Below are 115,343 nucleotides of genomic sequence, written 5' to 3' on the forward strand. Positions count from 1 at the left end.
AGCATGCTTGCTTTGTGTTGGTTTATATTTCATGATGAGAAGAATGTTGAGTTAGGAGAGAAAAAAATGGCTCAAAACACGCATATAAATGTAACATTTGATTTTAGTAAACGTTTTGAAGAGGGAAAAAGGTATGATCTACGAATTCCTATCCAATTGTCAGTGAAACAATTACTTATCAATGTGATTGCCACATTAGGATTAGCTGACGATGGCGATTCGCGTTTTGCCATTAAAGTCATAACCAAGCATTTATTGATTGCAGATGATGATTATTTAATCGATTATCCAGTGACAGATGGAGATATCTTTGTGGTGTTATAGAAACGATTAATAGTGTTATACGAAGGAGTCAATGGACATGAAGGAAAAAACAATTGAATTTGAAAATGTCTCGCTTCGATTTGTGATTACGAAAAATCAGTGGGAATTAACATTACCAAAATCACAAACAAGTGTAACTAGCAGTAGACAATTGGATTTATTACTAAATCCTTCTGAATTGTTCGCGCCAGTTGAGTTGAGTGAAGAAAAGGATGTATTTCATTTTTCTTATCAACTGGAAGCTCATTGGAAACAATGGGATTTTATTAAGAAGCTGCCGCGAAATGAAAAGTTACGACTGCTTTGTAATATGGGTAAACTAAGAAAGTTTTTATCTTCGAGAATCACATTCTTCCTGCATCCAAATAATTTGGCATTTGATGATAATCTCATGCCAATTGTTATTTATAGAGGGATTCGCAAATTGGTTCCTCCATTTGAAATGGAAGAAGAGGCATTCTTAAAACAGTATAAATGCTTTATTATCGCACTTTTTTCAAAGAAATATAATTATGAGCAGCTCTATAATGGGACATTACAAAATGCCAACGACACGGAATTTGAACGACAAATCAATGAAATGCAGAATCTTGAAGCATTGCAAGCTTTTTTGTACGAAAGTTATAGAGAAGAGCAGAAAAAAACAGACAAATTAATGGAAGTTGTTCCTATCAAGCGATTCCGTTTATTTAAGCAACTGACCATAATATTAAGTGTGATTGTTGTATTATTAGCTGTGCCACTGATCTATTATGGGTTTATAAAAGTGCCTTTCCAACAACATGCACTGGATGCGCATGGTGAATACCTTGCCACAGATTATGGAAATGTGATTGCTACATTAGAAGATGAAGATCCAGAGAAGTTGTCCAATCAGACGAAGTACATATTAGCACATGCATATATAAACGTTGAGAACTTATCGGACACCGAAAAAGAAACAATCATGAAAAATGTTAGTTTAAAAAGTGATGAAAATTATTTGCTTTATTGGATATATAATGGGCGTGGAGAGTTCAGTCATTCACTTGAAAAAGCGAAATACATTGATGATCCACAGCTGATTATGTACGGATTGATTAAACAGATAGAACAGGCTAAGAACAACCCTGACTTAACTGGAACCGAACGTGACGAAAAAGTAAGTAGCCTGCAGGATGAATTAGATAAATACATCGAAGAATATAATTTAGATCCGAATGAAGCAGGACAAATGCAAGAAGATGGAAAACAAGAGGATCGTACAGAAACAAATACAGACACAACGAATTCAACGGATGATGAACCAAATCAAAACAAAAATAACAACTAATTAGATGGTTTAAACTCCTGTTGCAGATCCAGAAAGGGAGAACACAGATGGCTAATAAAATACTGATGGTAACCTGTAATAATCAACTTCATAAATGCCATTTAATTGAAAATACTCCAAAACAAATTACAATTGGCAGTGATATGTCACACAGCATTTCCTTTCCTAATTTAAAACAGACCTTACAAATTGATTGGGATGGAAGGAGTTGCACATTGGATGGTCAACAACTAAACGAAGATATTCAATTAAACCCAGCATTACCTATCGATGTGTATGTAATGGATGAGGGAAGTGAATATCTATTTGATATTGCTGGTAAGGAGTCAATTACATTTGGTCCTAATTACTATGATGATGTAACCATTGATCAAACAGAGGTAGATTTTATCCTTATTCGGCAAGCACCTAACCAGTTATTTACGTTGGAGGGTCAGAAGGGGAATATTTATCATAACTTTCAGCTTATAGAAGATCCTGTTCAAGTAGAACCAGGAGACCAACTGTTCACAGATGGTGTATGTATAGTAGTTGGTGCAAATTATCTACAAATAAACACATCGCATCATGAGTTAGATACAAAATTAGTGAGCTTGGTTGATAAGGAATCTCCTTATCATGGAGAGTATCCTGATTACCATCGTTCTCCTCGAATCATACATCGAGAACCAGAAGAAAAAAGAACCATAGCAAAACCGTCTAATAAACCATCGAAACCGAGTGAACAATTAGCACGAACCATTGTACCACCGCTTGTAATGATTGTAGCTCTCGTATTGATTTCCCTTATACAGCCAAGAGGAATTTATATATTAGTAATGCTAACCGTAACGATGGTAACAGTAGTATTTTCCATTACTTCCTATATTAAAAACGTAAAAAAATATAAAGCAGATATGAAAGAAAGAGAAGAAAGCTATAAAGCCTATTTGCAGCGAAAAACCAAGGAGTTATTTTTGACTAGTGAGGAACAACGTCATGCTTTAAATTATCACTATCCAGATGTTGAGGAAATACGTGATATGGCTGCAACAGTTGAGCCGCGCATATACGAAAAAACCATTTATCAACATGATTTTCTTAACTTTCGTGTTGGTATAGGTACGGTTAAATCAAGCTTTCATATTGAATTTAACGAAGAGGAATTTACACAAGAAAAAGATGAATTAATTGATGAAGCAAGGGAATTATTGAACCAATATAATGAGATTAATCAAGTTCCTGTAGTTACGTCACTTAGGAAAGGACCGGTAGGTTATATTGGTCATCGACCGTTGGTTATTGAACAATTGCAACTGTTAGTTATGCAGCTTTCTTTATTTCATAGTTACGAAGATTTACAATTTATTACGATTTTTCCTGAAGAAGAAAAGCAGGATTGGCATTGGATGCGATGGCTTCCTCATGCAAGTTTAAGAGATGTAAATGTACGAGGCTTTGTTTACCACGAACGTTCTCGAGATCAAGTATTATATTCTCTTTATCAGTTATTAAAAGAACGCAAGCAGGCAGTAGAAGAAAAAAGCAAGCAAAAAGAGAAGATTTATTTCTCCCCCCATTATATTGTCTTGATTACGGATGAAAAAATGATACTCGACCATACGGTCATGGAATTCTTCAATGAAGACCCTAGTGAGCTGGGTGTTTCACTGGTTTTCGTACAGGATGTTCTACATGCACTACCAGAGCATGTCAAGACAGTTATTGATATAAGGGATGCCAAAAATGGTAACATTCTGCTGGAAGAGGGAGAATTAGTTAATAAGAAATTTCGATTAGATCATTTCCCATCTGACTTTAATCAAGAAGAAATTGCTCGCTCACTAGCACCTATTAATCACTTACAGAATTTGAAAAATTCGATACCTGAAAGTGTAACTTTCTTAGAGATGTATGGAGTGGAAAAGGTTAATGAATTATTGATTGCAGATCGCTGGAGGATGAATGAAACGTATAAAAGTCTAGCAGTACCTTTGGGGTTGCGTGGGAAAGAGGATATCGTACAGCTAAATTTACATGAGAAAGCTCACGGCCCTCATGGATTAGTTGCAGGTACCACTGGTTCGGGGAAATCGGAAATAATCCAATCTTATATTTTATCGTTAGCAGTGAATTTCCATCCGCATGAAGTGGCATTTTTATTAATTGATTATAAAGGCGGCGGAATGGCTAATTTATTTCGAAACTTACCGCATTTGTTAGGAACCATTACGAATCTCGATCGTGCGCAATCGATGCGGGCACTGGCTTCGATAAAGGCGGAATTACAAAAAAGGCAGCGACTATTTGGGGAACACAATGTCAATCATATTAATCAATATCAGAAACTATATAAACAAGGTAACGCAAGTGAACCGATGCCACATTTATTTTTAATCTCTGATGAATTTGCTGAATTAAAGTCAGAACAACCTGATTTTATGAAGGAGTTAGTTTCAACTGCAAGAATTGGTCGTTCACTTGGAATTCATTTAATATTAGCCACGCAAAAGCCAAGCGGCGTGGTAGATGATCAAATTTGGTCCAATTCGAAGTTCAAGCTAGCTTTAAAAGTACAGAACACAAGTGATTCCAATGAAATTCTAAAAACGCCGGATGCGGCTGAAATCACATTGCCCGGTCGCGCATATTTACAAGTTGGTAATAATGAAATTTATGAACTATTCCAAAGTGCGTGGAGTGGTGCAGAATATGTGCCAGATAGGGATAATGATGAATTCGTTGATACAACCATTTATGCTATTAATGATTTAGGGCAGTATGACATACTTACGGAAGACCTAAGCGGCTTAGAAAACAAACAGGAAATTGAAAAGAATCCAACCGAATTGGATGCGGTGATCGACTGCATAGCAGCTTATACAGATGAGCATCAAATTGCGCCGCTCGCACGTCCTTGGTTGCCACCACTGCCAGAAAAGATTTTTGTGGAAGATATAAAGGAGATAACTGTTGATGAAGCATGGCAAGAATCTAACAAACGATTAATCGTAACATTAGGGCTTTTAGATCAACCAGAGCTACAATCACAACGCCCGCTAACCTTAGATTTAACCAAACATGGTCATCTTGCTGTATTTTCTAGTCCTGGATATGGAAAATCCACGTTTTTACAAACGCTTGTTATGGATTTAGTTAGACAACATCGTCCAGATCAACTACATGTCTATCTATTAGATTTTGGTACCAATGGATTATTGCCATTAAAAAATATTCCGCATGTCGCAGATACGTTTCTTATTGATGAGGTAGAGAAAGTAGGCAAATTAATTCGTTTAGTGTCTGCCATTTTGAAGGAGCGAAAACAGAAGCTAAGCAGCTATGGTGTAGCTAATATTGAAATGTATGAACAAGCAAGTGGGGAGCATGAACCAAAGCTATTCATCATTATTGATAACTATGATTCAGTTCGCGATTCTGACTTTTCCGATGAATTTGAGAAGTTAATCACGCAAATTGCAAGGGAAGGAGCAAGCGTAGGTGTACATTTAGCCATAAGTGCTGGAAGACAGAGTGCCATGAGAATGCCATTATTATCGAATATCAAAACACAAATAGCGCTCTACTTAATCGAACACACCGAAGCTCGAGCGATTATTGGCAAAACGGATATAGAAATTGAAGAAATCGCGGGTCGTGGTTTAATCAAATTAGAAGAGCCAGCTTTATTTCAAACGATGCTGCCAGCGAAAGGTAAGGAATCACTAGAAATTATTGATTCCATTCAAAACACAGCTAAAACAATGGATGAAAAATGGAATGGGAAGCGGCCGAAAAAAATACCGATGGTTCCAGACAAATTATTGTTCCGTGATTTTGTGAAAGATGAACAGACCAAAGCATTCCTTGAAGAAGGCAGAATTCCATTTGGTGTTGATTTTGAACGCGTGGAGCCTGTCGAAATTAATCTAGCCAAAGATCAAAATACATTGGTAATAGCAGATGTGATGGGGTCTGTTGAAGAAATGTTCTTAACTTTGATAATGAGCATTTCTCGAAACACATATTTTGATGTCGCACTGATAGATAATGCTTCTGTAAGGTTTGGCATGTATAAAGAAAATACTGATATGTATGCGCACGACGCTACTTCTATGGAAGATGTTACGGAACGATTACAAAAACTGTTTGAGGCTAGGGAAGATGCCTTCCGTGAAGTTCAAGATAATCATGAAGGCTATGCAACAGTCAATGATTTCCTTAAAGACGTCCGCCCAATGGTGGTGTTAATCACCGATGTGTCTGTTGTAATAGACTCCTTGTCTATTACAACCCAAACGACCTTTGCCAAACTAATAGAGAATGGTTCGAGGATGGGGATACACTTTATTATTGGTGCTGTACACAGTTCCATTGATCGCTTATATGACGATATTACCCAGATGGTTAAGAAACAAAAGCATGGGGTGTTGATGGCTAGAATCATGGATCAAAACATTTTAGAAGTAGCTAATCGACCTTATCGTGAAAAAGCATTACAGGCATATGAGGCTTATTATATTCAGCAAGGAAAGGCAGAAAAAATCAAAATCGCAGTACCTCATTAAAGGAAGGGAGTGAAAGATGATGTTTGGCTGGTTCAAGTCAGAAACAGAGAAGAAGCGGGATGATTACTATGAGTTATATCAACGACTACAAGATGCAAAGTCGGAACATGACAAATTAGTAAATGAAGCAGAAGCGTCTTATTCAAGTTATATCAGCACTGTTCCTAATCTATCGAACTTTGAGATCCCATCTAACGATTTTGATTGGAAACGAGAAGAATTAAACAGCGAGCTACTTCGCTATTTTGATTACGAAAAGAATAAAAGAAGCGCTATTACCCAAGCAGCATCCAGAGCCTATCAACGATACGAATACTACAAGAATCTTGCTATCAAAGAAGAACAGGAGTAGAAAATAGTTATAATTAGATGGGAGGAATAGTCATGGGCGATGTTCGAGTCGATGGAAATAAGTTAAATGAAGCCAAAACGGCGGCTAAAGCTCTAGAAGATTCAATTAACTCTACCTACGAACAATGTGAAGAGCTATTATCGTTTGCTCAATCGGCGAAGTGGAGTGGGAAATCAAGAGATAGCTTTATAAGCTACCTTGATATTATTCATCAATATCATCATGATTTAAAATCGGCAGTAGCTTTACAAACAAAGGCATTGAATAATTTAGAGGGCTATATGGATGATTTCAATAAAGATAGTTCGGTGAAAGAAGTGAGGCATTTATGAATGATTCATCCACCGATACGTTTCATGTATCTGAACTATTTTTACTAGCTGCTTCCTTTGGAGGTCACGTACTTTTTGGTCTTCCTGAAAAAAAGATTTTCCAGCTAAAAGGAGAAGAAGTATTTGCTGATGCTCAAAAGCGCTTAATAAATAAGGAGATCTTATCTGCAGATGGAAAAGTGACAAATCGAGGGGCAATGATTATCCAAGCATTGGAACATTATTATTTGAGTGAAAAATATGTAAGGATTAATAATCTCATGTTTGCTTTTCATAATGAGTATAAGGATGAATTACTTATTCTTGTAGAAGTAGAAGAAAAAAACTTGTATAAGTTAGTTGTTGCTTCGAAAGCGATTGTCTTAAAGATGTTAACTGAAAAATTCGAGCTACTAACAAGAGAACCAGATGAAACCGAACAAAGCTTTTTAAAGAAAGAATTATCCCATCAGGAAAGAAGAGAAACGGAGGAATTAGAACCAGGGTATGAATTAATAAACATGGAATTCTTCCATTTAGACGAAAGGCGACAAGAAGTAAATAACGCTAAATATTATCAACAATGGTTAATTTTTACTAAGGATGAAAAGCAAAAACTAATTATGGTAGATACCGTTCGTCGAAAATATTATCATGCAAGCCAATATTGGTTTTTAAAATTACTCTTTAATGAAATGGAATTTCCATACAAGGAGGCGAAGTAAATGCTGATTGCAACTTCTGGAAGTGGTGGTGGAGGAGCACAAATCAATGTTCATCCAGATGAAATTACGACGATCTATAATCAGTTACAGGCAATAATAGCAGAATTAGAATCCAGTGTTACCCCTAATATACAGAAATTGGGAGAGATAGATTATTATCAAGCAGGTAAGGCAAAACCAGCAATGGAAGTGTATGCAGAAGCTAATGAAAAATTAATGGATCTCTATGATAATTATGTTCGAGCTTCTACCTTAGTTATTGATGTTCTGAATACCATGATCGAAACAGATCAAGCAATTGCCGAACAGATCATTGCAAAATTGGAGGTCTGATAGATGGATGTGAAATACATCCCTTCAGATTGGGAGAAGATACGAAGTGGTTTAGGCGATCTCGTGGGGTTAGGTCGTTGGGGCAAAGGCATGATTGATGAACTGAAGGATATCACGGAGAACATGGAAGACGCAGCCTCTGATATTGCCGAATATGACAGTGATGGGGTTATCTCTTTTTCGCATATCGACCGCGAATCAACCTATCAAAAGCTCTACGAAGATTTTCAGGTAATGCATGACTTTACCGGCAAGGTTGGCGATATCGTCGATCGCACGATGGATCAACCGTTTTATGAAGATATTGATGCGTTTGTGTCAGCGATGAAGGAAGCAACGATTTCCAACTATACAACAAAGAACCGAATTGGGGCAACGGAAGAACAAATTACCTATCATGGCTATGGAGCGATGCACACGACCCGTGAGGTACCAAAAACAGAGGTAAGTCTTGATGATTTATTCAGTGGAGATACCTTTTATGGGGAACAAATGCAGATCGAATATGAGATGTGGAAGGCAGAGCACCCGGACCAGGATTTCACACAAGAAGAATATCAGATGGCTGCCGTCAACATGAATGCGTTCGAATATGAATCAATAAAAGATCAGCAATTAAATAAGGAATTTTGGGTTAATATAGGAGCTTTGGTGGTAGTTGTAGGCGTGGCAGTTGTATGCCCTCCAGCAGGGTTGGCGTTAGGAGCTGCTTATGGTAGTTTAGAATTAGGATCTGCGATATCAGGAAAAGATTGGTCCTCCGGGAGAGAATTGGATACGGGGGAGCGATGGATGCGAGGTGCATTAGCACCGCTAGACATTATCCCTGGAGTAGCTGGGATCAAGAAATTCAGCAGCGGGGTACGGATTGCCAATCAAGCAGCCGATATAGGCCAATTTGGATTGACGTCTGGCATAAAAAGTAGTATGCAACAGGAGCTAAAGCATGTAGGAGACATGGTAACTACTGCTGGGAAACATTCTGCTAGTAGATTAAAGCATGCTGGAGCAGTTGTGATAGCTAAGGTCGCTAAGGATGCAACGGCTATAGCAAAAGCAGCAGATGCCGGAATCATTTCTGCCAAGAACCTAACTTCTACACGCAAAACGATCGCCCTAGATCAAGTAGGAAAAGTAACGATGCCAGCAGAGAACACCCACCACTTCGCCAAAAAAATGGAAGAACCAGTGAGTAAGACGGACGTGGGTAAAGTTGGAGGAGATACTTTAAATAAAAATGCAATACGTTTTACTAACTTAGATGAAGCTAATGAATGGGGTAATTTGTATTATAATGATTGGATAACTTCTTTGAGTGAAAGCGAAAAGGAAGCAATTAAAAGATATACAGGTAATGACTACAGAAAAATTAATAATTACTTAAGAGGAGTCAGTGATAGTTTAGAAGGTTTAGATATTCAAGTGATTGATAATATAACCAGTGGTTTGGATAAAGCTTATGTACCGCGTAATTTAAAAGTATATCGTGGAACGGATTTAAAGCCATTTATTGATTTATATAAGTTAAATGATGAAGGGGAAGTTATTGTTGATTCTTTGATCGGGAAAACAATAAAAGATGACGGTTTTACTAGTACTGCTATGGTTAGAGAATCATCTTTTGGTCATATGAATGTTTCTTGGGAGATTAATGTGCCAGAAGGCTCTAATGCTGCATATATTGGAGGAATTAGTCATTATCCAAATGAGGCAGAATTATTATTAAATGCCGGACAAGAAATGGTTATAAAGCAAGCTACTGTTAATAGTGATGGAAAGATACATTTAGTTTTAGACTTATTAAAGTAGGTGTATAAAAGTGGATAAAAGAAGAATGATTGATAGATGGGAAGATGATAATAAATCTTTTCTTAAATTAAGTGTTAAGCAAAGAATTATGCCTACAATTTATGGTGGTATAATAGGAGATTTATTAGGCGTACCAGTTGAATTTAGAAAAAGAGATTCATACTGCATAAAGGACGTAACTGGATTTGGAACATACAATCAACCACCTGGAACTTGGTCAGACGACACATCTCTAACAATGTGTTTAATAGAAAACCTAATAGAAGAAGGACCTAAAACGGATTTAATGGATAAGTTTGTTCAATATAAAAGAGATGGGTATTGGACGCCATACGGGAAAATGTTTGATATTGGAAGAACAACAGATGAAGCTATTACTCGTTATGAGCATGGGATGACAGTTGAAGAGTGTGGCGGAAGAGATGAGTATGAAAATGGTAATGGTGCAATCATGAGAATCGCCCCTTTAGTATTTGTTCTTTATAATGAATTTAATTTTATGAAGAAGGTAGAGTTTATAAAAAGTTTTACTAAATTAACTCATGCACATCCTCGTTCAATTGTTGGTTCAATTATCTTTATTGAATTTTTATTTAGACTATACCATAATAATACTCCTCAAGAGGCGTTAAATGTAATCAAGCGCCTATTCGATAAAAATTTTGATGAATCGCATAACTATCAACAAGAACTAAATTGTTATGCAAGGCTGTTCGATAATGAATTCTTTGAATTGGATAAAGTGGAAATTAATTCAGATGGGTATGTGGTACATACTTTAGAAGCTGCAATATGGTGTCTTGGAAATTCAACAAACTTTGTAGAAGCAGTGCTAAAAGCAGTTAATTTAGGTGATGACACGGATACTATTGCTGCAATAACCGGGAATATGGCAGGTATGTATTATAAAATGAAAGAAATCCCAAGCGAATGGCTAGATAAAATAGCTAGAAAAAGAGATATTGATAAATTAGTAAATAATTTTTATCATTACTGTGCTGATAAAGCAGTTTTAGAAGAATACGGCAGTAATTAACATTTGAAGATTTAAAGTAAGGGAGCAATATTGTGCAGAAGGGACTTTTTGCAAAATATAATAATGAAATCTATGAAGTTAGTAGAATTGATGAGGCGAGTATAAGGCTTATAAGCAAAAATAATAGTGATGTAAAAAAATGGTTTTACTGAAAAAAATACCCTAATTATTATAAAAACATCGATTCTCTTCCTAAACTGTATATAAAAGAAGTAAACAAGAAACAAGTTCAAGAGCTTTATGAAATTGATTATAAAGCAAAATATAAGGGATTTGAATACAATCTAAGTTTTAACGATAAAACGAAGGATTTGTTTCTTGGAACTACGAATGCTGAGGTTGCTAAAATTAATAACTTTGAAAGAACGGATAAATACTATTATGAAAAAAAGTCAAGAAATCTGAGATAGAAATCAGAGAAATTCGAAAAGAAATTAGCTTATAAAATACTTTATATATTTAAATCTATAGTAACATAGTGATTTTTAATAGTTAATCTTATTAATTTACTAACAGACATAATTGGATATTTAACTCAAAACAAATAGTTAGAAGAAGTTACATACATGAATGAACGAAAGAGAATAGTTACAGAAATCCTAGAGCATAAATTCTACTGCAAAGAGGGAGGTCTGATAAATGGATGTAAAATACATCCCTTCAGATTGGGAGAAGATGCGAAGTGGTTTAGGCGATCTCGTGGGGTTAGGTCGTTGGGGCAAAGGCATGATTGATGAACTGAAGGATATCACGGAGAACATGGAAGATGCAGCCTCTGATATTGCCGAATATGACAGTGATGGGGTTATCTCTTTTTCGCATATCGACCGCGAATCAACCTATCAAAAGCTCTACGAAGATTTTCAGGTAATGCATGACTTTACCGGCAAGGTTGGCGATATCGTCGATCGCACGATGGATCAACCGTTTTATGAAGATATTGATGCGTTTGTGTCAGCGATGAAGGAAGCAACGATTTCCAACTATACAACAAAGAACCGAATTGGGGCAACGGAAGAACAAATTACCTATCATGGCTATGGAGCGATGCACACGACCCGTGAGGTACCAAAAACAGAGGTAAGTCTTGATGATTTATTCAGTGGAGATACCTTTTATGGGGAACAAATGCAGATCGAATATGAGATGTGGAAGGCAGAGCACCCGGACCAGGATTTCACACAAGAAGAATATCAGATGGCTGCCGTCAACATGAATGCGTTCGAATATGAATCAATAAAAGATCAGCAATTAAATAAGGAATTTTGGGTTAATATAGGAGCTTTGGTGGTAGTTGTAGGCGTGGCAGTTGTATGCCCTCCAGCAGGGTTGGCGTTAGGAGCTGCTTATGGTAGTTTAGAATTAGGATCTGCGATATCAGGAAAAGATTGGTCCTCCGGGAGAGAATTGGATACGGGGGAGCGGTGGATGCGAGGTGCATTAGCACCGCTAGACATTATCCCCGGAGTAGCTAGGGTAAAGAAATTTGCCACAACCACACGAACTGTAGGTAAAGTAGCGGATCTAGGAAGAATAACCAAACAGCCATCTAATGTAAGAAATCTTGTCAGCACAGCAAAAGAAACCGCCACTGCACGTTTAACAAGTGCCAGACAAGTTGTAAATAACAAAATGTCTTTAGTAAAGGAAAACGTCAGTGGAACTGTGGTCAATGCAGCCCAAAAAGCAGATGATGTGGCTACCCATCTACGAGCTGGTATGCAGCCAAATGTTGCCATTGCTGGTGGAGGAAGGCTGGATGATGCAGCTGTAACTTACTTTAGTGCGAAGGCAAAGGATGCAGGGTTTGTAAAGAGCAGTGTAACTGAAAGCAGCAGTGGTGCAGGAAAACATTTGGATGATGGTAAGGATTCAGCTAAGGGTACGATGGGTAATAATAGGCAGATAGACTTTACAAGAGGTTTTGACGTAGACCCTAAATACAGCTCTTATGAACAAAGGGTAAAAACTACCCCTGTTAATAAAGGTGAATGGAGTAACGAACGAGCAGAATCGTTATTTATCTCCGATAAGACCGGTGAAATAAAAAAATATCTTGATGAAGCTGGTGTTGATGGAGTTGAGTATAAAAACGGAATGCCAGACTTTTCTCCATTTTCCAAAGGTGAAATTAAATTAGCAAATATGACTAATGATAGAAAATCAAACTTCTCGACTGCTGATGAAGAATTGGCTAAAAAGTGGAGTACACCAGAACAAAAATGGACAGCAGAAGATATAGCTGATTGGCGAGAAGATAATAAATATACTTGGCATGAACTTAACGACTTGGAAACAATACAATTGGTGCCAAGTAAAATCAATAGTGTTTTTAAACATTTGGGTGGAGTTGGAGAATATAATATAAAAGTTAAGTTAGGAGAGTGATTAGGATGGCCATGATTAATGATGATTTATTTGGAAAGCTTGAATATAAAAACAATTTTTGGAGAGGAGAAACAACTATTAGAATGTTTGATTTGGAAAAAGAAATACTTTTAAGTGTCGATGCACATGAAAATGCTGACTTTTCAAATGTGCAAAGAGAAGCATTTATTAACTTTAATCAAGATATGAAAAACATAATAAATGAGGCTGAAAAGAAAGTTTACGATTACTATATTGAGAACTATGAAGAGTATAGAGAGATGTTAGGTAATGAATCAGAAGCAGATAAATTTGCACCAAAGATTGATTCTATCTCAGATTTAAAGAGAATAGTGAAGCCGGTTGAATTAATCGTAAGAAGAGTAAGAAAGAATGGAAAAAGAAGATTAGGTTTACTTTGCGATGTCTCCTGGGATATTGACAATGGAATGGGAATAAAAATTGAAGATGAAATGGTAGAAGAAGTAGGTTATCAAGATATTGTATTATAACTTTCATAATATTATGGATGATAAAATTAACCTTGAATGGAAGTGAGTTCATTCAAGGTTTTTTCTCATAATTAATAGATGAAAGGTGATAAAAAAAGACTGTATGAAATTTAGTCTCTGGAACATTCCACTTTTTCCGTAGCGCATCCAACTCTTCTTTCCCCAATTCAAACTTAGGTATATTGGGAATTGAATAAGGTAAGTTTTTATTAATAGGTCTTTAGATTATTTTGAATAATTTCCCATTTGATTCGTATTAAACACTAAAGATATTTATTAAAGAAATGTTAGAATGGGAAGAGGAAATGCTATTTTCGATGATGTATTTTATTACTCTTCAGGAGATAAGAAGCTTATTAGTCCAGCAAAAGTAACTAAAGAAATAGAAGATAAAAGGCAATTATTCTATTGTAGTGGTAAAAAATGTAATGCAAAATTAAGTCATAACATAGGAAAAGGCAAAAACCCTAAGTCTTACTTTTTTTAAGAAAATTGCGCGACGAAGAGAACAATACTCATCATAAGGATTGTGATTTTTATTTACTAGATGAATATATCCAAGTCAAAGAATTGAAAAGTATTAGAAAAAATATAGTGGAGTAGAATGGTATGTTCCATTAGAAAATGAAAGTAAACCAAAACAAAATAAGAAAGAGAATAACAGTAAGGTTAAATCAAATTTGGATGAAACGAAATACATAAAGAAATATACCACAAAACAATATAAAACTGCTGCACAAGCAATAATCAAAGGAGGGTATTTTTATTGGAAACTATATTTAGCGATTTTATAAAACATGAAACAGTTGATAAAGATGTTATTATAAAATATATGGATAAACTCCCTGAAGAATTGATAGAAACATGGAAAAAATATGGGTTTGGTACTTTCGTAAATGACTTTTTAAAAGTTATTAATCCAGACGATTATTTATACATTTAGAGAATAGTTATTTAAGATATGAGCATTTAATTCCTATTTTTACAACCGCAATGGGTGATATTATAGTATGGGAAAAAGGTAAGTATGTAAATTTATTAAATTTTAAGAAAGGATATGTTAATGTTGTTTCATCCGGGTTTGAATTCTTTTTTGATGACTTAAAAGATAATAACTTTATGAACGATGAATTAATGTGGCAGCCTTATCCTGAAGCGATTAGTAAATACAGTGCCCCTAACTATGATGAGTGTTTTGGATACACCCCTCTATTAGGGTTAGGTGGAGTAGAAAAAGTAGAGAATCTAAAAAAAGTCAAACTGAAGGAACATATTCTTATAATTACTGAATTTATGGGACCAGTTCAGTAATGTTTAAGACAGAATTAACTATAAGCACTTGATTGCCTTTTTGGTAACAGGTGTTTTTTTGTGAGAAATTTAAAAGAAAACATCAGTGGAACCATAGTAAGTGCAGCCCAAAAAGCAGATGATGTGGCTACCCATCTACGAGCTGGTATGCAGCCAAATGTTGCCATTGCCGGTGGAGGAAGGCTGGATGATGCAGCTGTAACTTACTTTAGTGCCAAGGCAAAGGATGCAGGTTTTGTAAAGAGCAGTGTAACTGAAAGCAGCAGTGGTGCAGGAAAACATTTGGATGATGGTAAAGATTTGGCTAAGGGTATAGATAATGGTACTAGACAGGTATCTGACGATATCATTAAGGATGGTAGTCATTTGGTTAAAGGTGGTAAATTAAAACCAAATGTTAAATATCAAGCAGGTGAATATAATTATCAATATAAGACAGATGGTTTAGGGAGACTTACTGATTTTAATGCGGATGACTTAAAACTAACAAAACGTAATAATAGATGTCTCATAAGTCCAATACACCTGGAAAAGAACCTGGAGACCATGCAGGACACCTAGCGGCTGATAGATTTGGAGGCTCTCCAGATTTGGATTCTTGTATCTCAATCAAGTGGTGTTAACTTGAGTAAATACAAAAAGCTAGAAAACCAATGGGCTAAAGCAATAGAAGAAGGAAAAGACGTTTCAGTTAATGTTAAAGTTAATTACGAAGGAAATAGTTTAAGACCTAGCAGCTTTGATATAGAATATGAAATAGATGGTCGTATGAGGTTCACAAGTTTAGAGAACTAGGGGGGATTATGTGAAGTTATTTGAGGACTATTTTTCAGAATTACAAACAGACTGGTGGCTATTTGTTTAGAGTATGTTGATAATAAAGCTGATGAAATTTTTATTTATTGTTCGTATGAACCAAAAATGTATGTTTTTGATTTTTTCTATAAAATTAATGGAAAAGTTGTTCATAAACATCAACTAAACGAGGCTTCAAAAGAATTGGATAGTCAACAAAATCGGGTTTACGATGTTTCGAGAGAAAGACAGAAGGCTGCACTAAGAATAGGTAATCAAAATTTAAAGCATATTCATAAAAAATGTGAAGAGTTCAATAAAGATATGCCAACAGAAATGAAATTACATTATAATGTAAAGAAAAATAGCTTAAAAGGAAAATATAGATATGATTTAGTTTATTCTATTGATGACGAACTATTACCAGATGATATCTTTGATTTATGGTTCGAAGAAGTGAAAGAAAATAATTTGTAAAACTAGACCTTGATTGGCTAAAGTCCTTTCAGGGTTTCTTTTTTGAGGGGCTACCTAGTGCCGAATGAACCGCTAGTTATTAATAGAAAATAGATACTCTTTGTAAGCCGTATAGGTTGTTTTAACAAATTCTTTAGTACGTACAACACCTTTTAAAAAGGTAACCTATCTAGTGAGTTTCATTAGTTGTGAAATAGTCTAAAATCTTAGATACTACCATTCACGAACTTTATGAGCTTATTGATAATGCGGATTTTACAGGGATTTCAGAATTTTCCGAGGAAGAAGAAAACTTGAGCATTGCTCGAATTTGGTCACTATTAGTTGATGCTGTAGCTTATACCTCATGGGAAGCTTATAAAAATGAAGAAGTGAAATATTTACCTCAGTCATTAGAAAGTATTACTACCGATAGTATTATTACCTTCTTAAATAGTGCAGTGGAAACCAGCTTTGTTAAAGTAGAGGAAATCAAAAGAATGGAAAAAGTTTATAATGATTATAGGAGTACAAATGCTGAAATTCCAAAAAAAAGAGAAATATTTTATGGATATTTTTAAATAAGCAATATACCTTGGAATTTGTCTTGTAATACTTAATGCTCTTGATTTGTTGATAAATTATACTTAGGCTAACCTGCATATTAAACATATGTTGCAAGCTCTTTGTAACAAGCAAAATATATAGAATTTATGCTTAATGTTTGTTGACTGCCCTAAGGTTATAAAAAAAGCACTTGATTGTCAGATAGGCATCAGGTGTTTTTGTTTTTTTAGTTTAGATTTTTAACTTTGATTAACATTGGACAGACTATTGAGATTCATAGCTCAATGAAGGTAGTATCATCAAGGTATTCTGTTTAATACTGTGTATGTGAAAATAATAAGATAGGCGAGATGACATTTTACATGCCAAGAGGACTTAAGTTACTGCCGAACCCACAACCTAACGAGATTGACAAAGCTCGTGGCGATAAACAGTGGGTAACCAAAAAGGTTGTTTAATAGCACAAGAGGAATAAAAATAGGGTTGTAATATTCTTAGGGAGTGCCGTACAATTCTCGATATTCGCTAAAAGCGTTACAAAATTTTAAAATTTACGTTACTTAATACAAGCTAATTATATTAGATATAAATCAAATACACCAGGAAAAGAATCTGGAGACCATGCTGGACATTTAGCTGGTGATAGGATTGGGGGATCTCCGGATGATAAACTTGTTCCTCAATCAAGCAGTGTTGATTTAAGTAAATATAAGAAGTTGGAGAATAAATGATGGACGTATAAGTTTTACAAGTTTAGAAAATTAGAGGTGGTTAAATGAAGGAATTTGAAGATTATTTTTCAGAATTACAAACGGATATGGTTTCAATTTGTTTAGAGTACTTTTTTGAAAGAGCTAATAAAAAAATATATATTGTTCATATGAAGAAGGTCTTGTTTCAAATGACTTCTTTTATAATATTAAGGTGAAAATCTAGAAAAAATCAATTTGAAGGAACATTCTTTTTATTAATAAATTTATGTCACTAGTTCAATAATGTTTAAGTCTTAGCTACAGATTTAAATTTTGTGAGACAGCAAAAGAAACCGCCACTGCACGTTTAACAAGTGCCAGACAAGTTGTAAATAACAAAATGTCTTTAGTAAAGGAAAACGTCAGTGGAACTGTGGTCAATGCAGCCCAAAAAGCAGATGATGTGGCTACCCATCTACGAGCTGGTATGCAGCCAAATGTTGCCATTGCTGGTGGAGGAAGGCTGGATGATGCAGCTGTAACTTACTTTAGTGCGAAGGCAAAGGATGCAGGGTTTGTAAAGAGCAGTGTAACTGAAAGCAGCAGTGGTGCAGGAAAACATTTAGATGATGGTAAGGATTTGGCTAAGGGTACGGGAAAAGGTAGTCATTCAGAGAATGTAACTAGAATAAAAGAAATTGAAGTAACATATAAAAGAAAAGTTAAACATGACTCTGAAGAGTTTGCTAGACAACTTAAAGATCAAGAAAAAGGTATGAATGAGTTAACGGTTGATGAGTATCTGAAAAATAGAGAAAGATATATTGCTGAGGGACGTGCGATAGAAGGTAATGCTGCTCAACAAACAGCTCGAGAAGAAGCATTTTCTGATAAAGTTGCAGAACTTATGACTAACGGAAAATCATTTGATGAAGCAGAAAAAGAAGCTAAAGAATGGCTGAATACCCAAGCAGCACTTCATAATCCAGATCAAATTGCAGGTGGATAACCAGATGAAACTGGTGGAATGGGGCATAAGGGCATTAATTCTTCAATTGGTTCTCAATGGAGATATAGAATTGATGTTGTTGATGAACAAATAAGGGAAATGGCAAAAAATATGAAACCTGAGCAATTAAAAGCACCTATTTGAATGTTAAACTGACACACTAAGGAGATTTATTTATGGAAAAAACATTAAATGATTTTAAGGTAAACAGTAAGGTTCCAAAAGAAATAATAGAGAAATATAAAAATCTTGTTCCAAAAGAAATAATAGACTTGTGGCAGGAATATGGATTTGGAACATTCATGCAAGGATATTTAAAAAGTGTTAACCCAGAAGCGTACATTGATATTTTACAAGAGTGTAGTCAAAGATATACGGATTCTGTAGTGTTATTTGCTACTGGTATGGGAGATTTAGTATTATGGGCTGACGGTTATGTAAGATTGCTTAATTTTAGATACGGAGTACTTAAAACAGTTATGCCAAACTTTTTATTTTTTTTCAAAAGTCTGGATTCAGAAAAGTTTCGGGATGAGTATTTAAAGTGGAAACCATATCCCGAAGCTGTTGAAAATTGGGGAGAATTATCTTATGAAGATTGCTTCGGCTATACACCTCTATTAGGTTTAGGTGGAGCAGAAAAAGTAGAGAATCTAAAAAAAGTCAAACTGAAGGAACATATTCTTATAATTACTGAATTTATGGGACCAGTTCAGTAATATTAGGGAGTATGTTACAGAATTAACAATAAGCACTTGATTGCCTTATTAGGAATCAGGTGTTTTTGTTTTTTAGAAACCTCAAATTTGGACGATATTGGATATTGCTTTACTGAAACTCATAGCTCATGAAGGTAGTATCATCATGGAGTATTGATTTTATATTTGGATTTTGTGAGAAGTACGATAAACAGGCAAGATAACATTTTAAGTGGTAGGAACACTTATGATACTGCAAAACCCACAAACTAAATACAATGACAAAGCTCGTGGCGATAAACAATGGGTAACGTATATTATAGGTGCTGTTTTATTGTATAAGAAAATTAACTTATAGTTGTATTTTTACAAGAGACGGTCGTATAATACTCGCTATTCGTTAAAAAGCGTTACAATAATTAAAATTTATGTAACGGGAGGGTGAAAAGTTGAACGTTGTTGGGCATATACGAGTCTCCACTCAAGGGCAAGCAAGAGATGGATATAGCTTGAAATTTCAAGAAGATGAAATTAAAGCATACTGTGAAGAAGAGGGTTTTAACTTGATTCATATTTTTAGAGATGAAGGAATTAGTGGCGCAAAACTGAATGAAGAAGCATTAGAAATTGATAGGGTGGGCTTACAAGAAATGTTGGCTCACCTTTCGTCTATCCAAATTGATTATGTGGTGGTGCTGAACACAAGTCGCTTATGGCGGTCAGATATTGTAAGGTGTTGATACAACGAGAGCTAAAGAAATATGGCTGTGATATTAAAAGTATTGAACAGCCATTTTATAGTATCCATAAAAAGATCCCAACGCAATGGCTTAATGGAGTTATTGGACCAATACCAACGGCTTGAAATTGCTCTCAAACTAACGAAAGGGAGAAATAAAAAGGCGAAGGAGGGTGGTTATGCAGGAGGAAGGGCAACATTTGGCTATATGAAACAAAAGGGTGAGAAGGAACTAAAGATACATAACAGTCATGCAGAAGTAGTGAAACGATTGTTTGAGCTTAGACAGATACATATGAAATGGTCACTGTCTAGGTTGGCAGAAGCATTAAATGAGGAAGGTTATCAAACAACGCAAGGAAAAGCATTTACGAAAGTACAATTCTCGATATTCGCTAAAAGCGTTACAAAATTTTTAAATTTACGTTACTTAATACAAGCTAATTATATTAGATATAAATCAAATACACCAGGAAAAGAATCTGGAGACCATGCTGGACATTTAGCTGGTGATAGGGTTGGGGGATCTCCGGATGATAAACTTGTTCCTCAATCAAGCAGTGTTGATTTAAGTAAATATAAGAAGTTGGAGAATAAATGGGCTAAAAGCAATTGAAGAAAGAAAGCACGTTTCAGTTAACGTTAAAGTCAATTATGATGGAACTAGATTAAGGCCGACAAGCTTTGAAATAAAATAAATATAATATGGACGGTGTGATTAAGAAAGTAAGATTAAAAAATTAGGGGTGATTGACTTGAGTAAAGTATTTGAAGATTACTTTTCTGAATTACAAGCAGATATGGTAGGTATTTGTTTAGAATACGTTGAAAATGAAGCAGAGGATATTTACATTTACTGTTTCCTATGAGCCAGAAATGTATGTTTTTGACGTATTTTTTTAAAAATAAATAGTCAGTTTGTTTTTAAGCATAACTTAAATGATGCAGTAAATAGCATAAGCACGAGTAAGAAAGAATTGCTTTATGATACCTCTGAAAAAAAGGCAAGAAGCTGTTTTAGATATTGGACTTGAAAACTTAGAAAAAATTCATGAAAAATGTAAAGAATATGGAAGAGAAATGCCTACAGAGATAAAGTTACATTATAATGTGAAGCAGAATAGTTTAATAGCGAACTATAGATATGACTTCATTTATACAAATGATGACGAACTATTACCTGATGATATTTTTAATGTATGGTTTGAAGAAGTAAATAGGGTAATTTCTAACTTTGAAACGCCCTGAATGGCAGATGTAGGTTTAAGGCATTTCGTGCTTACTGATTTTGTCTTTACATCCAACTAAAAAAGTTAAAGTGCTAGTAAGTACGTTGTTCTACGTGCTAGAAGACTGTATTTTTTTATCAATAGCAATGATCTTAAATAATTGTACATAGATCGATGCGCTTATGATGGCACATGACAGTATAAATCCGAACACGATAAGTGGTGAGAAAGAAGTGGAAAGGATGACTGTCAATGGCGCTATAAATCGTCCAATAGAAAACTGTAGGTCAGCGGCTCCCATGTATTGTCCTCTCGCAGTTTTAGGAGCATAATTACTAACAAAATTTTGAACTACTGGTCCATGTATGATTTCTCCTAGTGTAAGGATTACTGTAAAGATAAATAATAACCATACATTAGCTGCTAACCCTACCAAAAACATGCCTATGCCTGATAATATTGCTGATAGAACAAGTGCATTTCGATCGCTCCAATTTTCTAATTGTTTGGTGACGGGTATGATAAATAGTACGAATAACAATCCATTTAAACCGATCATCCATCCGAAAACTTTCTCACTATCAAGGGTCAGCGACCATCCTTTCCAGTGAAACAATGCTTGAGAAGGAACATAATCGTTCACGTATATTGCCAAATATAGATCCAATTGCATAATAGAAATAGTTATAAAAACTCCAGCTAAAATATATAGAAAAAAGGCTTTATCACGGAAGATTAATCGGTAGTTCAAGAATTGTTCCTTTAAAAGTAACCACATATTGTATGTATGTTCATGCTTCCTCTGTGGATCTGGCATGGTTTCACGTATCAAAGAGAGGATGGCGAGAGAATATAAAAGCGTTATTAATGTACAAGACCATAAAAGTTCACTTCGGTAATTAAAAAATAACACTGCACCAATCACTGGCCCAAAAACAGCACCAAGATTATTTGCTGTTGCAAAAGTAGCAAACACCCTGCGACGTTTCGCTTTGGGTACCAGATCAGCTACCATTGCTGCACTAGCAGGTCGATAAAGTGATTTTCCAAAACTTATGGTAATAAATGCAATATAATCAATCCAATGCGAAATAGAGAGTGCAAATAATGCAAACATACCTACCTGTAGAAAGGATCCAATTAGCATTGTAGAGCGTCTGCCAAACTGATCGGCTAAATAACCGCCTAACATGCTGCCGATAATACTAATTATAGAAGGAGCGGTCATCATAATACCTGCAGTCATCTTACCTAGAGCCTCACTAAAATAGATAGTAAGAAAGGGAAAATACATCCAAAACAGCATATTAAACAATGTTTCTCCAATTAATCGGATTTTTAAATTCTGATCCCAAGCTACCCATTGCATGTGAACGCCTCCTATCAAATCGGTGTGAAAAAATAAGTACCCTTACATTAAAACAATTTTCTGAAAAAATATAGACTTATATTTAGCTTTAAGTTATACTAATATTATAGAAGTCAAGCAATGGACGGGTTTATTAAACTGTTCCATAAACAGAACATAAGTTCTCTGAAAGTAATGATCTTTTCTATTCAACCACCGTATGGTTTTAAAACGTATGCGGTGTTTTTCATAAATTCAATTCAATCCCCCAATATCATTCTTCTATTTTCCCCAATTCAGCTATGTCTTCAGTTTTCAAGTGAAATAAATCTTTCGTCAATACCTTATGTTTATTCATATACTTTCTTACAAGGTAATCACCAACACAATACCCAGCCATTTTCGGATAAAAATGAAATCCATATAGTAACTGCTGGTGCTTTCGATCGCTTTTGAGAACGTGGTGATTTGGCATAATAATCTTCTCCCACATTTGCTTTAATTCTTCGTCGTTATAACTTCCGGTGTAAATCGCTGTATGTTCATCCCCTAGTCTTTCACGTACTGCGTTTTCTGCTAGCCCTTCCAATATAATCGTATCCAGTAATGTGTAAGCCTGTTCTTGCTTAGGATAACGATTTAAACGACAGGTATGGTTGTATTCATGGGTAAATAATGCCTTGATTTCGGATTCTGTATTTATTTCAGCTAGAAATAGAAAAATCTTATCCTTGAAAGTCAAACCAGCCTTACTGTTATAATCCTGTTTTAATTTACGGTTAGCTGCGTTTGATGGAAAGATAAAAATATGAATATTGGGACCTTTCCAAATTTCTTTTAAATAATTATAATCTTTTTCAACAATTTTCCAGTGGTTTGTTTCTGTTAATTGCTTGATGTGCTTTGGCTCCAATGATAGGCCAAATTGCGTAAGGTGAGCATAAATGTCTGCTGCATCAACACCAGAAAATGTTTTTTCTAGCTGTTTTATCACTTTCATTGGGTGTTTGTAATTTTTCTCTAACCAGCGATCTGTGCGAATGACACTCATTGAACGATCTCCTTCACTAATAGATACTTGTGATAGCATATGTTTTATAAAGTAGATGTTTCAAAGGTTGAAAGAAAGTGGAGCATGAAAAAAGCCGATTGTTTTTTAAATCAATCGGCTTTTGACACTTGTCATTTTGATTTTTATGAAGCATTTACAGCTTTTCGTTCCTGACTTACATGCAATTTTTTCATCGTAAACCTTGCTATTGGCTGTGCAATTAACGCTTCAACCCAGAATGCAATGAAAAAGTTACGCGGCCAGTCATAAAAGAATGTGCGGATCGGTTCCATACTAATCTCTCTCAAACCAATCCAAGTTCCAATTACTGTTAATAAAATCGAAAGAATCGTTACACTAAATAAGATCGTAAATAAAACTCTCGCATTAAAACCGTCTGCGGGAGCCACAAATTTTTGTACAAGTTGATTAACAATTGGATTTGCAACAAGGGTTACTAATAAAATGACACAAATCCATACAAAAGGAATTACTTGTAAGGTTCTAATATACACATCTTTACTAAATCCAAATTCAAATCCCATAAAAAGAGGGGCAATGATATTTACAGATAGTATCGATATGATAGCTAAGAATAATGCAAATTCCTTTCCGTTTCGTGGTAATCTTGTTTCTTCATGCATATGATCATCTCCATTTTAAAATTTTTCAGATGGCAGATGTATCATAAGACATATATTTTTGGTCAAAGACCAATATCTCTACACACTGATTTGCTTATTATATCATTATTTTCATATGAATTTCCAGAGGGTAACGAACAAATATTCGTATTCAGATTCTGCTATTCATAAGAAAAAACCATGTAAAGAATGAATTTGCCTCTATAGATAAGTGTCTCTACAAGCAGTTTTAACATAAAGTAATGTAGAAGAATGAGAGGAGATGAAGTGGAATGGGATTAGATTATCTTGAAGGTTTAGCTTTGTTAGGTGTCGGTGGTGCTCATCCAGGTGGTTTGTATTTAACAAAAACATTATTAACAAAAGAAAACATGGATGAACAAACTTCTGTATTGGATATCGGTTGTGGGACGGGTCAGACAGCCGCCTATATTGCAGATACCTATCGGTGCCGAGTTACTGCTGTAGATTATAATCCAGTCATGTTGGAAAAAGCAAAGAAACGGTTTTTATCTAGAGATCTACCAATAACGGTTTTAACGGCTGATGTTGAGTGTCTATCTGTAGACAAACAATATGATATGGTCTTATCGGAATCTGTGCTCTCTTTTACTGATCTCAATCAATCGCTTCCTCGTGTTTCCCATGCGGTCAAACAAGGTGGTAAGCTGTTAGCCATTGAAATGGTGGTGGAACAAGAACTAACGAAAGAAGAAGTTGAAATGGTAACTGCATTTTATCGATTTTCTGAGTTAATTTCTGAATCTGAATGGGAAATAAGATTGAAACAAGCTGGGTTTGAAAACATTCATATGCAGCAGCCAATTTTATCTGCGAATGAACTTGATATAGAGGACGCTAATGATTTCGATCTTTCTCAAGAGGTCAATGACGAAACGTTTGATCTATTGGCTTTTCATCAAGAACTAACGGAAACATTAAAAGATAAGTTAGGTTTTCGAGTTTTTACATGTAGCAAATAATTGGTTTTTTTAACCATCCCCTTTAAAATAAATAAGACCATCATTAGGGGGGATAAAATGCCGATTCGAAAAGAAAAAGCTACCGATTACAAACAAACAAAGAATGTAACCAAGCAAGCATTTAAGTACGCCCCGTATAGCAAAAAAAAGAACATCAGCTGGTTCATGATTTACGTAAATCCAATGAATATATTGCTGATTTAGCTATCGTCTATGAGAAAAATAACGAAGATTATCGGACATATATTGTTAACAAAGGTGCAGATACACGATGATAATCATTCATACCAAGGCTTAGCATTAGCCCCAGTATCCGTCTTACCTGCGTATCAAAATCAAGGTGTCGGTAGTGCATTAATAAATAATGCGTTGCAAACGGCGCAGCAGTTAAACCATGCTGTCGTTATTGTCATGGGCCATGCTACGTATTACCCAAGATTTGGCTTCGAACCAGCATCGAAGTACAATATTGCGGCTCCGTATGAATGAAATGTATATGGTTAAAGAACTGAAAAAAGGTGCTTTGGAGGAAATTTAAGGTGTCGTGGAGTACTCACCTGTATTTTTAGCATAATACCAGTGGAGGAAAGCGAGACAAAAGTATTTTAGATAAAGAAGACGAACGATTATCAACATTGTTCGGATGATTTTGTTCAATTTTAAGCTTGTCCGTAACTTCAACAGAGCAACACGATTCGTGATGGTCCAGGGCTTACCTGAAAATAGCTGATGATATGCCCGCAGAAGCATGCCGTAGTTCAGACAATGCATTCATTCACCAATTACGTTATTTTATTTTAAAGGAATTTAGTGATTTAGGTCGAAATGGTAAAGAAGTAGTTTTTGGGGAGGGGTGTTTGTTGAACCGGTTAAATTTAGTCACATTGGGTGTTCAAAATATGAAAGAGTCGTTACAGTTTTATCGTGATGGTTTAGGGTTTGATGTAGTCGTCCATGGCGATGAAGCAAATCCAGAAGTCGTTTTCTTTAATAACGCAGGTACCAAAATATCGTTATTTCAGATTGATCATTTAGTGAATGATATTGATGAAAAAAATCCGCCAGCAGTTGGAAACGGATTTTCGGGGATTACGTTGGCGTATAATGGGAAAACAAAGCAAGAGGTCGATGATGTATTTGCAGTGGCAGAACAGGCTGGCGCTAAGATTATTAAAGCCCCTGAGAAAGTATTTTGGGGAGGGTATAGCGGATATTTTCAAGATCCCAATGGCTTTTATTGGGAAGTTGCTTACGGAGACATGTGGGAATTTGATGAAAACGAAATGTTAATTATAAAAGAGTAAGCGATATATTTAATGCTATGTATGGTTAATAGAAGTCCTATATGAGGGACTTCTATATTTATCAGAAGTGGTTTTTACGTTGAAAGTGGTTATTGAGGAATTCGTATTAGATGGTTTCCTTATTTAGTTTTTTGGCAACTTGTTTTCCATTTATGAATACTTCGAATACCAGTATGACGATATTAATCATTCGCTTCATAATTAACCTCCTCGATATATGATAGTCTAATTATAACTGTATGGAAGTGTATTACCTATCTATGTACATGACATAACCTTACAAAGATGCAAGCCAATATTTTTAAAGTTGTTGTAAACCGATTATATTCTTGCCTGCTTTTGTCATTTTTATTTACATTATGTCTTATTTTATTCGAATGAAATTGACAATTTGTCTAATGCTTCAAGTTTAACGAATAGATATACTATAAATAAATTGAAAATATGAATTTTTATAACGATTAGATAAAAATTTAGGAGGTGGATTGGGGTGAGAAAGAAGAAGTATGTAGAAGACACTCGATATAAAGTAGCTCATAGAGAAGCACTGATTGGATGCGGATTAGCAATTATTAATATTCTATGGTGGTACGGATTCGCATATGGTCTTGGTTCTAAGCCACCTGGAGAGTACACATATATTTTAGGGTTTCCTGCATGGATCTTTTTTAGCTGTATTGTCGGTTTTCTAGTTATGGTGTTACTGGTATTTATCGTTGTGAAATTTGTTTTAGTAGATATGCCGCTGGAAGATACTGAAGAAGAGGAAGAGGTGCACTCTGCATGAATTGGGAAGTAGTTACACCATTACTCGTTTTTCTATTGATTGTATTCTTTGTCGGAATCTGGTCTAATCGAAAAATGGCGAAATCAGATTCTTTCTTAAGTGATTATTTTCTAGGTAGTAGAGAATTTGGAGGGATCGTCTTAGCAATGACGATGGTAGCAACTTATGGCAGCGCTTCCAGTTTTCTTGGTGGACCAGGTGCAGCTTATTCCATAGGGTTTGGTTGGGTGCTTCTAGCCATGACCCAAGTAGCTACAGGTTATTTTGTACTGCTTGTTTTAGGGAAAAAGTTTGCTATTGTGACTCGAAAATTTCAAGCAGTAACATTAATTGATTTTCTCAAAGAACGCTATAAAAGTAAGGCGGTTGTACTATTATCCGCTGGAAGTATTATCGTATTTCTGTTTTCTGCAATGGCAGCTCAATGGGTGGGTGGTGCTTATTTAATTCAATCTCTAACCGGATTATCGTATACCGCTGCCTTATTCATATTTACCTTGTCTGTACTCATATATGTAACTATCGGTGGTTTTCGTGCAGTAGCTATCACCGATACGATTCAAGGCTTTGTAATGGTAGTCGGTACATTTATTTTATTAATTGCTGTCGTTGTTTCAGGAGGGGGTATTTCTGCTTTATTCGCAGATTTAGCAAGCGAGAATCCCAATCTCATTACACCTTATGGCCAGGATGGGCAACTAACAGCGTTATACATATCATCCTACTGGATATTAGTTGGTGTTGGGGTAGTGGCGCTACCACAAGTTGCTGTAAGAGCAATGTCTTATCGTAATGCCAAATCGATGCATCGGGCAATCCTTATAGGAACAGTAGTCGTCGGGGTTATTATGTTAAATATGCATCTTATTGGCGTATTTGCAAGGCCGATCATGCCGGGAATTGAAGTGGCCGATCAGGTTATCCCGATGATAGCGTTAGAAGTATTGCCGCCATGGATTGCGGGGATTGTACTGGCAGCTCCATTGGCTGCTATGATGTCTACCGTTGATTCGCTCCTATTACTTGTTAGCTCCTCCGTGGTGAAGGATGTTTATATGAATTATATCAAGCCTACTGCATCAGATAAACAAATGAAGAATATCAGTATGGGATTTACCGGACTTCTTGGAATAGTAGCCTTCCTATTGGCTATACAACCTCCTGAATTACTTATCTTTCTAAATTTATTTGCATTTGGAGGGTTGGAGGCTGCATTTATTTGGCCATTAGTGATGGGGCTTTATTGGAAATATGCCAATAAACAAGGTGCTATTGCCTCAATGATAGTAGGAATAGGCACATATATTGTTATTCATTTTTATAACCAAGCATACGGCGATTTACTAGGTGTTCATACAGTTACCTTACCTGTAATCCTATCATTTATTGCTTTTATTGTCTTTAGTCTTTTATTTAAAAAAGAAGCGTATGAATTCCCTGCAACTTCATTAAAAAATGCATAAGGAGAGGCTTATAATGAAAATTGTCCAATCAAAACAAGTGAAAAGAGACACAGAACGTGCTATATCATTGACGCAAAAACTTGTGCGTATTCCTAGTGTATATCGACCAGATAAACCAAATGGCAATGAAGAACAAGTTGCTCAGTTTGTAGCTGCCTACTTAAAAGAAATTGGAATCGATGTATATGTGGAGGAAGTTGCACCAGGACGTCCAAATGTAATTGGGATTGTTGATTCTGGTAAACCTGGTAAAACATTGTTGTTTGAAGGGCATACTGACGTAGTAACAGAAGGGGATCCATCGAGTTGGAATTATCCGCCTTTCGGTGCTGAAATTGTGGATGGAAAAATGTATGGAAGGGGAACGAATGATACAAAGGGTAATCTCGCCTGTATGATTACCGCGGTTCAGTCGATAATTGAAGATCAGGAACATTTTAATGGGAAGATCATTCTATGTATTCCTGTTGATGAGGAGAGTTTAATGCTTGGTATTAAACATTTTATTAATCAGGGCTGGGCTGATGATGTCGATGGTGCAATTATTTGTGAACCAGAAGAAAATCAAGTATGTATTGCGCAAAGAGGTGCTTTACGCCTGAAGGTTACGGTTCATGGAAAAATGGCTCATGGTGCCATATCTTGGAGTGGTATTAATCCAAATTGGCGAATGGCAAAACTAATTACAGCGTTAGAACAATTAGAAAAAGAAGAGCAGGACATTCATGGTGAACACCCCTATTTAAGATGGCCAAGTATAACGCCAACAATTCTACAAGCACCGGTTACAGGAGATGCCCAAATTAATGTAATCCCAGAAAGTTGTATGGTTACCTTGGATATTCGAACTGTACCAAATCAAGACCATCAAGAACTACTTCAGAAAATTGACCACATATATGCAAAGTTGAAAACACAGGATACACATTTTTCGGCAGCCTATGAGATTATCGAAGATCGTCCTGCTACAGAGACAGATAAAGGAAATCCCGTAGTTACTGCTGTCTGTCATGCTGTAGAAAAGGTCTTACATAAAAAGCCAACCTTTAATGGTGTTCCTGGAGCGACGGATGGAACATTTTTGCATATACATGGCGTTCCAATTGTAACCATTGGAGCTGGGGATCGAGATATTCCGCATCAAATTAATGAATATGTTGACATCGAAGAATTAGGGGAGACAACGCAGATTTATCGAACGGCTGCTTTACAATTTTTAAGGGAAGAAGGGGATTAAGTGAGTAAAAAAATCGCAGTTATTCCAGGTGACGGTATTGGTATTGAAGTTATGAATGAAGCATTAAAACTCATAGAGGCGATTAATGAACATGATTCATTTCAAATCGAATACGATGTCTTTGATTGGAATTCAGATTACTATTTACAGACAAACCGAATGATGCCGAAGGATGGTTTAGAGCAACTGCAGCATTATGACGCTATTCTTTTTGGTGCGATTGGGGACGAACGAGTTCCGGATGATATTACAATTTGGGAAATGATTATGCCAATCCGTAAATCTTTTCAGCAGTATGTAAACTTCCGACCAATTAAATTATTAGATGGTATAGATAATCCATTACGTCATCATGTGAATAAACCAATTGATTTTGTATTGATAAGGGAAAATGCGGAGGGGGAATATTCCAATGCTGGAGGGAGGATGTTTGAAGGAGAGAATAGGGAGTTGGCAATTCAGAATAGTGTAATGACAAGGCAGGGAGTTACTCAGGTCGCAGAATTTGCTTTTTCCTATGCAAACAAACATGGCCTTAAAAAATTGACGAATGCTACGAAATCAAATGCAATTATCCATTCCATGAAATTCTGGGATCAAACGATTGAAAGCGTAGCTGAAAAATACCCAACTATCAATTATGAGAAATATTATATTGATGCATTAGCTGCTTATTTTGTCCAAAGACCTTATGATTTTAATATTGTTTTAGCTTCTAATCTGTTTGGTGATATTTTATCTGATCTTGGGTCTGCCATTGTAGGTGGATTGGGGATTTCCCCATCAGCAAATATCAATCCTGAAGGAAATTACCCTTCCATGTTTGAACCTGTACATGGTTCAGCTCCTGATATTGCGGGAAAAGGAATTGCTAACCCCATTGCTCAGATTTGGTCATTAGCATTAATGTATGAGCAATTTGATAGGCAAGATATCCATGATAAGATTCTCGCCGGTATTCAAAACGTAGTATCTACCAAGAAGGTCATTACACCAGATATGGGGGGGACAGCAACCACAAATGAAGTAGGAGATGCAATAATTAACAAATTGTATAAAAAGTAGGTGAATCTATGTCATTTCAAGGACGAACGATTATCGTAACTGGAGCAGGAGGGGGAATGGGGCGAGCTTTCGCCGATTTACTATTAAATGAAGATGCCAATGTCGTAGGTTGTGACCTTCATCTAGACAACGATCGCTATCAAGCAATTGGTAATTTTCTAGCTGTGCAAGGAGATCTCTTGCAGGAGGGCATGATAGAAGATGTACTAAAAGAAACTACCGAAGCGTTTGGAGAAATTGACGGATTAGTTAATTTTGCTGGTACTGCACAGGCGGCATCCCCTATCGAAGAAGTATCCTTAGCGGAATGGCATCGAATTATGAATATGAATATGACGATGACATTTTTAACTTGTCAAGCAGCTGCTAGCTATATGAAAAAGAGAAAACGAGGTTCAATTGTGAATATAGGATCAGTATCTACAACTAGACCAAGAACAGGTTTACAAGCCTATATTGCGTCAAAAGGTGCAGTTGAATCATTTACAAAGGCATTAGCACTAGAACTTGCGCCGTACCATGTCAATGTAAATATCGTCCACCCTGGACCATCGGATACAGGAATGCTTGGTAAATTTACCAAGGCGGGTGGAGATGTGGAACAATCGAAAAGGCAAGTATTTGAGCAGAGTGTTCCTTTAGGAAAATTATTACAACCGGTCGATATCGCACATACCGTGAAATTCTTATTATCAGATGAGGCAGCTATGATTACCGGTAGTGTTGTTCATGTTGATGGCGGTAGAAATATATAGCTGATGTGGGGGAATATAGGTGTGAAGAATTTAAAAATGTATATTAATGGAAATTGGCGAGAGAGTATAAGCGAGCAATTGATTGAGGTGAAAAACCCTGCTAATGGAGAAGTAATCGCTACGATTCCACGAGGTCAAAAGGGAGATGTAGATTTAGCAGTACATGCTGCCCAACAGGCATTTGAAAAGGAGGCGTGGTGGAAAGTAAAACCTCATGAACGTGGTGATATTCTTTATCATATTGCAGAAATGATTAAAAAAGACCGAGATGAACTAGCAGCATTGGAAACAATTGATGTTGGTAAACCATTATCACAAGGATATGCTGATATTGATGCAGCAATTCGTTATTTTCAGTTTTATGCTGGTGCAGCCGATAAAGTGATGGGAGATACCATCCCTATTGAGTCAGGAATAATCGATTATGTTGTTCGTGAACCAATTGGAGTAACTGCCCATATTGTACCTTGGAATTATCCCATCCAGATTCTCTCGCGGAGTGTTGCAGCTGCAATTGCGATGGGCAATACAGTCATTGTAAAAAGCGCGGAGGATACACCGATGACTGCTATGAAGATTGCAGAATATTTTCATGACGTCGGTTTACCTGATGGCGTGTTTAATCATATTACGGGATATGGGAATGAAGCCGGTGCAGCATTATCTTCGCACTCATTAATTAACCATTTAACTTTTACTGGATCCGTTGAAACAGGGATTGCAGTAGCAAATGCAGCAAACAAAAATATTGTACCAGTGACACTAGAACTTGGTGGAAAATCACCAAATATTGTATTTTCTGATTGCGATCTAGATAAGGCAGTAGAAGGTGTCACTCGAGCAATCATTCAAAACGCAGGACAAACTTGTTCTGCGGGTTCTAGGTTGCTAATTGAATCCTCATTTAAAAACCAATTTATTGAAAGGTTACTGGAACGTTTTCAAACGTTAACCATTGGCCCAGGAATCAAGGACATGGATATTGGACCGATATTAAATGAAAAGCAGTTTAAGCGTATTCAGTCCTATTTAACGCTGGCAAAATCAGAAGCATCCATTTTAGTAGGTGGAAAACAGGTAACCATTGAAGGAAATGAAGGTGGCTTTTACATGGAGCCAACTATTATTGATCAAGTTCAAGAAAATAGCAAGCTTGCTCAGGAAGAAATATTTGGTCCGGTTATTAGCGTGTTTACATTCAATGATACGGAGGAAGCATTAGCTTTAGCAAATAGTACCGAATACGGACTAGTCACGGGTTTATGGACAAAGGATATCAGTAGGGCTCACTATTTGGCAGATCGTATTCAGTCCGGACAGATTTTTATAAATAATTATGGAGCCGGTGGCGGGATTCAAATGCCATTTGGTGGGTATAAGAAAAGTGGGTTTGGCAGAGAAAAAGGGTGGATTGCTTTATATAATTATACGCAAGTTAAAAATGTCGCTATTAAATATATGTCATAAGGACGGGGAAGAGACCGAAGTGATTTAGGTGAAAAATCCGAACTTTGATCCGAGTATACGCAGTTACAATCGGATCCTGGTTGGGATTTTTATTCGTTTTTTTTTAAAAAGATGAATTACTATTACGGAAAGCAATGAATAAAATGGTTATTAATAGAGAATGAAAGCATGACTCCTGCGGGGACAGTACAAGTAGTAGTGATGCTTCAATCCGGGAGTGATTTTTCTTACTCGGGTTAGCTGAGACCGTTCCCGCGGAAAGCATGCCATCGGTTTAACGAATAAAATGGTTCTGTCGGTTTGGGACACTCAAGTTCCCCTACCCTTATTTGAATTTATCAAATTCGCATGGTTTACCTTTAACCCAGTCTAATTGATGATCTGAAAGATTCATAACAATACTAAAAACCGTTTCCACCTTGTCTGGTTCTGCTTGATTTGGATCATTATGACGACAAATTGAATTAGGATAATTTTGGTGATCAGCTAGCCAATGGAAAAGGGTAGCTTGATTTATTTGTCCGGTTTGATGCGTATCCAGCAGCTTTACAGCAGTATGTAATCGCTGATACGAGTCAGGCTTTGTTATCTCATCCATATCTTGTTTCATTGGTTCCGAACAAATATGGTTCGTGTGTTGAAGCATTCCGAATCTCGGCCGGATCTTGGCTGTGTGAACTGGGGATACTTCCATACTAACCAATTCTTCTGAATTTGATGCGATAAAAAAATGAGCCGCTGAGGCTATTTGATTATCATCGACTTTTGAAATGGCTTCATCAAATGTTCTTGAATCAAGGATAGCTCTTAATCCAAGATGAATTGGTAGTTTTGGTTGCCATTGATTTGTTTTTAATGCATTCAAACAGACACCAATTCCTGCACTATTACATCCTATTTTTCCAATAATTCCTGCTTCTGTAATCATCTCAATGGTTGGGAGAGATGATTGCTGAATTTCGAGGTGAATAATCGAATCAGCTTGTGACTCCTTCCAATCCCAGTTTTGCGCTAACCAAGTCTTTTTTGTTTTTGGCTTTGATAGAGCAAATGAAGTACAGCCATCAGGAGAGGTAAGTAAAGCTATCTCACTGCGGGTATTTAGAGCAAGAATATCTTCAAAAGCTACTCCTGCTCCATTTGCAATCCCAGTCATTTCTTCTAAATAGTGTGGATAATTTTTCTTGATGGCAGGTACATGTAATAACGCCTTTGTACATGCTTCGTCCCAAGTCATTCCTGCATTTTCGCTAAACATTTTTTCATAGGTTTTAAGGCTATTATTGATTGAGTTCGTAGCTGTTTTGCCATGCTGATAACCGATTTCGTAAGAGGTCCCAACTAGTGTACCTTATTCTGTTTATTCATGTACTGCTTCCTTTTGATAGACCAGTTCTCCATCAATCATCGTCCATTCCACTTGTGCGTTTAGTAAATCATCCATCTCGCAATCCAATAGGGAACGATCGAAGAGCACGAGGTCAGCTAATTTTCCAGGTTCAATGCTTCCTTTGATATCTTCTTCAAATGAAGCATATGCTCCATTAATTGTATACATACGGATGGCTTCCAGAAGAGTAATTCGTTGATTTTCTCCAATTACTTGGCCGTTCTGAGATTGCCGGGTCATTGCTGTATGAATGCCTCGCAGAGGATTAAAATCGGTAACAGGACAATCCGAAGCAATTGCTGCAGGAATCCTTGCATCTAGATAATCTCCTAAAGGATACATTTGAGCAGCACGTTCTCCGTAGTTTTTAACGTATCCATCACCATATTCATAATGAAATGCCGGGTTTGGAATGGGAATAACCCCTTGCTCTTTCATTCGCTTAATTAAATCAGGGCTCGCGATGCCAGCATGTTCAATCCGATGGCGAGGATTGCTTCTTGGGTACTGTTCAGATGCCCTTTCAATCGTCGTAAGCAACATATCTATAGCAGCATCTCCTTGAGCGTGTGCAGTAATCTGCCAGCCTTTTTGATGGGCAGGAATGAGTAATTCATCTACTTGTTCTTGTGTGAAATAATAAACTCCGAAGTTACTAGGGTCACTTGTGTAAGGTGACCTTGTCCACACAGTTGGACCGCTACTGCTTCCATCTAAAAATAGCTTAGCAGGACCGATTCGGAATTTATTGTCTCCTAGTCCTGTGAATATACCGGAAGCAACCATATGCTTCACGATGTTCTCGGCACCACTTAGCGCACCTACCATTGCATACACACGTTGTTTGATTACATTTGTTTTTGCATCTTGTTGTAACATACGAAGATTCTCTAACCCATAACCAGTAGCATCATGAATGGAAGTGATCCCTTTGGCAGCAAATTGTTTTGAAGCAACTGCATGTGCTTTGGTCATTTCTTGCTCGGTAAATGAGGCGATAGAAAATAGCTTCATGTGAGCATTTTCAATCATTGTTCCAGTAAGTTCACCAGATTCATTTTTCTCAAATCGCCCCCCAGATGGGTCAGGGGTGCGTTTGTTAATACCAGCTAAGTCTAAAGCATAACTGTTAACAACAGAGATGTGACCACAAGTGCGGGCTATTAAAATAGGATGCTCTGAAGATATCGTATCTAATTCTTCCTTGGTAGGCAGTCGTTGGTCTTCCATTGTTTGCTCATTATATCCCCATGCTCGAATCCACTCTCCTTTAGGAGTTAGTTGTACTTGCTCTTTCAATTTATCCAGTAAATCGGAAATAGATTTTATTTGTTCACTTTTACAGGAAATCGAAAGCTCATTGGTTCCGTACATCGTAATATGAAGATGAGAATCAATAAATCCTGGTATTACGGTTTGACCTTGTAGATCAATGACCGTACTTGTATCATCTTGTAAGCGTAGAATCTGCTCATTCTTTCCTACAGCGATGATCTTATTTCCCTCAATAGCAATCGCTTCTTCAATTTGATTTTGCTCATTTACGGTAAAAATCTCACCGTTTATATAGATTTGCTTGTTCATCACAATTCCTCCTTACCTATGCTGAAGTTTCTGGCATTTTCTTAACATGTTCATCTTCATATAATTCTTCATATCGATCTGGAAAAAAACGTTCAATTGTAGCCTTAGAAGCAGGTTTGGTAACGAGTGAGACTAGTACAAATACAGATGTATTGATTAGCAAACCCCAAATGCCTGCATGAACGCCTAATGGGTGGGTAATAACGAAAGAAAATAGTACAGTAACTACAAAACCTGCAAATAACCCCCAGAATGCACCGTATTTTGTAGCCCTTGGCCAAAAGAACATCCCAATAATTGATGGAAAAGCTTGGCCAATGAATCCATAGCCGATTAATAAAATATATACAAGACTAGCAGGTTCCATTATGGAGATGGGTGCTATAATAAAAGCCATAATGGGGAAAATTAATCGTCTTGTCCATTTTCCAGCAGTAACCTCATCCCATTTAAATAAAGGCTGTAAAACGTCCTTGCTGTAGCTGAGAGCTGTTGCATGTATACAAGGTTCGCTGGACGACATTGCTGCCGCTAAAGTACCTGCACCTAGTAACCCAGCGACAACTACTGGCATATTATCAACAGCCATTTGAATGGCAACCGTATCAGGATTATTCAGGTTAGGGTACATGAAGATACCAATAAATCCAACGGCAATCATAGGTATAAGCACAATATAAAACGTTGGCAACAAAGTAGCTGCACGTTTAATAGATTGTTTAGAAGCGGCTCCCATCCATTGAATCCAATGGGTTTGCCAAATAGAAAAAACCGAGATTAATATAGAAGTAGTCCAAAAAGTAACATTCATGTCTCCTAATCCACCAGGTAACGTTAAAAATTCAGGAATATCAGCTTGAACACGTTCAAATATTGGTCGAAAAGAATACCCTCCGGTGAATTGATTGGTTGCCCATAGGCCAACGAACCAAGAAACGACGAACATAAGCCCACCTTGGAAGGCATTGGTGATACCGATAGCTTTTAGGCCACTTCGATAAAGGTAAATAGATATCACACCTAAAGATAAAAACACTCCTACCCATGTTGGGATCATTCCATAGCTCATCACATTAAGTATATAAGCAGCGCCAGTGGTTTGAAGTACAGCATAAGCTAGCACGCCGATAGAAGTGACGATGGATGCTAAACCTCCTAATGGTTTGCTCTCATAACGATCGGAGATAGCAGCAGATTGGGTAACATATTTGTATTTATTACCTAATTCCCAAACCTTTGGTCCAAAATACCATGCGATAACCCCCATATAGGTTAAATATACGACCACGTATAAAGCGGGAACTCCTTTAGAATATGCCCAGCCGGGTGAACCCATGAAGGTGTAAGCACTAACCCCGCCGGCAGCAATTAACAAATACATGGTTATCGGTCCCATGCTTCTACTTCCGACACCCCAATTTTCTGCATTATTCATATCTTTTCCCTTGCCTGCTGTATATCCAAGTAAAACGGCAATAATCATATATGAAATGGTAATGAGCAGTGGTATATACATGGTCATTATTTAACCCCTCCTATCTTATTAATGAACCATAAGGTAGAAGTAGTGATAACGATAATAACGATAGACCATACCATGAGCATTGGCATCCCGAAGACGATCGTTTCCTTGTTGAAGAAAGGTATTACCGGCCAGCTGCCGAGAACGATTACGAAAACAATCAAGGCTAAACTGATCCACCCTTTTCTCGTTTTCGGTAACATAAAAGTAGATTTCATAAAACAACACTCCTCAATTGAATTGTAATTTATTACCTTTATTTCCTGTAACAAGCCAATCAATCATTGGATAACCGAGGGTTGTATTATAGTTTATAGTAATTAAAGAATAGATTCTTTTATCAGAATGTTAAAAAATTAATTGCTGTATTTTACTTATTGTCCAAATAATGTCGATTCTTTAATATATAATAAGCCTTTATTGCTGTTTCGATGGCAAGGCGTTTAACAGGATCCATAAAGTCCTTTCCTATATATTGCTCAATCTTTCTTAATCGATGGTAGAGTGTTTGTCTTACAATAAATAACTTCTCTGCTGCTTCCTTTTTTGAGCCTCTGCATGCTAAATAAACTTCTAGGGTTTTAAGAAGTTCACTGTCTGAATTTTCATCAAGGAAAATTAATTCACCTATATAGTCATTTATAAAAAGTTGTAATTGTTTGTCTTTTTGTAAAGGTAGTAAAATCTGATAGATACCTATTTCATCATGAAAATAAGTAGTGCTTAGTTGTTGTTTATTTAAATAAATGACATCGTTTGCTTCGGCATACCCCTTAGAAATATGACTTACATTTTGGTGCAGCCCACTTATCCCTATATACGTTATTTTATTATTTAATAATGTTGCGGATAATAGATTCTTGGTTACCTGTAAAAATTGTTTGGTACTTTTATTAACATGTGTCTCCGCTATAAATGAACAAATAATTGCTATTTCATCTTTTCTAACTGAAACGGCAGGAAAATATCCGGCATGTTTAAATAGGGATCGAATCAAAATGGTACGTTGAATTTTAATTTCTTCCCAATTATCTTCACCTATAACAGAATCTGGAGATTCCGTTTTGATGATAAAAACCCGGAAGTATAAATTTGTACTTGCAACGGGGAGGAATGTGTGTAGATCGCTTTGATTATAAGGTTTTCCCTGTAATAATGTCCGTACACATTCGTCTTCTGAATTTAGCTTTCTTTCTTCGATGGTGCGATTTCTTAATAGGATTTGGGCGATCGCTAATGAGGCTCGGTCCAACACAGATAGCAAGAATTCTTCGTTTAGATTCTTGGTTATGTTTAAACATAAGTAACCCCAGATCTGTCCTAATCCAAATACTGGCGCAATGACGAATGTTTCATTATAAATAGAAATAATTCCAGATTGTCGTTTGTTTGTTAATTTCGTAGATATATAGGATAGAATGTTTTCTTGATCTATTTTAGATTCTGGAGGATAATAATACGATTTTGAGTCTTCAAGTAAACAGAGGGAATGTTGGCCAAAATAATGATGTAATGCTTGTAAGATTTTTAATATACCATTTGGCGCTAAAGAAAGTTCATTAAATTTATGGGTTAATGTGCTTAGTTGATTTAACATTTGGTGATGCTGGTTAATTAGCAAGCTGTGCAAATCTTGTGTGATATCGACGAATCGAACGACCTCTTCAAAAATGATGATTGGAAAGGCATGTTTATCTGCAAATCTCTTAATATCCGTAGAAATTGTTTTGAAATAGGGCCCTTTCTCAATACATATTCCTGCTACATCTTTTTGCAATAATCGCTCATAGGTTGTTGTTGCACAATTGTCGAGTTCAAGGTTAATTCCAGTTGTAAGTATTAACTCGGATCCATTAATTAGTGAATCAAATGCTTCTGTCTCTAGGATATGTGTCCACTTTATTTGTCGTTTTAAACCAGTTTCTCCAGCTACAACTTTCGCGTTCTTGAATAGATCCCTTGTCAGGACGTCACCTACCGTTAACTCAAATTCACTTATCAACAGACATTCCTCCATAACGTCAAAGTAAAATGAAAATTATTTAACAGATTGTAAAATGATAATATTAAAAATTATTTGTAAAATACAATTATGTAGCAAAGTCAAGAGGGTGTCAAATCCAATCGTAATTGTCTCTGGCCCAGTTATAACAACGATTTCATTTTTATTTGACACGTACAATTTAAGGTTTGGTAAAGATACACAAATTGTAAATAAGAAGGAGAGATGTGTGAATGAAAGCGGTGAGAAATCAAGGGAAATCTATTTTAGAAAAAGATCAAGAAAACGTATGGCATCATATTTCAAAATACAACGACAAATCACATCCACTTATTGCGAAGGAAGCTAAGGGTTCATGGATTATTGATTATCAAGGGAATAAATATTTGGATGGGATGTCTGGATTATGGTGTGTAAATGTTGGTTATGGAAGAGAAGTCCTTGCCAAGGCAGCTTATGAACAAATGAACCAAATGGCTTATATGTCAATGACTCAAAGCCATATACCTGGAATTGAACTTGCGGATAAGTTAAATGAGTTATTAGATGATGATTATATGTTCTTTTATTCAAATAGTGGTTCAGATGCCAATGAAGTAGCGTTCAAAATAGCTCGGCAATACCATGAACAAAAAGGGGACACATCAAGATATAAAATAATTTCACGGTATCGTGCATATCACGGCAGTTCCATGGGGGCATTATCAGCAACAGGTCAACCATTACGCAAGTATAAATTTGAACCGTTAACTGCAGGATTCTTACATGTGGCCCCACCAGATAATTATCGAAAACCCGACCACTTATCCATTGAAGAATATAATTTACAACAGGCAAAAGCAATTGAAGATACAATAATTTGGGAGCAGGAAGAGACAATTGCAGCTGTCATTATGGAACCAATAATCACAGGAGGAGGCATATTAATCCCGGATCCTGTTTATGTCAAGGCTGTTCAAGATATTTGCAGGCGTCATGGAGTTTTACTAATCATTGATGAAGTAATTTGTGGTTTTGGTAGAACTGGGAGAATGTTTGGGCATATGAATTATGATATTAAGCCAGATATTATTACAATGGCAAAAGGGTTAACAAGTGCTTATCTCCCTTTATCTGTGACTGCCGTTCGCAAAGATATATATGAAGTTTTTACAAATGAATCAGCCGATAATTATTTCCGTCATGTGAATACATTCGGAGGGAATCCTGCAGCATGTGCAGTCGCTTTAAAGAATATTGAAATCATGGAAGAAGAAAATTTAACCAGTCAATCAGCGGTCTTGGGCGAACATTTGAAAAATGAACTACAGGAGCTGAACAATCACTCATATGTAGGAGATATAAGAGGAATCGGGTTATTGCTGGGAATAGAACTGGTGGAAGATAAAACATCGAAACAGCCAGCAAAGCCAGAACGTGTTGCAAAAATTATTAAAGAATGTAAAGATCATGGTTTAATCATTGGTAAGAATGGAGATACCGTAGCAGGTTTTAATAACATTATTACACTCTGTCCTCCCCTTTCAATAACGGATGATGAATTAGAGTTTATGATAGCAATTATCAAACAGGTCTTTGAAGCAAATGAAACAAGTAAACTTTAAAATTCTATAAAAAAACGATAGTATATGTATAATATGAATTTTTTTAATAAGTATGAAATAGGAGGCATTCCATGACGCAAACAACAAGTAAAACGCTAAAAAACTTCGTTGGAGGTATTTGGATCGAGGCATCATCTAATCAAACCGAAAACGTTTTTAATCCAGCGACGGGCACGGTAATTGCCAATGTGCCGATTTCTACTCATGAAGATGTAAATCATGCAGTAGAAGCTGCATCTAACGCTTTTCAAACATGGAAGGAAGTACCTGTACCGAAGCGTGCACGAATATTATTTAAGTATCAGCAGTTACTTGTAGATCACTGGGATGAACTTGCTGAAATTATTACCATTGAGAATGGGAAAAGCTTCAAGGAAGCACAGGGGGAAGTACAACGAGGAATTGAAAATGTTGAGTTTGCAGCTGGTGCACCATCATTAATGATGGGAGAACAATTACCAAGTATTGCCAATGGGCTTGAATCAGGGGTATATCGTTACCCGATCGGAGTTGTAGGTGGAATAACTCCTTTCAACTTTCCTATGATGGTACCATGTTGGATGTTTCCAATGGCTATTGTTACTGGGAACACATTTGTATTGAAGCCATCAGAACGTACTCCTTTATTAGCTAACCGGCTTGCAGAATTAATTGCAGAAGCTGGTTTACCAAATGGAGTGTTAAATATCGTACACGGTGCTCATGATGTGGTAAATGGATTATTAGATCATCATCAAGTTGCTGCTATATCTTTTGTCGGTTCCCAACCAGTTGCTGAGTATGTCTACAAGCGTGGTACCGATAATCTGAAACGTGTGCAAGCATTAGCTGGTGCTAAAAACCATTCGATTGTTTTACAAGATGCGAATTTAGACAATGCTAGTACACAAATTCTTAATGCTGCTTTTGGATCAGCTGGAGAAAGATGTATGGCTGCTTCGGTTGTGGCAATTGAGGATTCAATTGCAGATGCATTTATTGACGAATTAGTCCAAAAAGCGAATGAAATACAAATCGGTAATGGGCTTGATGATGGAGTGTTTTTAGGTCCGGTCATTCGTGAGCAACATAAGGAGCGCACGCTTCAGTATATCCAGTCAGGAGAGGCAGAAGGTGCAAAAATGGTGCGAGATGGTAGAAATGATATTGAAGCACAACGTGAAGGCTACTTTGTAGGTCCTACCATCTTTGATCAGGTTACAACAGAAATGAAAATATGGCAGGATGAAATTTTTGCACCCGTATTATCGATCGTTAGAGTAAAGGATTTAGATGATGCAATTCGTGTTACAAATCAATCTCCATTCGCTAATGGGGCGTGTATTTTTACAGGTGATGGAGGAAGTGTCCGTCAATTCCGTGAAACAATTGATGCTGGTATGCTTGGAGTTAATATTGGTGTGCCTGCACCTATGGCGTTCTTTCCATTCTCTGGATGGAAACAATCCTTCTATGGTGATTTACATGCAAATGGCAAGGATGGATTGCATTTCTATACAAGAAAAAAAGTAATTACTACAAGATGGGTATAATAGAGAAGGTCAAGGCGAAAGGAGCTTAGATCAAGCGTAATCCAAACTATTATCTGCATATACGAAGGTATATTCGGATCGTGGTTTGGATTTTTTTGTTCGTATTATGAAAGGGTGTTTGCATTCGACGGAATGGAAGTGCTAGACTTCGAAGAGCTACTCGGGTAAGTATTTTTTGCTTACCCGATTTAGCTGCACCCGTAGAAAAACAGAGGGGGTTAGATTGCCGTTAAAGAATGAACGGAGGATTCGAATTAGAGCTACTGGTTTTTGTGAGTCTCAATCACTTCTATCTTGGTTGTAAATAGTCCAAGAAAATGTGTTTGAGAATCGTTAATTGTTTATCGGCAGATAGATCACCTTTTAACAAGGGAATACGTTCATATAATAGAAGTTTCCTTGAAAACAAGCCAAAGGTATTGGTTATAGTTGTTAATACATCATGGACTGAAATATCCGTACGGATAGACCCGTCTTGCTTTCCCTCTTCGATAATGGCTGCCAATATGGAAGAAATTTTAGCCTGAGACGTGTTATAGGCTTTGATATCTTCGAGTGGTTCCGATTGTAAGGATGCATAGCTTTTAAAAACTTCCAGCAGTTGAGTGTTTTCCAATTTCTCATATTGAATTTCCGATGTAAAAAAATCGAACATGGCCTCCAATTTTTCTATACAAGTTCCATTCATACTAGCAAATGATTCAAACACTGGAATATACTTCTCTACAACAGTAATTGCTACAGCTACAATTAATTTTTCTTTTTTGGGGAAGTAACGAAACACTGTTGCTATACCAATATTTTCTTCATCAGCAATATCTTGCATGGTCGTGTTTTCAAACCCTTTTGCAGCGAAAACTTTTTCAGCTGCTTGGATAATATTATTTTTTCGTTTAAGCTTACCGTCTAAGCGTTCTTGTTTCCATCTATCTTGAGGATTCATATCCTAATCTCCTTATCCTTAGATGATCTCTTCTATGTATATCATTTTAAAATGTAGCAAACTAAATGCTATTCGTCAATTTGTTGGACTGGTTTGAGCAGTTTAATTGGCACCTTAGGATAATCGTATTACAATATAGTTATCGTGATGATAGTTAATCTATCATTAAATTATTTAAAAAGTGAGGTAAGAAAATGGGACGATTAGATAAAAAAGTCGCGGTCATCACCGGAGCAGGAAGTGGAATGGGGCGTGAAGAAGCACTCTTATTTGCTAAAGAAGGGGCGAAAGTGATTGCTTCTGATATTCAAGAAGATGCGGTAAAAGAAGTGGTAAAAGAGATAAAATCAAATGGCGGGGAAGCCTTGGCTTTAACTCATGATGTAACTTCTGAAAATGATTGGAAACATGTAATAAAGTCCACAATGGATGCTTTTGGGAAATTAGATGTGTTAGTTAATAATGCAGGAATTTCACAACCTGAACCAATGGAAGAATTAACGCTAGAACGTTGGCATCAAATTATAAATATAAATCTTACAAGCACATTCTTAGGAATAAAACTGGCAGTACCACATATGCGTGAAAATAAGGGCGGTTCAATCGTTAATATTTCCTCAATTGCAGGTTTAACTGGTAGTCAAGGAGCGGGCGCTTATACAGCTTCAAAAGGAGGCGTTCGAATGTTAACAAAAGCTGCGGCTGTTGATTATGGGAAGGATAATATTCGTGTGAATTCGGTACATCCAGGTTTTATTAAGACCCCAATGAGTGCAACGTTTTTTGAAAGAGAGGATATGAAACAATGGTTCCTTTCACAAACAGCATTACCACAATTGGGTAGGCCCATTGAAGTTGCCGAAGCAGTATTATTCTTAGCTTCAGATGCAGCATATCATATTACTGGTGTAGAATTACCTGTAGACGGTGGAGTCGTAGCAAAATAACAATACCATATTTGTTAAGGAAGGATTCCCATATGGGCAATCCTTTTTTTATGGGGATGTTGTTCAAAAATTTTCCCTTCCTCACGCCTATATGCATATAGTTTTAGTATAGGATAGTTATATTGGGAAGGGGATGAGTATATGTATTATTATGCACCATATTATATACCAAGCTATGTCTATTATGTACCAACGAGCTGGTTAGTAAGAGAGCTCCCTCCAGTTAATCCAGCGCATTTTTATGAATCGGCAAATGAAAGCTTAAAATTAATGGATGATGTGAAAATGGTTCTTGACAAATTATCTACGTCGAAAGAATTTGATGAGAAAGTAATGAAAGCAGCACAGGAGTCAAATAAAGCAGAAGTAAAACGATTGATTCAAACATTACACCTTACAGCCGATGTTGAAGTGGGATTTACCCCGGATGACTTACAACTGAAATTTAGTAAAAAGGCGCCGTCTACGAATCAAGATTGTTGTAAAATAAACATTTTCTTAAAATGGAGTTGAGGGATAAAAAGAAGCTGAACTGTGGAAATCAGCTTCTTCTTAATTCTATGTGCTTTGCAATAAATCCAGAAGAACAGTTGCAATAATCTTCCCTGCCGATTTAGGTGCTGTTTTACCCGGTAAACCCAACGCATGAAAAGTTGAGATTCCTCGTTTCAATGCAAAATCAAAATCCGTACCACCAGGCTTAGAAGCGAGGTCAATTAGCAGTACTGATGGAGACATAGCAGAAATAATTGACTGATCAACTACTTGAGAAGGAATTGTATTAATACAGATGGTCATTTGACCAATAGCTTTTTCGAGTTGATTCAGTGGAATAGCATGAAAGCCCATTTCTGTAATACGAGCAACTGCAGCTGAACTTCTAGCTGCCACCGAAACATTTGCACCGACAGCAGAAAAAACTCGAGCTACAGTTATTCCGACTCTTCCAAATCCTAATACACAAACATTAGCGCCATGTATCGTTTCATCCGATTGTTCAATGGCAAGTTTTAATGTACCCTCGGCTGTTGGAATTGAATTATAAATAGCTATATCGTCTCTGGCAAAAAGCTTTACTAACTTTCGATCTGTAACATCCGCTATTTGTTGTAAGTATTGGTTTGCCGTACCTGAATAAATAACACATTGTTTAGGTGTGCATGAAACAAGCTGTTCCGTAAGATAAACCTGCTTATCGGAATAGGTTACTTCTATTTTTCCTTTTAGATCCGTACCAGCTACAGGTAGAATAATTGCACGTAAACTAGAAAAATCCGCATTGTCTAAACCAACGTGTTGAATATTGGGTTCATTAAATGACAGTTGCTCATATCCAATTAATGAAATTCGTATCCCTGCTTTGGCTAAGGAATCAATGACATGTAAATACCTTTCATCCCCTCCTAATAACATTACATGCTTATTTGTATTCATAAAAAACACCTCTCTTATAAAATTCTAATTTCAAAATAAGTATCATAAAATAAATAAAAACAGAACGATGATGTAGTTCGTGATGTTTCATAAACTAATAGTCTCACTTTATTAGTTTACCAATGTACGATTGTCCCTTATGACAGTTTCTTTATAGGAGGTTTTATTATCTTAGAGCATACAATAATTTGTAGATGTGAAGAAGTCACATATGGAGAAATTATAACATCCATAGAGAATGGTGCGGGAACAATGAAAGCAGTAAAATTAGCAACACGTGCTGGTATGGGAATTTGTCAGGGAAGAACGTGCCGGCAAATCATTAACGATATCGTACAACAAGATCATGGTGAAGACGGTATTAACGTTATAGAACCATCGTATTCTACGATAATCCGTCCGGTCCGACTAGTTGATTTAGCTCGTCATCAGGAGGATGCTAAATGATGAGAATAGAAAAGCATCCAATATTAAAATCATTAGATCAGCAAGTAATAACGATTATTTATAATGGTGTTAAATATTCGGCATTTGAAAATGAATCGATAGCAGCCGCATTACTTGCAAATCGAATACGTACATTACGATATTCGGAGAAACATGATGAAGCAAGGGGCCTATACTGTGGGGTTGGCCATTGTTATGAATGTCGTGTCACAGTGGATGGTGAGCGAAGCGTACGCGCTTGTATGAAACGTGTGCAAAATAATATGTGTATTGAATCGCAGCGAGGTACAACGCTATGAGCTATGATCTAGTAGTAATTGGGGCTGGACCTGCAGGGATGAGCGCTGCAATAAAAGCAGCTTCGCATGGAGTTAATGTAGCCCTTATTGATGAACAACCTATACCTGGTGGGAAATTAAACGGCCAGTTACATCAAGATGGAAAAGGGGATTGGTGGATTGGTCAAGAGGTTGCTGAAAACTTGGCTAGTACCATTAATAAACTAAGTATCCCTTGTTTTTATGAAAGAGAGGTTTGGGGAATCGATCCAAACTGGAAAGTTATGTTAGATCAAGGTGAATTACTAGAAACGAAGAATATTATTTTAGCTACTGGCGCTGCGGAAAAGTCTGTCCCTGTACCAGGGTGGACAAAACCAGGAGTAATGACAATAGGTGCTGCTCAAGTATTAACTAATTTTCATCGAATTAAGCCTGGTGAAAAAGCAGCTATCATTGGAATAGATGCCTTGTCGTTAACGGTAGCACAGGCAATGAAATTAGGCGGGATAGATGTTGTTGGAATCTTTCTCTTTCCTCCTGAGTCAGGTATTGATTTAAAACCAAAACAAGTAATGAAGGAATTATCGAACCTTTCTCACTTAGCTCCAAATGTTTGGTTGAGAACGATGGGTAAATTGGTTCAAGGTAACAGAATACAGACAATTGCTACTGCATTGTATCCGAAAAGTGGAATGAAGATAGGGGGTGTCCCTATTTATCTAAAAAAAACAATTACGGACATCATAGGGAAAGATAAAGTGGAACAAATAAATATTGGATCCTATGATCATCGTGGTCGGATAAAGCGAAAGTCTCAAATAATAAATGTTGATTGTGTGTGTCTCTCAGGGGGGTTATATCCACTCTTAGATTTGGCGAAAGCTGTAGGATGCGCAACGAGTTATATTCCTTCTTTAGGAGGAGAAATCCCCTTATATAATGGAGAGATGGAAACGAGCCAACCAGGGATTTTTATTGCTGGAAATATTACTGGTATAGAAGGCGCAAAGGTAGCAATGGCACAAGGGGAACTTGCAGGTACTGCAGTCAGTTCAAAACTAGGAAAATTAAAGAGCAGTCGTAATATCCTTCGCAAAGCAAGAAAGCGAGTAGAGAATGAGAGGGACCGAGCTGTTTTCTCATTTCAAGCAAATATCGGGCAAGGCAGGGAAAAGGTGAAGACACTCTGGAAACAATTAGAATAAACGTATGGATGGGGGGATGATCATCATGGAAAGTGCTGATGCTATTGTCATTGGTGGAGGAGTAATTGGTACATCTATTGCGTATCATCTTGCTGCCAATAGGAAGGTGATCCTTCTTGAAAAAGGAGATATAGGAGCTCAGACTTCGGGGGCTTGTGATAAAGCCATTTTCCTTCAATCAAAGAAAGCTGATATTGCAGTGGAATTAGCACGACACAGTAGAAAACGTTTTGCATATCTTGAGCAAGAATTAGATGCACCCATTGATTTCAAACCGAGTGGAGGGATGGTAGTAATTAACAAGGAGTCACACCTCTCTTTTATGAAAAAATATGCGAAAAGTCGAAAGAAAGCAGGTCTTAAAATAGATCTTTTAGATCAACAGGAAACGTTAGAAAGACAACCATGTTTATCACCGAACATTCTTGCATCTACCTATTGTAAAGAGGATGCAGAGGTTAATCCATTGTTATTAACACAAGCGTTCACGAAAGCAGCTAAACGAAGAGGCGCGAAAATCCATACACATACAGAAGTTACTGATATAATTTGTAAAAATGATAGGATAGAAGGAGTGAAGTCTACAAAGGGGAGGTTTGCTACTAAGTTAGTCATAAATGCAGCTGGACCGTACGCTCCTATCATTGCAGGTATGGCAAATGTACATTTACATATGATCCCGAGAAGAGGGGTTATCCTCATCTCTGAAAAGATCAAACCAATCGTGCAAGGGAATGTTTTATGCTCTGACTATTTAGCCGCAAAACACCTCTCCCAGCAAACTAAAACAGAACTCCCTCCATATGGAATTGGACTCTCACTTGGTCAAACAGAAAGTGGTAATCTCCTAATTGGAAGTAGTCGAGAATTCAAAGGCTATGAAAAAAGCATTGATCATAAACTTATTTCTATGATAGCAGCGCATGCTAGCAGGATCGTTCCTACGTTAAATTTTACGCGAATTATCCGTTCAATGGTTGGTTTCCGCCCATTTATTGGGGATGGTCTACCAATTATCGATAAGATTGAAGAGATGGAAGGATTTATTATCGCTACTGGGCATGAAGGAGATGGCATCGCATTGGCTCCAGTAACAGGTGAATTAGTTGAGGGGTTAATTGACCGAGATCCATCTTATCAGCGATGGCTTACATCTCTAAAGCTCTCACGGCTTCAACATACTATTACATAAGAAAGTCCCATACTATTGGGACCTTTTAGTGTTTCGTGTTATCTTCTTCCCATTTTATTAGTTTTGGTTGTTTATCAAGAATCGAATGGTATTGTGCCAACCATCCAAACTCACCTTTAGGGTCAAGCTGTAAATACCGTTTATATTTTATCGCACGTTCTTCTTCATCTGCCCATCCAAAGTGTTTGATTCGTAAAGATGAAGTCGTATTAGGCAAATGAAATATATTGGCTGGGAACCTACCGCAGTGCAAGCGTTTTTTCTGCCATTTGTAGTCAAAATGAGGTTGATAACGGAGGAGAAACGGCCGATAAGATTGATGAGATTTCCAATACTTATCTTCTCTATAGTTTTCTTCATCCCACATATCATAGAGTCGAAAACTATATAAATCCATATCTGATTGATTCATTAGATTGGTTACTTCGGTAGTAAACGCTGCTTCAGGAAGTTCATCTGCGTCTAAATTTAAAATCCAATCTGGGTTGGTTTTAATGGTTTCTTCCCATTGTTGTTTTCGTAATTCAATTTCATTGGAAAATGTTGACTCATGATTTTGCACAAGATGTAATGGGATTCCCTCCAATAGCTTCTGACAAATGGCAATGCTATCATCGTCGCTTCCATCATCAATGATAACTGCTTCATCAATATAATTGCGGTGCATTTTTAAAATACGTTCTAAATAACGTGATGCTTCATTTTTCATGATCATCGAAAGTGTAAGCTTGTTATTTTTAGTTTTGCCTGTTCGGTTAGACAAGATTTCGTTTACTTCAATTGGACTAATACGAACTGTGTTTTCATCCTTATATTCTTGCACTTCATTTAGGTCAGAACTACGATAAATGTGAAATGCTGGATAATGGGTATCTACAAATAATTGAAAACCAAGCGCTTGAGCTCGAACACAGAAATGTCGGTCCTCTCCCCAAAAGGAGATGTTTTGAATGGGGTTAAAATTAACTCCATTTTTTAATGCATTTGCATGAATTAAGGTACAAGCTCCTAATCCGCCAACTTCATACGTTCCTGGGTTTTTAAGCGTATTAATAAATTCCATGCTGCGTCTATTTTTTTCCTCATCAGATAATTGTTCGCCTAAAGCAGATGGATATAATGTATATTCATCCTTCATCCATACTTGCGGAAGTGGATTCGTATTTGGTTGCCATTTCGTCCAAAAGATGGTGGAGATAATATTTTTTTCCATCTGAATCAGGTGCTTAATTGTATTTGGATGAATGATTAAGTCAGAATCAATAAGAAATAAATAATCGTATTCTTCCTTTATTGCATAATCGATGATACGGTTTTTAAATGCTGCTACTTTCCAAATTGCTTGATGATTCCAGATATGAGTATTTTCATCCCTTGCATACCCTTGATGATTCATGTGGGAAGGTTTCAGGATTTTGGTTTGATGAGGTGTATGATCTGAAAATTCTCTTAGTAAATGAATGGATTGCTGATCGGTATTATCGTCGATAAATAAGTAGTCAATGGAAAAGGTAGTATTCTTAATTTCGGTTAACGCCGTTAGGAATTCCTGTAAAATGGGATGCTGTTGATGAATTGGCGAACCAATTAAGACACGAGTGTCCGTCATTGTTGTTCCGTACCTCCTTGGATAATAAAAAAAGTCCTTGTAGTAGTATATTGTCAGTCATATGAAACGTTCTACATCGGATTTAATTTTAATTTTTCTGATAATAAATCATATATATTATCAGAGGTGATTTAACATGTTGATGATTATTATTCCGTTAGGATTGTTGTTCGGCATTGCTTTAATAAAGCAAATACCAAAAATCGGCGGTGATATCCGTGTTGCTTTACTTGCTGCCACTATTTCATCTGCTATTATTTCTGAATTAACTGTTTGGGGAATGCTTGTGGCTATGGTTGATGGAATTGATCGTTTGGCATGGGTAATCATGTTGTCCATCTTTGGAAGTATCTATGCCGAAACACAAGTGAAAATAGGATCTGTGGATACGACGTTATTCAGTTTAAGGGCGATCTTTGGTCGGTCTTCGAGAGGTTTAATCATTGCTATTTTTATGACATTAATATTCGCGGGTTCGTTATTAGGTGATGCTATTGCCGCAGCTACAGTAATTGGTTTCCTTGTTATACATGCATTGTCAGAGTTACGTCTGAAGCCAGAACAAATTGGGATGATTATCTTACTAGGGTCATCGATAGGATCAATTATGCCACCGATTACACAAGGTGTGTTTTTGTCAGCTTCGCTTGTAAATACAGATCCATCTCCAGTACTACATTTAGCTTTTCTGACGGTAAGTGTAGGAGCAATCATTGCGGTAATTGAATCCATTCGATTTGTTAAAAATAAAAAATTGCCGAATGACCTAATCCCAACTGAATCGCTGGGTCAACTCTTAGAGGCAAGATGGACTACGTTAATTCCTTTATTTGTCCTACTAATCATTGTATTAACGCATGCCATTTTTAATTATAATATCTTTACGAATTTCCCAGTCTTATCAATGATTTCACAATTATTAATGAAAGTACCAATTATTCAAGGCGTTACTTTTCCAGTAGTATCTGCAATTATTGTAGCTAGTATCGTGAGTTTCCTCTTTACAAATGTTCGAAACCAAGCCAAAAAAATAGTAAAAGACGGAATAATCAGAGTGCATCAAACGGTGCAAATTCAAATTTGTGCAGGTATGATGGTTGGAGTATTTTATGCATCTGGAGTAATCGATCAAATGGCGATTATGACACAGGAATTGTCTACTTCTATGGTTAAAATAGGTGGTATGCTATCTGTTGTAATTGTGGGAATGATGACAGGCTCTCAGACAACTGCACAAACGGTTAATATTACATTCCTTGGCCCAATTTTAGAAAATATGCATGTCGATCCTACCCTAATTGCATTAGGAGCTTCTCATATTGCAGCAGCTGGACAGAATATGCCACCAGTTGGGCTTACGGCTTTTGTAATATGTGGGTTAATTGGAGGGATATTAAATCAGAAAGTGAACCCACTTAGAGTAATGTTTTTGGCTTTGCCTAATTCTATGTATTTCTTATTGGTCGGCTTACTCGTTTGGTTTTTATAAACGAAAAAAGTATTGCAAACATTTTTTGTAAACGCTATAATTACAATATACAATATTTTGTATTTTAAAAGGAGTAACTATGACTAGAATTTGGGAAAGTTTATTTTCAAAAAACGGACTTGCTGCCAAAGAAATTGCATATCAAATGCTATATATAGAAGAAGGCGAGAGGGTACCTAAGGTAAGCGACTTAGCAGCAGAATTAGATATTGGTAATGGAACGGTTCAGGGAGCCCTGAAGGTTTTAGAAAATTTACATGCTATTCGTCTAGAACCAAGGGGTCATTTGGGAACATTCCTACGGAAAAAAGACATTATATTATTAAGAGAAATTGCAGGTGTTGGATCATTAATTGGCGCCATGCCCTTACCATATTCTTCGATGTATGAAGGATTAGCTACAGGATTGATTGAAGCCTCTGAATCTATGTTAACAAATATTGATTTAGCTTATATGAGGGGATCAAAACAGCGGCTAGAATCATTGAAATCTAGAAGGTCTGATTTTGCCATTATGTCCGAATTAGCTGCCGAACAAGAAATTGTTAATGATGAAAACTTAGAAATTGCCTTAAATTTTGGACCTCAAACCTATGTTTCTACCCACCAAATATTTTTTACAGGTAATCTGAATAATCAAATAAGCGATGGGATGAAGGTGGGGATCGATTATACTTCTGTAGATCAATCACAAATTACATTATTAGAGTGCGAAAACCTTCAAGTTGAATTCGTACCTGTAAATTACATGCAGCTATTTGATATGTTATTAAATGGAGATATTGATGCTGCAGTATGGAATGCAGATGAAAATCGTTCTAAGAGAAGGTTTCAAATAGGTGATTTTAAATCGGAGAAGGCAAAAAAGGTATCGGTCAAAGCTTCTACCTCAGTGATATTAATTGAAAAAGATCGACATGAAGTAAAAGATTACATTTCGGGTTTAGATAAGGATGTCATTTTAGACATACAACAAAAGGTAGTTAAGAAAGAAAAGCTGCCACATTATTAACCGTGGTGGTTTTTTATCATCAATATACAAAAAACTGTATTTTAAAAAAGGGGGATAAGAATTGAATATTCATACGCTGGAAGATAGGTTGCAGATTCTCGTTCTAGGAGATGTTATTTCAAAACAAGCAAGTTATACAACTTCAGCTGCATTTCAATATTTAGTAGATAAACTAAAGCTACATGATTTAGAGCAATCAGAGATGCTTTTCACACATCTACCTTCCGCATTAACACGAATAGAAAAGAGAGAAACAATGGAAGCACCCGCACCTGAAATTATCGAAGAAATTAGACGATCTACGCATTATCGAGAAGCGGAAAAACAGGTCCGTTATGTAGAAAAAGAATGGGGGAACGAGCTTCCACAAGAAGAAAAAGAATTTCTGTACATGCATTACACCAATGTCATATCCATAAATAAAGGAGGAAAAGAAAAATGAAAATAATTATTGGTGGACAAGTAGAGAAGCAAACGATCGAAGCATTAATTAAGGATATCGATCCTTCCATAGATACGTCTGTTAAATCTGATTTGGAGGCAGCAATGGCGATGAAGACAGGACAGGCGGATTATTATTTTGGTGCTTGTCATACTGGAGGAGGGGGAGCCCTTGCCATGGCAATTGCTATGATTGGCAGAGACAAATGTGAAACAGTTTCTATGCCAGGTAAAAAGCCAGATGCTTCTAAAGTAGATGAGGCAGTACGTAATGGAAAGATAGCATTTGGTTTTACCGGTGATCATACGGAAGTTGCTGTACCTATGATTCTATCAAGTATAAAGAATAAAGCATAGAAAGGGGGGGAAAAAGATGGAAATGATGTTTGTGATTTTAATTGGGGCAGTTGCAGCTGTACTAGCCAATATGAATATTGCTGTATTTAATGATGGTCTTCGACCGATCGTATCCGAACATTTAGAAGGTCGATTAAAACGGAGGGAATTAGGGTTAACCGCCTTTGCAATGAGCTTTGGTTTAGTAGTTGGCTTTGGGATCCCGTTTACCATTACTGCTAGCATTATTTTAATTCATAGTATCCTACTTGGAACAGATATTATCGGGTTAATGACACCGAAGAATAAATGGGGTACAGCAGTTGCGGCTATTGTAGGTGGATTGTATGGGTGGGGGCTATTAATTGGGTTAGAAGGATTTGTGAAGTTATTTGAATACCTACCTGTTAATTTCCTTGAACCGATGGGAGAAGTAGGAACACCAGTAGTAGTAACCTTTATGGCTTTTCCAGCTTTAGCTGTGGCCATGCAGTTCAGTGTGAAGAAAGGAATTATTACATTTATTGTAGCAGCATTAATTAGACAGTTAGCAGTATTTGTGAATAATAGTGAGTTCCTACGCATCGGGGATAATGTCGTTACACTTAATCAAGAGGGAATGGCGCTTATTGCAGGAATGATCTTTTTATTTGCATTTGCCATGAGGGAAAAAGCAGATGAAGCTGCTTCTGTTGACTTAGCCTCTATATTTAGTGAAAAGGTTAAGCAGATTAAGAAGAATGTTGCTTTCTTTATGATTATTGGTGCATTAATAGCAGGTGCTACGAATCTACTATTAATGGCTGGCGATCCAATTTCACTTAATCTATTAGCTGAAGGAAAGCAAACAGATGCTGGGATCGCAGCTGCAGCTAGGGCTATTGGCTTCATTCCTTTAGTTGCCAGTACAGCAATAGCAACTGGAGTTTACAGCCCTGTCGGTTTTACCTTGATATTTGTTGTAGGGCTATTTGTACCGAATGTTTGGGTAGCAGTCATCGTTGGTGCCATCGTTATTTTCCTAGAAGTGATGTTGTTAAGTTCTATTGCCAAATTTTTGGATAAGTATCCTGGCGTTAGGAACTCAGGGGAAAACATTCGGAGTGCGATGACGAAATTGTTAGAAGTAGCCTTATTAATTGGAGGAGCAAATGCAGCAAATATGATTGCTCCTGGTTTTGGATTTTTCTTTATTGCAGGCTTCTATCTGCTAAATGAAGTCGCAGGACGTCCTATTGTCCGAATGGCGGTTGGCCCAGTTGGTGCCATTGCAGTTGGTGTGCTTGCAAATATATTCGTATTACTAGGAATAATGCAAGTTTCCTAATAACAGCATAGGAGTGATCGTTAATGATACAAACAGTTCGAGGGAAAATTGCGAAAGAAGCATTAGGAGTATGTGCAGCACACGAACATCTCTCTATTGATCTATCACGAATAAAAGGTGATCCTGACACGATTTTGGATGATGAACAAGTGATGATCGAAGAGCTAGGGCATTTTCATCAAGCTGGAGGCCAATCCATGATCGAGTTAACGAATGATGGGATGGGAAGAGACGTTAAAAGACTGGTTCGATTAAGTGAAACTTCTGGTGTTCATATTGTGACATGTACAGGCTTTTATAAAGACCCCTTCATTCCCGAATATGCTGAAGGGTGGAATCGGAATCAATTTGCTGCACATTTTATAAAGGAATGTGAAGAAGGAGTTGAAGGGACAGAAGTTTTCCCTGGAGTAATTGGGGAAGTAGGAACCAGCATAAATGAAATCAAACCAATTGAAAAAGAGCTAATTATTGGAGCTGGCATGGCTAGTTTGGCTACAGGATTGCCAATATCCACTCATACATCTCTAGGAACGCTTGGGAGTAAACAAGTAGACTTGTTTTTTGCATTGGGAGTATCCAAAGAACAGATCATCATCGGCCATCAAGATTTGAATCCGGATAAAGAAATGGTTTTAGATGTACTTTCATCTGGAGTGTTTATTGGATTTGACACGATTGGTAAGAATAATTATCGGCCAGATAAAGAGCGTTTAGATTTTTTGATAGATTTTATTGAAAGAGGTTTCCATAAGCAAATCCTTCTATCCGCAGACCTAACACGGAAATCCCATTGGCGTAAGTTTGGCGGGGAAGGATATGATCTTGTGTTAAATACGTTTATTCCTGCATTAAAAGAGCGCGGAGTGAGTGATTCCGTGATTTCAGATTTGCTTATCAATAATCCAGCGAATGCATTTTCCATAAAGGAGCGGTAATCATGGCTTATAAACCAGCTGCATTAAAATATGCTTCATCCGTTCTACCAACTTTAACGGTTCCAGAAGCACAACAATTACAATTTAAATTTGTTCATTGTATGAGTAAGCACTTTACTGGTCATCAATTTTTATCAATGGGTGATCTCGGTGTTGCTCCACGTTATAAGAAACCGGAACAGACGGAAAGAGCAGAGCGTGTCATTGCTGATTTCTTCGATACGGAAAAAGCCGCACTCGTTCGAGGTGCCGGTACGGGAGCAATTCGGAATATTTTAAGTATGCTCCTTCAAGCAGGGGATAGCATGTTTATTCATACAGCCCCTGTTTATACAACAACAAAGGAGACGATTCGTCTACTAGGGATTCAAACGGTACCGATTAATTATAATGATTTATCCGCTATAGAGGATGCATTGAGTACTGATCATACATGTAAAGTTTTCTACATTCAACATGCAAGACAACAGCCAACCGATACGTATCAACTTAAGAAAGTGATTCAAACGGTGAAGCATATACGGCCAGAACTTCCTATTGTGGTAGATGATAATTACTGTGCGTTGAAAACTTATGGTATTGGAATAGAGTATGGAGCTGATTATTCTACATTTTCAGGATTTAAATTACTAGGTCCAGAAGGGATTGGAGTTATTGTAGGAAAGCAAGGAGCGATTAATATGCTGCAGGAGAAGAATTATTCTGGCGGCGGAAAGGTACAAGGTTATGAAGCAATGGAACTAATCCGGATGATGACCTTCGCGCCAGTTTCGCTTGCAACTCAAAATGAGCAAGTAGAAGAGCTTTGTAAACAATTAAATGAGGGTTTAATTAAAGGGATTGCAGCTGCTTATATGAGCAATGCACAGTCGAAAAATGTCATTGTTGAATTGGAACAGCCAATTGCGGAAGAAGTAATTCAACAGAGCAATCTACTTGGTGCTGCTACTCATCCTGTTGGAGCTGAGTCAAAATATGAAATAATTCCTATGATCTATCGTGTTTCTAGCAGCTTTATTGAAGCGCAGCCGCGGTTAAAAGAATTTGGATTACGTATCAATCCGATGAAATCAGGAGCATACACCGTTATTCATATTTTAGATAAAGCAATAAAAACAGTCAATAAGCAATAAATCAAGGAGGGGTGCTTCTATGTTTTTGCGAACAACAATGAAACGAAATCCAGAACTATTATTTACTGGGCTTTCCTTGCATCAATCTGGAATGATTCCACCAAATACGTATGTCATTGATGTAGATGCACTAAAGACAAATACTCGTATGATAGCAGATACTGCGAAGCAATATGGAATGGAATTATACTTTATGAGCAAACAACTTGGCCGACTCCCGCAAATTGCAAAATTCATTCAAGAAAACGGCATAAAAAAAGCGGTAGCTGTTGATTTTGACGAAGGGAAAATACTAGCTGATCAAGGAATAGCAATAGGGAATATTGGACATTTAGTACAACCAGGAAAGCATCAGTGGAAAGAGGTTTTGAGCTGGGATCCAGAAGTTGTCACGATTTTTTCCTACGAACGTGGCAAACAATTATCAGATGCAGCAGTAGAAGTGGGAAAAAAGCAAGATATCTTATTAAAAGTGGTTGGAAAAGATGACAGCATCTATGAATCCCAAGAAGGTGGAATTCAATTAGAGGATCTGCAACAAGAACTAGACCGAATACTTCCATTACCTGGTATTCGAATCATCGGCGTAACTACTTTTCCTAATTTGCAATTAGCGGATACCAAGCGTGAAATGATTGCTACTGCCAACCTTACAACATTACTAACAGCAAAACAAATACTCGAAGAAAAGGGAATCACCGTTCGACAAGTCAATGGCCCCAGTGGAACAAGTATTGAAACCATCCCTTATTTAGCTAAACGAGGTGTGACTCATGGTGAACCAGGGCATGGATTAACAGGAACGACACCAATTCATGCTTTTAAAGATCTGCCAGAAATTCCTGCAATGATTTATGTTACAGAAGTATCTCATGAAACATCGCAGCACTATCAAGTTATTGCGGGGGGTTTTTATGGCCGCTCTCAAATGGAGGGATGTTTAGTTGGAAATGAACGTGAATCTATTCTTAATCGCTATGTAACTGCTGAGCAAAATAGTCCTGAAGTAATCGATTATTATGGAGCGATAAAAAAGCCGGATGGTTTTCAAGTAGCGATCGGTGATTCAGTTATTTTTTCTTTTCGAACACAAATATTTGTAACGAGAGCTCATGTGGCACTTGTAGAAGGGATACAGTCCGGTACACCTAAACTGATCCATCTGGAAAGGAAGTGGTGACAATTATGGCGAAAATGACATTAATTGTTATTGATAGCTTTGGGATTGGTGCAATGGAGGATTGTACAGATTATCAACCCTCTGACTGTACAGCGAATACATTCGACCATATACGTAAAGCCAAAAAAGATGATTTAAAAATCCCTTATATGTATGGGGCTGGCATAGGGACGCTCGTTGATAATCAGCCTGCTCCGCAAAAAGCTTATGGTTATTCCAAATTAGCCCATCATGGCGCGGACACGTATCTTGGTCACCAAGAAATAGCTGGAAGTTGTCCGAAAAAATCTACTAAAAGGCTTATGAAAGATATCCACTCGTATATAAAGACAGCATTAGAGAATGCAGGTTATCATGTTGCATATCCATTTACCAATTGTCCTATTTTATTAGTCAATAATGCTGCCGTAGTTGCCGATAATTTGGAATCAGCTTATGGAAATATTATTAATATAACAGCGGATTTTAAACAACTGCCTTTTAAAGAAGTGAAAAAACTAGGACAGGTGGTGAGAGCGCATGTAGATACCACGCGTGTTATCGCTTTTGGCGGACCGTATACATCTGTTGAACATATTCTAGCTTGCGTAGAAGAAAAGCATAGAGGTCAATGGGGCGTAAATACACCAAAAGCAAATGTGTATGGGGAAGGTTATCGTGTTTTTCACATGGGGTATGGCGTTGAAATTGAAAAACAGTTTCCAGTAATTGCTGCTAATCATGGTATAACGGTGCATCGTTTAGGAAAAACAGCGGATGTACTGCATGGAGAAGGTCCAGCCAATCCGATTGTCAATACAAGCAACTTACTTAACTATGTTGGTGAATGTTATCAGCGAGAAGAGGAAGACGCAGCTTTTCTAGTAAATATCCAAGAAACAGACTTGGCGGGGCATGCACAAGATGTGGATTGGTACTGTGATCTATTAAATGAAACAGATAAATGGTTATCTGATATATTTATTCCATTAATGCGAGAAGATGATATTTTAATTGTTATGGCCGACCATGGAAACGATCCTACGATCGGTCATGCCAATCATACAAGGGAGTATGTACCAATTTTAATCTTCGGTGAAAAGGTTAAGAAAACAACGATTGGTCTGAGGAATACAATGGCTGATGTCGGTGCTACATTTTGTGAATTCTTTCACCTTCCTCCAACTGCAGAAGGAAGAAGCTTCTTATCCGAAATTATTGATAAATAGTCTGATTCTAACTAATGCAGTTCATGTTTTACATGAATTGCTTTTTGATGTTGATGAAATGTTTCAAGTTATATAATGTTTCATTTTTTTTGTTCGTGGTACATTTGTAATGTTAGCGAAAATATAGGGAAAAGGGGTTTTATACATGGCAAAGTTTACGAAATTGGGTAAATCTGATATTTCAGTGTATCCAATTGGATTAGGTACCAATGCTGTAGGTGGTCATAATATTTATCCGAATATGTTAGATGAAGAACAGGGAAAAGATGTTGTTAGAACTGCGTTAGATAATGGGATAAATATGCTCGATACAGCGTTTATTTATGGGCCTGAGCGTTCCGAAGAACTAATTGGTGAAGTGATGAAGGAATATAAACGAGATGATATTGTTCTTGCTACAAAGGGTGCCCATAAATTTGCAGGTAAGGACACCTTAATAGATAATTCTCCAGCTTTTCTAAAGCAGGCAGTGGATGATAGTTTACGTAGACTACAAACCGATTATATTGATTTATTCTATATCCATTTTCCTGATAATGATACCCCGAAAGATGAAGCAGTAGGTGCATTAAAAGAATTAAAAGATCAAGGAAAGATTCGCTCCATTGGTGTTTCCAATTTTACTCCAGAGCAGTTACAGGAAGCAAATAAAGATGGATATGTTGATGTTTTACAAGCAGAATATAATCTACTTAAACGCGATCCAGAAAAGCATTACTTCCCATATACAGAAAATGAAAATATTACATTTATTCCTTATTTCCCACTTGAATCAGGCTTATTGGCTGGGAAATATGATAAAAATACAGTGTTTTCAGATTTACGTGCGCAAAACCCGAACTTTCAAGGGGAGAAGTTTCTAGAAAATCTGCAAAAAGTAGCTCAACTCAAAGAAATAGCTGATGCTTATGGAGAAGAGGTTGTGCATATCGTACTCGCATGGTACTTTACTCGTCCTTCCGTAGATATCATTATTCCTGGTGCTAAACGTCCCGAGCAAGTACTTAGTAACAAGCGAGCAGCAGAGATTGCTCTATCTGAAGCAGATGTACAATTAATAAGTAATATCTTTGGGTAATTTCGTTTGAAGTTAAGCTTTTTCCGCACGGTATGATGATTAAACTAAGCATCTGATGGAAGAATAATTACGGCTTGTAGAGAAACTCCTGTGTTTTCTACAAGCTTTTTTTCTCTGGACGATTAGGCGTGAACAACCGATTTCCGCGAGAGAACGGTGGGGACTCATTGTGAAACCTAACATACAGGGGTATCAAATCGCTGGGTCTTTCCCAGGATTCTCGCGTTCGCGCCCTCCAGTCATAGAAATGATCCTCTTCCATCCAGCTAGGGTAGCTAGATGGAAGGGTACCTTTCTATTTTGATCGGTAACTGTTCTTTAATTGAAACCATTCAACCACTACCACTAGGAGTTCTAGCTGTCGAGATCTTTCTGCTTTTCCTAGTTTTTAGTGTTTGAATTCGGATTGTTTCTGCTTAAATTCAGTGAAATTGTATGTCTTATTAAAATCGAATTCCCGTACCATTTCAATTAACTTTATTCTTAGCTCCTGATATAGATCAGCTTGTTCTTGTATCGGTGTTTGTTGTAAAGATGCTTTAATTTTTGGTTCGAACCTTTCCAAAATAATAGAAATGGCTGCTGTATCTGAATTTTGGGCTTGTTTTGTTAGATCTACCAATTTAGCCATGCTATCTCTCCTATCGTTTAAACGTTTATTTAAATAAAACAGTGAAAAGTGATCAGAGAAGGCTTAAAGCATCGTCTTATCTTCGAGTAATTTTCTTCTTAGCTTCGCTAAGACGTTATTTCTTGTCTTTGTAACGGCCTGTTGAGATACATTGTCTTTGGCTGCTATTTGTGTATCAGTCATCTCAAATACGTATGCAGCTTCGATAATGTGTTTTTGTTTTGTTGTTAGAGAACAAATAGCTTGATATAGTGCAGGATTTTCAACTTTGTTTTCTAATTTGTTATCCCGTTCAACAATTGTTTCATCCAAAGGCTTTATTCGTGGATCTTCCCATATTTCTACGTTGGTTATGTCAGAATTCAGATCGTGGGTAATAGGTTGATCTAAGATGCTTTGCTGTCTTTTACAATCTTGTTTTCTTTTTTGATCGTAGCGGATTGCTTCTCTTCTTACCGTATTGGACAATTGGCTAATTAATCGTATTTCTGCGTGATGATCCTTAAAGGCATTATCGAGCTGTCGTTTGGCATTTGTGGTGTTTGTTAGAATGGCCCTCTTCAATAACTCTCTATGCTCTTGTGTTTTTAGAAAGGATTGCATTAATTTGTTCTTAAATAGAGCTTGATTGTCATTAATGAATTGCTGTATTTCTGGTTCTGCTGCTTGTCCATAGGAAGTATTCAGCTTTTCCATTATATTCTCCTCCCCACATAGCTTGAAAAAATCACATCAAAACAGAACATTTGTTCTTATATCATTATATAAAATATAGAGGGACATTTCTAGGTCTATTACATAATTTTAATGTTTAATTTTTTTTAAAAACCCTAAGTTATTAAGTTTGGTTCTAAATTAAAAGAAAAACTTTTTAACAAAGGGTTGTGATTTTAATTATTTATTTGCCTTTATATAGTAAGCGAGTATTTAATATGTAAAGCTCGCAATCAATTCTATGAAAAGATAGGGAGGAGAAACATGATGAACAATAATTTTTCTAAAGGGATGAAAGGTTCACTAAAAACGGTTATTAAAAAAGGGTTGAAGCCTGCAAGTAATGAGTTAATTCGTTCTGTAGTACCTGTATTTAATAATAACCCATTCCAGTTGGGGGTAGCTTCTGGGGATCCTCACCCTGATGGTGTCGTATTATGGACAAGGCTTGCTCCAGAACCACTTGCTGAGAATAGCTGTGGTGGAATGCCTGACTACCAAATACCAGTAGAATGGGAAGTGGCAGAGGATCAAAATTTCCAACTGGTGGTGAAGCAGGGGTTTGCTGTGGCCTTGCCGGAGCTTGCTCATTCGGTTCATGTTGAATTAGAGGGATTAGAACCTAGTCGATATTATTATTATCGTTTTAAAACTGGTTCTTACGTCAGCCCTGTTGGCAGAACAAAAACAGCACCTGCAGCAGATGCTGATATTTCTTCACTCTCATTCGCAATGGCTTCTTGTCAGGCATGGTACCATGGTTATTTCACAGCATACAAACATATGGCTGCTGAGGATTTAGATTTTGTATTTTTCCTAGGAGATTATATTTATGAATATGCCATTAATACTTCTAATTTGATGCGTCCTGTTGAACTTTCAAATGCTCACAATACAAAGGTTGTTACACTGGATCAATATCGACTGCGTTACTCATTGTTTAAAACAGATCCTGATTTGCAAGCAGCCCATGCAGCATTTCCATGGATTATTACTTGGGATGATCATGAGGTGGAGAACAATTATGCCGATGAAGATTCACAATATGGAGCTTCTGAGCGTCAGTTCTTGCTCCAACGTGCCGATGCCTATCAGGCGCACTATGAGAACTTACCACTTCGTAGTATATCGGCTCCTGAGGGACCGGATATGAGACTGTATCGCAATTTAAGGTATGGCAACTTAGCAGAATTTAATGTGCTAGATACTCGTCAATATCGTGATGATTATAGCTCTTCCGTTATTGTGAGTGGTTCAGAGGCGGAAGAACGCTTAGATCCAGAACGAACTATCTTGGGAGAGGAACAGGAACAATGGCTAATGAATAACTTACAGCATTCTAATGCTACTTGGAATGTCCTTGCTCAGCAGGTAGTCATGGCTCAAGTAGATCGTGATCCTGGAATAGGAGAAGAATATAGTATGGATATGTGGGACGGGTTCGTTTGCAGTCGAGATCGAATTTTTTCCGCTTTCAAAGAGTATCAGATTACCAATCCAGTTGTGCTTTCTGGTGATATACATCGGCATGCCGCTGCAAATCTAAAGGAAGACTTTAATAATCCTTGCTCAGAAACCATTGCTTCTGAATTTGTGGTTACCTCTATTGCTTCAGACAGCGATGGTTCAGAAACGGATCATCTTGGTCCAATTTGGCTGGCAAATGAGCATGTGAAGCTATATAATGCTCAACGTGGGTATGTTCGCTGCCATGTTACACCTGATCAATGGCGTACCGACCATCTTGTTCTCCCTTATATTACAAGGAAAGGGGCTCCAATTGAAACCTATGCCAGTTTTATCGTAGAAAATGGACAGCCTGGACTACAGGAAGTCAACAAATTAGTATCTGCTAAGTCGAACACGAACGGTTAATGAATAGGCTGAATTATTTCATTTAAGGTCGAGGTAAGGGTATTTGAATAAGCAAATTAGTAAATCAAATAGGGAGGCTCCAACTGGAACAGCGGGGTCGTGATGATCCACTCGGCTAAGCGATTTTTACTTAGCCGAGTTAGCTGTGGTCCTTTAGATGATTCGTTTTCTTACTATTCCATCCTGATTTGAATGATTTAAGCATAGTGTCCACCGATTTTTTTACTTCTTTCTAATGTAATGCCAGCATCCGTATAACTCACAGCCCGAAGAATGGAAGTAGTACCATGTTTGGCTCGAATCGAATCCATTGTATAACCAATATCAGTCTTTTTAGCTCTATCCTCGAATAGATCAAGCTGTGTATCTTGCTTTTCGTATAAATGATCTAATGTAACATAAGCACGTCGAATACTGCTTATCCCATCATAAAAGTTTAAAAATAAATCCATACAAACATGGTAAACATCCATAGTCACATTTGTCGGAAGTGGAATAGACCGTGAACGGGAGAACCCACCTCCTGTGGCTTTTGAATAACCAATTCCTAAGTGAATCGTTCTTCCGGCCATGTTAGCAGTTCGAGCTCTCCGGCATACTTCTTCACATAAATCAAGGATACAAACTTCTGTTTCTTGTTTGGAGTAATCACGCAGTAAGGAAATGCCATGGCCAAAACCTTTCTGTTCTGTTTTTACGAAATTCCCAAGTACAGGGCTTAAATCAACGCCCCAAGCATGCCAATAAAGTTGTTCTCCCATAACGCCAAATCGTTTTTTTAAATGATCTAAATCGTAGCGAGCCAGTTGTCCAAGTGTTACAATTCCCATACGATTTAGGTTTTTCTTCATTCGATTTCCAATTCCCCATATTTCTTCTATTGGGAATGGCCATAATTTTTCTTCTACTTCTTCGTATTTGCATTCTGCAATACCTTGTTTTTTAGCATGGAGGTCCATTACAACCTTAGCTAGAAATTTATTATCGCCAATGCCAATAGAACTCGTAATTCCAAAGCATTCTAGAATGTCTTGTTTTATACGATTGGCTACTTCCCAACGATTACCAAATAGCTTTTCCAAGCCATTCACGGTTACCCAGACTTCATCAACTGAATATGGATGAATAGCTTCTTTAGGTACATACTGATTAATTAATTTTGTTATTTCGGCAGACACATATAAGTAATCGGCCATATGTGCTGGCACAATATATATATCTGGATCATCTGGTAGTTCAAAGAAACGACTAACATTACTAATGCCATATTTCTTTTTTAAAGCTGGGGAAGCAGCCAGTACGATACTTCCGGATCGATTCGGATCTCCTACTACTGCAAGTAGTACCTGCATTGGATCCTTTCCTAATTTAACTGCTTCGACACTTGCATAGAACGAACGCATATCAATACATAGAACATCGTTACGTGGGTACGATGCATAATTCATAGTTATTCACCTTCAATAAGAACATTTGTTCTTATTATATGCAAATAGAACTAATTTATACAATGGAAATTTATACATGTATAGGTAATTACTATCAAATTCTGTATACCGTTTATTATGGGAACCACCATTTTGAGGGTGAAGAATATGTTATATTGAAATGGGGATAGGAGGTAAAGCTATGAAGCGTAAACCAATCTATGTAGAATTACCAATTCAGTCAGACATCAATACGCTATGGGAAATAACACAAAACCCTAACTTGCATGAACAGTGGGACCTTCGTTTTTCATCCATTACTTATTTACCAAGGGAAAGTGAGGAGCAGCCTCAAGAATTCTCCTACAAAACGAAAATTGGTTTTGGCTTCTGTATAGAAGGATGGGGGAAAAGTATAGGAAAAGTTCATACAAAGGATAGGACAAGTGTATCTTCCTTACAATTTGGTACAGACCAAAACCTATCAATTATAAAAGAAGGAGGGGGGTATTGGGAATACAAACCACAAGAAAATGCTACGTTATTTTTAACAAAATATAACTATAAAACAAGGTTTGGATGGTTAGGGAAATACTTTGATTTCCTAATTTTTCGCCCGTTAATAAGTTGGGCAACTGCCATAAGTTTCGATGTTTTAAAACGATGGGTGGAAACAGGAGATAGTCCCTCGTCACAATATTTCCGCCTTTTTAGTAGTTGGTTATTCATCTACTTTTTTAGTTTTGTTTGGATCTATCATGGGCTTACTTCCAAGTTAATACACCAACACCCAGCTGAATTATCAATGATGCAAATGACTTTCTCGATAAAAGCAAACGAAGCATCGGTACTAGTTATAGTCACTGGAATGGTAGAGGTAATAATTGGGTTGTTGTGGTTGGGCTACAAGAATAGAGGGTTATTATATAGAATACAGATTGTCATTTTCTTAATATTCGCCATTGTATCCAGCTTAACAGTACCAAGCCAACTTTTTCATCCGTTTAATCCGATAACGTTTAATATGGCATTGTTGGTGATTTCTATTGTGGGACTCACTATTTACAAGAATATTCCCACGGCAAAAAATTGTAAACGAAAGCAAGAAGGAGTTAAAAATGTCCATTTATAAAAAGATTTTAGGGAATGATTTTTATCATCTACACCCTATGTTACAAAAACGGTATGAGTTTAAAGATAGCTATCAATTCAAAGGAAAAGGAGTGATGAGATACATTACTAATAAGTCAAAGTGGTTATTTCCATTGTTCTTATTCAGTCAGAAATATAAGTTATTTTTTCCGGAAACAGGAAAAAGCGTTCCGTTTAAAATTATAAATACACAAACGATAGGGAATAACGGAATGGAGCAGGTGCATTGGGAAAGGGTATTTTATTTTAATGATAAGAAGCGATATTTTAATGCCTCCATGTATCTCGACTTGGAACAAAAGCTTATTCAGGACTATTTAGGTGAGCCTTCTAAATGTTATTCTGATTTATTATTATCAGTAACAAAGGATGGGGGATTACGAATTAATTCTAAAGAACAGCGTCTTATATTCCCGTTTTTAGAAATACCATTACCAAAAATCGTACAAGGATTGGCTACAGTTACGGAAAAATATTTGGAAACAAAAGCGGTATATTATATTCAGGTTAACGTGACGAATCCTTTAATCGGAACCATTTTTTCATACGAAGGGGAGTTCGTAGAAGATGACGTTTCTTAAAGTTGCGGGCGCGAATAGTATTTTATTTATAATAATTGCTTTAACAGGGAATCATTCCTGGTATTTTTTATTGCTAACTGCTGCGCAATTGCTTTTCGTTCCTTGTATGTTACATATTGTTTTGAGGCAGGAAGAAAGCTGGATTTCTACATACTTTCCTTATGCAGGGATAATGGCTTCCATTTCGATCTTTATTTTACAATTTTCACAAGAAACCTCAATGGATACCATACTAGCAATACTGTATTTATTATTTACAGTCATGATTGCGTTATATGGGGTAAAACGTTTTCTTCAAAGAGGATTTGCGTATTTTGAGGAATTTATCATCGATATCGGACTTATATATATCCTTATTGGCGGCATGTGGTTTGTTGCGCATATAGCAACAATAGATACCGGCTTTTCTCCGATGATTACATGGTTAACAGCAAACCATTTTCATTATGCTGCATGCATATTACCTATCTCTGTAGGGTTGTTAGGAAGACTCTATAAATCCAAAATGTACAAATGGGTAAGTAGTATGATTATCATTTCTCCGGTGATAGTGGCATTAGGTATAACCTTTTCTGTCAAAATAGAGTTCTTATCTGTTATTCTGTATATTATCGCTATATATGGATTAATTCACTTATCTTTTAAGGTAGTGTTTAAGAGTAGTCTCCAAAAATGGTTGATCTGCATATCAAACGGAGCTTTATGTGTCTCTATTCTATTTTCACTGTTGTACGCAGTTGGAAATCTTTCCGGATGGTTTTCGGTATCGATAGATTTCATGATTCTTTTTCACGGTATAATTAATTCAATTGTGTTTGCTGGCTTTGGTACAGCTGGTTGGATCATTGCTCCTCCTTTTTCAAACCAAAGGAATAAACCATTTCCACGAAGTAAGATAAAGGGGAAGGGGATCATAGGTGAGGAAATAATCAAAGGGAAGACAGATAACCAATTTTATAATGGTTTAGTAGACTGTATGGAACAGTATGCGAATGAAATTCAACTGGATACATTATCACAAATGATTATTGATTTCTATGAGAATACGAAAAACTATCAGCTATTTGCTGAAGTAAGGTGGAAAAACTGGTTTAAACCGCTAGCGATAATATATAGACAAATTAGTCGTATCATAAAACAATTGAATCTGCCTTTGTCAAGTAGAAGACAGGAAATGACAGGTGCTATTCACTCGATTGATGATCGTATGGATGGAAGAACCAATGTAAGAGCGTGGGTGAGGAAGATCAAAAACGAAGTTATCTTTGTAGCACTTTATTCTTCCCATCAAAATAACGATCAAACGTATATGAACATCGCATTACCTTTACCAGGGACAGCTATGATTGGCATTTTAGAGTTAAGTCAATATGGTGAAAAGTTACAATTATCTAGTAAAAAATTGAAATATGAACAAGCAGATTCTGGTATCTATTTAATTGTTGGAAAAGGCTTATTTAAGCTCCCAATTGAAGAGACGTTTGAAGTGGAAGAAACAAATGAAGGAAAGCTTAAAGCAAAACATCAAATGTGGCTGTTTTCTATTCCCTTTTTAAACATAGATTATGATATTGTGCCAAGCGAACGACAAAACGAGAATATAAAAGAGGCACATCAGAGAACCGTGGGTATTGGGAAGAGAGGTGGTGATTAGGTGAAGAAGTCTATTGATACATATCTGAAACAGTCTCCAAAACTGGCTGGAGCAATTGTTGGTGTTAGTATTCGACGAGCAGATACTGGTGAAACGATTTATGAACATAAAGCAGACACTAGATTACGTCCAGCTTCCAATATGAAGTTGTTGACAGCAGCGGCCAGTCTGGCTGTATTAGGTGAAGCGTATCGCTTTTCGACAGAGATACGTACAGATGGAATAATAAAAGGGGAATGCTTAGTAGGAAATGTATACCTAATAGGAAAAGGGGATCCTACTTTATTACCGAAAGACTTCGCTGGATTTGCTGCCAAACTTAGAGCAATGGGTATTCAGCATATTTCAGGGAAGGTTATTGGGGATGATACTTGGTATGATTCAGTTCGTCTCTCGCCAGATATGATTTGGAGTGATGAAACGTATTATTACGGTGCGCAAATTTCAGCCTTAACAGCTTCTCCAGACAGTGACTATCATGCTGGAACAATTAAGGTGGAGATTAGACCAAATAAGCTGGGGGAAAATCCTATAATTACCTCTTCACCGGAGTCTACATATATTGAAATAGATAATAAGGCAGTTACCGTAGAAACGAATAAAAAAGAAAATATAATATTTGAGCGTCAACATGGAAGCAATTTAATTACGATAACAGGCGAGATTCCCGATAGGCACGAAGGATTGAAAGAGTGGGTATCGGTATGGGAACCAACAGGATACGCTGTTGATTTGTTCAAACAGGCATTAACTAAACATCATATTACCTATAGTGGAGGGTGGGAGATAGCTAAAGTACCAACCAATACAAAGTTATTGCATTTTTGTTATTCTATCCCCTTATCGAAATTGATGGTTCCATTTATGAAGCATAGTAACAATACAATTGGTGAAATCTTGATAAAGGAAATGGGCAAGCAGGTGTATGGGGAAGGTAGTTGGGAAAAAGGATTAAATGTGTTAGAAAAACAACTTGTGAATTTTGGGATGGAGACAAAAGGATTGATGTTGCGAGACGGATCCGGAATATCTCATATGAATTTGATACCAGCAAACCAAATTTCCTGGTTACTATATGTGATTCAAAAAAAGGAATGGTTTTCAACCTATTTTCACGCCTTGCCAGTTGCGGGGGAATCAGAAAGGGACATTGGTGGTACCTTACAGCACCGTATGCATGGGTTACCGGTTCAGGCCAAAACAGGCAGTTTATATACCATTAGTACTTTATCCGGTTATGCAGAAAAAGCGAACAAAGAAAAAATTGTATTTTCCATTATGTTCAATAATTTATTAGATGAGGAAGAAGGAAAACGAATGGAGAATCAACTATTGGATATGATGATCCATTCCGAATGATAAGAGTTATCAAAATTGACAGATAAGCATATTTGCGATAGGCTTAATATAGTGAATTAAATATTGTGTTCTTATCCAGAGAGGTGGAGGGATATGGCCCCATGAAGCCTCGGCAACAGGTTTTTATAACCATTTATAAAAAGACTGTGCCAAATCCATCAAGTCCATGTGACTTGAAAGATAAGAAGAGAACTGAAATAACAAGATTTCAAACTCTTTTCTTATCGGAAAAGAGTTTTTTGTTTTGGGAAAAATTCATCTGGGAGTGGAGTCAATGAAATATGGATTTTGGTTACCAATATTTGGTGGATGGTTACGTAATGTAGATGATGAACATATGCCGCCAACCTTTGAATATGCGAAGACAGTTATTCAAGCGGCAGAGGAATGGGGATATGATACAACGCTAATTGCGGAACTTTATTTAAATGATATAAAAGGAATAGAAGCAGATTCATTAGAAGCATGGTCTACTGCAGCTGGGTTAGCAGCAGTAACGAATAAAATAGAAATTATGACTGCTGTGCGTCCAGTATTTCACCACCCAGCGGTTACTGCGAAAATGGCTGCAAATATCGATCGCATGAGCAATGGGCGATTTACTCTTAATATTGTCTCTGGTTGGTGGGAAGAAGAAGCTAAACAGTATGGTGGAGACTTTACAGAACATGATGAGCGGTATGCAAGAACAACAGAATTTATCGATATACTAAAAGGTTTATGGACAGAGGACACTTTTTCTTATCATGGAAGGTACTATCAAATTGAGGATACAAAATTGGAACCAAAGCCGCTGCAACGCCCCAATCCCATGTTATACGCTGGGGGAGAAAGTGAAAAGGGTAAGCAGGTAATTTCCACACTATGTGATGCTTATGTCATGCATGGTGGCACGGTTGAAGAGGTTGCTGACAAAATTAAAGATATGAAATCACGTAGAAGGAAAGCAAATAAAGATCCGATTCGATCATTTGGAATGGCAGCTTATGTAATTTGTCGGGAAACAGAAGCGGCAGCACTTACGGAATTAGAACGAATCACCATGGTAAAAGACACAAGTGGATATAGTGGATTTGGAGATTTCACTTCAAAATCACAGTTAGAACAAGCTGTTCAGTTAAAGGATTATTCTGTATCTAATCGAGGATTACGTCCACATTTAATAGGAACACCAGAACAAATAGCGGAACGAATTCTCGAATATGAGAGGGCAGGTGTTGATTTGCTATTATTACAATGCTCTCCGCAGTTAGAAGAGATGAAACGTTTTTCTGAACAAGTTATGCCTTTAGTCGAACAACTACGTAAAGAACAAACAACGGTATAAAGGAAGGAAGATATGTAATGAGTAAAATATATATCCTACATGAAAATCCAGAATGGACAAGCCATTTAACTGCTAGATTAGAAGAATTGGGATTACCTTATGAAGACTGGTTACTGAATGATGGCACGGTCGATTTATTAAGTGAACCACCTAAAGGAATTTTCTATAATCGAATGAGTGCTTCTTCGCATACAAGAGGGAATCGTTTTGCTCCTGAATTGACGAATGCAGTGTTAGCATGGTTGGAGTATCATGGTAGAACAGTAATTAATGGTAGTCGAGCATTACAGCTAGAAGTAAGTAAGGTCCAACAATATTTGGAATTGGAAAAATATGGAGTGAGAACGCCGAGAACAGTGGCTGCTGTTGGGAAATCGCAATTATCAGAAGCAGCTGAATTATTCGAAGGGAGATCGTTTATTACCAAGCACAATCGAGCTGGAAAAGGGTTAGGCGTACAACTGTTTCATAGCAAAGCAGCATTAGAACAATATATTGAAAGTGAAACATTTGAAGAACCCGTTGATGGTGTAACGTTAATACAAGAATACATTCATTCTCCATCAGCATCTATTACCCGCTGCGAATTTGTAGGTGGAGAATTCGTATATGCAGTAAAGGTTGACACATCTGAAGGGTTTGAACTCTGTCCTGCAGATGCCTGCACGATTGAAGATTTATTTTGTCCGGCAGGGGAACAACAAGCGCAGAATGAAAAATTTCAAATTCGACAAGGGTTCCATCACCCCATTATTGAAAAATATAAAGAGGTACTGGCTGCTAATCATATTCAAGTAGCAGGTATTGAATTTATTGAAGACGAACATGGAACCATATATACCTATGATATTAATACAAATACCAACTATAATAGCGATGCTGAAGCAAAAAGCGGTGTTTTTGGAATGCTTGAGCTAGCAACTTATTTAGGAGAACAATTAAATAAAGTAAATCTCTATTCTGATCAGCCTTCTCTTTCCCTTACCGAAAAATAGAACAAAGCATTAGAATTGCCGATTCTTTATGTACTATAGTCAGGGCTAAGAATTAGTAATCGATCCTTTTCTATTGATTTTCTAGTGATAAACTGTCGTGTTTAATAAGCCGTTACATGGATAACATGTTACGGCTTTTTGTATTTCCACTTGCGTTTGATATTCTGTCTTTAGGGTAAATTTATAGGATAGTTAGTTTTCAAAAGGAAAGAGGATGACCAATGACTGTACACCAGATTTTATTGTTAGTAATCATAGGGTATCTTGTTTTTTCTGTAGATAAAAAACAAGAATTTTTTCCTGCTCCGGTTATCTTAGTATTGTTTGGTTTGTTGTTATCGATGTTTCATTATTTTGACAATATTACGATAACAAAGGAACTTTTATTTCATGTTTTTCTACCGGCTTTGTTATTCATATCTGCTTATCAGTTTCCTACTCAAGCCCTGAAACGAAACAAAATACTTATTGGAACGTTAGGAACATTTGGTTTATTTTTGACAATCGCAATTTTGGCTGTTCTCATTTATGTTATTGGAAATTTATTCATATCTTTATCATTGGCAGCGGCATTGCTGATTGCTGCTATCTTATCTCCGACAGATCCTGTTTCTGTTGTAACGATCCTAAAAAAGTCGTCCGATGACCAACAGGTCGCAGAAATTGTCGAAGGTGAATCCATGCTAAATGATGGAACAAGTATTGTTGTATTCAGTGTGCTGTTAAGTATGTATACAAAAGGGACGAGCTTTGATTTTGGCGGTTTTATTAATGAATTTCTTTTGGTTTCGTTGGGGGGCGTAGCAATCGGCGTAAGCTTTGGTTGGTTAATGAGTAAGGCCATTCATTACACGTACCATCGTCAATATCAAGTAATGCTAAGTATTATCGTTGCTTATGGTAGTTTTTACTTAGGGGAGTTACTCGGAGTATCAGGTGTCCTTTCTACTGTGACTGCCGGTATGATGCTTTCCTATGAATTTGGGAGAAATATTAAAGAAGTGCATTTTAAGGATCAACTGGATGGTTTTTGGGAGATCATTGAACTAACTATTTTATCTTTAATTTTTTTACTTATTGGTGTACAAACCGCAAATTATCTTGCTGCTTCTGAATGGACCCTGGCTATTATTATTTTTATATGTACATTAATGGTCCGGTTTGTCGTAATTACTTTAATTACTAAATTGCGCATAAATTGGAAGCGAACTATATCTATAAAAGATGCTGCTATTATTACCTGGGCTGGGATAAAAGGCACAATGTCTGTAGCTCTGGTTCTTGGGCTAGAAGCAGCTGTAGATAAAAATAATCCAATCATACCATTGTTATTCGCCATAATATTACTGTCTTTGATCATTCAGAGTGTTGGCGTTTATCCGCTTACAAAGAGACTTAAAACTAATGGACTGAGGCATAACTAAAAATGAATAATTCGGATGCGAATTATTCATTACCTGTCTTAATTCTCAATGTGAAATAGGCCATGCATTCCACGGTCACGCGATACAGCTAACTCGTAAGCAAAAAACGCTTACCGAATGAAATATAACAACGTGCTATTCCCGCTGAAATCAGGCCTGTTTCATTTGAATGATTTACGATAATGCTATCCAATCCTTAGATGGTAATCGTACAGAATTTTTTATCTAGATTGTTTTCGGGTCACCCTCTTGTGTATTTACTATTCATTTGTTAAATGTAATACATCTAGTATTTTAAATAAAATACTAAGAATCATTGCCACGATGGTAGCAAGCCCCATTCCAGATAGTGCAACTGAACCAATTTGGATGGTTGCCCCACTGACGCCAATTACTAAGACAATACTTGATAAGATTAGATTTTGGGAACGACCATAATCTATACGGGCTTCTACGAGCATCCGTAGTCCACTGGTAGCAATGATTCCAAAAAGTAATAAGGAAATACCACCCATAACAGCTGTTGGAATGGAAGAAATCAACGCCGCTAACTTACCGACAAAAGATAATATAATTGCAATCATTGCTGCAATCCCAATAATCCAAGTGGAATACACTTTTGTAATAGCTAACACACCGATATTTTCACCATAAGTAGTATTTGGTGTAGATCCGAAAAAACTTGAGATAATGGTAGAAATACCGTTACCTGCTAAAGAGCGATCCAGCCCAGGTTCTTTTGTTAGGTCTTTTTTCACAATATTTCCAGTTACAAACAGATGTCCAATATGTTCAGGTACGAGTACTAGTGCTGCAGGAAGGATGACTAATATGGCAGACCAGTCAAATTTTATCTGATAGAATTCTGGTAATGAGAACCAGCTTGCTTCTTTGACAGCGGTAAAATCGACAAGTCCAAAAAAATAAGCAATAATATAGCCTGCAATGATGCCAATTAAGATTGGAATGATTTTTAAGAAACCGCGTAAAGTAACCCAACAAATGACAGTAATTGCTAAAGTTAAAAACGATACAAGGACCGTATCAGCATCTACCGTCCAATTTGCAGCTGCATCAGCAGGTGCAATCCACCCTGCCATTTCCGCAGCAGTTGGCACAAGTTCAAGCCCAATGACAGCTACTATAGCCCCCATTGCTGCGGGTGGGAAAATAACATCGATCCAATTTGTTCCTGCTATTTTGATGATAAGGGCAACGAGACTCAGTACCACACCTACAGCGAAGAAACCACCTAATGCATAACTATACCCATCACCGCCAGCATAATTTCCTAATACAATTGTTACCGGAGAGATAAATGCGAAGCTAGATCCTAAATAAGCAGGAATTTTTCCTTTGGTTATAAATAAATAAATTAATGTACCGACACCATTCATTAGTAGAATTGTTGCCGGGTTTACACCGAATAGTATAGGAACTAACACGGTTGATCCAAACATCGCAAATAAGTGCTGAATACTTAATGGTAGACTTTTTAATATCGGCAATCGTTCATCTACTTGAATTTCTTTATAATTTGCCATGATGATTCCTCCTTAAAGATGAGCAACAGTTACCGTTTATCAAAGTTCAAATAAAAAGCACCCTGCGGACGCGAGGCAGGGTGCTTTCGTAAAAGTAAGATAGCAAAGATAGACTTACTTTTACAAACAGATTCTTATCTGTTCACCTTGGCAGTCTCACGGGACTGAATTAAAGGTAACCGTATCATTTTATCTATCCTATTATCCCAGTATGACTGTAAACTGTCAATCCCATCTTTTTAGGTAATCAGATTGCTTATATCCATTTTTGCAGTTCAACTTTTAATATTTTTCCGCTTGAAGTTTTTGGTAATTCTTCTACAAATGAAACAGAATGTGGACAATAAGCTTCTTCTATATTGTTTCTACAATAGTCCATCACCTCTTGAGCAGTTAAACACTGATTTGGTTGTAACACAACAAAAGCATGTGCTATTTCACCAAGTGATTGATGGGGGATAGGCACGACCGCTGCCTCATTAATCTGTTGGTGTTGTGATAATAATTGTTCCAGCTTTACAGTTGAAATAGTTCCTTGATCATTAGGAATATCTTTATAGGGCTCTTTGACTTGAATATTACCCTGTTCGTCAATAATCCCTTTGTCACCCGTATAGATCCAGCCGTCTTCCATTGAAGAATGGTTTGTTGCATGTTGTAATGTGCCGTGGCCTTTTACAATAATGTCACCTAATTCCATACCGTTATGTGCAACTTCCTCACCCATGCTATTAATCACGCGAATTTTTGTTTGACTCATGAATCTTTCCCACCTTTAATTTCCTTTCTGTTGATTTACATAACTATATATGATTATAGCATATTTTTATGAAAGCGTTTTATTTCAAGTGTAAAATTTTAACATCAGCGGGTGAAAAGGTTGCTTTAAGAGATAAAATAACTGCTGGAAGGAAAATTGTCACTGGATTATTAGCCTAAATATAAAAATTTTGATATGATTAATATATTGTAAAAATGGGTATAAGCGATTCTGAATGAGATATTGATATCATGATTTATATGAAAGAGCGCTTTTCCTGTAAAAATGAATGTAAAGTATAGGAAGGTGGAAGTTTTATGAGTTTAAACAAACCAAAAATAGTAGTTCTGGGCGCAGGATATGCTGGTTTAACCACAACTAAGCGTCTCTTACAAAAGCTATCACCGGAACAAGCGGAAATTGTATTAGTAAATAAACATAATTATCATTACGAGTCAACTTGGTTACATGAAGTAGCTGCTGGAACGATTAATCCTAATCAAGCACGAGTAATGATTAGCGATGTAATTAATCCAAACAAGGTAAGACTCGTATATGATGCAGTAACAAAAATTAATAAAGATGAACAACGGGTAGTTTTAGAAAATAGTGAGATTGAATATGATTACCTTGTTGTTGCACTTGGTTTTGAATCAAATGACTTTGGAATTAAAGGAATGGCTGAACATGCTTTTGCAATCGAAGATATTGATTCCAGCCGTTTAATTAGTGAACACATAGAATATCAATTTGCAAAATATAATTCGCAAGAGAATGTTGATGATGATAGCTTAAACATTCTAGTTGGTGGTGCTGGTTTTACAGGAATTGAATTCGTAGGAGAACTCGCAGATCGTATCCCTGAATTATGTAAAAAATACGATATTGATCGAAACAAAGTAAGCATTATTAATGTAGAAGCTGCTCCTTCTATTTTGCCGATGTTCGATAAGGAATTGGTTGCTTATGCAAAACAATCGCTTGAAGATCGCGGGGTAGAGATTCGTATTGGCGCCCCAATCTCTGAATGTACTCCAGAAGGATTTATTGTTGGTGATGACAAAGAGCTAATTAAAGCTGGAACAGTAGTATGGACTGGTGGAGTTAAAGGAAGCTCTGTCTTAGGTGCATCAGGATTTGAATTAACAAAAGGAAAAGTTAATGTTGATAGTGACTTACGTATGCAAGGAGAAGAAAATATTTTTGTGATTGGGGACTGCTCTTGGGTTTGGAACAAAGAAGCAGATCGTCCATATCCGCCGACTGGACAATTGGCAATGCAGGAAGCAGACGTTGTTGCTGCTAACTTAAGCGCATTACTTACAAATCAGCCGTTAACTGACTTTGTTTTTAATGATAAAGGGACAGTAGCTTCACTCGGTATGTCTGATGGAATTGGTAATGTATTCGATGATTACAAACTTCAAGGAAAAGCAGCTGCAGCAATGAAAAAGGTAGTAGATAATCGTTCACTATTCCTAATGGGCGGTACTAAATTAGTCCTTAAAAAAGGAAAATTTCGTCCGTTTTAAGACACTCATTTTAAAAAGAACAAGGAAATCAAATGAGGAGGTATTTGGGAAATGAAAAATAAAACATTGTGCGGGATATTTTTTGTAATAGCTTCGGTAATTGGCTATAGAGTATTAAGTGATTATATGGAAGACTCTAGAGACTTTAGGTAAGGAAAAAACCACCTTGTGTATTTACACGAGGTGGTTTTTTATGGTGTTTTGTACTAGAGCATGGTTGTATTGGTAAACAATAACGTTTTACTTCCTAGAAATAATTCTTCGAATGACTTCTCCTAGACTTTCTCATACTAATTGAGGGAGGTCATTAAATGAAATTAATAAAAATATGTTGTGTGTTACTAATCATTTTCTTGCCATATAACCTGTCTGCTGAGGAAACGGAAGATACGAAGCCGATTTATATTGAAAAATTAGAAGTAGATCAATATTCTCTTGATTATACCGATACACCATTTATTAATCAGGATAAGTTAGCGTCCCTCTTAACCAATTTAAAGAAAAGGGTCTATGAGGCGCCAACGAATGCGAAGATAGCTGATGATGGTCGTATCATAAGTGAAAAACCGGGATTTACGATAGATGAGGACCAGTTTCATATTCAATTTAGAGAAACATTTTATAATCACGATGCTAAAGGATTCCATGTCCCAACGCAGCCAATTTATCCTCGTGTTGATAAGGCTTTATTGGAAGAAATTCGAACAAATCAATTAGGCAGCTATGTAACTTATTTTAAAAAGGGGAATAAGGAAAGGTCTCATAATATTGCATTAGCTGCAGAAGCAATCAATAATCATGTTATTTTCCCAGGAGAAGTATTTTCTTTTAATGAGGTAGTAGGTGAAAGAACGACTAATAGAGGTTATAAGCGAGCGCCAGTTATTGTAAAAGGAGAATTATCTGAAGGTATTGGAGGAGGTATATGCCAAGTATCATCAACCCTCTTCAACGCAGTGGATTTAAAAGGCATTCAAATCGTTGAACGGTATGCACATAGCCGAAGTGTCCCGTATGTTCCCCCTGGAAGAGATGCAACTGTTAGCTGGTGGGGGCCAGATTTTACTTTCAAAAATAAATATAATCAACCAGTTCTCATTCGCGCGAAAGCTGGAAATGGAAAAATGATGGTGCGGATTTTTTCTTCTGAGTCGGCAGAGCATTTTACAGGAAATAGAAGGTAACCTCTGTTGAACATGAAGATGCTGACAGGTTTTTTTCATGTGATAAATCTTGATGGATAACGCATTGAGGTTAAGAAATAAAAAAACAGCACTTCGGTTAGAAGTACTGTTTTTTTATTTTTATTTAAGCTTGTTTATGTGCTTCGATTTCAAAATGAATCTTTACTTCTTCTCCCACTAATACGCCACCAGTTTCTACAGCTGCGTTCCAAGTTAAACCAAAGTCTTTACGGTTAATAGTAGTTTCGCCGCTGAATCCAGCAACCATATTACCGCTCATAGGATCTTTACTTTGCCCTTCAACTACAACGTCAAGTGTAACCGGTTTTGTTGTACCACGTATCGTTAGATCACCAGTGATATCGTAAATTGTACTAGACTTTTTTGTAATGGAAGAAGCTGCAAATGTGATGTTGGGATGATTCTCAGCATCGAAAAAGTCTGCAGAAAGTAAGTGGTCGTCGCGATCTTTATTACGTGTATCAATGCTATTAACATCAATAGTGACTTCAACTTTTGAATCTGTTAAATCATCTAAATTAGCTTCGATAACTGCATTAAAATCGTTAAATGAACCCTTCGCTTTAGAAATCATCATATGCTTCACAGAAAAGCCTATTTCACTATGAATGGTGTCTACATTCCAAATGGTTTTAGTCATATAAATCCCTCCAAATAAAAATTAATAAGTTACTTTATGTAACTAAGTATAAAATAATAAATTTGTGTTGTCAAGTAATTATTATAATTCGTTTTAGTTGTCCATACCCTGTAGTTTAGTTGATCAAACAGACAAAAGTGGGGTATGGCCGTTCCATTACTAGTACAATTTGAAAATAATATTAATACATAACATGATTTTTAAAAGGAGAGAAACGGATGGATAAGGGGACTGTATTTCGAACCATTGCATTATTAATTGCATTGACAAACCAAATATTAGTCATCTTTGGTAAATCACCGCTGCCAATCAACAGCGAATTGTTAGAAGAATTGATGTCTGTTGTATTTACAATAGGTACAGCGGTAATTGCCTGGTTTAAAAACAATTATGTTACTAGAAATGGCGCGAAGCAAAAACAAATACTTCATGCTCATGGTCTTGCAGCTTCAAGTAAAAAGGGATTAAAAAGTTAACCATGCAGTGGGACTCTATCCCGCTGGTACATATTCCTTGATTATGATGTGAGAATTATTTATCTAATGAAAATATTCATTATTTTGGTATACTAAAGAAGAAGCTTGAATTTATTTCATAAGGAGCGATAACATGCAACAAACGAATAATCTGAGGTGGGACCTTGACATCATTTTTCCTGGAGGAAGTCATTCAGCGGATTTTTCTACATATTTACAAGAATTGGAAAGTGAATTGACGGACTTAGCAGACCTTGTAAGCCAGTATAATCCCGATAAGGAAAGCGTGGATACCAAAAGATTAAGGATATTGGTTAATAATTTAGAAAAGGTGAATAAAAAGTTTAGAGAAGCATCCGCATTTATAAGCTGTTTAAGTGCTCAAAATGTAAAAGATGAGCAGGCAAGTTTATTAGTTAGTAAACGAAGTGAATTAAAAGCTAAATTTGAAGCAATTCAAACCAGTTTTAATCAAAAGTTAGTTCAGATTCCTGAAGATACATGGCAGAACGCACGCAACCAGGATGATTTAAATGACTTGGAATTTGTACTAAATGAATTTAGAGAACAAGCAAAGGGATTACTCCCGATAGAACAGGAAGCATTAATAAATGATCTAGCAGTTGATGGCTATCATGCTTGGGATCAAATGTATCAAGCTATTGTTGGTAAGATGGAAGTTCGGCTTAAGGAAGAGGAGACTACGAAATCTTACTCTATTGGACAGGCTTCCAATAAATTAGCTAATCCAAATCGTGACTTTCGAAAGCATGTATTTAATCAATTGAATAGGGCGTGGAAGACTAATGAACATTTATTTAGTCAGACGCTCAATCATTTAGCTGGTTTCCGGTTACAGAAATACACACATCGAAACTGGGATGATGTACTTAGGGAACCACTTGAACTAAATCGTATGAAGAAAAAAACACTTGATGCGATGTGGACCGCTATTAATAACAATAAGCACCATTTTGTTACATATTTAAATAAAAAGGCAGAACGTTTAGATTTAAAAAAATTAAGCATCTATGATATTAATTCTCCAATTAATAGAGAAGTAAAAACATTTAGTTATCAAGAGGGAGCAGACTTTATTATTAAACATTTCCATCGTTTCAGCCCGAAGATGGCCGCCTTTGCCCGCATGGCTTTTGATAACCGTTGGATTGAAGCGGAAGACCGGCCTGATAAGCGGCCAGGTGGGTTTTGCACCAGTTTTCCAGAGAGCGGTCAGACAAGAATATTCATGACTTATTCTGGTACGTCTTCGAATATTGCAACACTCGCCCATGAGCTTGGACATGCGTATCATCAACATGTGATGAACGATGTGAATGGACTAAACCAACGTTACGCAATGAATGTTGCCGAAACAGCATCAACATTTGCTGAAATGATTGTTGCAGATGCTTCGGTGACGTATGCGCAGTCAACGGATGAGAAAAAGGGCTTGTTAGAAGATAAAATCCAGCGCAGTATTGCGTTTTTTATGAATATTCATGCGCGATTTTTGTTCGAAAAGCGTTTCTATGAAGAGAGAAAGCAAGGTATGGTTTCTGTTAACAGGTTGAATAAACTGATGGTGGACGCTCAAAAGGAAGCCTACTGTGATGTACTAGAAGAATATGATGAGAACTTCTGGGCTTCTAAACTGCACTTCCATATGACAGGTGTCCCGTTTTATAATTTCCCTTACACATTTGGATATTTATTCAGTCTTGGAATTTATGCAATAGCACAGAAAAGTGATGATTTTGAGGATGAATATATCAAACTTTTACGTGATACAGGCAGGATGGAAGTCGAAGATCTCGCTTATAAACATTTACAAGTTGATCTAACTACTACCGCTTTTTGGGAAGATGCGATTCAACTTTGTATTAATGATGTATACGAATATCTCTCGATTTAATTTTAGTTGTAATCGATGGATAAGTTAGGTACAATACTCCTAGAAACAATAACAGAAAAAGCAAAATGTAAAAGCCTGCAGGGGGAGCCGATCGGCTGAGAGTGAACATATTCATTGTTCTTACCCTTCGAACCTGTTAGTTAGTACTAGCGTAGGGATGGTGGCTTTTTTGATGGAATAAAAGCAATGTGAGCGGAATCCCCATCAGGAAGTCTTCCCCTTGGCATTGCTTTTTTTGTTGTTATATATACCTTGTTGACATTGGCCAACAAGAAAATAACCGCTTTAAAAAGGGGAGAAAAGAAATGAAACGTACATTATTTTTAGTAGAGGTAGCAATTTTTGCAGCTTTTGCATTGTTGTTAGACCTAATACCATTTTTATCATTTAAAATTTGGGCTCAGGGTGGGTCTATCTCATTTGCGATGATTCCTATTTTTATCGTTGCTTTTCGCTGGGGATTAAAAGGCGGCTTGCTAGCAGGGTTTTTATGGGGAGTGCTTCAGGTTGCTGTAGGAACAGGGTATATACTGCATCCGTTACAAGGATTTATTGATTATGCCATTGCCTTTACAGTATTAGGATTTGCAGGTGTATTTTCAGGAAAAATAAAACAAACTGTACAAGAAGGAAATAGCAAACAGTATCTTTTGTATATCTCGCTAGGTGTATTTATAGGATCTGCTTTGCGCTTTATCGCTCATTTTATTGCAGGTGTTGTCTTTTTTGAATCAGCTGTCCAAGGGATGAATGTATGGATATACTCCTTCTTATATAATGGTTCGTATATTCTACCTAGTTTTGTTTTAAGTGCTATACTTGTTTTCTTTTTATTTCATAAGCAACCTAGAACGCTGCTTCGATTGACAACTTAGTATAAACGACCTGCTCACATAATAATGAGCAAGAAAAAATAGACAACCAATGGGGTTGTCTATTTTTGTAGATAGCTATCTACATTTTCATTATTTGTAACCATTAATAGAACCTTACCTTCATCCATATCCTCTTCATAATTTTCGGCTTCAGCCTGTGAGAAACCTATTTCAGTTAATTTTGTTCGAAGCTCGTCCCCTTTTTTGCTAAAGAAATTACCGACAGCATGGCCAATATCCATTTCTTTGATGCCGATCGTATTTGCATCTGCGCTCCCAGCTAAACGATTGGTACGATCATCATCATGAGATAGAATATATACATCATCTTTATGAATTCCTTTGTCTTTTAGTACTTGAATATCGGCCTTTAATTTTTCATCATTTGTATATTCTTTAATAAATGGTTTCATATTAAAAAACCTCCTTTTTGTCTTCAATATTATGTATTCCCATTATGATAAGAACTAAACATGTACGCTTTGCATAGGCTATAGCACATTCAACAGAGAGGAAGCGATAGATGTGGAGCTTTCGATTTCCCATATATTATATGGTCTATTTACGCTTGCTATTATTATCACTATGATTCTGCGAAAAGGTATTGTATTACCAACGTTACTCGGTACGTTCATTATCGCCTGGGTTTATAAAGGAAGTATTATAGATGGTTTTACAGCTATTTTCAAAGCGAATCTAGTGGCGGCCCAAGAATTGTTTAGTATCTTTTTAATTATTACTTTCATGTTGGCACTATTACATTCGTTAAGGGATTTAGGAGCAGATAAACGTATGATCCAACCGATCCAAAAAATGATGATTAATGGGCATGTATCCTTTTTTGTCCTTGTTGGGATTACTTATTTAATTTCTTTGTTTTTTTGGCCAACACCAGCGGTTCCATTAATTTGTGCTTTACTTGTTCCTGCGGCTATCCAATCCGGTCTCCCTGCGATAACTGCGGCAGTCGCTATAGCTATTGCGGGCCAAGGCATGGCTCTATCCTCTGATTATATCGTTCAGGTAGCTCCTAATCTCTCTGCTACTTCGGCCGGTGTGGATACGGCACAAGTTGCAGATAAGTCTTTAATCCTTTCCCTTATAACGGGTTTTATTGCTTTAGGCATTGCTTATGTAATGTATCGTAAAATGATTCGAAAAAAAGGGGACCCTCGCAATCAACAAGAACTTGAAAACATGCAATTAACACAGGATTCCTCCCAACGAGATTACAGGCTACAGTTTTGGAGTAGACTTTTTGCAATATTAGTTCCTTTAGCGTTAGCAAGTGTCGTAATCTACATGGTATATGAAAAATTGCTATCTGGCAGAATGACTGGTTTGGAAGGTGGAGATGGTGCTGCTTTTGTAGGTGGGGTAGCCGTTATCCTTCTTTTGTTATCAACGATCGCTTTTCGTAAACAACATGCACTAGATTACATTACTACACACATTACGGATGGTTTTGTATTTGCTTTTAAAGCAATGGGCCCAGTAATTCCTATTGCAGGATTTTTCTTTTTAGGAAGTTCCGATTTTTCTGCTGACATTATAGGAGTTAAGGAAAATCCGCCAGCATTTTTATTTGACCTTGTTCAATCAACACAATCGATATTACCGCAAAGTGCCTTATTAGCAGCACTAAGTATTTTAATTATAGGTATTATTACTGGATTAGATGGTTCTGGTTTTTCGGGGTTGCCTTTAACAGGGGCATTAGCTGCTTCCTTACAAAACAGTTCCATTGATGTTACAACGCTTACTGCTATAGGCCAAATGGGTTCTATCTGGACTGGAGGGGGAACATTGGTGGCATGGTCCTCTTTAATTGCAATTGCAGGTTTTTGTGGCGTGTCCGTGATGGAACTTGTTCGTAAGAATTTTATACCAGTGATGGTTGGGTTAATAGTGGCTACCATTGTCGCGGTATTTATTTTATAAAGTTCAGTCGTATCCGTTTTGAGTGTTCCTTTTAATGAGTGTAAAGCGTTGTTTCCTTTCTGAATAAAGCATGAAAAAGGGATTACCTCTATTTTTCATAGAGATAATCTCTTTTTCATGGTTCTGAATTTGTGATTTATTACTAAAAAAGTACTAAAATGAAGCGTTTACACATAGCGTTAAACAAGGACGTCCATATTTTGGACTGGTTTAATTCTATTTGGGGGAGGGATACTATGCCCGGAATTTTGGTTGCCTTCATAGGGATGTTGGTTTTCGCTTTAGGTTATCGTTATTATTCTCGTTTTGTAGCAGAAAAAATTTTTCGATTAGACCCTAATTACGTTACACCAGCGCACCGTTATAAGGATGGAATTGATTTTGTTCCTACAAATAAATTCGTGTTATGGGGGCATCATTTTACTTCAGTTGCAGGGGCTGCACCGATTCTTGGACCAGCTATTGCGGTTTATTGGGGGTGGTTGCCAGCATTTTTATGGGTGATTTTGGGAACCGTATTTGCTGCAGGAGTTCATGATTTCGGTACGCTTGTTTTATCTGTTCGAAACAAAGGTCAGTCAGTTGGTACATTAGCGCACCGATTAGTCGGTCAACGAGCAAAGATTTTGTTTTTATTTATTATTTTAATTCTTGTGCTCATGGTAAATGCAGTATTTGCATGGGTCATTTCCAATTTGTTTATTTCTTATCCAGCCAGTGTGTTACCAGTGTTCATTCAAATACCACTTGCTATTTGGATAGGATATGCAGTTTACAAACGAAATAAGAAAATGCTTCTACCTTCTATATTAGCATTAGCTATCATGTACTTAACTGCAGTAGTAGCTAGCAAAGTCGATTTCTTACAAATCGATCTTGTGCAGTATATGGGTGGAGAAGGTGGAAGTGGATTATTTGGACTAGGAGCAGTATCGACTGCATTTTTAATTTGGATCGTCATTTTAATGGTCTATGTGTATATTGCATCTACATTGCCGGTTTGGAAATTGTTACAGCCAAGGGATTTTATTAATTCGCATCAGCTTGTAGTTGGTCTGGGAATCCTGTATTTAGGCCTGTTATTCACTAACCCTGAAATGACAGCACCGATAACAAATGAAAATCCGGATACTCCTTGGTTACCATTATTATTTATCACTATTGCTTGTGGAGCTATTTCTGGTTTTCATGGCCTTGTATCCTCAGGAACGTCATCTAAACAACTAAATAAAGAAACGGATGCTAGGTTTGTAGGATATGCTGGTGCGGTTGGGGAAGGGGTTCTTGCATTAGTATCCATTATTGCGGTTGCTACGTTCTTTACTAGTACGGATGAGTTTATGGCAACTTATGCTAGTTTTTCTGATGCGAATGCGGTTGGCCTTGGAACATTTGTAGAAGGAGCTGCAGGTCTAGCTGGCGGATTAGCCATCCCACCAGATATAGCAGTTACGATCGTATCTATTATTGTAGTTAGTTTTGCAGCAACCACGTTAGATACGTCTGTTAGATTGATGCGTTATATTATCGCTGAGTTAGGTATTGAATATCGTCTTCCTGCCTTAACGAAGACACATGTCGCTACAACCATAGCCGTCGTATCGAGTGCAGCTTTAGTATTACTCCCTGAAGGACCAAAAGGCTTTGGCTCAGGTGGATATCAGTTATGGCCATTATTCGGAACAGCCAATCAATTGCTAGCGGTTATCAGTTTAATGCTGATTGCGGTTTGGTTAAAACGATTAGGTAGGAATTATGCAGTGGTAATTATTCCAATGGTATTTGTTATGTTCATGACGCTGTACGCAATGATTCAACAAGTTTTATTTGAATGGTCATGGATGGGAAGTGCACCAAATACGTTGTTATTTATCTTTGGCGCAATTATTTTGATCTTCGCTTTATGGATTATTATTACTGCTTTCTCTGTTTTAACTAAAAAGGAGGAGAATTCGCTCGAAATTTAAAAGGGATCACTACGATCCCTTTTCTTTTTTCAAGGAGGAGAATATACATGCTTGATCAGATGAAGAAGATCCTTCAGTTGTATGAAGAGATGTTGGAAATACCGCATCGTCAGGAAATTGCACGTGAATTAAGAAATGAGGACGATGTGTTTTTATTATTATTATACTCAGAAATGGTCGGTATTCCTAACCCAGTTTTTTATTATACATTAGAACTGTATCCATTTATGTTAGAGAAATTCCACGATTGGCATTTACGTATGGGAATGGAAAAATCACCCTTATCAGGTATTCGATGCTGTTAATATGACATGAAAGGAGATTTGTATGAACGATCTAACAAAGAAAATCCTATTTGTTGGCGGCAAAGGGGGAGTAGGTAAATCTACTACCGCAGCGGCCATTGCATGGAATGCCGCAAAAGCTGGTAGAAAAACATTACTTGTTTCTACTGACCCCGCACATAATATAGGAGATATATTCGATCAAAAGATAGGCGGCAATATTAAACATGTCAATCTACAATTATATGCAATTGAGATTGATCCTGATCTGGAAACAACGACATATATTGACGGAGTAAAGGAAAACATAAAAAATTTTGTTCATACAGGAATGGTTGAAGAGGTGAACCGGCAGCTAGATACTGCCAAAGCATCTCCGGGAGCAGATGAAGCTGCATTATTTGATAAACTAATTTCCATTATTATACATGAAAATGTACATTTTGATCAATTAGTTATTGACACTGCTCCAACCGGACATACGGTTCGTCTTCTAACGCTCCCAGAATTGATGGGAGTATGGATGGAAGGGTTAATAAAGCGTCGCCAAAAGACCAACCAAGACTATAGTCAGTTATTAAATGATGGAAATCCTGTGGAGGATCCTATTTTTGATGTGTTAAAAGAAAGGCAAGATCGATTCGCAAAAGCAAGAGCATTGTTATTAGATCAAAGCATCACAGGATATATTTTTGTCCTAAATCCTGAACGATTATCCATCGCAGAAACGGAAAAAGCAATCCAATTACTTGAGAAGTATCATTTATATGTACAAACATTAATTATTAATAAAGTGTTACCAGAACAGATAGATGGAGAGTTTCTATTACAGCGAAGCATTTATGAGGAAAAGTATGTTGATTTAATTCATCATACATTTTCAAAACAACAAAAAATTTTTATTCCATTATATCCGCATGATATTATAGATATGAAGCAATTAGAGAAATTTGGTGCATTCCATAGTATGTAATAGCATAGAAGGGAAGGGAGAAATAAATGAAAGCATTTGTACATGGGAACGGTGTATTGGAAGTTAAAGATATGAATGAGCCTACTCCAAACGAGAATGAAGTTGTCGTTTCATTGAAAATGGCAGGGTTAAATCGTCGTGATTTAGCAATTCCTGGACGTCGTAAGGGTGCGACAGAGGATTTAATATTAGGGTCAGATGGTGCAGGGATAATTGAAAGTGTAGGGGAGAATGTAGACAATGTTCAGGTAGGTGAGGAAGTTATCATTAATCCAGCCTTGCGTTGGGAAGATAATCGTGATGCACCACCTGAGCGTTTTGACATTTTAGGAATGCCTGATCATGGTACATTTGCTGAAAAAATTTCCATTGATAAGCGGCAAGTAGAGAAAAAGCCGGAACATTTGAGTTGGGATGAAGCTGGGGTACTTGCACTATCAGGATTAACAGCGTTCCGTGCCTTATTCACGAAAGGACAAATAAAAGCAGGAGAAACGGTATTTATTCCAGGAGCAGGGAGTGGTGTATCTACTTTCCTAGTGGCGTTTGCGAAAAATATTGGTGCAAAAGTTATTGTATCGTCAAGAAGTCACGAAAAATTGGAGCAGGCGAGAACCCTAGGCGCAGATATCGGATTGCATAATGATGCAGATTGGAACGAAAGCTTGGCGGATGAAACGGTAGATCTAGTCATTGATAGTGTTGGACAAGCAACATTTAACCGTTCATTAAAACTATTAAAAAAAGGTGGTAGAATGGTTATTTTTGGGGCAACTACAGATGATATCGTGGATATCAATTTACGAGAATTTTTCTATGGTCAGTATCAGTTACTAGGTTCTACAATGGGTAGTAGACAGGAATTTGTAGCAATGCTTGATCATATTCGCCAATTTAAGGTGCATCCAGTAGTAGATACTACTTTCACATTGCAACATATTCAAGAAGCCTTTGATTATTTGCAAGTGAATCGTCAATTTGGCAAAGTTGCAATTAAACTTAACTAGGAAACTGGTTGACGGTAATCGTCAACCAGTTTTAGTTACGTCATCGCTCAGGCTCTTCCGCCTTTTCCATCCAATCTTTTCCTTCCATTTGCCTTGTGACTAGCATACTAGAAACCGTATCACCAGTTACATTAACCATGGTAGCTGGTGGGTCAACTACGACACCGATTGCAGAAATAATCGGCAATGCTTCCATTGGTAAGCCATAGAGGGTAATTATCATCATTTCGCCCATAAATCCACCACCAGGAATACCACTCATGACGATTCCGGATAGTAAGCAAATTCCAATTGCAGTAAGAAACGTATCTATTCCTGTAAAATCTTTATTAAACACACCAAATACAAACGCGATTTTTAACATAGCAGAAAGACATGATCCATCCATATGTATCGTTGCTCCGAGTGGGAGAATTGTTTCTCGAATGTCTTTTGGAACACCGATACGTTTAGCTGCTTGTAAATTAACTGGTAAGGAAGCGATGCTGCTTCCTGTCCCTAGTGATGTTGCTGCAGGGGATAAAATGTTTTTCCAGAATCGGACAATTCCTTTTTTACCACCAGCGATAAATGCGTAAAGTGTGAATCCAATAGCAAAATACAAGATGGAAACAGGGTAGTATACAAGGACTGCTTTAGCGTAATCACCGATAAAATCTGCTCCAAATTCTCCTACTAAAGCTGCAAAGTAGGCACCTAACCCTATTGGCGCATAATACATTACCAGTTGGATTATTTTCATGAACACTTCAGCGCCACTTGATAAGAACGTAGCAAAAGGGCGCCCCTTTTCACCCGTTAATCCAGTCGCTACACCAATCAGGACAGAGAAAATAATAAGTGCTAACATGTTTTCGCGAGAGAATATATCAACAAAATCAGGAACGGTAAACGTTTCAACGAGCTGTTCAGAAAAGCTTGCTTCTTCTTGTGTTGATTCTGGCTGTGATAAAGGGATATCGACTCCGCTACCTGGCTGGAAGATGACAGTAGCAATTAACATAAATACGGATGCAATAATACCTGTGACAATAAAAACAGTAAGCATGGAACCCATAATTTTACCTAACCGTTTCATACTATCCATACTTGCAATTGCAGATGAAATCGTAAAGAAAACAAGTGGAACGACAATCATAAATAATAAATTAATAAAAAGGTCACCCAATGGTTTTATTACCGCTGCATCTTTACCCAGCAGAAGACCAACTATCGATCCAATGACAATGGAGATTAGTAAAATAATTGGAAACCGATAGGCTTTTACTTTATTTTTCATTGTATGCCTTCCTTTCTGTTTAAAATAATAATAACTATTTTATTCTACACGAAACTAGAGACCGAAAAAAGACTAATAATTAAAACAACCCAATCCAAGTTATGGTTTGGGTTGTTTTATCAGGAGAGATAAGGACGAATCAAGTCAATTGCTTGCTGGAGTTTTTTACTGTTTCTCTCATAAAGTTGTTTTGAATGTTGATTTTCTGTCGCTAAGGCAAATAATTCAAGGTCAGCCTGACATTTATTCATCGTTGCTAGTAAAAGAGGTATTTCTGAAGGAGACGGCACTGCGAGTTTATCATCATAAAGATCCAAATATAATTGACCCTGATTATCTGCTTGTGCAAGAAATACATTTTCAATACTAACATTTTGTTTATCAAGTTCCGTTTCCAACCAATTGACATTTAATGATAAGTTAGCCAATGGCTCTAATAGCATTTCTCCGTCCATGATGACAGTTTGTGGTTCTTTTTCTGGAGCTACGTTTAAACCAAGATCTTTTGCCGTTAATGGTTGATTTTCTTTCTTCGGAAGTACACTCAGTGAACCTGATGGCTCCAGAACGGCAAATTCAACATCGGAAGCTAAAAAAACATTATTGTCTCTTAATTTTTCTAATAGATCATCCGTAGAGTATCCCTCTTTCTTAAGATTGTCTTCCATGATTTTGCCATCCTGAATCAAAACAGTACTTTTCCCCTCTGTAAAATCGCGAAACCGCTTGCTTTTTAAAGAGACATACTCCACACATAATGGAACAATAAACCATATAAACATAGAGAGAAAGGCGTAAACAATGTTTGCATTAGGATCAATGGTATGAATAGCGACGATACCACCCAAAACGATTCCGGATATATATTCAAATACATTTAATTGAGAAATTTGCTTTTTTCCTAGCCATTTTGTCATGAAGAACAAGATAATTAACAAGGAAAATGAGCGCAGGACTACTACTATCCATTCCGGCATGGTTATCTTTCCTTTCTGACTTCAAGTTTATTTATATTGGGGTTCCTCTTTTGTTAATTGTATTACTTGATGCTGTAGATCATTTTTTACTTCAGATATGATTTGCTCGACTTGTTTAAACGCAGTTTGCTGTTCTTGATCGGCAGTTTTTGCAGCTAATGTTTGTAAGGTTGCCTCGATGCTTTTTATCGATGAGAAACATCCTTTAACTTGCGATCCAACGGTCATATTTCATCCTCCTAACCTTTTGGTTTGAATATGAGTGCACCAATAACACCAAAGATAATCGCAGCAGATATACCTGCACTGGTTACTTCAAACATCCCTGTTACAACACCTACTAATCCATGTGTTTCTGCTTCAGCCATTGCACCATGGACCAATGAATTCCCGAAACTTGTTATGGGAACAGTTGCTCCAGCTCCAGCAAAATCAATTAATGGTTCATACAATCCAAAGCCATCCAAGATAGCTCCAGAAACAACTAATATGGTTAGTGTTTGTCCAGGATTTAATTTCAATACATCAAGTAATAGTTGACCAATAACACATATTGCTCCGCCAACTACAAACGCCCAGAAAAATATCATCATACATCACTTCCTGACTCTATTGAAACTGCATGTGCGATACACGGAATGGGATCATTCTGTTGAATACTTAACGGAGAGTGGAGTGCACCTGTTGCTACTACTAATATGCGATGAAGGTCACCTTTCTTCATTCGATTAAGAAAATGTCCATAGGTTACCACTGCTGAACATGCCGGACCGCTTGCTCCGGCCAATACTGGTTGACCTTCCCTATAGATAGTAAGTCCACAGTCAACGTATTGGTTTTCCTGAATGGACAAGCCTCTTTTCTTTAATAAATCCAAGGATATCTCTCTTCCGATGTGGCCCAAGTCTCCTGTTATTATCAAGTCATAATAGGAGGGATCAATATTACGTTCTTTGAAATGTGTTTCAATTGTATGAACAGCTGCAGGAGCCATCGCACCACCCATATTAAAAGGGTCAGTTATCCCCATGTCAATGATTTTACCAATGGTAGCAGATGTAATCTTAGGCCCTTGCCCGTCTTGGGCTACTAAAGCACATCCAGCTCCAGTAACGGTCCATTGTGCAGTAGGAGGCTTCTGTCCCCCATATTCAGTAGGATAACGGAACTGTTTTTCAGCTGCTGCATTATGACTAGAAGTACCACTTAAAATATAATTAGCACCTTTAGCATTTATAATCATAGCTGAAAGGGCAAGGCTCTCCATTGAAGTAGCACAAGCATTAAATAAACCAAAATAAGGTATGCCAATTGTTTTTGCTGCAAAACTTGTTGGTGTTATTTGATTAATTAAATCTCCACTAATAAAAAATTGAACTTGTTCCTTCTCAATTGAGCTTTTTTTAACAGCTGTTTGACAAGCCTCTTCCATTAATGTTTGTTGTGCTTTTTCAAAGGAATCCTGTTTTAGCCACATGTCATCGTGTAATAAATCAAAATCATTAGGTATATTGCCGTTCGCTTCAAATGGCCCCCCAACCGTACCTGTAGAGATAATAACTGGCTTATTATTAAAAACCCAAGTTTGATGTCCGGTTAACATTATAATCCACCCCATTGGATGAGGATTGTTTTAATTAGAGCAACGACGAAGGCCGAAAATACACCATAAACGATAACTGGACCAGCTAATTTAAACATATTCGTACCTACACCTAAAATAAATCCTTCTGTTCGATGTTCAATGGCAGCAGAAATAACGGCGTTTCCAAAGCCAGTTACTGGAACCGCAGATCCTGCACCAGCAAACTGTCCGATTCGATCATAAAAACCAAAGCCAGTGAATAACATCGTGATAAATATTAACGTTGCTACTGTTGGATTGCCTACGGTTTGCTCAGTGAAATGAAAGAAATAGATGTAAAAGGTTGAAATGATTTGTCCAATGAAACAAATAAAACCACCTACAAAAAATGCCTTTATACAATTTTTTACAATTGGACGTTGTACCTCTCGTTGTTGTTGAAATGCTTGATACTCTTGGGCATCAGGCGGTGCATTTTTCTTCTTTTTATCTGCCATGAATGCTCCCTCTTTTCATTTAAGTTTGTTCTTTTGAAAATTCAACGAGTTTATTCAGTTTTTTCTGCAAATCTTTTTTAGGATAGACTTGCTTTTTTAAGTTTTTTTCAAGCTTATCCAACTCCATAACAATTTTCTTATCTGTCGATAGCTCAACCTTGAGATTGTCAAATTCCTCTTTCATCTCTTTCGTTAACTGTTCTCTGATTTTTGCAAGTTTAAAGCGCTCCATATGCTTAATCTCGATTGCAATAAGTATTTCTTTATCTGAATTCACTGCTTTTATTGTAGTGATTTGGTCATAATGACTTAATATATCCTTTGCTCGATTAGATGGTTCTTGACTTATGGACTGGTCAGTAGAAATCTCTGATAAATCTATGTCTTCATTTCTTTGTTTGCTCGGTGGATCTAATGCAGAATCAGTTCCACAGCCAATTAGTGTAAAAAGGAATGCACTAATCAATAACCATTTACCTAATTGCATTTTTTCACCTACTTTTGTTTAGTAAAAAGAGAGGCTGGTACCCCAGCCTCAACAACTTGCCTACCTAAAAAATTTTAAAATCCTTTATATTGAGGTTCCTCTTGTTCTAATTGTTGAACGCGTGGCTCGACACTTTGTAAGACAGCCATTGTTTGTTGTGCAGCATTCTCATAAAGCTGCTTTGCCTGTTTGTTTTCTGTTTGGAGCGCAAACTGTTCAAAGCTAGCTTGAGCGCTTTTTAGACCTGCAATGGTTTGTTTTACTTGGCTAGATACAGTCATACAGATCCTCCTTTTTGGTATATCATCATTAATTAGAATGAGGTACAACCAAATGAATTATACGATGGTTATTTTTCCTTTTATAACCAGCAATGAAAAATTTTGAAAAAAGTTGAAACATTCCTAACGTATCTATCGTCTTACATATATAGAGCATATGAGGAGGATAGCAGTGAAAAAGAAATTTATCTTAATAATAATCGTTATCGGTGCTGTATTTATTGCTCTTATTTACGGAGGTTTTGGAAATGCAAATGCAAAGTTGGTGGAAAATAAAACAGTTACAAAGCAGGAGGGAGACTTCATTTTACATATAAGCATTGAAAATGCAGATGCCGGTGTTAAGGTTTATAGTTCCATTCAATATGTTGGAGATAATCCCGTAATAATTGAGCATCGAGCACCCTTGGTATCTATATCCCTGGATCAGCAGCAGCACAAATATACAGGAAGTCCTGTATCGAAGGAACTAAACAAAGGAAATATATACCACCCACCATATAGCAATGAATTTGACATTCAAAATAGACCGTGTGCTTCCTTGTATTTAGAAGCAAGGTTTAAAGTAGATGATGAGGAAATACGAATCCAGCATGTTGAGGAGCTTGAATTTAAATAGCCAGCAACCTTCTACATTAGAAGAATGCTGGCTTATATTACTTCTTATTCATGTTTTTCATTTTTAGGAAAGGTGTTACATCCAAACGAATGGGATTGGAAAACTTACGAGTGATTTGTGCAGTCCACGTATCTACACGTTTATTGCTTGTTCGTTTCGCATAATAAGATTTTAGGTTCTCATCAAATTCTTGAATAAATGGAAGTTGTTTTTCAAATGGCTGATAGAAATTCTGGTGATAAACAACTTCAAGAGGTAAGCGTGGTTTTTGTTCTGGCTGATGATCAGGGTACCCAACGGCAAGGCCGAATAACGGAATAACTTTATCTGGAAGCTGAAGCAGCTCATTTACTCGATTAATATCATTACGCAAACTACCAAGAAAACAAATACCTAATCCGAGATCTTCAGCTGCAGTAGCAGCATTTTGTGCTGCTAACGCTGCATCTACGGTCGCTACGATAAATTGTTCCGATGTTTCTAGACTTTCTTGCATGGCGTTTTGTTGCTCCGAAGTACCTAATTGTTCTGATCGATGTAGATCACCACAAAAAACAAATAAATGACCGTTATCTTTAACATAGGGCTGCCCAGATACGGCAGCTAATTCTTCTTTCAACTTCTCATCTGTTATACCAATAATTGTATAGGCCATCACATAACTAGATGTCGATGCGTATTGTGCTGCTTCTATAATTGTCTCTACTTGTTCAACCGTTAATTTTTGATTTTTAAACTTTCGAATCGATCGATGGTTTAAGATTGTCTCAATCGCTTTGTAGGTCATCATTCTCCGTCCCCTCTATAGTTATAATATGCATGGTATATTAATGATAAGCTTTTCTATTTTTAAATGTCAATTTACTGAGCTTTTATTATGAGGGATATAAGATGTATCAATTATCCATGATTTTTGATACACTTACGATATAAAAACAGTAAGAACGAATCATATATAATTTCGTACATGTAAGGTACTATTTTTGAAGTGTGAAGGGAGGTTCTGCTGTGAAAACTTTTAAATTAAAAGCTTTGAATGTTATGGAAGAACAAGATGGGGAAATTATACCAAATCGAATTCCACTACTAGATGGGTTGATCATTAATCGAGAAGATGATAAAAATCAATGGACAATTGAAGCTTATATCGATCATTCTTATGCAAGTTATTTTCAAGAGCTTCGTCAACTAAAATCCGAAATCTTAGTACAAGTAAAAATCACAAAAGAAAGTAATGATATTGCAACATTCATCACTTCCATGATAAGTATTAATGATATTGGGTCAAATCTGAATGTTTTGTTTGTTGGAAACATTGTAGATAGACGCAAAGCAAATATTGAATCTATGTTGACGACATTAATTGAAGAAGGTTATCAAGGAAAAGAATTATTAAAGAAATTTAAAGAAATTACATAAAAGAAGTTGTGCTAACTTTAATTTCCGTATATCAAAATTGTAATCATCACAGCTAGCAAGGAGTAATTAATATGCAATACCAAAAGTCTATTATTCGCTGGGCCAATCGGTTATCACCTGTACAAATCTTACTGCTATTTTATTTTTTTGCAGTTCTACTTTCTACCATCATCATGTCGCTCCCTTTTGTTTATCAGGAAGGGGTAGAAATGCCATTTATTGATATTTTATTTACTGCAGTTAGTGCTTTAAGCGTTACAGGTTTAAGTTCTATTTCAATAGCAGATACATTAAGCACAACTGGAATTATTTTACTAGCTGCTATTTTACAACTTGGTGCAGTAGGGGTAATGGCAATTGGTACGTTTATTTGGCTGTTACTAGGTAAAAAAATTGGTCTTAAAGAACGAAGATTAATCATGACTGACCAAAATCAAACCACATTTGAAGGAATGGTACGGCTTATTAAGCAGATCGTTTATGTGTTGCTTACAATCGAATTTTTAGGATTTATGATATTGGGAACTTACTTTTTACAATACTTTGATACAGCGAAAGAAGCTTATCTGCACGGCTTTTTTGGTACGATTAGTGCCGTATCCAATGGTGGTTTTGATATTACTGGCAGCTCATTAATTCCATTCAAGGATGACTATTTTGTGCAATTTATAAATATGCTGCTAATTATTTTTGGAGCAATTGGATTTCCGGTGCTAATCGAAGTGAAAGAGTATATATTTGCTAAATCAGATAATCGTAAACATGTACGATTTAGTCTTTTCACAAAAGTGACGACGAGTACATTTTTATTTTTAATCATCATTGGTGCGCTCTTCATGTATTTATTGGACGTGACCCATTTTTTTGCAGATAAATCTTGGCATGAAGCATTTTTTTATTCCCTATTTCAGTCTGTTACAACGCGTAGCGGGGGATTATCAACCATGGATGTTAGCCAGTTAACAGAAGAGAATCATTTGTTTATGTCATTATTAATGTTTATTGGCGCTTCTCCTAGTAGTGCAGGAGGCGGGATTCGTACGACGACTTTTTTACTGGTTGTTATCTTTATTATTACGTATGCAAGAGGTGGAAAGAGCATTCGGCTGTTTAATCGTGAAGTATATGACGAAGATTTACTAAAGGCTGTAACTGTAACACTGATGGCGTTAATCATGGTGTTTACATCGATCATACTTATTTCGATTGCAGAACCTTTCTCGTTAACTCAGATCTTGTTTGAGGTTACTTCAGCGTTTGGTACAGTAGGGTTATCATTAGGCATTACAAGTGAATTAACAAGTTTTAGTAAAGTTATTTTAATGCTATTAATGTTTATTGGTCGAGTAGGTATAATAACCTTCTTATTTATATTTAAGAATAATAAGAAGAGTGGTAACTACCATTATCCGAAGGAGAAATTAATAATAGGATAGTTAGTTAGGAGAGAATGTTTATGAAGGAGCAAAATCAACTTTTGCCAATTCCTCATCGTATTCTAGAGAATCTAAAAGAACCTATCCTCATAACAGACAAGAGTGGAACATTCATAGCTGGAAATGCTGCTGCTTATTCAACCCTTGAAATTGAATGCGCTGAGCCTGGTAATATTAAGCAATATTTGGCTATTAGTATGCAAGAAATATCAAAAGAGTTTCATCAACTGGTTGAACTACAACGAAATGCGAATACGCTCATTGAAGTGAAAGTAATCGAAGCCAAGTATAATTATTTTTGTTTTTTATTAAATAATTTAACGATAAACGGCGCACTTCAGGAGCTTAAATATTCGTTTAGTAATGGAATTAACCATGACTTAGAAGGAATTATTCTGTATGAAGTGAATAATGGAACAATTATTGACTATGATTCCCCATTTGCCTCCATGTTCCATTATGCACCACAAGAATTATTAGGAATGAATATCCGATCTATCTTTCATAAAGATAGCGTTCATCTACTGTATGACCACGTGCATAAACATCCTGAGAAACCTTTTCTATTAACCGGATTAAAGAAGGGAGGGGCTCCTTTTTATGTGGAAGCATACGGACATCCTTGCGAATATCAAGGAAGAATTATTCGGATATGTTTAATTAAAGATATAACAAATCAAGAATTAAATAAAAAACGAGTAGAGTACTTATCCTATTTTGATGCACAGACAGACTTACCAAATCGGAATTATTTATTCCAGGTTTTAAAACATACGATTGCGCATGCAAAAGAGCAAGAAAAAGGAATAGCCATTCTTTCGATCAATATGAACTATGATAAAGAGCGGTATCATACATTAGGCTACGCTTTTGATCAGAAATTTACTAGAACTTGTGCAGATCGATTAACAGCATACATACAGGAGCATACATTTATAGCGTACATCAATGAAAAAGATTTCGTTCTTCTTCATTCCGGATTGAACAATAGACAAGAGATGGAGGTTTATGTAGAAAAATTAATAAATCATTTGAAGACGCCCGCTTATATAGATAATCAAGAAGTAAATGTAAACGTTCATATTGGTATTAGCGTTTTTCCTGAACATGGGGAGCAGGAAAATGACCTACTCAAACATGCTGATTCTGCAATGTATATAAGTAGAAGCACTTATTTTTCAGAATATACGTTTTTTCAACCTGCATTCCATCTTCACTTTAAATCAATCCTTACATTGGAGCATCAATTAAAGAGAGCAATGCAAACAAATCAGTTACAACTATATTATCAGCCACAAACAGCATTTATGAACAATCAAGTCATTGGGATGGAGGCATTGCTTCGCTGGAAACATCCAAAAAGAGGTATGATCTTACCATTAGAGTTTATAGCAATTGCAGAAAGAAGCGGACTTATCATTGATATTGGAGATTGGGTAATCTATGAGGCTTGTCGACAAAATAAGCATTGGCAAGATAAGGGATTTAATCCTATCGTTATGAGCGTTAATCTGTCTCCAATTCAATTTTATCAACGTAATTTCGTAACGAAGGTGAGACGCATTTTAAAGGAAACCAATTTAAATCCATGCTACTTAGAACTGGAAATAACAGAAACAATGGCTATGCAAAATGAGGAAGTTAGCTTACAAATTATCGAGGAGTTAAGAAACTTAGGGGTTTCAATCTCAATTGATGATTTTGGTACAGGCTATTCGTCTTTAAAATCATTATGTTTATACCCGATCACTAAACTTAAAATTGATAAAATGTTTATGAGGAATGAATATAAAGGGAATCAGATGATCGTTCGTTCGATCATAAAGCTGTCGCATTCTTTAGATATGAAGGTAATTGCTGAGAGAGTGGAGACGAAAGAACAGTTTACGTTTTTACAAAAAGAAGAATGTGATGCATTTCAAGGTTTTTATATTAGTGCACCATTACCCCCGGAAGAACTGACAGGGTATTTTATAAAGTAAACAACAGCTTGTGCCGACAAGATGGCACAAGCTGTTATTGTTTTTATTAGCAATAAAATGCAGCACCTACAATGATCAATAAAATAAAAAGCACTACGATTAATGCAAAGTTACTACCATATCCGCCGCCGTTGCTAGGATATCCGCAGCCTCCGCCGTATCCGTATACCATTATTTCACCTCCTGATCTTACAGTTATACTATATGCAGACGCGGAGAAATGGTTTGGACGTTTTGCCTAATTTTTTTCTGTTGATTATTTATATTTCATTCACTCAATTCTTCCGTTGATATATTAGAGATCTTTAATTGGTCATTTTCATATTTCGTAGTAAATATGAATTTTTGCTGTGATTCGGTGAATTCCTCTTCACTTTTTGACCTTGTTTCAATGGTTACTGGGACTTGAATTTTTATAATACCATCATCAGATATGGAGCTCTCTAGCTTATCAAAACTTAAATTAATCACATCAATATACCCATCTCTGAAATCTTGATATGAAGTTTTGGATTGCATGTCACTATCTAATAAAGTGTAAGCATTAATATAATCTCTAATTTCAATACTTTCTAGAAAGTAATTAATAAGGTATTCGGCATCTTCTTTTAGCTGTTCCGGTTCTTTTGTGTTTATAATATCGGATGTACTAGCAAAATCTAATTTATCCGTTTGTGCCTCATTAGACCATTTTTCAATTTGATCAATTACCTCTGTAATAGGGATACTAAATCCAATAGTTCCATCTTTTGTTCCAACAGAATTTATCCCGACTACGTGACCTGTTTCTCGATCAATTAGTGGGCCTCCGCTATTACCATGTGAAATTTGAGCGGAGATTTGATATACATTCGAATAATTAAAACCATCTACATTAAAGTTTCGTTCCGAACCAGAGATAATTCCTAATGTCACTGTATTTTGAAAGCCGTGTGGGCTGCCTAATGCGATGACTTCATCTCCAATCTCTGAAGTTACCTCTTTTTCTATTTCCATAGATTGTCCGGCCAGTTGTGGAACACGAATCACAGCTATATCCGTTTCTTCTCCAATACCGACAACCGCAGCGGGATATATTTGTGCATCGGCAGTTCGGACATAAAGAATGTCAGCATCTTTAATTACATGGGCATTGGTAATAATATCTCCTTTGGAATTGTATAAAAAACCAGAACCCGTAACAGTACTTTCACTATTTTGCCCTTCGATTTGTATCACGTTCTTTTCAGCTTCGTGTATGATCGATTTTAAATCAAGCTCTTCACTACTCGATGTTACTTTGTTAATAAGAGGGTTGCTAATGGACATATCTTCAGCATCCCATTGTTGATAAATATATATGAGTACAGCTATTCCAATGATTAAAAGTAGTGAAGAAAGTATTAAAACTGGTGATTTTCTTATACGCATGTGCTCACCCCATTCATGTCTGCGATTAGTCGGTATACCAGGTTATTTTCTTAACTTTAGGTTGAACATTTTTTCCTTTGTGCTCAATATCGAAATGGGTAAATTCAAATTTTCCTTTTTCCTCTGGGTATAATTCATCTGGATAAACATACACTTCATTCGTTGTTAATTCATTTTCATTTTCGGTTAAAAGTGCATACTCAATCATAATGGAATTGATGGGAATCGTTGCTACACTTTGAACTTCACCTTTTACTACAAGGTTTCCTTGTTCATCGTCCGTAATATCAATAGATAACATCTCTATGGCATCTGTTTCATTCACTTGTTTTTCCTTTGTGGCTGAAGTCATCGCTTGTTCAATCCTCTTCTGTTGGGCAGTTTCGAAGGCTACTTTTTCTTTATCGATTGTAGTCTGTAAGCTGAGCAATTTCTCCGAATCGGGTGCGTATTTTAACCCATCTTCAACAATTAACTGCGCATCCGTAAATTGTTTATTATTCAACTGTTCATTCGCTTTTGTGGATGTATAGTCAATAATTTGATTACGAATATTTTTTGTAATAGGTTCAGCTTTCTCTGAATCAATGGAAGCAACATCCCATAATAGAACTTTTAATTTATCGATGTTAGGGTTTTTGGCTAATGACTGTTGGACCTGTTGTAATTTGATTGCGTTACGTTGTTGTGTAATTGTTTCGATCAGGTTGTTTACAGCGCTACCGTTAAAATCATTAAGCTTGCTTTCCGATTGATTAATAACCGATAGAGCTTCTTGGTAGTTTCCTTCTTCACTTAGTTTGGTTGCTTGTTCTAATGATGACCGAATTTCAATGGCAATATCCATGAACTCTAAAGAGAAGTGTGCCTGTTGAAAATTCGCTTTGTGGTTTATGGCTTGTTGGAACAACTCTTTTGCTTCTTTGTATTCTTGATCTAGAACCTTTTCTTCTCCTTCATTGTATAGTTCTTTTGCTTTGGCAGAATTTATTTCTAATGTTACGTATAATATAATAGAAGAAAGTATGATACCGGCAGTAATAAAAAGCGGAAACTTCCAATTTCTATTTATCCATTTTTTATTTGTTATTCGATTATATCTGTCTTCTGGCAGAAGCTTTCCGCATTTTATACAGTAATTTTCATCCTCTTTAATCGATGTACCACAATATGGACAATGAAGCATAATAATCACCTGCAATCAAATATGTAATATCCATCAATCATTTTATCATAATTTGTCTTTTATTAGGGTAAGGAAATTGGTATGATATACTGGAAGTAAACTTATAATAAGCAGAGTTTTGAAGTACATATATCTTTCGTTGGGGAGGTGCTCGTATGGAAATGGCTTTAGGTATTGTTTGTTTAGGAATTTTAGTACTAAATATTGGATACTGTATTTACGATGGTGAAAAATAAAACTTCCTATACGGCAAAAAGGGACTAGAGTGATTACAACACCAAAAGTAGATGAAAATACCTTTTGAGTAGTTGGAAACACCCAGTCCCTTTTGTTATTTTCGTTGTTTTTCCATTATCTTGTTAACGACCATTGATCAAATGGAAATATGATAAATTCAGAACGTCCGATAATATCATTTTCATCGATCAAGCCGAGCCCGTTTCTGCTATCTTTACTAATTGCTCGATTATCACCCATTACAAAATAACTGTCTTCTGGTATTTTGGTAGGACCATAATTACCTGTTTGACGCTGGGCGTCCTCATCTAGAAATGTTTGTTCATATTTATTACCATTAATATACAAACTGCTCCCATTAATTTCAATTGTCTCTCCAGGCAGCCCGATAATACGTTTAACGTAATTTTTTGATGGTCTTTCAATAATAACAATGTCTCCACGTTCTGGTTCATCGAGGATGTAAATAATTTTATTAAATATCACTCTTTCTCCATTTTGAAGGGTAGGATCCATGCTTTCACCTTCAACAATCGAAGTTGCAAATATAAACGTTCTTAGAAAGAATGCAATTAAAATTGCAATAATGATTGCTTTTACCCATTCCAACCATTCACTTTTCTTTTTTGATTCTGTCACAGAAGACATCCTTTCCTAAAAAACATCTAATATAATAGTAGCATAGTAACGGGAAGGAATCGAGTTAAAAACCACCTCTATCATAGAGAGGTGTTATATATCAAGAAAAACTTGTCATATTCTGTAATACTATGCTACAGTATAATAAATTAAAGGAGGAGGTATCACTACAATCATAATGAATAAAACAGACCATCTTCTTAAACGCATTGAATTTTTACGTAATAAAATGACAGAGGTTGCATTGGAAAAAGGATTTACTAATTTTGAGTCCGTAGCAATTAGTCAAGAATTGGACAGGCTATTAAATCTTTATGAAAGTATAAAACATTTGGAAAAGCACGAAAAGATCGAATAACCAGTAGTATTATCTTAGATCATTCTTCTTTAAGAATTCTTCTAGTCGGTCAAGGCCACACGCAAGCATGCTATGTTCATATGCGTAGGATAAACGCATGTAACCTTCTCCTAAATGAGAAAAACTCTCTCCTGGTACCAACGCAATCTTCCCTTTTTTAACTAATTCAAGTCCAAGTTCAAAAGAACTTATTTTCTTTATCGGAAACTTAGGAAAGAAATAAAACGCTCCCTCTGGTTTCGTTACTTCTAATCCCATATTCAATAACCGATTATATACATAGTCTCGTCGTTCTTCATAGGATACGCTCATTTTTTTGGTATCTAATAAACCATTAGTCAAGGCTTCTAATGCAGCATATTGGCTTATAGATGAAGCACAGGAGACATTGTATTGATGTACCTTTAACATATGTTGGCTGATCCATTTAGGCGCAAGTACATAACCAATACGAAAACCTGTCATTGAATGTGATTTTGAAACACCGTTAATAACAATTGTCTTATCTTTTACCTCTGAAAAACGAGCAATTGATATGTGTTGATGGTCATAAACAAGTTCACTATAAATCTCATCTGCCAAGATAAATATCTGTTTATCCTTTAAAACAGATACCAAATCTTGTAATTCTTTTTTGGTAAAAGATGCCCCTGTAGGATTGGAAGGATAAGGTAGTACGACACACTTGGTGTTTTCATTGATATGTCGTTCTAATGTTTTCTTTGTTAATTTCAGTTGTGTTTTTGTAGTATCCATATATATTGGATGGGCACCTGCTAAGCGAATTAAGGGTTCATATCCTGGATAAATAGGACCAGGAAGTAATACTTCGTCACCAGGGCTTAAAATCGTACGGAATGCTATATCTATGGCTTGGGATGCACCTGTAGTAACGATGACTTCAGATTCTGGATGGTAAGCAATACCATAGTTTTGTTCATTAAATTTAGAAATAGCGTTACGTAATTCTATTATTCCGGCATTGTGAGTGTAAGTAGTCTTATTATCCATTAATGCTTTTGAGGCTGCTTGTTTTACATGTTCAGGTGTATGAAAATCTGGCTGCCCAATTGTTAATGAAATAACATCTTGTTCGTCAGAGACCATATTAAAAAATCGGCGAATTCCGGATATTTGTATTTCTTGTACATTTTTATTCAATAAGTGCTGCATTTCATAACCTCCAGGGATAAATTAATTAAATTGTTAAAAAATATTTAAAAATTTGTGATCTCGTATACATAAAAAATGGGTATACTAGGAATGTAAGTTATAAAAGGAGTGTATCATATGCGGCCAAAAACGTTAAACTTTGAACAATTAGTTGCTCGTAATAAGCGAGAATTACTCGAAGATGAAATTAAAATTTCACAAATAGAGAAGCGTTTAGAAAATAAACAAGCTGAGATTGTTAATAAGAAAAGAAACAAAAAGATAAACATGTAGACGAAAACGAGAGGAAGATAAATACTTTCTCTCGTTTTATTATTTTAACTAATTTGACGGGAAGATGTGTAAGGTTTTTCGGCAATTACTTGAATAAATAAAACTGCTCCGATAATACAGATCATTCCAAGCATTTGAAGTAGCGTAAATACCTCTTGAAAAAGAAAGATACCGATTAAAGTAGCTACGACTGGTTCAACGGTTGATAATATGGATGCTTTTGAAGCCTCTGTTCTATTCAGTCCGTAGGTATAAATGATATATGCAAAAGCAGTAGGGAGGAAACCCAATCCAAATGCATAGAAAAGAACGGCTGGGTTACTGAGTAATTCCCCTTTTTGAACAAAAGGAAAGAAAGGGGAAAGTGTAACTGCTGCAGTAATAAATGTAAATGTCGTAATACTTAAGCTGGAATATTTATTTAGTGCAAACTTACTAAAAATACTATATAAAGAATAACCAAGCCCAGAGCCGAGTCCAAACAGAATGGCATTGTAGGAAACAGCCGTCAAATTCAACGGAATAACACCGACTACAAGACAAGTCCCGATTAATGTAAGTACTAATGCTATCATTTTTCCTTTTGTTAAAGATTCCCCAAAAAAGATAGCAGAGAAGATAGTAACAAAAGCTGGAGCAGTATAGAGTAAAGCTGTTGCTACAGGAATAGTGCTTAACTCCATAGCTGTAAATAAACAAAAATTAAAAAAAGCAATACTAAAAATCCCTGTACCTATGAAATAACGAATATCTTTTAAAGATGCGAGCTTTAACTTATTGCGAGCAAAACCGAGTAGAAAGATAACTAATAGTATTGCCGTCGTCCAAACACGTAATATGACAACTTCCATGGGAGTGAAACCGTACGTATACAAGTTTTTTACATACCAGCTAATGGTTCCCCATAATCCTGCGCCGAGAATGATGTAGAAGTAGGCAGGTTTCAATTAATAACCACCTTTCTATTTATATGTTTAGGCTATTATATCAAATCAAATTTGGTAAAGGGACAACTATTCTTCTGAAGTATAAAAAAATATAACATCGACTAAACTGCTACCAAAGATACATGAAAGAGGTGAATGCAATATGATGCTTACTGGTCTACAGATGGATGGACTTGTACAAGCAGGTGCAGAGAAATATTGGTATATTTTGTTTTTAGTAATTGGTACTTGGATTGTTTATCGTTTCATTCGATCTTATATTCGTTGGTCTATACGCAGACGGTCTATGACGTTGTTATCCTATATTGTGATTTGCTTGTTACTATTTAGCATCTATTTTGGAATCAGTCTCCTAAATGGCGGTTTAAATGATTCCTTTTATTATTCATTTCCATTATTTTTACAAAGCTTAGCTATATTTGGAGTTATCCTAATTTGTATTTCTGGAATTAAACGGTGGTTGTTTAATAGGTGAAATATAATTAAAAAAGAGCCTCTTCAACTATTGATCGAAGTCAATAATTGAAGAGGCTCTTCTTTATGAATTGTCGATTTGATTTTGTAAGTTTTCAAGCCATGAAAAAACTGGATGATGTTGTTGATTAGGAGTTTCGATATCTTCAGGTGCAGTAGACATGACAAACTCTTTTTCGTCATCTGTTAACTTTTCATATTTATCTTTTAATGTATGGGTCTGATCTGCATAACGATGCAATTCATAAACAAAATCTTTTAATTCAGTCATTCCCAATCCTCCTTTTACATACATATAGCCTTATTGGAAATAGGTTAAACATGTAAAGAGGATGATTTTTTAATTAGCTTCGATGTGATTTTGACGGAGGCCATTCCATCTTTCCTAGAGAGGAGGGAGTGAAATAGGTAGAAGCGTAATTTTTTTTAATGGTATTTATATTTTTCTTTGGTTTCCAGTCAATATACCTGTAAATGACTTTCTTGGCTTGGGATAATGACATTTTTGCTTGTGGGTTTCGATAGTTTTCATCTAATGATCCTAGGTGCTCCAATTCTTTAAAGTCGTGTTTGGTTGGAGGGACGTGAAAGTAATAATTAGCAACTTTAACTAAAAGCGTAGAGTGCTGATTACTGTATTTTGGATGCTTAGAAAAATGAAGTCCAACTTTAATAGCTTTCTTTTCGGACAGTAGTCGATGAATTGCTTCTTTCTTAATAAAGTAGAGGTGTTTTGGTTCGGGAGCTGTTTTAGCGTGACGATTAATCGTATAAAGTGCCTTCGCAATGTCTTCTAATTTATCACTCATGTATTCTCCTCCTTTTCATCCTATTATAATAGCTTGTCTTTATCCTATCGCAAAGGCTCTAGTGTTGCAAGAGCCATTCTATAAAAGTAAAAAAGGAGGAAAAGGAACGAACCTTTTGCTCCTACTTAAAGCCTTTAATGGTTTCTACAATTTTTTCCACTTCTGCTGGTTGAATACCAGAGTATTTGTAAATGAAATTGCCCTCTGGTGAAACAAGAAAAAACTGATTACTATGCATTACTTGATCAGAATCTGGGCTATTCTCTAATGGTGCTTTAAAGGATTTGATCGAGAACGCTTTAATTTTGTCAAAATCATAACCAGTCAGGAAGTCCCAATTGTCAAAAGTAGCACCTCTTGATTTTCCAAATTTTTTTAATTTCTGAGGCGTATCATTTTCTGGATCTACACTAAACGATACAAGCCGTACATCATCTAAGCCTTCTTCTTTAAGCTGTGCTTGAAGTTTCGCCATATTTGAAGTCATTGGAGGACAGACTGTTTCACAATTGGTAAAAACAAAATCAGCTACCCAAAACTCTCCATCTAAATCACTTTTCGAGATAGTCTTCCCATCTTGATTTGTAAAAGAAAAATCGTTCACTTCTTCAGAATAATCTCCCTCATATTCGTTTCCGCAGGCAACAAGAAATAATAATACTGTTAATGGTAATAGCAGTTTACAAGAAACTTTCATATGTAAAAACCCCTCCATATGGATGAAATCCCATTTAGTTTAGCATGGGGGAAAAGAAAATACCATGTATAATTTGTTAACGTTTCCCCCTATGCTGCCATTTTAACGCTGCCCCTCAAGTGTATACAAGTGAATTTCTGGTTTACACAAAAATCGGTATGGGAGGCGTGTTGTACCAATACCACTGTTTACATATAAAAGTAATTTGTCTTGACCAATCCAGTATTTTCCTTGAACATACTTTTCTGCATAGGATGGGGTATAAAGATGTCCGATAAATGGGAATCGAACTTGCCCTCCATGGCTATGCCCCGATAATTGCACATCAACAGGATAATGAACGACTGTATCTGCATAGTCTGGTTCATGAGCTAACAAAATGGTGAATAAATCTGGATTCGCCTGATGCAGTGTAGTATCCATGTTTGGTTTTCCAAGCATTACATCATCTATACCTGCAAGAACCATTTTGTTCCCCTTAACGTCGATCGTTGTATGGCTATTTTGCAATAACGTAAAACCAGCGTTTTCCATTACTTCTAACACTACTTCGGTTCCATAGCCGCCATGATCATGGTTTCCATATATCCAGTATTTGCCATGTGGTGCATGTAGTTTTGCTAATGTTTGGATAATCGTTTCATTCCAATGATAGGTATGGGGCTTATCAACTAAGTCACCAGTAAAAACCAGGAGATCGGGATTTAGCCCATTGATTTTTGAGACTAATTCATTTAGTTGTTCCAGTGTATAGTGAAAACCGATATGTGTATCAGAAAACTGCACGATCTTAAAATTGGTAAATGCTTGAGATAACTTATCGGAAACAATTTTATTCTTATTTATATGAAGAAGCACTGGTTCAATTTCCTTAGCGTAGTAATAAGTTCCACCACTTAACCCTAGTAAAGCTAGTAAGCTGCCAAGTGCTTTTTTTAAAAACGATCTTCTATTCATCATAGTCATACCTTTCGGACTTCAATTAAATCTATAAATTAGTTTATCATAACTTGCTGCAAATAAATGTTTTATCTGCAAAAGTAACAGCTACTAGCTTAGGATATCTAGTAGAAAATAGCAATACATATTTTTATAGATATGACAAAGAAAAGGACAAAAAAACATGCTGCACAAAGCAGCATGTTTTTTATAGAAATTTGTTTTAAGGACAAGAATTACAATCTTTCTGAATAGTAGTATGGATTCCTTCCATTTGCAGTGTAGAGTGAGATATATTGAATTGTTTTTTTAAGAGTTGATTTGCATTATTTAATAACTCGTCTCGATTAACCGATTCATCCACGACTAAATGACAGCTTAAAGCTGGGAATTCAGAAGTAATTGACCAAACATGTAGATCGTGCACATCTTTTATTCCTGTTAAGCTCTTTAGGTTACGTTTAATTTCTTTAATATCAACATGACTTGGCTTGCCCTCCATTAATATATGAATCGATTCGCGTGTTACTCGATAACCGGAAACCAATATCAATATAGCTACAATTACACTTGCAATTGGATCTGCAATATTCCAGTCAAAAAGCAAGATAAGAATTCCGGCAATAATAGCACCAACAGAACCTAAGAGATCACCAAGGACATGCAATAATGCACTTTTAATATTCAGGTTTTCTTCTGAATCTCCTCGCATCAGCATCCAAGCAACGACGACATTAACAATCAAGCCTACAATTGCGATAATCATCATATTTGCACTTACATTCGGTGGTTCAATAAAACGATGAAATGCTTCATAAAAGATGTATATGGAAATTACAATTAACGTTATGCCATTAATGAATGCTGCAATTATTTCAAACCTTCGGTAACCATATGTTTTAGAAGATGTAGCTTGACGTTCACCGATTTTAAAAGCTAATAAGCTTAGACCGAGAGCAGCTGCATCACTAAGCATATGTCCAGCATCAGATAATAAGGCAAGGCTATTTGTTACATACCCCCCAATTGCTTCAATAACCATGAAAGCTGTAATGAGGATAAAGCTCCAAAAAAGCACTTTCTTATTACTAGTATGGTGATGATGACCATGTGAATGATCGTGGTGATGCTCGTGTCCCATAAAAAAAACCTCCTAACTAGTATGCTTACTATGTTCAATCGATTGTTCTAATAAATTCATCACATGATAATCATCTGGTGAATAATAGTACATCGTTTTTTCGCGCCGATTTTTCACTAATCGTAACTGTTTTAGATATTTTAATTGATGAGAGATGGTTGATTGATTCATATTCAGATGCCCTGCAATTTCACTGACAGAACATTCTTTATGAAATAGCAAATGCAGTATTTTAATTCGTGTAGGATCTGACAATGCCTTAAATGTCTGGGATATGTGATCAATTAACTTTTCATCAATTGGGTGGTAATCCATATTATCCTCTCCAGTACTATATGATCATATGCTCATATTATAACTAAAAGCTTTGGTTTTTTCAATTCTTTTGTAAACATTTCATCTTTTGTGAGTGAATATGGTAAAATATAGATTGACGTTTGTTCCATCTTACTATTTACCAATAGGAGATAAACAATTCAATTGACGATTAACCTTTTAGAAAGAAAGTGATTAAGGGGTGATGTGATGAGTATGTTGCAAGAAAAACAACTGACGGATCTAACTGTGGGTGATGTGATGATTTCTTCAGAGAAAGTAGCTCATGTACAAGTGAATAATCCATTAGAACATGCTTTACTTGTGTTAGTAAAGTCTGGTTACTCAGCGATTCCTGTTCTTGATTCTTCTTATAAATTATTAGGGACAATAGCAAAAACAAATATCTTAAATCAAATACTTGGACTTGAACGGTTCGAATTCGAAAGGCTATCGGATATAATTGTAGAAGAAGTATTGAATGAAGATATTCCATGCTTAACAAAGAGCGATAGTTTATTAAAGGGATTGCATTCCGTGATTAACCATCCATTTGTTTGTGTAGCCGATGAAGAAGGTTATTTTGATGGGATACTAACAAGAAGAGCTATTTTAAAGCAAGTTAAAAAAGATATATATTCAAAAAAGTAATTGTACCATCCCTGTCCAATGCAGGGGTGTTTTTTAATGGTCATTTTTTGTTTCTCTTTTAATGAATCAAGAAAGGAAATAGATATTAATTGTAAGTATAAAAACGATCTGCTAAATTAAGAGTTAGTACATATATAGGAGGAATACAAACATGAATATGATGGATGCAAATGAAATTATAAATTTTATCTCTAATAGTGAGAAACAGACCCCTGTAAAGGTATATGTGAAAGGTGCAGATTTAAATCAACTGCAACTTGATGAATCTGTGCAATCATTTATTGAATCAAAAAGTGGAGTTATCTTTGGTGAATGGGACAAAGTAAAAGAAGTTCTAAACAATAATCAACAGGTTATTACAGATTATGTAATCGAAAACGATCGCCGTAATTCTGCGATTCCATTATTAGACCTAAAGGGAGTTAATGCGCGAATTGAACCAGGAGCAATTATTCGTGATCAAGTAGAAATAGGCGATGGCTGCGTCATTATGATGGGAGCTATGATCAATATAGGCTCTGTTGTTGGTGAGGGGACAATGATCGATATGAATGCTGTTTTAGGTGGACGAGCAACTGTTGGTAAAAATTGTCATATTGGTGCTGGAACGGTTCTTGCGGGTGTTATTGAACCACCATCTGCCAAACCTGTCGTCGTTGAAGATGATGTAGTGATTGGTGCTAATGTAGTTGTGCTGGAAGGAGTTACGATTGGTAAGGGGTCAATTGTTGCTGCGGGTGCAGTTGTAACAAAAGATGTTGCCCCTAACACACTAGTTGCTGGTACTCCTGCAAAAGTATTAAAAGAAATTGACGATAGTACAAAATCAAAAACGGAGATTAAGCAAGAGCTTCGCAAATTGAATGATTAAATAGGGGACTATTAAAATGTTGAACTTGCAACAAATCAGAAGAGACTTGCATCGAATACCAGAACTTGGTTTTCAAGAAATAAAGACACAACAATACTTGTTAAGCACAATTGACCAGATAAAGACGGACCGTGTTTCTGTTCAACTGTGGAAAACAGGAATTTTAGTGTTTGTTGCTGGTAGAGAGCCTGAAAAAACGATTGGTTTTCGCGCGGATATTGATGGATTACCTATAACCGAAAATACGAATTTGCCATTTTCCTCTGAACATTCTGGAAGAATGCATGCTTGTGGACATGATTTTCATATGACTATTGCGCTTGGTACACTTGAGCAAGTAATTGAACAACCTATAAATGATAATTGCTTATTTGTATTTCAACCTGCAGAAGAGGGACCGGGAGGAGCGCTTCCACTCTTACAATCTAGTGAATTTAACAAATGGCGGCCTGATCTGATATTTGCTTTGCATGTTGCTCCAGAACTTCCGGTTGGAACGGTATCCAGTAAACCTGGATTACTCTTCGCTAATACTAGCGAATTGTTTTTAGACTTTATTGGCAAGGGGGGGCATGCCGCCTACCCGCATCTAACGAAAGACATGACCGTAGCTGCGAGTAGTTTTGTCGTGCAAATGCAGCAGATCGTTTCAAGAAACATAAATCCATTAGAAAGTGCAGTCGTAACCATCGGCAAAATGGAAAGTGGTTTTGTCCAGAATGCGATTTCTGAACATGCACGATTAGAAGGAACCATCCGCACACAACATCCACAGGCGATTCAAACGGTAAAATCACAAATAGAGAAAATCGTACATGGGTTTGAAATAGCTTATGATTGTTCGATTCAAGTGGACTATGGGGCTAATTACTACCAGGTCTATAACGAAACAGCATTCGTGAACCAATTTAAAGATATGATCAAATCTTCAAAGATTACTTACAAGGATGCTGCTGCAGCAATGACAGGGGAAGACTTTGGTTATATGTTAAAAGACATTCCTGGTTTTATGTTTTGGTTAGGTGTAAACGCCTCTTTTGGTTTGCACCATGCCCAGTTAAATCCTGATGAAGCTGCATTAGATGTCGGTGTGGAAGCAGTTATCCGTACAATTCAGTGTTTTTCTTGAAAACATGGTATATCTTTATTTCTACTGTACAACCTAAATGTGTAACTAGTATACATTTAGGAGGCAATAAAGATGGCAAGAATCGGTGTTGAAGAAACCTTAACTGATGTGAAACAAGCATTAACCGAAATGGGACATGAAGTAGTAGATTTGAGGAATGAAGATGACGCTGCTTATTGCGACTGTTGTATTATCTCAGGTCAAGATAAGAATGTTTTAGGTATGACAGAAACCCAGATATCTGGTGCGGTTATTAACGCTAATGGTTTTAACGCAGAAGATGTATGTAATATGGTAAACGACAAATTAGTTTAACCACCTCTACATATCCTGTTCAACGTTCAACGGGAACCATTTCTATAAATAAACATATATAGATATGGAGTTGAATGTCAGGATGGAGGTAGTAATATGCGTTTACGTGATGAGATGCCAGAATTACATGGTGGGACGGATTGGTTGAATAGCAAACCCATTACTAAGAAGGACCTGCTTAATTCGGACCCCACTTTTATACATTTTTGGTCAATCAGTTGTGACTTGTGCAAAAAAGCAATGCCTAATCTGAATCGGATACGGGATACTTATTCAGATCAAATAAAAGTTATTTCCATTCATCACCCACGATCAGAAATGGATAAAGATCGAAGGGAGATTCGACGAACGGCTAGTGACCATGGATTGACGGAACCGATTATTATCGATAATCAGGAACGTCTATCAAAGGCTTTTCGACTTCATTATGTTCCATCTTATTTTTTATTTGATCATTCAGGTATCCTACGATTTGTTCAGAGAGGGAACAGCAATACCAGCTTGCTTGAAAAACGTATCAAACGTATAATAACAAATCCATAAATAAGGTCAATCCTCTTACAACCTCGTTGTAAGAGGATTTTTTGTATAAAAACGTTAGTAAATAAATTAAAATTACCAACTTAAAAAAATTTTAAAAAATTGAGTAAAAACAGTAGAAATTTATTTCGTAACCCGTTATATTAGTTATTACGGAATTCAACTAAAGGGAGGGAAAGCACATGGATACGTTTAAAAAACTAAAACAATTTTTTTGGCCTTACAAAAAATATTTTCTTTTATCGATCTTCTTTTTATTCTTTGTCACCGTTATCACCGTTGTCTACCCAATTATTTTACAGCAGACCATCGATATCGTTGTCTTAGCAGACCGTTACGAGTTAATTCCCTATATTTCAGCTGTCTTTTTACTACTGATGATTATTAAAGGGGTGGCAACATTTTATCATCAGTATTTAGGAGATTTATTTGGTATAACGGCTGTATATAAATTAAGAGATGAATTGTATAATAAGCTTCAAAAGTTATCATTTAAGTATTATGATAATGCAAAAACAGGGGATATCATGTCAAGATTAACAGCTGATGTGGAAGGCTTTCGATTTTTTCTGTCATTTGGATTTTCAGAATTAATACGTATTGTACTCCTGATTGTCGTTAGTCTTAGTGTTATGTTTTATTTTTCTACACCGCTTGCATTGGTAACGATGGCCGCCATGCCATTTTTAGGTGTTGTTGTTTATCAGTTTGACAAACGTGTTCACCCTGCGTTTAGAAAAATCCGCAAATCTTTCGGGAGGTTAAATACCAGAGTACAAGAGAATATAAGTGGAATGAATACAGTTAAATCCTTGTCTAGAGAGGATTTTGAAATTGGGCGATTTTCCAATAGTAATGATAACTACCGACAAAACTACTTAAAAACGTCGTATATCTGGTCTAAATATTTTCCTTTAATGGAGTTTATCGGCAATTTTTGTGCAATAGCATTACTGGCATACGGTGGATACCTAGTTGTTGATGGTCAATTATCAATTGGTGCTTTAGTAGCCTTCTTTAGTTTAGTTTGGTATATTATGGGGCCATTGATGAACTTAGGGTTTGTAGTAAACCAATTTTCACAAGCAAAAGCTTCAGCAGAGAGGCTTTTAGAGATTTTGGAAGCAAAAGAAGATATTACAGAAGAAAATACCGCAATTAATCAAAGAATAGAAGGCAGTGTGACATTTGACCATGTTACGTTAACATATTCAAAGGATGATGATTCTGCGCTTAAAGATATTAGCTTTGACGCGCCTTCAGGAAAAGTAATTGGATTGATAGGTTCTACTGGTTCTGGAAAAACGAGTATCACACAACTAATTACCAGATTTTATGAGCCAGAAAAAGGAGAAGT

General features: G+C 36.5%; 117 protein-coding genes, 6 pseudogenes and 2 riboswitches (2 of these 125 running past the window's edge). Of the genes and pseudogenes, 84 read left to right on the forward strand and 39 right to left on the reverse strand.

The annotated features are described in order from the left end of the window. The 25 genes and pseudogenes from essA to JKP73_RS23515 all read left to right on the forward strand — a co-directional run. Positions 1 to 55 carry the end of a type VII secretion protein EssA gene (gene essA / locus JKP73_RS08100; protein WP_081856149.1) on the forward strand. 440 nt of this gene lie to the left of the window's left edge, so only the last 55 of its 495 coding nucleotides appear in the window; the start codon falls outside the window, past its left edge; its stop codon occupies positions 53 to 55. 11 nt (positions 56 to 66) lie between these two features. Beyond that, complete coding sequence (locus JKP73_RS08105; RefSeq protein ID WP_021291851.1) at positions 67 to 324, forward strand: EsaB/YukD family protein; 258 nt, start codon at positions 67 to 69, stop codon at positions 322 to 324. 37 nt (positions 325 to 361) lie between these two features. Next, entirely contained in the window at positions 362 to 1,636 is a 1,275-nt protein-coding gene (gene essB / locus JKP73_RS08110; RefSeq protein ID WP_160807260.1) for a type VII secretion protein EssB, read from the forward strand. A gap of 47 nt (positions 1,637 to 1,683) precedes the next feature. Then, the gene (gene essC / locus JKP73_RS08115; protein ID WP_160807259.1) at positions 1,684 to 6,183 is read left to right on the forward strand and encodes a type VII secretion protein EssC; all 4,500 of its coding nucleotides are present in this window, start codon (positions 1,684 to 1,686) and stop codon (positions 6,181 to 6,183) included. A gap of 16 nt (positions 6,184 to 6,199) precedes the next feature. Continuing rightward, entirely contained in the window at positions 6,200 to 6,535 is a 336-nt protein-coding gene (locus JKP73_RS08120) for an EsxC family T7SS substrate (RefSeq protein WP_074436683.1), read from the forward strand. A gap of 32 nt (positions 6,536 to 6,567) precedes the next feature. Next, complete coding sequence (locus tag JKP73_RS08125; RefSeq protein ID WP_021291847.1) at positions 6,568 to 6,867, forward strand: WXG100 family type VII secretion target; 300 nt, start codon at positions 6,568 to 6,570, stop codon at positions 6,865 to 6,867. Then, complete coding sequence (locus JKP73_RS08130) at positions 6,864 to 7,571, forward strand: DUF5081 family protein (RefSeq protein WP_200411114.1); 708 nt, start codon at positions 6,864 to 6,866, stop codon at positions 7,569 to 7,571. Before JKP73_RS08125 ends, JKP73_RS08130 begins: the two co-directional genes overlap by 4 nt. Then, positions 7,572 to 7,904, forward strand: coding sequence for a hypothetical protein (locus JKP73_RS08135; protein WP_021291845.1), 333 nt, complete (start codon positions 7,572 to 7,574; stop codon positions 7,902 to 7,904). Between the two features lie 3 nt (positions 7,905 to 7,907). Further along, positions 7,908 to 9,713: an ADP-ribosyltransferase gene (locus JKP73_RS23090; protein WP_051739195.1), complete on the forward strand. Its 1,806-nt coding sequence runs from the start codon at positions 7,908 to 7,910 to the stop codon at positions 9,711 to 9,713. Positions 9,714 to 9,738: 25 nt separating this feature from the next. Then, entirely contained in the window at positions 9,739 to 10,749 is a 1,011-nt protein-coding gene (locus JKP73_RS08145) for an ADP-ribosylglycohydrolase family protein (protein ID WP_038245955.1), read from the forward strand. A gap of 32 nt (positions 10,750 to 10,781) precedes the next feature. After that, positions 10,782 to 11,159: pseudogene (locus JKP73_RS23765) on the forward strand (UCP033725 family protein). A gap of 229 nt (positions 11,160 to 11,388) precedes the next feature. Beyond that, the gene (locus JKP73_RS08150; protein ID WP_200411115.1) at positions 11,389 to 13,137 is read left to right on the forward strand and encodes an HNH endonuclease; all 1,749 of its coding nucleotides are present in this window, start codon (positions 11,389 to 11,391) and stop codon (positions 13,135 to 13,137) included. 5 nt (positions 13,138 to 13,142) lie between these two features. Further along, positions 13,143 to 13,628 (forward strand): DUF6985 domain-containing protein, encoded by a 486-nt coding sequence (locus JKP73_RS08155; protein ID WP_021291843.1) that lies wholly within the window; start codon positions 13,143 to 13,145, stop codon positions 13,626 to 13,628. A gap of 292 nt (positions 13,629 to 13,920) precedes the next feature. Then, the gene (locus JKP73_RS08160; protein WP_038245440.1) at positions 13,921 to 14,115 is read left to right on the forward strand and encodes a hypothetical protein; all 195 of its coding nucleotides are present in this window, start codon (positions 13,921 to 13,923) and stop codon (positions 14,113 to 14,115) included. 279 nt (positions 14,116 to 14,394) lie between these two features. After that, positions 14,395 to 14,939, forward strand: a pseudogene (locus JKP73_RS08165) (T6SS immunity protein Tdi1 domain-containing protein). 60 nt (positions 14,940 to 14,999) lie between these two features. Then, positions 15,000 to 15,500 (forward strand): DNA/RNA non-specific endonuclease, encoded by a 501-nt coding sequence (locus JKP73_RS23095; protein ID WP_234447083.1) that lies wholly within the window; start codon positions 15,000 to 15,002, stop codon positions 15,498 to 15,500. 12 nt (positions 15,501 to 15,512) lie between these two features. Continuing rightward, entirely contained in the window at positions 15,513 to 15,734 is a 222-nt protein-coding gene (locus tag JKP73_RS23100; protein WP_438874667.1) for a DNA/RNA non-specific endonuclease, read from the forward strand. Positions 15,735 to 15,744: 10 nt separating this feature from the next. Beyond that, positions 15,745 to 16,211, forward strand: a pseudogene (locus JKP73_RS08175) (DUF600 domain-containing protein). A 218-nt stretch (positions 16,212 to 16,429) separates the two neighbouring features. Continuing rightward, on the forward strand, positions 16,430 to 16,771 hold the full coding sequence (locus JKP73_RS08180) for an Imm6 family immunity protein (RefSeq protein ID WP_267903267.1): 342 nt from the start codon (positions 16,430 to 16,432) through the stop codon (positions 16,769 to 16,771). A gap of 564 nt (positions 16,772 to 17,335) precedes the next feature. Beyond that, on the forward strand, positions 17,336 to 17,488 hold the full coding sequence (locus JKP73_RS08185; protein ID WP_232620907.1) for a DNA/RNA non-specific endonuclease: 153 nt from the start codon (positions 17,336 to 17,338) through the stop codon (positions 17,486 to 17,488). Positions 17,489 to 17,936: 448 nt separating this feature from the next. After that, positions 17,937 to 18,602 (forward strand): annotated as a pseudogene (locus JKP73_RS23105) (polymorphic toxin type 15 domain-containing protein). A 32-nt stretch (positions 18,603 to 18,634) separates the two neighbouring features. Continuing rightward, complete coding sequence (locus tag JKP73_RS08195; RefSeq protein ID WP_200411116.1) at positions 18,635 to 19,177, forward strand: T6SS immunity protein Tdi1 domain-containing protein; 543 nt, start codon at positions 18,635 to 18,637, stop codon at positions 19,175 to 19,177. Between the two features lie 428 nt (positions 19,178 to 19,605). Continuing rightward, positions 19,606 to 20,277 (forward strand): annotated as a pseudogene (locus JKP73_RS23110) (recombinase family protein); the annotation flags it as partial. Positions 20,278 to 20,343: 66 nt separating this feature from the next. After that, on the forward strand, positions 20,344 to 20,511 hold the full coding sequence (locus JKP73_RS23115; RefSeq protein WP_234447114.1) for a DNA/RNA non-specific endonuclease: 168 nt from the start codon (positions 20,344 to 20,346) through the stop codon (positions 20,509 to 20,511). Positions 20,512 to 20,879: 368 nt separating this feature from the next. Then, positions 20,880 to 21,143, forward strand: a complete 264-nt coding sequence (locus JKP73_RS23515) for a hypothetical protein (protein WP_306465035.1) — start codon at positions 20,880 to 20,882, stop codon at positions 21,141 to 21,143. A 90-nt stretch (positions 21,144 to 21,233) separates the two neighbouring features. On the opposite strand, the gene JKP73_RS08215 is transcribed toward JKP73_RS23515, so the two are convergent. The 3 genes from JKP73_RS08215 to JKP73_RS08225 all read right to left on the reverse strand — a co-directional run bounded on the left by JKP73_RS08215 (position 21,234) and on the right by JKP73_RS08225 (position 24,167). Continuing rightward, positions 21,234 to 22,493, reverse strand: a complete 1,260-nt coding sequence (locus tag JKP73_RS08215) for an MDR family MFS transporter (RefSeq protein ID WP_038244658.1) — start codon at positions 22,491 to 22,493, stop codon at positions 21,234 to 21,236. A 253-nt stretch (positions 22,494 to 22,746) separates the two neighbouring features. Continuing rightward, positions 22,747 to 23,523, reverse strand: a complete 777-nt coding sequence (locus JKP73_RS08220; protein WP_200411117.1) for a DUF2268 domain-containing putative Zn-dependent protease — start codon at positions 23,521 to 23,523, stop codon at positions 22,747 to 22,749. A gap of 143 nt (positions 23,524 to 23,666) precedes the next feature. Continuing rightward, a complete protein-coding gene (locus tag JKP73_RS08225; protein WP_200411118.1) occupies positions 23,667 to 24,167 on the reverse strand; it encodes a DUF2798 domain-containing protein in 501 nt (166 codons plus the stop codon). A 272-nt stretch (positions 24,168 to 24,439) separates the two neighbouring features. On the opposite strand from JKP73_RS08225, the gene JKP73_RS08230 reads away from it, so the two are divergent. The 10 genes from JKP73_RS08230 (at position 24,440) to JKP73_RS08270 (ending at position 33,228) form a co-directional block, all read left to right on the forward strand. After that, a complete protein-coding gene (locus JKP73_RS08230) occupies positions 24,440 to 25,150 on the forward strand; it encodes a class I SAM-dependent methyltransferase (RefSeq protein ID WP_021291829.1) in 711 nt (236 codons plus the stop codon). Between the two features lie 57 nt (positions 25,151 to 25,207). Then, positions 25,208 to 25,354, forward strand: coding sequence for a hypothetical protein (locus JKP73_RS23120; RefSeq protein WP_234447085.1), 147 nt, complete (start codon positions 25,208 to 25,210; stop codon positions 25,352 to 25,354). A gap of 9 nt (positions 25,355 to 25,363) precedes the next feature. After that, positions 25,364 to 25,639 (forward strand): GNAT family N-acetyltransferase, encoded by a 276-nt coding sequence (locus JKP73_RS23125; RefSeq protein ID WP_234447086.1) that lies wholly within the window; start codon positions 25,364 to 25,366, stop codon positions 25,637 to 25,639. A 371-nt stretch (positions 25,640 to 26,010) separates the two neighbouring features. Further along, complete coding sequence (locus JKP73_RS08240) at positions 26,011 to 26,454, forward strand: VOC family protein (protein WP_021291826.1); 444 nt, start codon at positions 26,011 to 26,013, stop codon at positions 26,452 to 26,454. A 490-nt stretch (positions 26,455 to 26,944) separates the two neighbouring features. Further along, positions 26,945 to 27,241 (forward strand): YhdT family protein, encoded by a 297-nt coding sequence (locus tag JKP73_RS08245; RefSeq protein WP_200411119.1) that lies wholly within the window; start codon positions 26,945 to 26,947, stop codon positions 27,239 to 27,241. Continuing rightward, positions 27,238 to 28,704, forward strand: a complete 1,467-nt coding sequence (gene panF / locus JKP73_RS08250; protein ID WP_021291823.1) for a sodium/pantothenate symporter — start codon at positions 27,238 to 27,240, stop codon at positions 28,702 to 28,704. Before JKP73_RS08245 ends, panF begins: the two co-directional genes overlap by 4 nt. 13 nt (positions 28,705 to 28,717) lie before the next feature. Beyond that, on the forward strand, positions 28,718 to 29,941 hold the full coding sequence (locus JKP73_RS08255) for a M20 family metallopeptidase (RefSeq protein ID WP_021291822.1): 1,224 nt from the start codon (positions 28,718 to 28,720) through the stop codon (positions 29,939 to 29,941). Further along, entirely contained in the window at positions 29,942 to 31,006 is a 1,065-nt protein-coding gene (locus JKP73_RS08260) for a tartrate dehydrogenase (RefSeq protein WP_021291821.1), read from the forward strand. An 8-nt stretch (positions 31,007 to 31,014) separates the two neighbouring features. Then, on the forward strand, positions 31,015 to 31,761 hold the full coding sequence (locus JKP73_RS08265) for an SDR family NAD(P)-dependent oxidoreductase (RefSeq protein ID WP_160807254.1): 747 nt from the start codon (positions 31,015 to 31,017) through the stop codon (positions 31,759 to 31,761). A gap of 21 nt (positions 31,762 to 31,782) precedes the next feature. Continuing rightward, positions 31,783 to 33,228: an aldehyde dehydrogenase family protein gene (locus JKP73_RS08270; protein ID WP_021291819.1), complete on the forward strand. Its 1,446-nt coding sequence runs from the start codon at positions 31,783 to 31,785 to the stop codon at positions 33,226 to 33,228. Between the two features lie 325 nt (positions 33,229 to 33,553). On the opposite strand, the pseudogene JKP73_RS08275 reads toward JKP73_RS08270, so the two are convergent. From JKP73_RS08275 to JKP73_RS08295, 5 genes and pseudogenes are all read right to left on the reverse strand, one after another. Then, positions 33,554 to 34,555 (reverse strand): annotated as a pseudogene (locus tag JKP73_RS08275) (C45 family autoproteolytic acyltransferase/hydrolase); the annotation flags it as partial. A gap of 33 nt (positions 34,556 to 34,588) precedes the next feature. Continuing rightward, positions 34,589 to 36,202 carry an amidohydrolase gene (locus tag JKP73_RS08280; RefSeq protein WP_021291817.1) on the reverse strand — a complete coding sequence of 538 codons (1,614 nt, stop codon included), beginning with the start codon at positions 36,200 to 36,202 and terminating at the stop codon, positions 34,589 to 34,591. A gap of 16 nt (positions 36,203 to 36,218) precedes the next feature. Then, a complete protein-coding gene (locus tag JKP73_RS08285) occupies positions 36,219 to 37,724 on the reverse strand; it encodes a sodium:solute symporter family protein (protein WP_021291816.1) in 1,506 nt (501 codons plus the stop codon). Then, positions 37,724 to 37,942 carry a hypothetical protein gene (locus JKP73_RS08290; RefSeq protein ID WP_038244624.1) on the reverse strand — a complete coding sequence of 73 codons (219 nt, stop codon included), beginning with the start codon at positions 37,940 to 37,942 and terminating at the stop codon, positions 37,724 to 37,726. The genes JKP73_RS08285 and JKP73_RS08290 overlap by 1 nt, the downstream gene beginning before the upstream one ends. A gap of 152 nt (positions 37,943 to 38,094) precedes the next feature. Further along, the gene (locus tag JKP73_RS08295) at positions 38,095 to 39,726 is read right to left on the reverse strand and encodes a PucR family transcriptional regulator (RefSeq protein WP_234447087.1); all 1,632 of its coding nucleotides are present in this window, start codon (positions 39,724 to 39,726) and stop codon (positions 38,095 to 38,097) included. Between the two features lie 233 nt (positions 39,727 to 39,959). Here JKP73_RS08295 and JKP73_RS08300 point away from each other — a divergent pair, with 233 nt between their 5' ends. After that, a complete protein-coding gene (locus tag JKP73_RS08300; RefSeq protein WP_021291813.1) occupies positions 39,960 to 41,330 on the forward strand; it encodes an aspartate aminotransferase family protein in 1,371 nt (456 codons plus the stop codon). Positions 41,331 to 41,401: 71 nt separating this feature from the next. Beyond that, positions 41,402 to 42,862 carry a CoA-acylating methylmalonate-semialdehyde dehydrogenase gene (locus tag JKP73_RS08305; protein ID WP_021291812.1) on the forward strand — a complete coding sequence of 487 codons (1,461 nt, stop codon included), beginning with the start codon at positions 41,402 to 41,404 and terminating at the stop codon, positions 42,860 to 42,862. A 289-nt stretch (positions 42,863 to 43,151) separates the two neighbouring features. Here JKP73_RS08305 and JKP73_RS08310 read toward each other — a convergent pair whose 3' ends face one another. After that, the gene (locus JKP73_RS08310; protein WP_021291811.1) at positions 43,152 to 43,805 is read right to left on the reverse strand and encodes a TetR/AcrR family transcriptional regulator; all 654 of its coding nucleotides are present in this window, start codon (positions 43,803 to 43,805) and stop codon (positions 43,152 to 43,154) included. Between the two features lie 194 nt (positions 43,806 to 43,999). On the opposite strand from JKP73_RS08310, the gene JKP73_RS08315 reads away from it, so the two are divergent. Both JKP73_RS08315 and JKP73_RS08320 read left to right on the forward strand, forming a co-directional pair. Further along, positions 44,000 to 44,752, forward strand: coding sequence for an SDR family NAD(P)-dependent oxidoreductase (locus JKP73_RS08315; protein ID WP_021291810.1), 753 nt, complete (start codon positions 44,000 to 44,002; stop codon positions 44,750 to 44,752). 141 nt (positions 44,753 to 44,893) lie between these two features. Next, on the forward strand, positions 44,894 to 45,265 hold the full coding sequence (locus tag JKP73_RS08320; protein ID WP_021291809.1) for a YuzC family spore coat inner layer protein: 372 nt from the start codon (positions 44,894 to 44,896) through the stop codon (positions 45,263 to 45,265). Between the two features lie 45 nt (positions 45,266 to 45,310). Here JKP73_RS08320 and dpsA read toward each other — a convergent pair whose 3' ends face one another. After that, positions 45,311 to 46,186: a dipicolinate synthase subunit DpsA gene (gene dpsA / locus JKP73_RS08325; RefSeq protein ID WP_021291808.1), complete on the reverse strand. Its 876-nt coding sequence runs from the start codon at positions 46,184 to 46,186 to the stop codon at positions 45,311 to 45,313. Between the two features lie 186 nt (positions 46,187 to 46,372). Here dpsA and JKP73_RS08330 point away from each other — a divergent pair, with 186 nt between their 5' ends. Genes JKP73_RS08330 through JKP73_RS08345 form a run of 4 tightly spaced genes read left to right on the forward strand, consistent with a single transcriptional unit; the run spans position 46,373 to position 49,311 of the window. Next, a complete protein-coding gene (locus JKP73_RS08330; RefSeq protein ID WP_255326116.1) occupies positions 46,373 to 46,633 on the forward strand; it encodes a (2Fe-2S)-binding protein in 261 nt (86 codons plus the stop codon). Further along, on the forward strand, positions 46,630 to 46,932 hold the full coding sequence (locus JKP73_RS08335; RefSeq protein WP_021291806.1) for a (2Fe-2S)-binding protein: 303 nt from the start codon (positions 46,630 to 46,632) through the stop codon (positions 46,930 to 46,932). Before JKP73_RS08330 ends, JKP73_RS08335 begins: the two co-directional genes overlap by 4 nt. After that, positions 46,929 to 48,119, forward strand: coding sequence for an NAD(P)/FAD-dependent oxidoreductase (locus JKP73_RS08340; RefSeq protein ID WP_021291805.1), 1,191 nt, complete (start codon positions 46,929 to 46,931; stop codon positions 48,117 to 48,119). Before JKP73_RS08335 ends, JKP73_RS08340 begins: the two co-directional genes overlap by 4 nt. A gap of 25 nt (positions 48,120 to 48,144) precedes the next feature. Then, complete coding sequence (locus tag JKP73_RS08345; protein ID WP_021291804.1) at positions 48,145 to 49,311, forward strand: NAD(P)/FAD-dependent oxidoreductase; 1,167 nt, start codon at positions 48,145 to 48,147, stop codon at positions 49,309 to 49,311. Positions 49,312 to 49,336: 25 nt separating this feature from the next. On the opposite strand, the gene JKP73_RS08350 is transcribed toward JKP73_RS08345, so the two are convergent. Beyond that, positions 49,337 to 50,920 carry a glycosyltransferase family 2 protein gene (locus JKP73_RS08350; RefSeq protein ID WP_021291803.1) on the reverse strand — a complete coding sequence of 528 codons (1,584 nt, stop codon included), beginning with the start codon at positions 50,918 to 50,920 and terminating at the stop codon, positions 49,337 to 49,339. 136 nt (positions 50,921 to 51,056) lie between these two features. Between JKP73_RS08350 and JKP73_RS08355 the strand changes: the two genes are divergently transcribed. The 10 genes from JKP73_RS08355 (at position 51,057) to JKP73_RS08400 (ending at position 61,062) form a co-directional block, all read left to right on the forward strand. Then, positions 51,057 to 52,409: a TRAP transporter large permease subunit gene (locus JKP73_RS08355; protein ID WP_021291802.1), complete on the forward strand. Its 1,353-nt coding sequence runs from the start codon at positions 51,057 to 51,059 to the stop codon at positions 52,407 to 52,409. A 79-nt stretch (positions 52,410 to 52,488) separates the two neighbouring features. Beyond that, positions 52,489 to 53,421 carry a GntR family transcriptional regulator YhfZ gene (gene yhfZ, locus JKP73_RS08360; protein WP_021291801.1) on the forward strand — a complete coding sequence of 311 codons (933 nt, stop codon included), beginning with the start codon at positions 52,489 to 52,491 and terminating at the stop codon, positions 53,419 to 53,421. A gap of 61 nt (positions 53,422 to 53,482) precedes the next feature. Then, positions 53,483 to 53,863: a PRD domain-containing protein gene (locus tag JKP73_RS08365; protein WP_021291800.1), complete on the forward strand. Its 381-nt coding sequence runs from the start codon at positions 53,483 to 53,485 to the stop codon at positions 53,861 to 53,863. Beyond that, the gene (locus tag JKP73_RS08370; protein ID WP_021291799.1) at positions 53,860 to 54,219 is read left to right on the forward strand and encodes a DUF2620 domain-containing protein; all 360 of its coding nucleotides are present in this window, start codon (positions 53,860 to 53,862) and stop codon (positions 54,217 to 54,219) included. Before JKP73_RS08365 ends, JKP73_RS08370 begins: the two co-directional genes overlap by 4 nt. Positions 54,220 to 54,235: 16 nt before the next feature. Further along, positions 54,236 to 55,525: a YhfT family protein gene (locus JKP73_RS08375; RefSeq protein WP_021291798.1), complete on the forward strand. Its 1,290-nt coding sequence runs from the start codon at positions 54,236 to 54,238 to the stop codon at positions 55,523 to 55,525. A gap of 23 nt (positions 55,526 to 55,548) precedes the next feature. Continuing rightward, the gene (locus tag JKP73_RS08380; RefSeq protein WP_038244616.1) at positions 55,549 to 56,463 is read left to right on the forward strand and encodes a phosphotriesterase family protein; all 915 of its coding nucleotides are present in this window, start codon (positions 55,549 to 55,551) and stop codon (positions 56,461 to 56,463) included. 2 nt (positions 56,464 to 56,465) lie between these two features. Continuing rightward, a complete protein-coding gene (locus JKP73_RS08385) occupies positions 56,466 to 57,596 on the forward strand; it encodes an aminotransferase class V-fold PLP-dependent enzyme (protein WP_021291796.1) in 1,131 nt (376 codons plus the stop codon). Between the two features lie 19 nt (positions 57,597 to 57,615). Continuing rightward, complete coding sequence (locus JKP73_RS08390) at positions 57,616 to 58,776, forward strand: alanine racemase (protein ID WP_021291795.1); 1,161 nt, start codon at positions 57,616 to 57,618, stop codon at positions 58,774 to 58,776. 5 nt (positions 58,777 to 58,781) lie between these two features. Next, on the forward strand, positions 58,782 to 59,984 hold the full coding sequence (locus JKP73_RS08395; RefSeq protein ID WP_021291794.1) for a phosphopentomutase: 1,203 nt from the start codon (positions 58,782 to 58,784) through the stop codon (positions 59,982 to 59,984). A gap of 145 nt (positions 59,985 to 60,129) precedes the next feature. After that, positions 60,130 to 61,062 (forward strand): aldo/keto reductase, encoded by a 933-nt coding sequence (locus tag JKP73_RS08400; protein ID WP_021291793.1) that lies wholly within the window; start codon positions 60,130 to 60,132, stop codon positions 61,060 to 61,062. 388 nt (positions 61,063 to 61,450) lie between these two features. Here the strand turns inward: JKP73_RS08400 and JKP73_RS08405 are convergent, their stop codons facing one another. Continuing rightward, positions 61,451 to 61,693 carry a helix-turn-helix domain-containing protein gene (locus JKP73_RS08405; protein WP_021291792.1) on the reverse strand — a complete coding sequence of 81 codons (243 nt, stop codon included), beginning with the start codon at positions 61,691 to 61,693 and terminating at the stop codon, positions 61,451 to 61,453. Positions 61,694 to 61,756: 63 nt separating this feature from the next. Further along, positions 61,757 to 62,389, reverse strand: coding sequence for a sigma-70 RNA polymerase sigma factor region 4 domain-containing protein (locus JKP73_RS08410; RefSeq protein WP_021291791.1), 633 nt, complete (start codon positions 62,387 to 62,389; stop codon positions 61,757 to 61,759). Positions 62,390 to 62,671: 282 nt separating this feature from the next. Between JKP73_RS08410 and JKP73_RS08415 the strand changes: the two genes are divergently transcribed. Further along, entirely contained in the window at positions 62,672 to 64,282 is a 1,611-nt protein-coding gene (locus tag JKP73_RS08415) for an alkaline phosphatase D family protein (RefSeq protein ID WP_101953537.1), read from the forward strand. A 197-nt stretch (positions 64,283 to 64,479) separates the two neighbouring features. Here the strand turns inward: JKP73_RS08415 and JKP73_RS08420 are convergent, their stop codons facing one another. Beyond that, complete coding sequence (locus JKP73_RS08420; protein ID WP_021291789.1) at positions 64,480 to 65,730, reverse strand: DNA polymerase IV; 1,251 nt, start codon at positions 65,728 to 65,730, stop codon at positions 64,480 to 64,482. Between the two features lie 181 nt (positions 65,731 to 65,911). Here JKP73_RS08420 and JKP73_RS08425 point away from each other — a divergent pair, with 181 nt between their 5' ends. The 7 genes from JKP73_RS08425 (at position 65,912) to JKP73_RS08455 (ending at position 74,201) form a co-directional block, all read left to right on the forward strand. Continuing rightward, entirely contained in the window at positions 65,912 to 66,841 is a 930-nt protein-coding gene (locus JKP73_RS08425) for a DoxX-like family protein (RefSeq protein WP_038244612.1), read from the forward strand. Then, on the forward strand, positions 66,828 to 67,442 hold the full coding sequence (locus tag JKP73_RS08430; protein WP_021291788.1) for a DUF4166 domain-containing protein: 615 nt from the start codon (positions 66,828 to 66,830) through the stop codon (positions 67,440 to 67,442). Before JKP73_RS08425 ends, JKP73_RS08430 begins: the two co-directional genes overlap by 14 nt. Beyond that, the gene (locus tag JKP73_RS08435) at positions 67,429 to 69,096 is read left to right on the forward strand and encodes a YndJ family protein (protein ID WP_051739131.1); all 1,668 of its coding nucleotides are present in this window, start codon (positions 67,429 to 67,431) and stop codon (positions 69,094 to 69,096) included. Before JKP73_RS08430 ends, JKP73_RS08435 begins: the two co-directional genes overlap by 14 nt. Beyond that, on the forward strand, positions 69,097 to 70,455 hold the full coding sequence (dacB, locus tag JKP73_RS08440) for a D-alanyl-D-alanine carboxypeptidase/D-alanyl-D-alanine endopeptidase (RefSeq protein WP_160807246.1): 1,359 nt from the start codon (positions 69,097 to 69,099) through the stop codon (positions 70,453 to 70,455). A 68-nt stretch (positions 70,456 to 70,523) separates the two neighbouring features. Then, positions 70,524 to 70,642, forward strand: a riboswitch (SAM riboswitch). 87 nt (positions 70,643 to 70,729) lie between these two features. Beyond that, on the forward strand, positions 70,730 to 71,782 hold the full coding sequence (locus JKP73_RS08445; RefSeq protein ID WP_038244608.1) for an LLM class flavin-dependent oxidoreductase: 1,053 nt from the start codon (positions 70,730 to 70,732) through the stop codon (positions 71,780 to 71,782). 17 nt (positions 71,783 to 71,799) lie between these two features. Further along, the gene (locus tag JKP73_RS08450) at positions 71,800 to 72,777 is read left to right on the forward strand and encodes an ATP-grasp domain-containing protein (protein WP_038244602.1); all 978 of its coding nucleotides are present in this window, start codon (positions 71,800 to 71,802) and stop codon (positions 72,775 to 72,777) included. A 221-nt stretch (positions 72,778 to 72,998) separates the two neighbouring features. Further along, positions 72,999 to 74,201 carry a cation:proton antiporter gene (locus tag JKP73_RS08455; protein ID WP_160807245.1) on the forward strand — a complete coding sequence of 401 codons (1,203 nt, stop codon included), beginning with the start codon at positions 72,999 to 73,001 and terminating at the stop codon, positions 74,199 to 74,201. Between the two features lie 260 nt (positions 74,202 to 74,461). Here the strand turns inward: JKP73_RS08455 and uraA are convergent, their stop codons facing one another. After that, positions 74,462 to 75,745, reverse strand: a complete 1,284-nt coding sequence (gene uraA / locus JKP73_RS08460; RefSeq protein ID WP_021291782.1) for a uracil permease — start codon at positions 75,743 to 75,745, stop codon at positions 74,462 to 74,464. A gap of 256 nt (positions 75,746 to 76,001) precedes the next feature. Then, complete coding sequence (locus JKP73_RS08465) at positions 76,002 to 76,505, reverse strand: AMP-binding enzyme (RefSeq protein WP_021291781.1); 504 nt, start codon at positions 76,503 to 76,505, stop codon at positions 76,002 to 76,004. 317 nt (positions 76,506 to 76,822) lie between these two features. Between JKP73_RS08465 and JKP73_RS08470 the strand changes: the two genes are divergently transcribed. Further along, positions 76,823 to 78,037, forward strand: coding sequence for an NAD(P)/FAD-dependent oxidoreductase (locus JKP73_RS08470; RefSeq protein ID WP_160807244.1), 1,215 nt, complete (start codon positions 76,823 to 76,825; stop codon positions 78,035 to 78,037). Between the two features lie 311 nt (positions 78,038 to 78,348). Beyond that, positions 78,349 to 79,221 (forward strand): VanW family protein, encoded by an 873-nt coding sequence (locus JKP73_RS08475; RefSeq protein WP_021291778.1) that lies wholly within the window; start codon positions 78,349 to 78,351, stop codon positions 79,219 to 79,221. A 124-nt stretch (positions 79,222 to 79,345) separates the two neighbouring features. On the opposite strand, the gene JKP73_RS08480 is transcribed toward JKP73_RS08475, so the two are convergent. After that, positions 79,346 to 79,882, reverse strand: a complete 537-nt coding sequence (locus tag JKP73_RS08480) for a YceI family protein (protein ID WP_160807243.1) — start codon at positions 79,880 to 79,882, stop codon at positions 79,346 to 79,348. Positions 79,883 to 80,100: 218 nt separating this feature from the next. Between JKP73_RS08480 and JKP73_RS08485 the strand changes: the two genes are divergently transcribed. The 3 genes from JKP73_RS08485 (at position 80,101) to thiT (ending at position 83,148) form a co-directional block, all read left to right on the forward strand. After that, positions 80,101 to 80,358, forward strand: coding sequence for a phage holin (locus JKP73_RS08485; protein ID WP_021291776.1), 258 nt, complete (start codon positions 80,101 to 80,103; stop codon positions 80,356 to 80,358). 133 nt (positions 80,359 to 80,491) lie between these two features. Further along, entirely contained in the window at positions 80,492 to 82,273 is a 1,782-nt protein-coding gene (locus JKP73_RS08490; protein WP_200411120.1) for a M3 family oligoendopeptidase, read from the forward strand. Positions 82,274 to 82,343: 70 nt separating this feature from the next. After that, positions 82,344 to 82,448: riboswitch (TPP riboswitch) on the forward strand. A 130-nt stretch (positions 82,449 to 82,578) separates the two neighbouring features. Then, entirely contained in the window at positions 82,579 to 83,148 is a 570-nt protein-coding gene (gene thiT / locus JKP73_RS08495; protein ID WP_021291774.1) for an energy-coupled thiamine transporter ThiT, read from the forward strand. Between the two features lie 59 nt (positions 83,149 to 83,207). Here thiT and JKP73_RS08500 read toward each other — a convergent pair whose 3' ends face one another. After that, positions 83,208 to 83,561, reverse strand: a complete 354-nt coding sequence (locus tag JKP73_RS08500; RefSeq protein WP_021291773.1) for a YflT domain-containing protein — start codon at positions 83,559 to 83,561, stop codon at positions 83,208 to 83,210. Between the two features lie 112 nt (positions 83,562 to 83,673). On the opposite strand from JKP73_RS08500, the gene JKP73_RS08505 reads away from it, so the two are divergent. The 5 genes from JKP73_RS08505 (at position 83,674) to JKP73_RS08525 (ending at position 89,320) form a co-directional block, all read left to right on the forward strand. Then, complete coding sequence (locus JKP73_RS08505) at positions 83,674 to 85,089, forward strand: hypothetical protein (RefSeq protein ID WP_160807240.1); 1,416 nt, start codon at positions 83,674 to 83,676, stop codon at positions 85,087 to 85,089. Positions 85,090 to 85,325: 236 nt separating this feature from the next. Further along, positions 85,326 to 87,056: a carbon starvation CstA family protein gene (locus JKP73_RS08510; protein WP_021291771.1), complete on the forward strand. Its 1,731-nt coding sequence runs from the start codon at positions 85,326 to 85,328 to the stop codon at positions 87,054 to 87,056. Positions 87,057 to 87,103: 47 nt separating this feature from the next. After that, positions 87,104 to 87,361 (forward strand): cory-CC-star protein, encoded by a 258-nt coding sequence (locus JKP73_RS08515; RefSeq protein WP_021291770.1) that lies wholly within the window; start codon positions 87,104 to 87,106, stop codon positions 87,359 to 87,361. A gap of 22 nt (positions 87,362 to 87,383) precedes the next feature. Beyond that, the gene (locus tag JKP73_RS08520; RefSeq protein WP_200411121.1) at positions 87,384 to 88,313 is read left to right on the forward strand and encodes an ArsA family ATPase; all 930 of its coding nucleotides are present in this window, start codon (positions 87,384 to 87,386) and stop codon (positions 88,311 to 88,313) included. A gap of 26 nt (positions 88,314 to 88,339) precedes the next feature. Next, positions 88,340 to 89,320 (forward strand): zinc-binding dehydrogenase, encoded by a 981-nt coding sequence (locus JKP73_RS08525; RefSeq protein WP_160807239.1) that lies wholly within the window; start codon positions 88,340 to 88,342, stop codon positions 89,318 to 89,320. Positions 89,321 to 89,360: 40 nt separating this feature from the next. On the opposite strand, the gene JKP73_RS08530 is transcribed toward JKP73_RS08525, so the two are convergent. From JKP73_RS08530 to JKP73_RS08565, 8 genes are all read right to left on the reverse strand, one after another. Next, positions 89,361 to 90,599, reverse strand: a complete 1,239-nt coding sequence (locus JKP73_RS08530; protein WP_160807238.1) for a dicarboxylate/amino acid:cation symporter — start codon at positions 90,597 to 90,599, stop codon at positions 89,361 to 89,363. A gap of 119 nt (positions 90,600 to 90,718) precedes the next feature. Then, entirely contained in the window at positions 90,719 to 91,576 is an 858-nt protein-coding gene (locus tag JKP73_RS08535) for a DUF421 domain-containing protein (protein ID WP_021291766.1), read from the reverse strand. A gap of 27 nt (positions 91,577 to 91,603) precedes the next feature. Then, a complete protein-coding gene (locus tag JKP73_RS08540; RefSeq protein ID WP_021291765.1) occupies positions 91,604 to 91,804 on the reverse strand; it encodes a DUF1657 domain-containing protein in 201 nt (66 codons plus the stop codon). A gap of 11 nt (positions 91,805 to 91,815) precedes the next feature. Further along, entirely contained in the window at positions 91,816 to 92,166 is a 351-nt protein-coding gene (gene spoVAE / locus JKP73_RS08545) for a stage V sporulation protein AE (RefSeq protein WP_031335622.1), read from the reverse strand. Then, positions 92,166 to 93,179: a stage V sporulation protein AD gene (spoVAD, locus tag JKP73_RS08550; protein ID WP_021291763.1), complete on the reverse strand. Its 1,014-nt coding sequence runs from the start codon at positions 93,177 to 93,179 to the stop codon at positions 92,166 to 92,168. The genes spoVAE and spoVAD overlap by 1 nt, the downstream gene beginning before the upstream one ends. Next, the gene (spoVAC, locus tag JKP73_RS08555; RefSeq protein WP_021291762.1) at positions 93,179 to 93,658 is read right to left on the reverse strand and encodes a stage V sporulation protein AC; all 480 of its coding nucleotides are present in this window, start codon (positions 93,656 to 93,658) and stop codon (positions 93,179 to 93,181) included. Before spoVAC ends, spoVAD begins: the two co-directional genes overlap by 1 nt. A gap of 19 nt (positions 93,659 to 93,677) precedes the next feature. Then, on the reverse strand, positions 93,678 to 94,145 hold the full coding sequence (locus JKP73_RS08560) for a hypothetical protein (RefSeq protein WP_021291761.1): 468 nt from the start codon (positions 94,143 to 94,145) through the stop codon (positions 93,678 to 93,680). Positions 94,146 to 94,219: 74 nt separating this feature from the next. Continuing rightward, entirely contained in the window at positions 94,220 to 94,426 is a 207-nt protein-coding gene (locus JKP73_RS08565; protein WP_021291760.1) for a DUF1657 domain-containing protein, read from the reverse strand. Positions 94,427 to 94,598: 172 nt separating this feature from the next. On the opposite strand from JKP73_RS08565, the gene JKP73_RS08570 reads away from it, so the two are divergent. Continuing rightward, positions 94,599 to 95,045, forward strand: a complete 447-nt coding sequence (locus JKP73_RS08570; protein WP_021291759.1) for a hypothetical protein — start codon at positions 94,599 to 94,601, stop codon at positions 95,043 to 95,045. A 37-nt stretch (positions 95,046 to 95,082) separates the two neighbouring features. Here the strand turns inward: JKP73_RS08570 and nfsA are convergent, their stop codons facing one another. Then, positions 95,083 to 95,832: an oxygen-insensitive NADPH nitroreductase gene (gene nfsA / locus JKP73_RS08575; protein WP_200411437.1), complete on the reverse strand. Its 750-nt coding sequence runs from the start codon at positions 95,830 to 95,832 to the stop codon at positions 95,083 to 95,085. Positions 95,833 to 96,053: 221 nt separating this feature from the next. Here nfsA and JKP73_RS08580 point away from each other — a divergent pair, with 221 nt between their 5' ends. The 3 genes from JKP73_RS08580 to JKP73_RS08590 all read left to right on the forward strand — a co-directional run bounded on the left by JKP73_RS08580 (position 96,054) and on the right by JKP73_RS08590 (position 99,882). Next, positions 96,054 to 96,464 carry a YwpF family protein gene (locus JKP73_RS08580; protein WP_021291757.1) on the forward strand — a complete coding sequence of 137 codons (411 nt, stop codon included), beginning with the start codon at positions 96,054 to 96,056 and terminating at the stop codon, positions 96,462 to 96,464. 71 nt (positions 96,465 to 96,535) lie between these two features. Then, positions 96,536 to 97,900, forward strand: a complete 1,365-nt coding sequence (locus JKP73_RS08585; protein WP_021291756.1) for a TrkH family potassium uptake protein — start codon at positions 96,536 to 96,538, stop codon at positions 97,898 to 97,900. A gap of 20 nt (positions 97,901 to 97,920) precedes the next feature. Next, on the forward strand, positions 97,921 to 99,882 hold the full coding sequence (locus JKP73_RS08590; protein ID WP_200411122.1) for an EAL domain-containing protein: 1,962 nt from the start codon (positions 97,921 to 97,923) through the stop codon (positions 99,880 to 99,882). A gap of 46 nt (positions 99,883 to 99,928) precedes the next feature. On the opposite strand, the gene JKP73_RS08595 is transcribed toward JKP73_RS08590, so the two are convergent. From JKP73_RS08595 to lepB, 4 genes are all read right to left on the reverse strand, one after another. After that, positions 99,929 to 100,054, reverse strand: a complete 126-nt coding sequence (locus JKP73_RS08595; RefSeq protein ID WP_200411123.1) for a YjcZ family sporulation protein — start codon at positions 100,052 to 100,054, stop codon at positions 99,929 to 99,931. Between the two features lie 95 nt (positions 100,055 to 100,149). Beyond that, entirely contained in the window at positions 100,150 to 101,292 is a 1,143-nt protein-coding gene (locus JKP73_RS08600; protein WP_021291753.1) for a S1C family serine protease, read from the reverse strand. Between the two features lie 25 nt (positions 101,293 to 101,317). After that, a complete protein-coding gene (locus tag JKP73_RS08605; RefSeq protein ID WP_200411438.1) occupies positions 101,318 to 102,478 on the reverse strand; it encodes a zinc-ribbon domain-containing protein in 1,161 nt (386 codons plus the stop codon). A 351-nt stretch (positions 102,479 to 102,829) separates the two neighbouring features. Beyond that, on the reverse strand, positions 102,830 to 103,354 hold the full coding sequence (lepB, locus tag JKP73_RS08610) for a signal peptidase I (RefSeq protein ID WP_021291751.1): 525 nt from the start codon (positions 103,352 to 103,354) through the stop codon (positions 102,830 to 102,832). Between the two features lie 178 nt (positions 103,355 to 103,532). Between lepB and JKP73_RS08615 the strand changes: the two genes are divergently transcribed. Beyond that, entirely contained in the window at positions 103,533 to 103,712 is a 180-nt protein-coding gene (locus JKP73_RS08615) for an aspartyl-phosphate phosphatase Spo0E family protein (protein ID WP_021291750.1), read from the forward strand. 9 nt (positions 103,713 to 103,721) lie between these two features. Here JKP73_RS08615 and JKP73_RS08620 read toward each other — a convergent pair whose 3' ends face one another. After that, positions 103,722 to 104,885: an aminotransferase A gene (locus tag JKP73_RS08620; protein WP_200411124.1), complete on the reverse strand. Its 1,164-nt coding sequence runs from the start codon at positions 104,883 to 104,885 to the stop codon at positions 103,722 to 103,724. Positions 104,886 to 105,002: 117 nt separating this feature from the next. Here JKP73_RS08620 and JKP73_RS08625 point away from each other — a divergent pair, with 117 nt between their 5' ends. Beyond that, entirely contained in the window at positions 105,003 to 105,158 is a 156-nt protein-coding gene (locus tag JKP73_RS08625; RefSeq protein ID WP_021291748.1) for an FbpB family small basic protein, read from the forward strand. A 44-nt stretch (positions 105,159 to 105,202) separates the two neighbouring features. Here the strand turns inward: JKP73_RS08625 and JKP73_RS08630 are convergent, their stop codons facing one another. Beyond that, a complete protein-coding gene (locus JKP73_RS08630) occupies positions 105,203 to 106,105 on the reverse strand; it encodes a DMT family transporter (RefSeq protein ID WP_200411125.1) in 903 nt (300 codons plus the stop codon). A gap of 142 nt (positions 106,106 to 106,247) precedes the next feature. Between JKP73_RS08630 and JKP73_RS08635 the strand changes: the two genes are divergently transcribed. After that, positions 106,248 to 106,580 carry a hypothetical protein gene (locus JKP73_RS08635; RefSeq protein ID WP_200411126.1) on the forward strand — a complete coding sequence of 111 codons (333 nt, stop codon included), beginning with the start codon at positions 106,248 to 106,250 and terminating at the stop codon, positions 106,578 to 106,580. Between the two features lie 63 nt (positions 106,581 to 106,643). On the opposite strand, the gene JKP73_RS08640 is transcribed toward JKP73_RS08635, so the two are convergent. The 6 genes from JKP73_RS08640 to JKP73_RS08665 form a co-directional block, all read right to left on the reverse strand. Beyond that, positions 106,644 to 106,850: a hypothetical protein gene (locus JKP73_RS08640; RefSeq protein ID WP_021291745.1), complete on the reverse strand. Its 207-nt coding sequence runs from the start codon at positions 106,848 to 106,850 to the stop codon at positions 106,644 to 106,646. 73 nt (positions 106,851 to 106,923) lie between these two features. Further along, a complete protein-coding gene (locus JKP73_RS08645) occupies positions 106,924 to 107,388 on the reverse strand; it encodes a YkyB family protein (protein ID WP_021291744.1) in 465 nt (154 codons plus the stop codon). Positions 107,389 to 107,509: 121 nt separating this feature from the next. Beyond that, positions 107,510 to 108,085: an SCO family protein gene (locus tag JKP73_RS08650; RefSeq protein ID WP_200411127.1), complete on the reverse strand. Its 576-nt coding sequence runs from the start codon at positions 108,083 to 108,085 to the stop codon at positions 107,510 to 107,512. A gap of 102 nt (positions 108,086 to 108,187) precedes the next feature. Next, on the reverse strand, positions 108,188 to 109,042 hold the full coding sequence (locus JKP73_RS08655; RefSeq protein ID WP_031335615.1) for a metallophosphoesterase: 855 nt from the start codon (positions 109,040 to 109,042) through the stop codon (positions 108,188 to 108,190). Between the two features lie 205 nt (positions 109,043 to 109,247). Beyond that, entirely contained in the window at positions 109,248 to 110,165 is a 918-nt protein-coding gene (locus JKP73_RS08660) for a cation diffusion facilitator family transporter (protein WP_188941852.1), read from the reverse strand. 12 nt (positions 110,166 to 110,177) lie between these two features. Beyond that, entirely contained in the window at positions 110,178 to 110,480 is a 303-nt protein-coding gene (locus JKP73_RS08665; RefSeq protein WP_021291740.1) for an ArsR/SmtB family transcription factor, read from the reverse strand. A gap of 210 nt (positions 110,481 to 110,690) precedes the next feature. Between JKP73_RS08665 and cbpB the strand changes: the two genes are divergently transcribed. The 6 genes from cbpB to JKP73_RS08695 all read left to right on the forward strand — a co-directional run. Next, a complete protein-coding gene (cbpB, locus tag JKP73_RS08670; RefSeq protein WP_021291739.1) occupies positions 110,691 to 111,131 on the forward strand; it encodes a cyclic-di-AMP-binding protein CbpB in 441 nt (146 codons plus the stop codon). A 151-nt stretch (positions 111,132 to 111,282) separates the two neighbouring features. Next, positions 111,283 to 112,002, forward strand: a complete 720-nt coding sequence (dapD, locus tag JKP73_RS08675; protein WP_021291738.1) for a 2,3,4,5-tetrahydropyridine-2,6-dicarboxylate N-acetyltransferase — start codon at positions 111,283 to 111,285, stop codon at positions 112,000 to 112,002. Between the two features lie 16 nt (positions 112,003 to 112,018). Beyond that, positions 112,019 to 113,131, forward strand: coding sequence for an N-acetyldiaminopimelate deacetylase (locus JKP73_RS08680; RefSeq protein ID WP_021291737.1), 1,113 nt, complete (start codon positions 112,019 to 112,021; stop codon positions 113,129 to 113,131). Positions 113,132 to 113,203: 72 nt separating this feature from the next. Further along, positions 113,204 to 113,446: a YkuS family protein gene (locus JKP73_RS08685; RefSeq protein WP_021291736.1), complete on the forward strand. Its 243-nt coding sequence runs from the start codon at positions 113,204 to 113,206 to the stop codon at positions 113,444 to 113,446. 96 nt (positions 113,447 to 113,542) lie between these two features. Continuing rightward, the gene (locus JKP73_RS08690; protein ID WP_021291735.1) at positions 113,543 to 113,989 is read left to right on the forward strand and encodes a TlpA family protein disulfide reductase; all 447 of its coding nucleotides are present in this window, start codon (positions 113,543 to 113,545) and stop codon (positions 113,987 to 113,989) included. Between the two features lie 179 nt (positions 113,990 to 114,168). Next, on the forward strand, positions 114,169 to 115,343 hold the 5' portion of the coding sequence (locus tag JKP73_RS08695) for an ABC transporter ATP-binding protein (RefSeq protein ID WP_021291734.1). Its footprint extends 577 nt past the window's final position; the window shows 1,175 of its 1,752 coding nt (coding positions 1–1,175); it begins with the start codon at positions 114,169 to 114,171; its stop codon lies beyond the right edge, outside the window.

Source organism: Virgibacillus salexigens (genome assembly GCF_014905415.1).
Lineage (GTDB): Bacteria > Bacillota > Bacilli > Bacillales > Amphibacillaceae > Virgibacillus > Virgibacillus salexigens.

What these genes read in the sequence shown, in the direction of transcription:
- JKP73_RS08105 (WP_021291851.1), top strand. Translation starts at nt 67, where the DNA reads ATGGCTCAAAACACGCATATAAATGTAACATTTGATTTTAGTAAACGT.
- essB (WP_160807260.1), top strand. Translation starts at nt 362, where the DNA reads ATGAAGGAAAAAACAATTGAATTTGAAAATGTCTCGCTTCGATTTGTG.
- essC (WP_160807259.1), top strand. Translation starts at nt 1,684, where the DNA reads ATGGCTAATAAAATACTGATGGTAACCTGTAATAATCAACTTCATAAA.
- JKP73_RS08120 (WP_074436683.1), top strand. Translation starts at nt 6,200, where the DNA reads ATGATGTTTGGCTGGTTCAAGTCAGAAACAGAGAAGAAGCGGGATGAT.
- JKP73_RS08125 (WP_021291847.1), top strand. Translation starts at nt 6,568, where the DNA reads ATGGGCGATGTTCGAGTCGATGGAAATAAGTTAAATGAAGCCAAAACG.
- JKP73_RS08130 (WP_200411114.1), top strand. Translation starts at nt 6,864, where the DNA reads ATGAATGATTCATCCACCGATACGTTTCATGTATCTGAACTATTTTTA.
- JKP73_RS08135 (WP_021291845.1), top strand. Translation starts at nt 7,572, where the DNA reads ATGCTGATTGCAACTTCTGGAAGTGGTGGTGGAGGAGCACAAATCAAT.
- JKP73_RS23090 (WP_051739195.1), top strand. Translation starts at nt 7,908, where the DNA reads ATGGATGTGAAATACATCCCTTCAGATTGGGAGAAGATACGAAGTGGT.
- JKP73_RS08145 (WP_038245955.1), top strand. Translation starts at nt 9,739, where the DNA reads ATGATTGATAGATGGGAAGATGATAATAAATCTTTTCTTAAATTAAGT.
- JKP73_RS08150 (WP_200411115.1), top strand. Translation starts at nt 11,389, where the DNA reads ATGGATGTAAAATACATCCCTTCAGATTGGGAGAAGATGCGAAGTGGT.
- JKP73_RS08155 (WP_021291843.1), top strand. Translation starts at nt 13,143, where the DNA reads ATGGCCATGATTAATGATGATTTATTTGGAAAGCTTGAATATAAAAAC.
- JKP73_RS08160 (WP_038245440.1), top strand. Translation starts at nt 13,921, where the DNA reads ATGGGAAGAGGAAATGCTATTTTCGATGATGTATTTTATTACTCTTCA.
- JKP73_RS08195 (WP_200411116.1), top strand. Translation starts at nt 18,635, where the DNA reads ATGGAAAAAACATTAAATGATTTTAAGGTAAACAGTAAGGTTCCAAAA.
- JKP73_RS23515 (WP_306465035.1), top strand. Translation starts at nt 20,880, where the DNA reads ATGATACCTCTGAAAAAAAGGCAAGAAGCTGTTTTAGATATTGGACTT.
- JKP73_RS08215 (WP_038244658.1), bottom strand. Translation starts at nt 22,493, where the DNA reads ATGCAATGGGTAGCTTGGGATCAGAATTTAAAAATCCGATTAATTGGA.
- JKP73_RS08220 (WP_200411117.1), bottom strand. Translation starts at nt 23,523, where the DNA reads ATGAGTGTCATTCGCACAGATCGCTGGTTAGAGAAAAATTACAAACAC.
- JKP73_RS08225 (WP_200411118.1), bottom strand. Translation starts at nt 24,167, where the DNA reads ATGCATGAAGAAACAAGATTACCACGAAACGGAAAGGAATTTGCATTA.
- JKP73_RS08230 (WP_021291829.1), top strand. Translation starts at nt 24,440, where the DNA reads ATGGGATTAGATTATCTTGAAGGTTTAGCTTTGTTAGGTGTCGGTGGT.
- JKP73_RS23120 (WP_234447085.1), top strand. Translation starts at nt 25,208, where the DNA reads ATGCCGATTCGAAAAGAAAAAGCTACCGATTACAAACAAACAAAGAAT.
- JKP73_RS23125 (WP_234447086.1), top strand. Translation starts at nt 25,364, where the DNA reads ATGAGAAAAATAACGAAGATTATCGGACATATATTGTTAACAAAGGTG.
- panF (WP_021291823.1), top strand. Translation starts at nt 27,238, where the DNA reads ATGAATTGGGAAGTAGTTACACCATTACTCGTTTTTCTATTGATTGTA.
- JKP73_RS08255 (WP_021291822.1), top strand. Translation starts at nt 28,718, where the DNA reads ATGAAAATTGTCCAATCAAAACAAGTGAAAAGAGACACAGAACGTGCT.
- JKP73_RS08265 (WP_160807254.1), top strand. Translation starts at nt 31,015, where the DNA reads ATGTCATTTCAAGGACGAACGATTATCGTAACTGGAGCAGGAGGGGGA.
- JKP73_RS08280 (WP_021291817.1), bottom strand. Translation starts at nt 36,202, where the DNA reads ATGAACAAGCAAATCTATATAAACGGTGAGATTTTTACCGTAAATGAG.
- JKP73_RS08285 (WP_021291816.1), bottom strand. Translation starts at nt 37,724, where the DNA reads ATGACCATGTATATACCACTGCTCATTACCATTTCATATATGATTATT.
- JKP73_RS08290 (WP_038244624.1), bottom strand. Translation starts at nt 37,942, where the DNA reads ATGAAATCTACTTTTATGTTACCGAAAACGAGAAAAGGGTGGATCAGT.
- JKP73_RS08300 (WP_021291813.1), top strand. Translation starts at nt 39,960, where the DNA reads ATGAAAGCGGTGAGAAATCAAGGGAAATCTATTTTAGAAAAAGATCAA.
- JKP73_RS08305 (WP_021291812.1), top strand. Translation starts at nt 41,402, where the DNA reads ATGACGCAAACAACAAGTAAAACGCTAAAAAACTTCGTTGGAGGTATT.
- JKP73_RS08310 (WP_021291811.1), bottom strand. Translation starts at nt 43,805, where the DNA reads ATGAATCCTCAAGATAGATGGAAACAAGAACGCTTAGACGGTAAGCTT.
- JKP73_RS08315 (WP_021291810.1), top strand. Translation starts at nt 44,000, where the DNA reads ATGGGACGATTAGATAAAAAAGTCGCGGTCATCACCGGAGCAGGAAGT.
- JKP73_RS08320 (WP_021291809.1), top strand. Translation starts at nt 44,894, where the DNA reads ATGTATTATTATGCACCATATTATATACCAAGCTATGTCTATTATGTA.
- dpsA (WP_021291808.1), bottom strand. Translation starts at nt 46,186, where the DNA reads ATGAATACAAATAAGCATGTAATGTTATTAGGAGGGGATGAAAGGTAT.
- JKP73_RS08335 (WP_021291806.1), top strand. Translation starts at nt 46,630, where the DNA reads ATGATGAGAATAGAAAAGCATCCAATATTAAAATCATTAGATCAGCAA.
- JKP73_RS08340 (WP_021291805.1), top strand. Translation starts at nt 46,929, where the DNA reads ATGAGCTATGATCTAGTAGTAATTGGGGCTGGACCTGCAGGGATGAGC.
- JKP73_RS08345 (WP_021291804.1), top strand. Translation starts at nt 48,145, where the DNA reads ATGGAAAGTGCTGATGCTATTGTCATTGGTGGAGGAGTAATTGGTACA.
- JKP73_RS08350 (WP_021291803.1), bottom strand. Translation starts at nt 50,920, where the DNA reads ATGACGGACACTCGTGTCTTAATTGGTTCGCCAATTCATCAACAGCAT.
- JKP73_RS08355 (WP_021291802.1), top strand. Translation starts at nt 51,057, where the DNA reads ATGTTGATGATTATTATTCCGTTAGGATTGTTGTTCGGCATTGCTTTA.
- yhfZ (WP_021291801.1), top strand. Translation starts at nt 52,489, where the DNA reads ATGACTAGAATTTGGGAAAGTTTATTTTCAAAAAACGGACTTGCTGCC.
- JKP73_RS08370 (WP_021291799.1), top strand. Translation starts at nt 53,860, where the DNA reads ATGAAAATAATTATTGGTGGACAAGTAGAGAAGCAAACGATCGAAGCA.
- JKP73_RS08375 (WP_021291798.1), top strand. Translation starts at nt 54,236, where the DNA reads ATGGAAATGATGTTTGTGATTTTAATTGGGGCAGTTGCAGCTGTACTA.
- JKP73_RS08380 (WP_038244616.1), top strand. Translation starts at nt 55,549, where the DNA reads ATGATACAAACAGTTCGAGGGAAAATTGCGAAAGAAGCATTAGGAGTA.
- JKP73_RS08385 (WP_021291796.1), top strand. Translation starts at nt 56,466, where the DNA reads ATGGCTTATAAACCAGCTGCATTAAAATATGCTTCATCCGTTCTACCA.
- JKP73_RS08390 (WP_021291795.1), top strand. Translation starts at nt 57,616, where the DNA reads ATGTTTTTGCGAACAACAATGAAACGAAATCCAGAACTATTATTTACT.
- JKP73_RS08395 (WP_021291794.1), top strand. Translation starts at nt 58,782, where the DNA reads ATGGCGAAAATGACATTAATTGTTATTGATAGCTTTGGGATTGGTGCA.
- JKP73_RS08400 (WP_021291793.1), top strand. Translation starts at nt 60,130, where the DNA reads ATGGCAAAGTTTACGAAATTGGGTAAATCTGATATTTCAGTGTATCCA.
- JKP73_RS08405 (WP_021291792.1), bottom strand. Translation starts at nt 61,693, where the DNA reads ATGGCTAAATTGGTAGATCTAACAAAACAAGCCCAAAATTCAGATACA.
- JKP73_RS08410 (WP_021291791.1), bottom strand. Translation starts at nt 62,389, where the DNA reads ATGGAAAAGCTGAATACTTCCTATGGACAAGCAGCAGAACCAGAAATA.
- JKP73_RS08415 (WP_101953537.1), top strand. Translation starts at nt 62,672, where the DNA reads ATGATGAACAATAATTTTTCTAAAGGGATGAAAGGTTCACTAAAAACG.
- JKP73_RS08420 (WP_021291789.1), bottom strand. Translation starts at nt 65,730, where the DNA reads ATGAATTATGCATCGTACCCACGTAACGATGTTCTATGTATTGATATG.
- JKP73_RS08425 (WP_038244612.1), top strand. Translation starts at nt 65,912, where the DNA reads ATGAAGCGTAAACCAATCTATGTAGAATTACCAATTCAGTCAGACATC.
- JKP73_RS08430 (WP_021291788.1), top strand. Translation starts at nt 66,828, where the DNA reads ATGTCCATTTATAAAAAGATTTTAGGGAATGATTTTTATCATCTACAC.
- JKP73_RS08435 (WP_051739131.1), top strand. Translation starts at nt 67,429, where the DNA reads ATGACGTTTCTTAAAGTTGCGGGCGCGAATAGTATTTTATTTATAATA.
- JKP73_RS08445 (WP_038244608.1), top strand. Translation starts at nt 70,730, where the DNA reads ATGAAATATGGATTTTGGTTACCAATATTTGGTGGATGGTTACGTAAT.
- JKP73_RS08450 (WP_038244602.1), top strand. Translation starts at nt 71,800, where the DNA reads ATGAGTAAAATATATATCCTACATGAAAATCCAGAATGGACAAGCCAT.
- JKP73_RS08455 (WP_160807245.1), top strand. Translation starts at nt 72,999, where the DNA reads ATGACTGTACACCAGATTTTATTGTTAGTAATCATAGGGTATCTTGTT.
- uraA (WP_021291782.1), bottom strand. Translation starts at nt 75,745, where the DNA reads ATGGCAAATTATAAAGAAATTCAAGTAGATGAACGATTGCCGATATTA.
- JKP73_RS08465 (WP_021291781.1), bottom strand. Translation starts at nt 76,505, where the DNA reads ATGAGTCAAACAAAAATTCGCGTGATTAATAGCATGGGTGAGGAAGTT.
- JKP73_RS08470 (WP_160807244.1), top strand. Translation starts at nt 76,823, where the DNA reads ATGAGTTTAAACAAACCAAAAATAGTAGTTCTGGGCGCAGGATATGCT.
- JKP73_RS08475 (WP_021291778.1), top strand. Translation starts at nt 78,349, where the DNA reads ATGAAATTAATAAAAATATGTTGTGTGTTACTAATCATTTTCTTGCCA.
- JKP73_RS08480 (WP_160807243.1), bottom strand. Translation starts at nt 79,882, where the DNA reads ATGACTAAAACCATTTGGAATGTAGACACCATTCATAGTGAAATAGGC.
- JKP73_RS08485 (WP_021291776.1), top strand. Translation starts at nt 80,101, where the DNA reads ATGGATAAGGGGACTGTATTTCGAACCATTGCATTATTAATTGCATTG.
- JKP73_RS08490 (WP_200411120.1), top strand. Translation starts at nt 80,492, where the DNA reads ATGCAACAAACGAATAATCTGAGGTGGGACCTTGACATCATTTTTCCT.
- thiT (WP_021291774.1), top strand. Translation starts at nt 82,579, where the DNA reads ATGAAACGTACATTATTTTTAGTAGAGGTAGCAATTTTTGCAGCTTTT.
- JKP73_RS08500 (WP_021291773.1), bottom strand. Translation starts at nt 83,561, where the DNA reads ATGAAACCATTTATTAAAGAATATACAAATGATGAAAAATTAAAGGCC.
- JKP73_RS08510 (WP_021291771.1), top strand. Translation starts at nt 85,326, where the DNA reads ATGCCCGGAATTTTGGTTGCCTTCATAGGGATGTTGGTTTTCGCTTTA.
- JKP73_RS08515 (WP_021291770.1), top strand. Translation starts at nt 87,104, where the DNA reads ATGCTTGATCAGATGAAGAAGATCCTTCAGTTGTATGAAGAGATGTTG.
- JKP73_RS08520 (WP_200411121.1), top strand. Translation starts at nt 87,384, where the DNA reads ATGAACGATCTAACAAAGAAAATCCTATTTGTTGGCGGCAAAGGGGGA.
- JKP73_RS08525 (WP_160807239.1), top strand. Translation starts at nt 88,340, where the DNA reads ATGAAAGCATTTGTACATGGGAACGGTGTATTGGAAGTTAAAGATATG.
- JKP73_RS08530 (WP_160807238.1), bottom strand. Translation starts at nt 90,599, where the DNA reads ATGAAAAATAAAGTAAAAGCCTATCGGTTTCCAATTATTTTACTAATC.
- JKP73_RS08535 (WP_021291766.1), bottom strand. Translation starts at nt 91,576, where the DNA reads ATGCCGGAATGGATAGTAGTAGTCCTGCGCTCATTTTCCTTGTTAATT.
- JKP73_RS08540 (WP_021291765.1), bottom strand. Translation starts at nt 91,804, where the DNA reads ATGACCGTTGGATCGCAAGTTAAAGGATGTTTCTCATCGATAAAAAGC.
- spoVAE (WP_031335622.1), bottom strand. Translation starts at nt 92,166, where the DNA reads ATGATATTTTTCTGGGCGTTTGTAGTTGGCGGAGCAATATGTGTTATT.
- spoVAD (WP_021291763.1), bottom strand. Translation starts at nt 93,179, where the DNA reads ATGTTAACCGGACATCAAACTTGGGTTTTTAATAATAAGCCAGTTATT.
- spoVAC (WP_021291762.1), bottom strand. Translation starts at nt 93,658, where the DNA reads ATGGCAGATAAAAAGAAGAAAAATGCACCGCCTGATGCCCAAGAGTAT.
- JKP73_RS08560 (WP_021291761.1), bottom strand. Translation starts at nt 94,145, where the DNA reads ATGCAATTAGGTAAATGGTTATTGATTAGTGCATTCCTTTTTACACTA.
- JKP73_RS08565 (WP_021291760.1), bottom strand. Translation starts at nt 94,426, where the DNA reads ATGACTGTATCTAGCCAAGTAAAACAAACCATTGCAGGTCTAAAAAGC.
- nfsA (WP_200411437.1), bottom strand. Translation starts at nt 95,832, where the DNA reads ATGACCTACAAAGCGATTGAGACAATCTTAAACCATCGATCGATTCGA.
- JKP73_RS08585 (WP_021291756.1), top strand. Translation starts at nt 96,536, where the DNA reads ATGCAATACCAAAAGTCTATTATTCGCTGGGCCAATCGGTTATCACCT.
- JKP73_RS08590 (WP_200411122.1), top strand. Translation starts at nt 97,921, where the DNA reads ATGAAGGAGCAAAATCAACTTTTGCCAATTCCTCATCGTATTCTAGAG.
- JKP73_RS08595 (WP_200411123.1), bottom strand. Translation starts at nt 100,054, where the DNA reads ATGGTATACGGATACGGCGGAGGCTGCGGATATCCTAGCAACGGCGGC.
- JKP73_RS08600 (WP_021291753.1), bottom strand. Translation starts at nt 101,292, where the DNA reads ATGCGTATAAGAAAATCACCAGTTTTAATACTTTCTTCACTACTTTTA.
- JKP73_RS08605 (WP_200411438.1), bottom strand. Translation starts at nt 102,478, where the DNA reads ATGCTTCATTGTCCATATTGTGGTACATCGATTAAAGAGGATGAAAAT.
- JKP73_RS08615 (WP_021291750.1), top strand. Translation starts at nt 103,533, where the DNA reads ATGAATAAAACAGACCATCTTCTTAAACGCATTGAATTTTTACGTAAT.
- JKP73_RS08620 (WP_200411124.1), bottom strand. Translation starts at nt 104,885, where the DNA reads ATGCAGCACTTATTGAATAAAAATGTACAAGAAATACAAATATCCGGA.
- JKP73_RS08625 (WP_021291748.1), top strand. Translation starts at nt 105,003, where the DNA reads ATGCGGCCAAAAACGTTAAACTTTGAACAATTAGTTGCTCGTAATAAG.
- JKP73_RS08635 (WP_200411126.1), top strand. Translation starts at nt 106,248, where the DNA reads ATGATGCTTACTGGTCTACAGATGGATGGACTTGTACAAGCAGGTGCA.
- JKP73_RS08640 (WP_021291745.1), bottom strand. Translation starts at nt 106,850, where the DNA reads ATGACTGAATTAAAAGATTTTGTTTATGAATTGCATCGTTATGCAGAT.
- JKP73_RS08645 (WP_021291744.1), bottom strand. Translation starts at nt 107,388, where the DNA reads ATGAGTGATAAATTAGAAGACATTGCGAAGGCACTTTATACGATTAAT.
- JKP73_RS08650 (WP_200411127.1), bottom strand. Translation starts at nt 108,085, where the DNA reads ATGAAAGTTTCTTGTAAACTGCTATTACCATTAACAGTATTATTATTT.
- JKP73_RS08655 (WP_031335615.1), bottom strand. Translation starts at nt 109,042, where the DNA reads ATGAATAGAAGATCGTTTTTAAAAAAAGCACTTGGCAGCTTACTAGCT.
- JKP73_RS08660 (WP_188941852.1), bottom strand. Translation starts at nt 110,165, where the DNA reads ATGGGACACGAGCATCACCACGATCATTCACATGGTCATCATCACCAT.
- JKP73_RS08665 (WP_021291740.1), bottom strand. Translation starts at nt 110,480, where the DNA reads ATGGATTACCACCCAATTGATGAAAAGTTAATTGATCACATATCCCAG.
- cbpB (WP_021291739.1), top strand. Translation starts at nt 110,691, where the DNA reads ATGAGTATGTTGCAAGAAAAACAACTGACGGATCTAACTGTGGGTGAT.
- dapD (WP_021291738.1), top strand. Translation starts at nt 111,283, where the DNA reads ATGAATATGATGGATGCAAATGAAATTATAAATTTTATCTCTAATAGT.
- JKP73_RS08680 (WP_021291737.1), top strand. Translation starts at nt 112,019, where the DNA reads ATGTTGAACTTGCAACAAATCAGAAGAGACTTGCATCGAATACCAGAA.
- JKP73_RS08685 (WP_021291736.1), top strand. Translation starts at nt 113,204, where the DNA reads ATGGCAAGAATCGGTGTTGAAGAAACCTTAACTGATGTGAAACAAGCA.
- JKP73_RS08690 (WP_021291735.1), top strand. Translation starts at nt 113,543, where the DNA reads ATGCGTTTACGTGATGAGATGCCAGAATTACATGGTGGGACGGATTGG.